The organism is Paraburkholderia sp. RCC_158 (genome assembly GCF_041355255.1).
In the GTDB taxonomy this organism is placed as follows: domain Bacteria; phylum Pseudomonadota; class Gammaproteobacteria; order Burkholderiales; family Burkholderiaceae; genus Paraburkholderia; species Paraburkholderia graminis.
The window spans coordinates 57413-172755 of the sequence record NZ_JBFUPM010000005.1; the positions used below are offsets into that span (position 1 = coordinate 57413).

The 115343-nt window shown below is 62.3% G+C and carries 105 protein-coding genes (2 of these 105 running past the window's edge); 48 read left to right on the forward strand and 57 right to left on the reverse strand.

Going from position 1 to position 115343, the window contains the following annotated elements:
• Positions 1-903 carry the 5' portion of an MFS transporter gene (locus tag AB6809_RS11815; protein ID WP_029965716.1) on the reverse strand. 540 nt of this gene lie to the left of the window's left edge, so only the first 903 of its 1443 coding nucleotides appear in the window; the start codon lies at positions 901-903; the stop codon falls past the left edge of the window.
• Between the two features lie 240 nt (positions 904-1143).
• The gene (locus AB6809_RS11820) at positions 1144-2067 is read right to left on the reverse strand and encodes a dihydrodipicolinate synthase family protein (RefSeq protein ID WP_029965717.1); all 924 of its coding nucleotides are present in this window, start codon (positions 2065-2067) and stop codon (positions 1144-1146) included.
• A 182-nt stretch (positions 2068-2249) separates the two neighbouring features.
• Here AB6809_RS11820 and AB6809_RS11825 point away from each other — a divergent pair, with 182 nt between their 5' ends.
• Positions 2250-3194, forward strand: coding sequence for a LysR family transcriptional regulator (locus AB6809_RS11825; protein ID WP_029965719.1), 945 nt, complete (start codon positions 2250-2252; stop codon positions 3192-3194).
• A gap of 44 nt (positions 3195-3238) precedes the next feature.
• Here AB6809_RS11825 and AB6809_RS11830 read toward each other — a convergent pair whose 3' ends face one another.
• The 6 genes from AB6809_RS11830 to AB6809_RS11855 form a co-directional block, all read right to left on the reverse strand.
• A complete protein-coding gene (locus AB6809_RS11830; protein WP_029965721.1) occupies positions 3239-4087 on the reverse strand; it encodes an oxaloacetate decarboxylase in 849 nt (282 codons plus the stop codon).
• Positions 4088-4225: 138 nt separating this feature from the next.
• Positions 4226-4651 carry an OsmC family protein gene (locus AB6809_RS11835; protein WP_029965723.1) on the reverse strand — a complete coding sequence of 142 codons (426 nt, stop codon included), beginning with the start codon at positions 4649-4651 and terminating at the stop codon, positions 4226-4228.
• A gap of 248 nt (positions 4652-4899) precedes the next feature.
• Positions 4900-5454 carry a carboxymuconolactone decarboxylase family protein gene (locus AB6809_RS11840; protein WP_006046909.1) on the reverse strand — a complete coding sequence of 185 codons (555 nt, stop codon included), beginning with the start codon at positions 5452-5454 and terminating at the stop codon, positions 4900-4902.
• 57 nt (positions 5455-5511) lie between these two features.
• Positions 5512-6840, reverse strand: coding sequence for an aspartate aminotransferase family protein (locus tag AB6809_RS11845; RefSeq protein ID WP_029965726.1), 1329 nt, complete (start codon positions 6838-6840; stop codon positions 5512-5514).
• Positions 6841-6845: 5 nt separating this feature from the next.
• Positions 6846-7919, reverse strand: coding sequence for a C45 family autoproteolytic acyltransferase/hydolase (locus AB6809_RS11850; protein WP_371026727.1), 1074 nt, complete (start codon positions 7917-7919; stop codon positions 6846-6848).
• 109 nt (positions 7920-8028) lie between these two features.
• Positions 8029-8883, reverse strand: a complete 855-nt coding sequence (locus AB6809_RS11855; RefSeq protein WP_006046906.1) for a MurR/RpiR family transcriptional regulator — start codon at positions 8881-8883, stop codon at positions 8029-8031.
• A 178-nt stretch (positions 8884-9061) separates the two neighbouring features.
• On the opposite strand from AB6809_RS11855, the gene AB6809_RS11860 reads away from it, so the two are divergent.
• Positions 9062-10630, forward strand: coding sequence for a sensor domain-containing diguanylate cyclase (locus AB6809_RS11860; protein ID WP_029965732.1), 1569 nt, complete (start codon positions 9062-9064; stop codon positions 10628-10630).
• A gap of 438 nt (positions 10631-11068) precedes the next feature.
• On the opposite strand, the gene AB6809_RS11865 is transcribed toward AB6809_RS11860, so the two are convergent.
• Positions 11069-11326 (reverse strand): hypothetical protein, encoded by a 258-nt coding sequence (locus AB6809_RS11865; RefSeq protein WP_029965734.1) that lies wholly within the window; start codon positions 11324-11326, stop codon positions 11069-11071.
• A 270-nt stretch (positions 11327-11596) separates the two neighbouring features.
• Between AB6809_RS11865 and AB6809_RS11870 the strand changes: the two genes are divergently transcribed.
• Positions 11597-11905, forward strand: coding sequence for a hypothetical protein (locus AB6809_RS11870; RefSeq protein WP_081652968.1), 309 nt, complete (start codon positions 11597-11599; stop codon positions 11903-11905).
• 101 nt (positions 11906-12006) lie between these two features.
• Here the strand turns inward: AB6809_RS11870 and AB6809_RS11875 are convergent, their stop codons facing one another.
• Complete coding sequence (locus tag AB6809_RS11875) at positions 12007-14289, reverse strand: amylo-alpha-1,6-glucosidase (RefSeq protein ID WP_029965737.1); 2283 nt, start codon at positions 14287-14289, stop codon at positions 12007-12009.
• A 387-nt stretch (positions 14290-14676) separates the two neighbouring features.
• Between AB6809_RS11875 and AB6809_RS11880 the strand changes: the two genes are divergently transcribed.
• On the forward strand, positions 14677-15078 hold the full coding sequence (locus tag AB6809_RS11880) for a hypothetical protein (protein WP_006046806.1): 402 nt from the start codon (positions 14677-14679) through the stop codon (positions 15076-15078).
• Positions 15079-15188: 110 nt separating this feature from the next.
• Here the strand turns inward: AB6809_RS11880 and AB6809_RS11885 are convergent, their stop codons facing one another.
• Together AB6809_RS11885 and AB6809_RS11890 are read right to left on the reverse strand one after the other, a co-directional pair.
• Complete coding sequence (locus tag AB6809_RS11885) at positions 15189-16241, reverse strand: rod shape-determining protein (protein WP_029965738.1); 1053 nt, start codon at positions 16239-16241, stop codon at positions 15189-15191.
• A gap of 203 nt (positions 16242-16444) precedes the next feature.
• Entirely contained in the window at positions 16445-17104 is a 660-nt protein-coding gene (locus AB6809_RS11890) for an alpha/beta hydrolase (RefSeq protein WP_029965739.1), read from the reverse strand.
• A gap of 302 nt (positions 17105-17406) precedes the next feature.
• Here AB6809_RS11890 and AB6809_RS11895 point away from each other — a divergent pair, with 302 nt between their 5' ends.
• Together AB6809_RS11895 and AB6809_RS11900 are read left to right on the forward strand one after the other, a co-directional pair.
• Complete coding sequence (locus tag AB6809_RS11895) at positions 17407-18993, forward strand: DHA2 family efflux MFS transporter permease subunit (protein ID WP_029965740.1); 1587 nt, start codon at positions 17407-17409, stop codon at positions 18991-18993.
• 101 nt (positions 18994-19094) lie between these two features.
• The gene (locus tag AB6809_RS11900; protein WP_006046802.1) at positions 19095-20009 is read left to right on the forward strand and encodes a glutaminase; all 915 of its coding nucleotides are present in this window, start codon (positions 19095-19097) and stop codon (positions 20007-20009) included.
• Between the two features lie 143 nt (positions 20010-20152).
• On the opposite strand, the gene AB6809_RS11905 is transcribed toward AB6809_RS11900, so the two are convergent.
• Complete coding sequence (locus tag AB6809_RS11905; RefSeq protein WP_371026728.1) at positions 20153-21034, reverse strand: NmrA family NAD(P)-binding protein; 882 nt, start codon at positions 21032-21034, stop codon at positions 20153-20155.
• Between the two features lie 296 nt (positions 21035-21330).
• Between AB6809_RS11905 and glmS the strand changes: the two genes are divergently transcribed.
• From glmS to AB6809_RS11940, 7 genes are all read left to right on the forward strand, one after another.
• Positions 21331-23169: a glutamine--fructose-6-phosphate transaminase (isomerizing) gene (gene glmS / locus AB6809_RS11910; RefSeq protein ID WP_029965743.1), complete on the forward strand. Its 1839-nt coding sequence runs from the start codon at positions 21331-21333 to the stop codon at positions 23167-23169.
• Between the two features lie 133 nt (positions 23170-23302).
• Complete coding sequence (locus tag AB6809_RS11915) at positions 23303-24835, forward strand: N,N-dimethylformamidase beta subunit family domain-containing protein (protein WP_029965744.1); 1533 nt, start codon at positions 23303-23305, stop codon at positions 24833-24835.
• A 477-nt stretch (positions 24836-25312) separates the two neighbouring features.
• Positions 25313-26050, forward strand: coding sequence for a helix-turn-helix domain-containing protein (locus tag AB6809_RS11920; protein WP_006046798.1), 738 nt, complete (start codon positions 25313-25315; stop codon positions 26048-26050).
• A gap of 12 nt (positions 26051-26062) precedes the next feature.
• Complete coding sequence (locus AB6809_RS11925) at positions 26063-26275, forward strand: hypothetical protein (protein WP_029965746.1); 213 nt, start codon at positions 26063-26065, stop codon at positions 26273-26275.
• A 158-nt stretch (positions 26276-26433) separates the two neighbouring features.
• Positions 26434-27387 (forward strand): GlxA family transcriptional regulator, encoded by a 954-nt coding sequence (locus AB6809_RS11930; RefSeq protein WP_006046796.1) that lies wholly within the window; start codon positions 26434-26436, stop codon positions 27385-27387.
• 48 nt (positions 27388-27435) lie between these two features.
• Positions 27436-28740, forward strand: coding sequence for a flippase (locus AB6809_RS11935; protein ID WP_006046795.1), 1305 nt, complete (start codon positions 27436-27438; stop codon positions 28738-28740).
• 35 nt (positions 28741-28775) lie between these two features.
• Entirely contained in the window at positions 28776-29735 is a 960-nt protein-coding gene (locus AB6809_RS11940) for a glycosyltransferase family 2 protein (protein ID WP_029965750.1), read from the forward strand.
• Between the two features lie 91 nt (positions 29736-29826).
• Here AB6809_RS11940 and AB6809_RS11945 read toward each other — a convergent pair whose 3' ends face one another.
• The 4 genes from AB6809_RS11945 to AB6809_RS11960 form a co-directional block, all read right to left on the reverse strand.
• Positions 29827-30894, reverse strand: a complete 1068-nt coding sequence (locus tag AB6809_RS11945) for a hypothetical protein (protein ID WP_029965751.1) — start codon at positions 30892-30894, stop codon at positions 29827-29829.
• Positions 30895-30967: 73 nt separating this feature from the next.
• Positions 30968-32221, reverse strand: a complete 1254-nt coding sequence (locus AB6809_RS11950) for an LssY C-terminal domain-containing protein (RefSeq protein WP_029965753.1) — start codon at positions 32219-32221, stop codon at positions 30968-30970.
• Positions 32218-33507 (reverse strand): LssY C-terminal domain-containing protein, encoded by a 1290-nt coding sequence (locus AB6809_RS11955; protein ID WP_035569500.1) that lies wholly within the window; start codon positions 33505-33507, stop codon positions 32218-32220. Before AB6809_RS11955 ends, AB6809_RS11950 begins: the two co-directional genes overlap by 4 nt.
• Before the next feature lie 97 nt (positions 33508-33604).
• Positions 33605-33952, reverse strand: a complete 348-nt coding sequence (locus AB6809_RS11960; RefSeq protein ID WP_081652969.1) for a hypothetical protein — start codon at positions 33950-33952, stop codon at positions 33605-33607.
• 554 nt (positions 33953-34506) lie between these two features.
• On the opposite strand from AB6809_RS11960, the gene AB6809_RS11965 reads away from it, so the two are divergent.
• Positions 34507-34860, forward strand: a complete 354-nt coding sequence (locus AB6809_RS11965; RefSeq protein ID WP_029965757.1) for a BON domain-containing protein — start codon at positions 34507-34509, stop codon at positions 34858-34860.
• Between the two features lie 38 nt (positions 34861-34898).
• On the opposite strand, the gene AB6809_RS11970 is transcribed toward AB6809_RS11965, so the two are convergent.
• From AB6809_RS11970 to AB6809_RS11980, 3 genes are all read right to left on the reverse strand, one after another.
• On the reverse strand, positions 34899-35732 hold the full coding sequence (locus AB6809_RS11970) for a class II glutamine amidotransferase (RefSeq protein WP_006046788.1): 834 nt from the start codon (positions 35730-35732) through the stop codon (positions 34899-34901).
• 139 nt (positions 35733-35871) lie between these two features.
• The gene (locus AB6809_RS11975; protein WP_307259017.1) at positions 35872-36237 is read right to left on the reverse strand and encodes a DUF2964 family protein; all 366 of its coding nucleotides are present in this window, start codon (positions 36235-36237) and stop codon (positions 35872-35874) included.
• 21 nt (positions 36238-36258) lie between these two features.
• Positions 36259-37263: a hypothetical protein gene (locus AB6809_RS11980; protein WP_344676269.1), complete on the reverse strand. Its 1005-nt coding sequence runs from the start codon at positions 37261-37263 to the stop codon at positions 36259-36261.
• Positions 37264-37638: 375 nt separating this feature from the next.
• On the opposite strand from AB6809_RS11980, the gene AB6809_RS11985 reads away from it, so the two are divergent.
• Together AB6809_RS11985 and AB6809_RS11990 are read left to right on the forward strand one after the other, a co-directional pair.
• On the forward strand, positions 37639-39063 hold the full coding sequence (locus AB6809_RS11985; protein ID WP_029965762.1) for a DUF3300 domain-containing protein: 1425 nt from the start codon (positions 37639-37641) through the stop codon (positions 39061-39063).
• Between the two features lie 12 nt (positions 39064-39075).
• Positions 39076-39999 (forward strand): DUF2950 domain-containing protein, encoded by a 924-nt coding sequence (locus AB6809_RS11990; RefSeq protein WP_029965764.1) that lies wholly within the window; start codon positions 39076-39078, stop codon positions 39997-39999.
• Between the two features lie 173 nt (positions 40000-40172).
• Here the strand turns inward: AB6809_RS11990 and AB6809_RS11995 are convergent, their stop codons facing one another.
• The 9 genes from AB6809_RS11995 to AB6809_RS12035 all read right to left on the reverse strand — a co-directional run bounded on the left by AB6809_RS11995 (position 40173) and on the right by AB6809_RS12035 (position 52246).
• Positions 40173-40790 carry a membrane integrity-associated transporter subunit PqiC gene (locus tag AB6809_RS11995; RefSeq protein ID WP_029965765.1) on the reverse strand — a complete coding sequence of 206 codons (618 nt, stop codon included), beginning with the start codon at positions 40788-40790 and terminating at the stop codon, positions 40173-40175.
• On the reverse strand, positions 40787-42406 hold the full coding sequence (locus AB6809_RS12000; RefSeq protein ID WP_029965767.1) for an intermembrane transport protein PqiB: 1620 nt from the start codon (positions 42404-42406) through the stop codon (positions 40787-40789). Before AB6809_RS12000 ends, AB6809_RS11995 begins: the two co-directional genes overlap by 4 nt.
• Positions 42381-43670: a paraquat-inducible protein A gene (locus AB6809_RS12005; protein ID WP_006046781.1), complete on the reverse strand. Its 1290-nt coding sequence runs from the start codon at positions 43668-43670 to the stop codon at positions 42381-42383. The genes AB6809_RS12000 and AB6809_RS12005 overlap by 26 nt, the downstream gene beginning before the upstream one ends.
• Positions 43667-45142 (reverse strand): efflux transporter outer membrane subunit, encoded by a 1476-nt coding sequence (locus AB6809_RS12010; protein WP_029965769.1) that lies wholly within the window; start codon positions 45140-45142, stop codon positions 43667-43669. Before AB6809_RS12010 ends, AB6809_RS12005 begins: the two co-directional genes overlap by 4 nt.
• 1 nt (position 45143) lies before the next feature.
• On the reverse strand, positions 45144-48389 hold the full coding sequence (locus tag AB6809_RS12015) for an efflux RND transporter permease subunit (protein WP_006046779.1): 3246 nt from the start codon (positions 48387-48389) through the stop codon (positions 45144-45146).
• Positions 48390-48401: 12 nt separating this feature from the next.
• Positions 48402-49529 (reverse strand): efflux RND transporter periplasmic adaptor subunit, encoded by a 1128-nt coding sequence (locus tag AB6809_RS12020; RefSeq protein ID WP_371026833.1) that lies wholly within the window; start codon positions 49527-49529, stop codon positions 48402-48404.
• A gap of 316 nt (positions 49530-49845) precedes the next feature.
• Positions 49846-50232, reverse strand: a complete 387-nt coding sequence (locus tag AB6809_RS12025; protein ID WP_029965773.1) for a response regulator transcription factor — start codon at positions 50230-50232, stop codon at positions 49846-49848.
• Positions 50233-50408: 176 nt separating this feature from the next.
• Positions 50409-51038: a response regulator transcription factor gene (locus tag AB6809_RS12030; protein ID WP_006046776.1), complete on the reverse strand. Its 630-nt coding sequence runs from the start codon at positions 51036-51038 to the stop codon at positions 50409-50411.
• On the reverse strand, positions 51035-52246 hold the full coding sequence (locus AB6809_RS12035; protein ID WP_307259016.1) for an ATP-binding protein: 1212 nt from the start codon (positions 52244-52246) through the stop codon (positions 51035-51037). The genes AB6809_RS12030 and AB6809_RS12035 overlap by 4 nt, the downstream gene beginning before the upstream one ends.
• A gap of 283 nt (positions 52247-52529) precedes the next feature.
• On the opposite strand from AB6809_RS12035, the gene AB6809_RS12040 reads away from it, so the two are divergent.
• Positions 52530-52655 (forward strand): hypothetical protein, encoded by a 126-nt coding sequence (locus AB6809_RS12040; protein WP_307259015.1) that lies wholly within the window; start codon positions 52530-52532, stop codon positions 52653-52655.
• 352 nt (positions 52656-53007) lie between these two features.
• Here the strand turns inward: AB6809_RS12040 and ppk2 are convergent, their stop codons facing one another.
• On the reverse strand, positions 53008-53829 hold the full coding sequence (ppk2, locus tag AB6809_RS12045) for a polyphosphate kinase 2 (protein ID WP_029965777.1): 822 nt from the start codon (positions 53827-53829) through the stop codon (positions 53008-53010).
• Between the two features lie 227 nt (positions 53830-54056).
• Here ppk2 and AB6809_RS12050 point away from each other — a divergent pair, with 227 nt between their 5' ends.
• Positions 54057-54707: a hypothetical protein gene (locus AB6809_RS12050; protein WP_029965779.1), complete on the forward strand. Its 651-nt coding sequence runs from the start codon at positions 54057-54059 to the stop codon at positions 54705-54707.
• Between the two features lie 231 nt (positions 54708-54938).
• On the forward strand, positions 54939-55196 hold the full coding sequence (locus tag AB6809_RS12055; RefSeq protein WP_006046771.1) for an RNA-binding protein: 258 nt from the start codon (positions 54939-54941) through the stop codon (positions 55194-55196).
• Between the two features lie 28 nt (positions 55197-55224).
• Here the strand turns inward: AB6809_RS12055 and AB6809_RS12060 are convergent, their stop codons facing one another.
• Complete coding sequence (locus AB6809_RS12060; RefSeq protein ID WP_006046770.1) at positions 55225-55812, reverse strand: YSC84-related protein; 588 nt, start codon at positions 55810-55812, stop codon at positions 55225-55227.
• Positions 55813-55971: 159 nt separating this feature from the next.
• On the reverse strand, positions 55972-56412 hold the full coding sequence (locus AB6809_RS12065; protein WP_044020158.1) for a glycine zipper family protein: 441 nt from the start codon (positions 56410-56412) through the stop codon (positions 55972-55974).
• Between the two features lie 522 nt (positions 56413-56934).
• Here AB6809_RS12065 and AB6809_RS12070 point away from each other — a divergent pair.
• From AB6809_RS12070 to AB6809_RS12090, 5 genes are all read left to right on the forward strand, one after another.
• Positions 56935-58686, forward strand: a complete 1752-nt coding sequence (locus tag AB6809_RS12070) for a SulP family inorganic anion transporter (RefSeq protein ID WP_035569379.1) — start codon at positions 56935-56937, stop codon at positions 58684-58686.
• Between the two features lie 163 nt (positions 58687-58849).
• Positions 58850-59437, forward strand: coding sequence for a hypothetical protein (locus AB6809_RS12075; RefSeq protein WP_006046767.1), 588 nt, complete (start codon positions 58850-58852; stop codon positions 59435-59437).
• Between the two features lie 195 nt (positions 59438-59632).
• Entirely contained in the window at positions 59633-61324 is a 1692-nt protein-coding gene (gene aspT, locus AB6809_RS12080) for an aspartate-alanine antiporter (protein WP_006046766.1), read from the forward strand.
• A 56-nt stretch (positions 61325-61380) separates the two neighbouring features.
• The gene (locus AB6809_RS12085; protein WP_029965785.1) at positions 61381-63036 is read left to right on the forward strand and encodes a bifunctional aspartate transaminase/aspartate 4-decarboxylase; all 1656 of its coding nucleotides are present in this window, start codon (positions 61381-61383) and stop codon (positions 63034-63036) included.
• 85 nt (positions 63037-63121) lie between these two features.
• Positions 63122-64501, forward strand: coding sequence for a glutamate decarboxylase (locus AB6809_RS12090; RefSeq protein ID WP_006046764.1), 1380 nt, complete (start codon positions 63122-63124; stop codon positions 64499-64501).
• A gap of 45 nt (positions 64502-64546) precedes the next feature.
• On the opposite strand, the gene AB6809_RS12095 is transcribed toward AB6809_RS12090, so the two are convergent.
• From AB6809_RS12095 to AB6809_RS12115, 5 genes are all read right to left on the reverse strand, one after another.
• On the reverse strand, positions 64547-65692 hold the full coding sequence (locus AB6809_RS12095) for an AI-2E family transporter (RefSeq protein ID WP_029965788.1): 1146 nt from the start codon (positions 65690-65692) through the stop codon (positions 64547-64549).
• Positions 65693-65884: 192 nt separating this feature from the next.
• On the reverse strand, positions 65885-66157 hold the full coding sequence (locus AB6809_RS12100) for a hypothetical protein (protein ID WP_006046762.1): 273 nt from the start codon (positions 66155-66157) through the stop codon (positions 65885-65887).
• Positions 66158-66321: 164 nt separating this feature from the next.
• Positions 66322-67662, reverse strand: a complete 1341-nt coding sequence (locus AB6809_RS12105) for an SLC13 family permease (protein WP_006046761.1) — start codon at positions 67660-67662, stop codon at positions 66322-66324.
• Between the two features lie 17 nt (positions 67663-67679).
• Entirely contained in the window at positions 67680-68717 is a 1038-nt protein-coding gene (locus AB6809_RS12110; RefSeq protein WP_029965790.1) for an amino acid ABC transporter substrate-binding protein, read from the reverse strand.
• Between the two features lie 365 nt (positions 68718-69082).
• On the reverse strand, positions 69083-69967 hold the full coding sequence (locus AB6809_RS12115) for a LysR family transcriptional regulator (protein ID WP_029965792.1): 885 nt from the start codon (positions 69965-69967) through the stop codon (positions 69083-69085).
• 122 nt (positions 69968-70089) lie between these two features.
• Here AB6809_RS12115 and argC point away from each other — a divergent pair, with 122 nt between their 5' ends.
• Positions 70090-71016 carry an N-acetyl-gamma-glutamyl-phosphate reductase gene (gene argC / locus AB6809_RS12120; RefSeq protein WP_029965794.1) on the forward strand — a complete coding sequence of 309 codons (927 nt, stop codon included), beginning with the start codon at positions 70090-70092 and terminating at the stop codon, positions 71014-71016.
• A gap of 92 nt (positions 71017-71108) precedes the next feature.
• On the opposite strand, the gene AB6809_RS12125 is transcribed toward argC, so the two are convergent.
• Entirely contained in the window at positions 71109-72503 is a 1395-nt protein-coding gene (locus AB6809_RS12125; protein ID WP_371026729.1) for an MFS transporter, read from the reverse strand.
• 130 nt (positions 72504-72633) lie between these two features.
• Between AB6809_RS12125 and AB6809_RS12130 the strand changes: the two genes are divergently transcribed.
• Both AB6809_RS12130 and AB6809_RS12135 read left to right on the forward strand, forming a co-directional pair.
• Complete coding sequence (locus AB6809_RS12130; RefSeq protein ID WP_029965797.1) at positions 72634-73548, forward strand: LysR family transcriptional regulator; 915 nt, start codon at positions 72634-72636, stop codon at positions 73546-73548.
• Between the two features lie 57 nt (positions 73549-73605).
• Entirely contained in the window at positions 73606-73923 is a 318-nt protein-coding gene (locus AB6809_RS12135; protein WP_029965799.1) for a YnfA family protein, read from the forward strand.
• An 80-nt stretch (positions 73924-74003) separates the two neighbouring features.
• Here AB6809_RS12135 and AB6809_RS12140 read toward each other — a convergent pair whose 3' ends face one another.
• From AB6809_RS12140 to AB6809_RS12150, 3 genes are all read right to left on the reverse strand, one after another.
• The gene (locus AB6809_RS12140) at positions 74004-74459 is read right to left on the reverse strand and encodes a TIGR02594 family protein (RefSeq protein WP_029965800.1); all 456 of its coding nucleotides are present in this window, start codon (positions 74457-74459) and stop codon (positions 74004-74006) included.
• Positions 74460-74470: 11 nt separating this feature from the next.
• Positions 74471-75136, reverse strand: a complete 666-nt coding sequence (locus AB6809_RS12145; RefSeq protein ID WP_029965801.1) for a M15 family metallopeptidase — start codon at positions 75134-75136, stop codon at positions 74471-74473.
• 750 nt (positions 75137-75886) lie between these two features.
• A complete protein-coding gene (locus tag AB6809_RS12150; protein ID WP_051153863.1) occupies positions 75887-77194 on the reverse strand; it encodes a LysR substrate-binding domain-containing protein in 1308 nt (435 codons plus the stop codon).
• A gap of 140 nt (positions 77195-77334) precedes the next feature.
• Between AB6809_RS12150 and AB6809_RS12155 the strand changes: the two genes are divergently transcribed.
• From AB6809_RS12155 to dld, 5 genes are all read left to right on the forward strand, one after another.
• Positions 77335-78186 carry an amidohydrolase gene (locus tag AB6809_RS12155; RefSeq protein WP_029965805.1) on the forward strand — a complete coding sequence of 284 codons (852 nt, stop codon included), beginning with the start codon at positions 77335-77337 and terminating at the stop codon, positions 78184-78186.
• A gap of 11 nt (positions 78187-78197) precedes the next feature.
• Entirely contained in the window at positions 78198-79130 is a 933-nt protein-coding gene (locus AB6809_RS12160; RefSeq protein WP_307259013.1) for a hypothetical protein, read from the forward strand.
• 90 nt (positions 79131-79220) lie between these two features.
• Positions 79221-80573, forward strand: a complete 1353-nt coding sequence (gene dctA / locus AB6809_RS12165) for a C4-dicarboxylate transporter DctA (RefSeq protein ID WP_029965808.1) — start codon at positions 79221-79223, stop codon at positions 80571-80573.
• A gap of 136 nt (positions 80574-80709) precedes the next feature.
• Positions 80710-81747: a porin gene (locus AB6809_RS12170; protein ID WP_307259012.1), complete on the forward strand. Its 1038-nt coding sequence runs from the start codon at positions 80710-80712 to the stop codon at positions 81745-81747.
• Between the two features lie 361 nt (positions 81748-82108).
• Entirely contained in the window at positions 82109-83848 is a 1740-nt protein-coding gene (gene dld, locus AB6809_RS12175; protein ID WP_371026730.1) for a D-lactate dehydrogenase, read from the forward strand.
• Between the two features lie 86 nt (positions 83849-83934).
• Here the strand turns inward: dld and AB6809_RS12180 are convergent, their stop codons facing one another.
• Positions 83935-84204, reverse strand: coding sequence for a hypothetical protein (locus AB6809_RS12180; protein ID WP_006046744.1), 270 nt, complete (start codon positions 84202-84204; stop codon positions 83935-83937).
• A gap of 215 nt (positions 84205-84419) precedes the next feature.
• Here AB6809_RS12180 and AB6809_RS12185 point away from each other — a divergent pair, with 215 nt between their 5' ends.
• Positions 84420-85241 (forward strand): PadR family transcriptional regulator, encoded by an 822-nt coding sequence (locus tag AB6809_RS12185; protein ID WP_006046743.1) that lies wholly within the window; start codon positions 84420-84422, stop codon positions 85239-85241.
• A 41-nt stretch (positions 85242-85282) separates the two neighbouring features.
• Entirely contained in the window at positions 85283-86131 is an 849-nt protein-coding gene (locus AB6809_RS12190) for a siderophore-interacting protein (RefSeq protein WP_371026731.1), read from the forward strand.
• Positions 86132-86299: 168 nt separating this feature from the next.
• Here the strand turns inward: AB6809_RS12190 and AB6809_RS12195 are convergent, their stop codons facing one another.
• Entirely contained in the window at positions 86300-86851 is a 552-nt protein-coding gene (locus AB6809_RS12195) for a winged helix-turn-helix transcriptional regulator (protein WP_371026732.1), read from the reverse strand.
• On the opposite strand from AB6809_RS12195, the gene AB6809_RS12200 reads away from it, so the two are divergent.
• The 4 genes from AB6809_RS12200 to AB6809_RS12215 all read left to right on the forward strand — a co-directional run bounded on the left by AB6809_RS12200 (position 86834) and on the right by AB6809_RS12215 (position 90306).
• A complete protein-coding gene (locus AB6809_RS12200; RefSeq protein ID WP_371026733.1) occupies positions 86834-87718 on the forward strand; it encodes an alpha/beta fold hydrolase in 885 nt (294 codons plus the stop codon). The two genes, AB6809_RS12195 and AB6809_RS12200, sit on opposite strands and share 18 nt — an antisense overlap.
• A 36-nt stretch (positions 87719-87754) precedes the next feature.
• A complete protein-coding gene (locus tag AB6809_RS12205; protein WP_371026734.1) occupies positions 87755-88870 on the forward strand; it encodes an NADH:flavin oxidoreductase in 1116 nt (371 codons plus the stop codon).
• Between the two features lie 132 nt (positions 88871-89002).
• Positions 89003-89617: a hypothetical protein gene (locus AB6809_RS12210; RefSeq protein WP_371026735.1), complete on the forward strand. Its 615-nt coding sequence runs from the start codon at positions 89003-89005 to the stop codon at positions 89615-89617.
• A 113-nt stretch (positions 89618-89730) separates the two neighbouring features.
• A complete protein-coding gene (locus AB6809_RS12215; protein WP_371026736.1) occupies positions 89731-90306 on the forward strand; it encodes a DUF308 domain-containing protein in 576 nt (191 codons plus the stop codon).
• Positions 90307-90398: 92 nt separating this feature from the next.
• Here AB6809_RS12215 and AB6809_RS12220 read toward each other — a convergent pair whose 3' ends face one another.
• The 5 genes from AB6809_RS12220 to AB6809_RS12240 form a co-directional block, all read right to left on the reverse strand.
• Positions 90399-91820, reverse strand: coding sequence for an amidohydrolase family protein (locus AB6809_RS12220; protein ID WP_371026737.1), 1422 nt, complete (start codon positions 91818-91820; stop codon positions 90399-90401).
• 13 nt (positions 91821-91833) lie between these two features.
• Complete coding sequence (locus AB6809_RS12225; protein ID WP_370882134.1) at positions 91834-92682, reverse strand: ABC transporter permease; 849 nt, start codon at positions 92680-92682, stop codon at positions 91834-91836.
• Between the two features lie 2 nt (positions 92683-92684).
• Positions 92685-93482 (reverse strand): ABC transporter ATP-binding protein, encoded by a 798-nt coding sequence (locus tag AB6809_RS12230; RefSeq protein WP_029965821.1) that lies wholly within the window; start codon positions 93480-93482, stop codon positions 92685-92687.
• A 3-nt stretch (positions 93483-93485) separates the two neighbouring features.
• Positions 93486-94520, reverse strand: a complete 1035-nt coding sequence (locus AB6809_RS12235; RefSeq protein WP_029965822.1) for an aromatic ring-hydroxylating dioxygenase subunit alpha — start codon at positions 94518-94520, stop codon at positions 93486-93488.
• A gap of 70 nt (positions 94521-94590) precedes the next feature.
• Complete coding sequence (locus AB6809_RS12240) at positions 94591-95562, reverse strand: ABC transporter substrate-binding protein (RefSeq protein WP_029965823.1); 972 nt, start codon at positions 95560-95562, stop codon at positions 94591-94593.
• 551 nt (positions 95563-96113) lie between these two features.
• Here AB6809_RS12240 and AB6809_RS12245 point away from each other — a divergent pair.
• The 3 genes from AB6809_RS12245 to AB6809_RS12255 all read left to right on the forward strand — a co-directional run bounded on the left by AB6809_RS12245 (position 96114) and on the right by AB6809_RS12255 (position 98767).
• A complete protein-coding gene (locus AB6809_RS12245) occupies positions 96114-97082 on the forward strand; it encodes a helix-turn-helix domain-containing protein (protein WP_371026738.1) in 969 nt (322 codons plus the stop codon).
• 176 nt (positions 97083-97258) lie between these two features.
• Positions 97259-97855 carry a tetratricopeptide repeat protein gene (locus tag AB6809_RS12250; RefSeq protein WP_371026834.1) on the forward strand — a complete coding sequence of 199 codons (597 nt, stop codon included), beginning with the start codon at positions 97259-97261 and terminating at the stop codon, positions 97853-97855.
• Between the two features lie 84 nt (positions 97856-97939).
• Positions 97940-98767, forward strand: a complete 828-nt coding sequence (locus AB6809_RS12255) for a hypothetical protein (RefSeq protein WP_006046729.1) — start codon at positions 97940-97942, stop codon at positions 98765-98767.
• A gap of 80 nt (positions 98768-98847) precedes the next feature.
• Here AB6809_RS12255 and AB6809_RS12260 read toward each other — a convergent pair whose 3' ends face one another.
• The 6 genes from AB6809_RS12260 to AB6809_RS12285 form a co-directional block, all read right to left on the reverse strand.
• Positions 98848-100008, reverse strand: a complete 1161-nt coding sequence (locus AB6809_RS12260) for an enoyl-CoA hydratase/isomerase family protein (protein WP_371026739.1) — start codon at positions 100006-100008, stop codon at positions 98848-98850.
• Positions 100005-100823 carry an enoyl-CoA hydratase gene (locus AB6809_RS12265; RefSeq protein ID WP_371026740.1) on the reverse strand — a complete coding sequence of 273 codons (819 nt, stop codon included), beginning with the start codon at positions 100821-100823 and terminating at the stop codon, positions 100005-100007. The genes AB6809_RS12260 and AB6809_RS12265 overlap by 4 nt, the downstream gene beginning before the upstream one ends.
• On the reverse strand, positions 100823-101749 hold the full coding sequence (mmsB, locus tag AB6809_RS12270) for a 3-hydroxyisobutyrate dehydrogenase (RefSeq protein WP_029965827.1): 927 nt from the start codon (positions 101747-101749) through the stop codon (positions 100823-100825). Before mmsB ends, AB6809_RS12265 begins: the two co-directional genes overlap by 1 nt.
• Before the next feature lie 27 nt (positions 101750-101776).
• Entirely contained in the window at positions 101777-103285 is a 1509-nt protein-coding gene (locus AB6809_RS12275) for a CoA-acylating methylmalonate-semialdehyde dehydrogenase (RefSeq protein ID WP_192699099.1), read from the reverse strand.
• A 102-nt stretch (positions 103286-103387) separates the two neighbouring features.
• Positions 103388-105091, reverse strand: a complete 1704-nt coding sequence (locus AB6809_RS12280) for an AMP-binding protein (RefSeq protein WP_371026741.1) — start codon at positions 105089-105091, stop codon at positions 103388-103390.
• A 95-nt stretch (positions 105092-105186) separates the two neighbouring features.
• A complete protein-coding gene (locus tag AB6809_RS12285) occupies positions 105187-106320 on the reverse strand; it encodes an acyl-CoA dehydrogenase family protein (RefSeq protein ID WP_371026742.1) in 1134 nt (377 codons plus the stop codon).
• A 210-nt stretch (positions 106321-106530) separates the two neighbouring features.
• Between AB6809_RS12285 and AB6809_RS12290 the strand changes: the two genes are divergently transcribed.
• From AB6809_RS12290 to AB6809_RS12305, 4 genes are all read left to right on the forward strand, one after another.
• Entirely contained in the window at positions 106531-107568 is a 1038-nt protein-coding gene (locus tag AB6809_RS12290; RefSeq protein WP_029965834.1) for an AraC family transcriptional regulator, read from the forward strand.
• A gap of 88 nt (positions 107569-107656) precedes the next feature.
• The gene (locus tag AB6809_RS12295; RefSeq protein ID WP_371026743.1) at positions 107657-109393 is read left to right on the forward strand and encodes a nodulation protein NfeD; all 1737 of its coding nucleotides are present in this window, start codon (positions 107657-107659) and stop codon (positions 109391-109393) included.
• Positions 109390-110163 carry a slipin family protein gene (locus AB6809_RS12300; RefSeq protein WP_006046720.1) on the forward strand — a complete coding sequence of 258 codons (774 nt, stop codon included), beginning with the start codon at positions 109390-109392 and terminating at the stop codon, positions 110161-110163. Before AB6809_RS12295 ends, AB6809_RS12300 begins: the two co-directional genes overlap by 4 nt.
• 101 nt (positions 110164-110264) lie before the next feature.
• Complete coding sequence (locus AB6809_RS12305; RefSeq protein ID WP_006046719.1) at positions 110265-111566, forward strand: NCS2 family permease; 1302 nt, start codon at positions 110265-110267, stop codon at positions 111564-111566.
• Between the two features lie 30 nt (positions 111567-111596).
• Here the strand turns inward: AB6809_RS12305 and AB6809_RS12310 are convergent, their stop codons facing one another.
• On the reverse strand, positions 111597-111887 hold the full coding sequence (locus tag AB6809_RS12310; protein WP_006046718.1) for a DUF1488 domain-containing protein: 291 nt from the start codon (positions 111885-111887) through the stop codon (positions 111597-111599).
• Positions 111888-112162: 275 nt separating this feature from the next.
• Between AB6809_RS12310 and AB6809_RS12315 the strand changes: the two genes are divergently transcribed.
• From AB6809_RS12315 to AB6809_RS12325, 3 genes are all read left to right on the forward strand, one after another.
• Entirely contained in the window at positions 112163-112327 is a 165-nt protein-coding gene (locus AB6809_RS12315; protein ID WP_307259009.1) for a hypothetical protein, read from the forward strand.
• Positions 112324-114312: a sigma-54-dependent Fis family transcriptional regulator gene (locus tag AB6809_RS12320; RefSeq protein WP_371026744.1), complete on the forward strand. Its 1989-nt coding sequence runs from the start codon at positions 112324-112326 to the stop codon at positions 114310-114312. The genes AB6809_RS12315 and AB6809_RS12320 overlap by 4 nt, the downstream gene beginning before the upstream one ends.
• Before the next feature lie 79 nt (positions 114313-114391).
• Entirely contained in the window at positions 114392-114718 is a 327-nt protein-coding gene (locus AB6809_RS12325; RefSeq protein WP_107707442.1) for a 2Fe-2S iron-sulfur cluster-binding protein, read from the forward strand.
• An 18-nt stretch (positions 114719-114736) separates the two neighbouring features.
• Here the strand turns inward: AB6809_RS12325 and AB6809_RS12330 are convergent, their stop codons facing one another.
• Both AB6809_RS12330 and AB6809_RS12335 read right to left on the reverse strand, forming a co-directional pair.
• A complete protein-coding gene (locus tag AB6809_RS12330; RefSeq protein WP_107707443.1) occupies positions 114737-114940 on the reverse strand; it encodes a DUF1653 domain-containing protein in 204 nt (67 codons plus the stop codon).
• A 32-nt stretch (positions 114941-114972) separates the two neighbouring features.
• Positions 114973-115343, reverse strand: the 3' portion of a protein-coding gene (locus AB6809_RS12335) for a transcriptional regulator (protein ID WP_006046714.1). The gene runs 274 nt beyond the window's last position; the window shows 371 of its 645 coding nt (coding positions 275-645); the start codon falls outside the window, past its right edge — the gene reads right to left on this strand; its stop codon occupies positions 114973-114975.

Consider the following 115343-nt stretch of genomic DNA (forward strand, 5'->3'; position numbering starts at 1 on the left):
ACTCGCCCAGAGCAACCATACGACGACAGTGCGTCCCCGGTAGAACGGCGAGAAGAGTTCTTTCCACGTTCCCTTCTGCTTCGACTCGAGTCCGTTCAAAAGACCCACCACGCGCTCGTCGACCTCCGCCTTTTGCGTCCGCGTATCGAGGTTGCGCTTTCTCGTGCTGGCCTCCAGACGCTCGACGATACGTTCAGCCTTATCGAAACGTCCCCTTGAAATGAGCCAGCGCGGCGATTCTGGAAGGCGTGCAATCAGGATCGCTACGACGATGCCGGGAATTCCGCCGATCAGGAACATGTACTCCCAGCCGAAGCGCGGGACGATGAACGCACCGAGCTGCGCGGCCGCAAGGAGACCCAACGGAAAAATGAGTTCGTAAAGGATGAAGAACCGTCCTCGGCCATGCGCCTGGGACAGTTCGTTAATGTACGTTGCGGCCACGGGCACTTCTCCGCCCACTCCGATACCTTGCAGAAAGCGCATCAAAAAGAGCATATGAAGGCTGCCGGTGAAGGCGCACACGACGCTCATTACCGACATGACACCCACCGTTACTGTGGCGCTCGGCACCCGTCCAATACGTTCGGCAAGCCAACCGAAAACCAACGCTCCTACGACTTGCCCGAGATAACCGGCGGCGATCAGCACACCGATCTGGCGGGCAGAAAGATGCCAAAGACCGACCAGGACGGGAAGCACGAAGGCAAGCGAAAGCGCGTCGAATGCGTCAAAGAGCGTCGCGCTGCCCATGACGATACGTGCCCTCGTGTGCCACTTGCAGAACGGCACGTTCTCGATGCGGAACAGCAGATTCGCCGCACGCAATTGCTCGCTCATGGGACGCGTTTCGCTCTGCGTGTGGCTAACGGCGTCGCTATAAGCGGTCGAAGGGGTGTTCATGCTGTCTCCTGGAAAGGTGCATTTTATGGGCCCTCGATTTTCTTCTTGTCTTGAAGCACCGATTCGCGTTTCTTCGTTATCGTGTCGCGACGTCGGAGCTTTCTGGTCGTTTGCCGATCCTGTTATGGGCGACGCGCGAAACGAGGTTTCGCGTGCCGCCGTTACTGCTCAACGCTGACAGCGAAGCAAGAAGGCGCTTCGCTATCGTCATAACGGCTGCTGGTTCGCCGCTTCCTCCTGTCAGTCCACGAGGCCCGCCGACCGAAGCGCGTCTGCGATCTCAACGTCCGCGCCTTCCGCGAGCGGCAGCAACGGCGAGCGCACCGTGGCGTGCTCGAGGATGCCGCGGGCCACGAGGCCGTGCTTGAGTGCAACGGTGCCTTCCATATGCGAGCCACGGTGGTACACATTGCGCGTCACGGGCAGCAGCCGATCATGGATCGCGCGAGCCGCCCTGTAGTCTTTCGCCTTGCCTGCCTTGATCAGTTCGATGAGCGGCTCGGGGGCCAGGCTGCCGTAGCCGACGAGCGCACCGTCGACGTCAAACATCGTGTGGAGCAGATACTCGTCGTGGCAGGTCAGGATTTGCAGTTCCGGCCGCTCGCGACGGATGATCGGAATTTCAACGTCCCAGCGACGCATATTGCGCACGCCGTTTTTCATCGCAAAGACGCCAGGTTGCGCGGCGATCTCCAACTGCGTTTCGAGGTTGTAGGTCGCCTTGGTGGCGTCCGGGTACTGGAACAGGATGAGCGGCAGGCCGCTGCCTTCGTGGATGGCGCGGTAGCGGTCTTGCGGGGCGCCCTTCTGGTAACCAAAGCGCAGCCAGCCGTGCGACGGATACACGAGACCGGCCGACGCGCCCGCCTCGACCGCGCGCTTCGCCTCTTCGACGGCCACTTCGGTGCCTTCCAGCGTGATGCCGGCGATGACCGGGATCTTGCCGTCAACGGATTTCACGAAGCTCCGGATAACCTCGGCCTGTTCTTTCTGCGTGAGGAACGTGCCTTCGCCTGCGTGACCGAGAACCGTCAAACCTTTTACGCCTTCGATGCTGCCAAGCCAGGCGCCCAGCCGTTGAATTGCTGCGTGGTCCACCGCTCCATCGCGGGTGAAGGGCGTAACGGGTGCCGGGACCAAACCGCGCAGATCGATCGCTTTCATGACGTCTCCAAATGTGAGCTTTTCCGCTCCTCTTTCGCAGAGGAGAGCCCGCTGCTCGTGTCGCCTCAAGCTGGAACAACGGTGCATGCGTTGCAGTGTAGGGACGGCCGACTCATGCGAGAACTGCCTAGGGATACATTTCAGCTATACTGATTTGACATATCCGATTGGGAACCTGAGCGGTGGACTACGCGGCCTGGAAGCTATTTATCGACGCGGCAGAACTCGGGAGCCTGAGCAAGGTTGCCGTGGCTTACGGGACCAGTCAGCCGCATATCAGCCGTCAGATTGTCGAGCTCGAGCAGTACTGCGGCGGCCGTTTGTTTCAGCGCACCGGGCGAGGCGTGGTAATGACCGAGCTGGGCGCGCGTATTGCCCCGCGCGTGAGGACGTGGCTTGCCAGTACGGAACAGTTGTCCAACGACATCCGCAGTACGGCGGGAGAGCCAATCGGGGTGGTCAGACTCGGGATTTTGCCGTCCACCGCTCATCCCCTTGTCAGCACGCTTTACCATCGCCTTCGAGAGCGTTATCCGCTAGTGCAATTACAGGTGCGCGAAGGTCAAGGTGCGTTGCTGGAAACCTGGCTGGAACAAGGCAGTGTCGATCTCGCCATCCTTTTTCGAAACAGCCCGACGCCGAGAAACGGTGACGAGTATCTCGTTGAGGCGGCGACCTACCTGGTCGGCGCGGAAGGCGATCCGTTGACCAAAGACTCCACGGTCGAGTTTTCCAGGCTCGACGGGATTCCTCTGGTGTTTTTCTGCCGCCCCAATAGCTGGCGCGACCGGCTCGAGCAACTTGCTGGTGAACGCCGGGTGTCCCTTAACTTCGCGGCAGAAGCTGACTCTTTGAGCCTGCAGGGACACATGGTGGCCGATGGCGGCATCTACGCGTTGCTCGGACCTTACGCCATCGCCAACCTGCAAAAGGAATGCCGGCTGCAGGCGTCGATGGTGGTTGAGCCGGCCGTGCCGCGCTTTATCGCGCTAGCTATGTCGCCCCATGGCGAACTGACGCTGGCTTGCCGCACGGTCATGCAGCTCACCAGGGAAATCGCACGCTCGCGCAACCTCTCCTCGGAGTTCCAGCAGGGTGTATCCGCGGCCTTCGTGCGACCCATCTGAGGGCGACCAGGGCACTGGATGAGTTGGTGATGCTACGCGTGCCTTCACCCCGGCGTCGGCCACTTTCGCTCGGCCGTTGCGAAGGACTCGTTGAGTTCATTGCCGCTCGCCGCGTCCTTCGTGTAATTGAACGTGCCCTCGTCGCGAATCTCATGCGCGGCGCGCAAGAAGGCGCCGAGCGCCGCGCGCGCCAGCGAGCCGCCGACGCTCACGCGGCGCACGCCCATCGAGTGCAATTCATCGACGCTGAGCAGCACGCCTTGCAAGCCCATCAACACGTTGACGGGACGTTCCAGTGCGTTCACCACGGCAGCGATTTCCTCGCGCGTCTTGAGCCCCGGCGCATACAGCACGTCGGCGCCCGCTTCCTGATAGGCGAGCAGGCGGCGGATCGTGTCGTCGAGGTCCGGGCGCCCGCACAGGTAGTTCTCGGCGCGCGCCGTCAGCGTGAAGGGAAACGGCTGCGCGCGGGCGGCTTCCACCGCGGCGCGCACGCGCTCGACGGCGGCCTCGAATGGATAGATGGGTTCGTCGGCGCGGCCGGTGGCGTCTTCGATCGAGCCGCCGACCACGCCCGCCTGCGCCGCAAGGTGGATGGTCTTCGCGCACTCCTCGGGCGCGTCGCCGAAGCCGTTCTCCAGATCGGCGCTGACGGGCAGATCGGTGGCGTGCGCGATTTCGGCGAGGTGCACCATCATCTGCGCGCGGCCTACTGCGTTATCCGGCAAGCCGCGCGAAAACGCGTAGCCGGCGCTGCTGGTGGCGAGCGCCTTGAAGCCGGCCAGCGCGAGCAGCCGCGCCGAGCCGATGTCCCACGGGTTAGGAATGACGAACGCTTCTTGCGCTGCGTGCAGCGCCTGGAATTGCGCCGCTTTTTCGGCCTGGTTTTTCATCGCGGATGCCATTGAGAAGCGCCGCGCCGGCGCAAGATGCCGGCACTGCGGCGCGGGTTGCCGGGAAGTTTTGAAGCGCGGCGAGGCGATGCAATGCGCGCCGGCATCGCTCGCCGCTAACCGCGTGCCGAGGTCCGCTCAGGTTTCGAGCTTCGCGTCCATCGTGATGGTCGCGTTTAGCACCTTCGACACGGGACAGCCCGCCTTTGCGTCCGCGGTGGCTTTGTCGAACGCAGCCTTGTCGCCGCCGGGAATTTTCACCGCGACGTCCAGATGCACGGCGGTGATCGTGAAGCCGCCGCCGTCCTTGTCGAGCGAGACGGTTGCGGTCGTGCCGATACGTTCCGGCGTGATGCCCGCCTTGCCCAGTTCCGCCGACAACGCCATCGAGAAGCAGCCCGCATGCGCGGCCGCGATCAGCTCTTCCGGATTCGTGCCGATGCCGTCCGCGAAGCGCGTGGAAAACGAATATTGAGTCTCCTTGAGGACGCCGCTGTCGGTGGAAATGGAGCCCTTGCCGTCTTGCAGACCGCCTTGCCAGACTGCTGATGCCTTGCGCTTCATCGTTCTCTCCTGTTTGTGCCCTGCTTCGCACGCTGCACGACTGATCGCGAGTACCGCCGCGGCGGTCCAGCCCGAGGTTTCCGCGGCTTGAGGCGTCGGTCGCGAGTGCGGCGCTGCGTGACGGGCGCGGACGTGGACCGACCTTCATCATAGGCGGTTCCGTGTGCCAATGCCGTGAAGGTGTCCATGCGCGCGCGACGGCCTGGCGCGATACGGCCGCCAAGCCGTCCCGCTGCCGACGAAAAAAACTATTCGGCGAACGGCAGACTCTGTTGCCCGTTGGCGCGCATGTCGAACACGTTGAGCGTCATCGCGACGAGCGCATAGTAGCCGAGAAGCCCGACGAGATTGATCACGACCTCATGCCCGAAGCGCGCGAGCGCCCTCGCATACGTCGCGTCGGACACGCGCTTCGTGTCGTACAGTTCGCTTGCGAAGTCGTAGATAAGCGCGTCGTCCGCGTCTTCGAAGTCGGGCTGCAGTCCGTTGCGGATCGCTTCCGCGTCGGCTTCGCGCACGCCCGCTTCGAGCGCAATCGGATAGTGGATGTACCACTCGGCCTGCGCCTGCCAGCGCGCCGCCGTCACGAGAATCGCGAGTTCGGACAGACGCAGCGGCAAGCCCGTGCGATAGCGGCAGAACGCGCCCAGGCGCTGCGCCTGCTGCGCGAGTTCCGGGCTATGAATCCAGCCGAGAAACGGTCCGTTCAGGTTGCCGCGCGGCCCGGACAAAATCTCGTCGAGAACGGCCTTTTGTTCGGGCGTCGCATCGGATAGCTGGAAGGCGGGCAGGCGCTCGGTCATGGTGGTCTTTCTCTCTCTGGTGAAAATGAAGGCAATCGCAGCGGGCGTGGCCTGCGCTCAGATCGCGGCCAGCGCGCCGTCGATCGCATCGGCGAGGCGGCTCACGATTTCGTCGATGTCGCGCGCGGTGCAGATAAACGGCGGCGCGAGCAGCACATGATCGCCGATCTTGCCGTCGACCGTGCCGCCCATCGGATACACCATCAAGCCGCGCGCGAATGCTTCGCGGCGAATCGCGGCATGCAGCTTCAGGCTTGCGTCGAAAGGCGCCTTGGTTTCGCGGTCGCTGACCAGTTCGACGCCGACGAAAAGTCCGCGCCCACGCACGTCGCCGATATGCGGATGCTTCGCATAGTGCTCGCGCAACAGCCCGCGCAATTGCTCGCCGCGCGCGAGAACGTTGGGCAAGAGCTTGTCGTCGGCGATCACGCGCTGGACTTCGAGCGCGGCGGCGCAAGCGGTCGCGTGACCGATGTACGTGTGGCCATGCTGAAAAAAGCCCGTTCCGCCGACAATAGCCCGATAGATCCGCTCGCTCACGAGCACAGCGCCGATCGGCTGATAACCGGCGCCGAGTCCCTTGGCGATGGTCAGGATGTCCGGCGCGACGCCGTCTTCCTCGCATGCGTACAGGTAGCCGGTGCGGCCCATGCCCGACATGATTTCGTCGAGAATCAGCAGCACGCCATAGCGGTCGCACACCGCGCGAATCTTGCGGAAGTACTCGCGCACCGGCGGCACCGCGCCCGCCGTCGCGCCGACCACTGTCTCCGCGACGAAAGCCGCCACCGAATCGGCGCCGAGTTCGAGAATCTTCTGCTCGAGTTCATCGGCGAGGCGCTGGGCGAATTCGATGTCGGTTTCGTCCGCGCGCTGCTCGCGATATGCGTAACACGGGCTCACGTGATGCGCTTCGATCAGCATCGGCAGGAACGGCTCGCGCCGCCACGCGTTGCCGCCAATCGCGAGCGCTCCGAGCGTGTTGCCGTGATAACTCTGCCGCCGCGCGATGAAATGACGCCGGCCCGGCTCGCCCATTTCGACGAAGTATTGCCGCGCGAGCTTCAGCGCGGCCTCGATTGCCTCCGAGCCGCCCGACACGAAATACACGTGCTCGAGACCTTGCGGCGCAGCGGCGACGAGCCGGTCCGCGAGTTCCTCGGCGGGCTGCGTCGTGAAGAACGACGTGTGCGCGTAGGGCAACTGTTGCGCCTGCCGTTTGATCGCGTCGATCACGCGCTGGTTGCTGTGGCCGAGGCACGACACGGCGGCGCCGCCCGATGCGTCGATATAGCGCTTGCCGGTGGAGTCGATGATCTCGATGCCGTCGCCGGCAACGGCAATCGGCAACGACTGCTTCGGCGAACGATGAAATACGGTGGACATGGCTTTCACTTATGAAGAATGGCGGCGCTCGATGAGGAAGCGGACTGAGGCGCCGTGCGGGGAATGAACGTGTCGAAGACGCGCTGGCCGTCGCGCACGACCTGCATCGACACGCCTGCATTGCCGATTTCGAAGAGCGCGGTGGCCAACGTGTTTTCGTCGTCGGGATCGGAGGGATCGTCGCGATAGACCGGCAAGCCCGCAGCCGCGCGATCGTGCAGCATGGCCAGCAACGCGTCTCCATTCAGCGGACCGGCCGCGGCGCGCAACAGCGCATCCACGCGAAGCTGCCTGTCGCGCGACGACTCGGTGACGATCTGCGCCTGCGTTTCGCAGCCCGCGTGAATCATATGGTTCGCGTGACCGGCGCGCGTGCCGACGCTTTGCACCGAGCAGCGCTGCGCGGTGGCCTCAACGCTGAACACGCGCGGGTCTCCGGCGCAACCGAGCGTGTGATGCAAGCCGCTCGCAGCCGGCGCAGTGCGCAGCGTGTGCAGCGCTTCGTCGAGCGAGCCGGCGTCGAGAACGGCGCGCGCCAGAATCATGCGCGGCACGCCGACCGTGGGCGTGCGAATACGCAAGTTGTTGATTGTCTGCACGAGGCCGGCGCGGTTCGCCGCGAACGTATGTCCGGGCAGCGAGCCTGGATAATAGAAGCTCACGAAGCCCGGCTTGCCGATGGGCTGCACGTCGACCAATACACAGCGTTCGCGCAGGAAAGGATCGCCGTCTTCGTTATGGGCGATGACACGTGCATCGGCTTCAATGGCGGCGAGCGTCGTGCAGCCGTCCGGCGCGTGATGAATCAGTTCGCCGCGGCAGTTCCATAGCAGGACGTCTTCGACAGGCCAGCGCAGGCCCGCCGCCATGCCTTCGAGTTCGACCAGCAACGCGGGAAAGTGGACACGGGCCGCGTCGCGCAGCGCCGCTACGAAGGACGCGCCGCGCCATCGGCTGACCGCGCGCCACGCACTGCTTTGTGCCATGTAATCGGCGAACACGGGCCTTGCCAGTTCGCCGAGGGCGTAGCCGATTTCATACGGCTCGCCTTTTATCTCCACCACCTCCAGATTTCGCATGAATCGCACCGCTCCCGCTCACTCAACAATCGGTACGCATTTATACGTTGAAACAACATTTGTTGTCAAACAGGATAAAACGGCACCACCGGTCGTCGAGGAACGGAAATCAAGGCACGTAAGCGCCCTTCGCGTGCAGCGATTGTTCGGCGATGCCGAGTTGCTCGACGGCGTCGGCGCCTTCGAGTGCGAGCAGATGCGCGACCAGCGATTCGGCGATGGCCGTGGCCGCCACGAGCGACGGAAAGAACGAGGGGCTTTCGTGCGAGAAGATCAACACCTTGTCCGCATTGAGCGCGATGGGCGACACGGCGCTGTCGGTGATCGCAATGAGCTTGCTGCCCTTTTCGAGCGCGGCTTCGGCGACGCGCGCGGCTTCGACGGAATACGGCGCGAAACTGATCACGATGGTGGCGCTGTCGCGCTCCACGGTGCGCAGTTGCATTTCCAGCGTGCCGGCCTCGCCGTTGAGCAGCGACACCGACGAGCGAAAGAACCGATAGCCGTACACGAGCCCGAAGGCGACGGAGTAGCACGAGCGGAAACCGGCGACATGAACATGCGGCGCGCGCCGCAAGAGCCGCGCCGCCTCGACGATTGCGCGGCCGTTGTGCGCCGCGGTGACTTCGAGATTGTGCTGCTGCGCGACGAGCAGATCGTTGGCGAGCGCGTCTTTCGATTTGACGAGCGAGCGCGCGCGGCTTGTCAGCGGCTCGGGCCGCGTGCGCACGCGTGCGACGAACAGGTTGCGCAATTCGTTCCAGCCAGGAAAGCCGAGCTGCTGCGAAAGACGCACGAGCGACGCCGGCTGCACCTGCGCGCGCTCGGCGACTTTGCGCATCGACGAGACCGCGACTTCGTCCGGATGATCGAGCAGGAAGCCCGCGCCCATCTGGAATTGCGGACTCAGTTCGGAGAAGCGCGCCCGGATCAGGGCGGCGAGCTGGTCGAAACTGTCTGGCATGCGATGGTCCGGCGAAGGGTTGTAGAGGCGACAACAAATGTTACCACCGGGGGGTGGGCACAGAAGCGCGGTGCCCTTCTAAACCATCCCCCTCCGGGCAATTCCCCATAAAGAACCGCCGTCGTCCGCCGATAAGACAAGGAACCTAGCTCCGCCCCGCACTGATTCGAGCGGCCTCATGGCAGTCAATCTTTCCGTTTCTGAGTCGATCCTCGCGACGCCGCCCGAACTCGGCGCAGCCGTGTGTCCGTCTATCCGCGCCCGTCTGTTGTCGACGCTTTTCGACAACCGGCGGCCGCTTGTCATGTCGATCGTCGCCAGCGCGTTCGTCGCCGCGGCGGCTTATGTGCGCCTGCATCAGCCCTGGACGATCGTCTGGCTGTTCGCCGACGTCTGGCTATTGCTAGGACGCCTGAGCATCATCCACGCTTACGTCGCGCATAGCCGCAAAGGACCGGCGAATCCGGGCCCGTGGGCCGCCGCCTACGCGCCGTTGTGCGTCGCGACGAGCCTCATGCTCGGGCTCGGGACGATGGGCTGCGTGCGCACCACCGACACCACGCTCGCAGCACTCGCCATCATGGTCGCCTCGGGCATCCTGGGCGGCGTCGCGTCGAGGAACGCCGCGGTACCGCGCCTCGCGATCGCGCAGATATGCGTGGTGTCGATACCGATCGGCGTCGGCGCGCTGCTCTCGCCGACCGATGGTTCCTGGATACTCGTGCCGCCGCTGCTTCTGTACGTCGGGGCGATGACGTCCATCGTGCGGCGCCACTACCGCGGGCTCGTCGCGCTGATGACCGCCGAGCAGAATCACGCCGAACTCGCGGCGCGTTTCGACGCCGCGCTCACGCACATGCCGCACGGTCTGTGCACGCTCGATCCCGCGGGCAAGGTGGTGATTGCGAATAGCCGCACGGCGCAGTTGTTCGGCACGAGCGTCGATATGCTCAAGCTGAGTTTGCCGCTGCCGGAGTTCATCAGCCATGCCGGTTTTGCGCAGTTCGACGACGCGCTGCGTCAGCAGTTCGTCGAACGATGCACCGCCTGGCTCCAGGAAAAACGGCGGCCGCTAGCGCTCGAATTGCGCAACGGGCGTCAACTGGAGTTGCGGCGAAATCCGGTGCCCGACGGCAGCGCGGTCGTCATCATCGAGGATGTGACGGAACGCCGCCAAAGCGAAGCCAAGGTGCTCTATCTCGCCCGCCATGATTCGCTGACGGGACTCGCGAACCGGCGCGAACTGCGCGAGTGTCTCGACCGAATCCTGTTGCGGAGTCACACGCGGCGCGAAACGCGCACGGCGGTGCTGTACCTGGATCTCGACGGCTTCAAGCAGGTCAACGATCGGCATGGCCATACCGCCGGCGACGAGGTGCTGGAGACGGTCGCGGCGCGCCTGCGCCAGACGCTGCGCCACGGCGAATTCGCGGCGCGCCTCGGCGGGGACGAGTTCGCTGTGATCGTCGAAGAGGCGACGCTGAGCGCGATTGTCGCCATCGCGCAGCGCGTGATCCGCGAAATCGCGAAACCGTATACGCTCACGACGGGCGGCACGATCAGCCTCGGCACGAGCATCGGCATTGCGCTGGCCGAGCCGCACGAACCTGTCGACAGTCTCATCCGGCGTGCCGACGAGGCGATGTACAGCGCGAAGAACGCGGGTAAAGGCACCTTTCGGATTGCTCAGAACGACGGCGAGTTGGAGACGGACGCGGATTACGACGCGAGCGTCGGCGCGGCGTAGAGCGGTGCAGCGTAGCGACGGGACGCGCGGTTTGGCGCGAGGGCTGTAGCTGCGGCGCGGCGAGATTTACGTCGTTCTGGCTCGGGCCGCTTGGTTCGGCTCGCCAGGCTCGATGCGCTTTAGTCCGCTCGAGTGCGCTCGGGTCCGCTTGGTCCGCTCGGTCCGCTCCGGTCTCGGTCCGCTTGGTCCGCTTGGTCCGCTCGGTCCGCTTCGTCCGCTTCGTCCGCTTCGTCCGCTGGTCCGCTCGGTCCGCTTGGTCCGCTTGGTCCGCTTGGTCCGCTCGGTCCGCTCCGGTCCGCTCCGGTCCGCTCCGGTCCGCTCGGTCCGCTCGGTCCGCTGATCCGCTGATCCGCTGACCCGCTTCGGTCGACTCCGTCCGCTCGGTCAACGTTCGTCCGCATGATCCGCATCAGTCCGGCTACGTCCGCCCCACCCCACCTACTTACTAGCCGCCCCCTCGGACGCCGCTGCGCCCATCGCCCCCTTCTTCTGCTTTTTCATGGGTTTGTGCGACGAGCCCATGCCGTCGGACGGCGAGGCCATCGTCCCGCTTGCATTCGGCGTCGGCATGCCGTTGCCGCCCTGTCCCGCGCCGGCGCCACCGCCGGCGTTCGTTGCCGCTCCTTCCGCGTAGACCGCGCCCGACAAACCGAGCATCAACGCCGACATCACGACGCCTTTCGTAGTCACTCGCATGATGGCCTCCTCCATTGCAATGCGCTGGTTGCAGCCCGTGTGCAACACCTGGCGCATGCAGCGACGCAATCCGCGTGCCGCCGCCCGACGCGCAAGTGGCCAAAGCCCGCCGGTCGGCGGCTCCGGGCGAGCAGGAAAAACGGCGTATTTCCCCCGGATTGACCCGCCTCGCCGCGTGCACTAACAATCCGATATGCATATCGGCGACGCTTATCCGGCGATGCCCGCCAGCGACGCCGCGCGCGAACGCCGAAGTCAGTGGAGGACGCCATGATGCTCACGAGACTTGCCGCCGTCGCAGCGTGGACCCTCGTGATTGCGGGAACGGCCTACGCGCAGGGGACGGACGCAGGCGCAGGCCGCTCGCGTTCCAACGCCGGCTCGACGGGCGGCGCGCGGCCGCAAGCGCCGCAGTCCGCAGCGCCTCCCACGCCGGCGTCCCTACCGACGACCGGCAGCACGTCGCTCTTGCCCGGCGCGGGCCTCATCATCGCTCCCGAGGACGGCGCGAGGCCGCCACGTCCCGAGGCGTCGCCGGGCACGCCTGCGAACCCGAGCGGCCTCAAAAAGCCCGACTGAGAATAGGCCAATTGGAGGCCAATCGAAGGCTTAACGAATGGCTCCATCGAGCGGACTGGCCGCCAAGCCGGATCACCGCACCGCCGCCCTCACCCGCCCCCTCACAACAACGCAACCACCCGCACGTCGCCCTGTTCCGCGGACGCCACCACCTTCTCGCCGATGCGGCGGAACGTGATCGACACTGACGCGTCGCCGACCCGCAGATCGCCCAGCTCAAGCCAGTCGATGCCCTCGGGCAGCATCGGCTGCTCGATCAACACCTCGCGGCGTTCGGCGTCGATGGTGATGCCAAGACATGCCTCGAGCATCATGAACGGCGAGCCGGCCGCCCACGCCTGCGGCAGACACGCGACCGGGTAAGCAGTCGGCGGCTCGCCGCGCCGGCGCGGGAATCCGCAGAACAGCTCCGGCAGACGCATGTCGAAATTGACCGCTGCCTGAAACAGCGCCTGCAGCAGCCGCACCGCCGCCGCCTTGCCGCCGTAGCGCGACAGGCCGCGCGCGCAGATCGCGTTGTCATGCGGCCAGACCGAGCCATTGTGATACGCCATCGGATTGAACCGCGACTGGCTCGCGGCGAGCGTGCGCACGCCCCAGCCGGTGTGAAAGAGCGTCGAGTCCAATGCGCGCACCACCGATTCGCCGCGTTCGCGCGAAGGCAAACCGAAAGCCAGCAGATGCCCCGCATTCGACGCCATCACGCGGCACAATTCGCCGTGGCCGTCGAGCGCGATGCCGTAGAAGCCCGACTCTTCCATCCAGTATTTTTCTTCGACGCACTCGCGCAGCTTTTTCGCCCGCGCCTTGTATTGCGCGGCTGCGTCGTGCATGCCGCGCAGCTTCGCGTAGTGGGCCATCGTGTCGAACGCGGCGCTCGCATACGCCTGCACTTCGACGAGCGCGATCGGGCCATCTGGGAAGCGGCCATCGGCATGGAACACCGAATCGTGGCTGTCTTTCCAGCCCTGGTTCGCGAGGCCGCCGTCCGACTCGCGCTGATAGTCGAGCAGCCCATAGCGGTTTTTGTCGCACACGCCCGCGACCCAACCCGCCGCGCGCTCGAGCGCGGGCCACAATTCGTCGATCAGACCGACGTCGCCCGTGCGCGCCGCATAGGCGCCGGCCAGCACGATGAAGAGCGGCGTGGTGTCCACGCCGCCGTAATACAGCGCGAACGGCACTTCGCCGGTGGCGGCCATTTCGCCCTTTCGCATCTCGTGCATGATCTTGCCGGGCGCGGCATCGCGAAACGGCGAGTTCTCCTGCGCCTGATGCTCGGCGAGAAAACGCAGCACGCCCGCGGCCAGTTGCGGCTGCAACCACAGCGTCTGCAACGACGTGATCACCGCATCGCGGCCGAACGGCGTGGAGAACCACGGAATGCCCGCGTACGGATACGGGCCGGTCGCAAGGTCGGTGGTCAACAGGCCAAGGTCCGCGAGCGAGCGGTCGATCCACGCATTGAAGAGCGGATTGCTCGAGCGCACGCGCGCGGTCACGCGCCGCCGCTCACGCATCACGAGGTGCGCGTCGACCAGCGCCGCGCGCACTGCCGCCCGGCCGACCCGCGGGCGCTCGGTGTCGATCTGCGACATATGCGCTTCGCTCAGCGGATGAGTCGGCGACGACACGCCCGCGCTCGGCGCATCGGGCGTCTTCGAGACCACCTGAACCGAGACCGACAGATAGATCGACACGCACGCCTGCGCCGGCAGCGTGACCGTGTAGTCGGCGCGATCCGCAAACAGCTTGTCGGGCCGCGGCGCGAAGGCGATCTGCACATTGCGCGCCACGTCGTCGAGGCCGAGATAGCCGAGCAGTACTTCGTCGTTCTCGACGCGCGCCGGCTCGATACGCCCCTGCTTCGCGCGGCTCAGGCCGCGCACCTCGAACATGTCGCGGAAGTCGCTGGCAAAGGAAATGGACAGCGGCACGACGGCGTCGCTCGTGCCGTAGTTGGTGAGTTCGATGGCTTCGTTCAGCACCGTGCCCGACAGCACGCGCACGCGCTCGACGTGGATCACGCCTTCCGGCGTGCTGGCGCCGCCGAGCGGCGGCAACGGGCGGTTCGTCAGATGCGCGGTGAACGACGTGTTGTCGCTGCTGACGCTGCCCGAGAGCAGCGACGGCGCGCGGCCGCCGAACGTCAGGCGCAGTTGCGAGAGGACGCGGGTGTCGTTGACGAAGAGGCCGTCGTCGAGGCCCGTAATATCGCCGAGAGGATCGTTGACGATGAACGTGTCGCCCGACTTCAGCACATGCTGCGTGGCGCTTGCAACGTTGAGATTTTCCGTCGGGATGAATACGCCGTCCGGCTCGGATTCGCGGTGATCGATTCCGCCCGAGTGGGACAGGCCGCCGAGGGCTTCAGGCTGCTGCATCAGGGTCGCTCCTATGGTTCGCTGCTGCGTATGCTTCGCTTGCGGTTGCCGCCGGTCGGTGCCCGTTCGTGCTCATTGGTGCCCGTTAGTGCCCGGCCGCTTCCGATTGTAGAAGCTCTCGTCTCGTCAGACGAACTTATCGCAGGCGAGTTTCGGTTTTTTTTCAGTGGCATGCGACGTGCAGGCAGGCGCGACGTAAGGGACGAGATGGGCCGCTAACCGAAACAATGTTTTGCTGGCGCGGCACTGAGTGCTTGAGGGGTGCGTCTGCGATACTCGCTTCGTGTTTCGCTTGCCCGGCGAACACATCGCTGTCTTTGGCCCGCTGTAGAGGCGGGCCTCTTTTAATCAGCCAGAGCAGTCAGCCGAAAGAACAGGAAGAACCGAATGAACGCCTCTCTTGAAACGCTTTTTCCGGACCACGTCCATCGCGACGACAGCGCGGTTAGCGCGCTGAACCATCAGGACATCGTCGTCGCGTTGTCGGCGGCTTTGAAGACGCAGGATGTCGCGGTGCTGCACATGCTTTACCCGCGCACCGACGCGCGCACGCATCGCAGCCTCGATGCGCTCGTCGATGTGTTGCATGGACACGGTCTGCATGAAGTCGCCGATCTGATCGCGCACGAAGCGCACTATCTGCTGTTCAAGGACCCGGCGAAGGCGTGGAAAGCCTTCCACGAAATTCGCAACGACTCGCTCGCGATCGGCGTGCATCTCTACTATCACGGTCTCGTCGGCGAGGCAGCGGAACTCGCGCTCGACAAGGATGCGCATCGCAAGGGCTGACGAAGCCGCGCGGAACGCTCAGCGGTGATTCGCCGCGCGAGCGAGTGAGCGTGCGTGCGTGCCTATTTATGCAGGCACTGTCGCTTGCTGCCGCCTGATCGACCTTCGACTCATTCGCAAGCGAATTCGTCGAGCATGCCGGTCGCGGCCGCGGCGCCCGCGCCGCGCACGGCGCAGGTCAGCGGCTCGTCGGCGACGCGCACCTCGAGACCGAGTTCGTTCGTGAGACGCCGCTCGAGATTGCCGAGCAGCGCGCCGCCGCCGGTCAGCACGATGCCGTTGTGCGCGATATCCGTGATGAGTTCGGCCGGCGCCATTTCAAGCCCGCGCTTCACCGCGCCGATCACCTGGCGCAGCGGGCCTTCGATTGCATCGGCGATATCGTGGTTGCTCAACTGCACCGTGCGCGGCAAGCCGTCGTCGACGCTGCGCCCGGTCGCGTTCATGTGCTCGGCGGGCACGTCGCGCACGGCCGTGCCGATGTTCTTCTTCACGTGTTCGGCGGTCTGCTCGCCGAGCAGCACGCCGTACAGATTGCGCACGTAACTGACGATGGCCATATCGAAGCTGTCGCCGCCCACGCGGATCGAGCCGCTGTACGCGGTGCCGCCGAGCGAGAGCACGCCGACTTCCGTCGTGCCGCCGCCGATATCGACGACCATCGAACCGGTCGCCTCCGTCACCGGCAAGCCCGCGCCGACCGCCGACGCCAGCGATTCGCCGATCAGGCTCACCTTCCACGCGCCGGCCGCGACGGCCGCTTCCTTGATCGCGCGGCGCTCGACCTGGGTCGCGCCGGCCGGCACGCACAGCGTGAACGCGGCGCGGCGGCTGAAGAATTGCCGCGGACGCGCCATGTCGACGAATTGCCGGATCATGTGCTCGGCAGCGGAAAAGTTGGCGATCACGCCGTGACGCATGGGCCTCACGGCTTCCAGATTGCGCGGTGCGCGGCCAAGAAGCTGGCGCGCCTCGGCGCCCACCGCCGTCACGCGTTTCGCACCGCCCGCATGATCCTTCTCGAAGCAGACGACCGACGGCTGATTCAGCACGATGCCGCCGTCGTCGGTATAGATCAGCGTGTTGGCGGTGCCGAGGTCAACGGTCACAGCCTGGCGGAACAGTCGATCGAAAAGCGGGTGATGCGGCGTCGGTGTGGCCATAAGAAGGCTCTGTTATGTCGCTCGGTAGCGTCGCGCTCGCGTCGCCGATTCGCGTCGTTATTCCATGCGCGGCAGTGTGAAAATGCGCCCCGTCGCCCAGCCCGCGAGCATTGCGCAGTCCCGCGACGGGCGTGATTTTCGTGCTATGAGCAGTTAACGGCAAGCCGATCAATAACTTTAGCCCCGCTTTTCGAGCGGACGTATCAATCGCGCGACAATGCGCCGAGCGTGCGCTCCAGCGCGGCCTCGCCGAGCGCGACGCCGTCCGCGCTGATCGTATGGCCGACGCCCGGCAATGCGTACGCATCCACCGTGTAGCCCGCCGCGCTGAAGGCGTCGGCTGCATGTTCGAGCGCCTGCACCGGGATCACCTCGTCTTCCTCGCCGTGAATCAGCGTGAGCGGCGTGCCGTTGCGCGCGAGCACGGGCGACGCGAGCCGCCCCGAGTACGCGACGACGCACGCGGCGCCTTCCGCGCTCGTCGCCACATGATGCAGCGCCATGATCGAACCTTGCGAAAAGCCGACTAGCGCAAGGCGTCCGAAAGCAAGCTGCCAATGCGCGAGCTCGGCTTCGAGCATGCGCCGCATGGCCGCGTACGCGGTCGTCGCGCGCGCCTCGCGGTTGGCCTCGTTGATGTCGCGCAGACTGAACCACTGACGGCCGCCGAAGCCGCCGTCGAAGGGATCGGTGCCGTCGAGCGACGTGAAGGCGATGTCCGGCAGACGCTCGCTCCAGATGTCGGCGAGCGGCATGAGGTCGCGCGCGTTGCTGCCCACGCCGTGCATCAGGACCACGAGCCCTTTGGCGGGCGCCTGCAGCGGCGCACGCCGCCAGCCATGTTCGAATTGTTCCCAGGCCATATTGCTTTCCTTTGCTTTTTGCTTCAATTGATTCGCGGTTGATTCGCCGTTGGTTCGCGGTTTGATCGCGTTTAAAGGCGATTGATCGCGCGGCGCTCGACGTCGCGCTATGCGGTTTGGTTCTGTCCAGCCGCGAGCATACGCTGTCGGCTTCGTTCACGGCGCGTTGCAATGCCCGCAGCGGCGACGTCGAAAGATGATTACAGGTATGCTTTTGCGAGCATCCAGCGGACCCGCCGCGTAATACGGCCACACGCAAAGCCGCGCGCGAGGTCCGCGGCATATCGATCCGGGAGAATGTCTTGAGCCAATCCACGTCTGCGGAGTCGCCCGCGCCCACTTCCGCGCCGCCCGCGCCTCCGCCGCCGCTGAAAGGCGGCCAACTGGTGCTCGCGACCATCGCGGTCGCGCTTGCCACCTTCATGAACGTGCTCGACACGTCGATTGCGAACGTCGCGATTCCGACCATTTCGGGCAACCTGGGCGTTTCCGTCGACGAAGGCACGTGGGTCATCACCGTGTTCGCCGCGGCCAATGCCGTGTCGATTCCGCTCACCGGCTGGCTCACGCAGCGCATCGGCCAGGTGAAACTGTTTGTCGGCGCGATCCTGATGTTCGTGATCGCGTCCTGGCTGTGCGGCATTGCGCCGACGCTGCCGATCCTGCTGCTCGCGCGGGTCTTTCAGGGCGCGGTGGCGGGCCCGCTGATTCCGCTGTCGCAAGCCATTCTGCTCGGCTCGTATCCGAAGGAAAAAGCGTCGACCGCACTCTCGTTATGGGCGATGACCGCCACCGTCGGTCCGATCGCGGGTCCTGCGCTCGGCGGCTGGATCACGGACAGCTATAGCTGGTCATGGATCTTCTATATCAACATTCCCGTTGGACTATTCGCAGCCGGCGTCACGTGGATGATCTATCGCACTCGCGAATCGCCCACGCGCAAACCGCCTATCGACGTGGTCGGCCTCGGGCTGCTGATTACCTGGGTCGCGTCGCTGCAGATCATGCTCGACAAAGGCAAGGATCTCGACTGGTTCGCGTCGCCCGTCATCGTGATTCTCGGGCTGACCGCGCTCGTCAGCTTCGCGTTCTTTCTCGTGTGGGAATTGACGGAAGAAAATCCGATCATCGACTTACGGCTCTTTCGCGAGCGCAACTTTCTTGGCGGCACGATTGCCATTTCCGTCGCCTATGGCGTGTTCTTCGGCAACCTCGTGCTATTGCCGCAATGGATGCAGGAGTACCTCAACTACCGTTCCGTCGACGCCGGCCTCGTCACCGCGCCGCTCGGCATATTCGCCGTGATTCTCGCGCCGGTGATGGGCCGCGTGCTGCCGCGCTCGGACGCCCGCATCATTTCGACGATGGCGTTTGTCGGCTTCGCAATCGTCTTCTATATGCGCTCGAAATACGTGATCGAAATCGACACCTGGCATCTCGTGATACCCACGCTATTGCAGGGTATTCCGATGGCATTGTTCTTCGTGCCGCTGACGTCGATCATTCTGTCCGGACAGCCGCCCAACAAGATTCCTGCGGCGGCCGGCCTGTCGAATTTCGTCCGCGTGTTTTGCGGCGCGGTGGGCACCTCCGTCGCGGGCAATGCCTGGAACAATCGCACGGTGCTGCATCATGAACGGCTCACCGAACGCGCTTCCGTCGACAACCCGTTGTTCAATCAACAGATCGATTCGACGCAATCGCTGCTGCATCTGAATACGCAATCGGCGCACGCGCTATTCGATTTCACCGTGAATACGCAGGCCGCGATGATGGGCCTGAACGACATCTTCTTTGTATCGGCGGTCATCTTTATTCTGATCATTCCGCTGATATGGATTACGCGGCCCGCCAAAGGCGGCGGCGGGGATGCAGCCGGCGCGCATTGACCGTATCACGCGTATCGCACGTATCGCACGTATCGCGGAGCGCAATCGAACCGTTCGCGGATGCTTGCCAGTAGAATCGCGGCTCCACCGGATTGAGCCTCATGAACTACGCATCCATTCTCGAGCAGATTCATCGCGACTTGCGGCCTTATCTTGGCACGGGCAAAGTTGCGGATTACATCCCGCAACTGGCTAAAGTCCCGGCCGAGAGCTTCGGCATGGCAATCGTCACGGCGTCGGGCGAAGTATTCCGCACCGGCGAAGCGGACACGCGCTTTTCCATTCAAAGCATTTCGAAGCTATTCGCCTGCACAATGGCGTTCCGTCTGCTCGGCGACGCGCTATGGCAACGCGTGGGCCGCGAGCCGTCGGGCAATGCTTTCAATTCATTGGTCCAACTCGAGGCGGAGCACGGCAAGCCGCGCAATCCGTTTATCAATGCGGGAGCGCTGATCGTCACCGATGTACTGTGCCGGCGTTTCGTGCAAGCCGAAACCGCACTCGTCGAATTCATGCGGCGCGTGACCGGCGAGACGAGCATCGACTACGATTCGCGCGTCGCTCAATCGGAATTGCAGCACGCTCACCGCAATCGCGCGATGGCGCATTTCATGGCGAGCTTCGGCAACATGGAGATGCCGCCGGAAGTCGTGGTGGACGCGTATTGCCGCCAATGCGCAATCTCCATGAGTTGCGTCGAATTGGCAAAAGCCGCGCTCTTTCTCACCAATCACGGCGTTGTGCCTTCCACCGGCGAGCGGATTCTCGACACGAGTTCCGCGAAACGTCTTTCGGCACTCATGCTGACTTGCGGCACTTACGACGCCGCGGGCGACTTCGTGTACCGCGTCGGCTTGCCCGCTAAAAGCGGCGTGGGCGGTGGGATCGTCGCGGTGCTGCCCGGAGAAATGGCGGTATGCGTATGGTCGCCGGGACTCGACGCAAACGGCAATTCATTAGCCGGTGTACTCGCGCTCGAATGGTTGACGACGCATACAGGCAAGTCGATCTTTTAAGCGCGAATGAGCGGCGGCGTACAGACATCAACGATGAATAACGAGTAAGCGAATAGCGCGGTGCCCGGTTTGTTTTTAAACGCAAGCGTTGCGTCGCGCTATTCGTTATTTGCTTTTCGTCTGTAGTTCGCAGCTTAGGGTAATTATCGAGCGCCGCGCCTCACGAGTTCGGCCAGTACTGTCCGATAAGCGGTCTCGCCGATCACATGCTCGTTCGCGCCGCCCTCGAAGTCGATCCATCCGGAGTTAAAGCCGTCGAGCATTTCAATGCGCGGCGTCGGCCACGCCGTGCCTTGCGACTGGAACCGCGCTTCCCATTCGGCGCGCGGCACCGCCTGAGCCTTCACGTCGCGCTCCAGTACACTGCCCAGCAACGCCGCGATCTCATGCTGCGTGTAACGCTGCGGCCCTTCTATTTCGATGACGCGCCGCCCCTGCCACGTCTGCGTGAGCGTATCGGCAATCACGCGGCCGATGTCCGCCGTCGCGACCATCGGATAAGCGCGCTCGAGTGGCCGCAAAAAGCCCGGCATGACGCCCGTATCGCGCGCCGGTGCAATGTCCCATAGCGAGTTCTCCATGAACCACGCGGGCCGCATGATCGCAGTGGGTATGTGCAAAGCGGGCAGTTCCGCCAGTGCCTGCTCCAGAATGTGCACTTGAGCAATGAGCCCGAGGCCGGATTCACGGTGCCCGCCAACCGACGACAATGCCGCCACCCGCTCCGGCCGCGCATCGACTAGCGCTTTTTTCAGCACTGCAACTGCCCGATGTGCGTTCGGATAGCCGGGCTGCGGCGCGAAATTCGGCGCGAGCATTACGAACACGCCTGCGATTCCGCGAAATGCTGCGGCGAGCGCGTCGGCGTCTTCGAATGATGCAATGGCTATTTCGGCACCGCGCTCACGCCACTGCGCGGCCTTCGTCTCGTCGCGCAATACCGCACGCACCGCATGTCCCGCAGCCAGTAAAGCGCGCGCCGCCGCGCCGCCCACCTGCCCTGTCACACCGGTAATGGCATACATATCGATCGCTCCTTGAATGGTTAATGCGGTAGTGCGACGCATTCTCGCTGTTTAACCGTCATTTCACGAGAGCATGAATGTCATTTGTCTAATGACGGACCGGCATGCATATGTTTCAGGAATGTTGCGCGCGAAACCAACGTGCTCGTTACTTGCTCGTTAAGCGGACAACCGTTCAACGTTTCGCGCCGCGCTCGACTCGCGCCGCCTCGCGATGTCTATGCTTGGTTGCAATGCAACAGATCGAACAGCGCCAGTACTTTCGTATGAATCGCTGCGGAATCAGGAGACCTTCCATGTGCGGAATCGTAGGAGCAGTGGACCGCCGCGATGTCACTTCCACGTTGACCGAGGGCTTGCGGCGACTCGAGTATCGCGGCTACGACTCGTGCGGAATCGCGGTTCTTCAGCAAGGCGCACTGCGTCGAGTGCGCAGCGTCGCGCGCGTCGCGAGTCTCGCGGCAGAAGTTGCCGAAGCTAACCTGTCGGGAATGATCGGTATCGCACATACACGTTGGGCGACTCATGGAGCGCCTGTCACGAGGAATGCCCATCCGATCTTTTCCAGCGGCGAAATCGCCATCGTGCATAACGGCATCATTGAAAACCACGAGGCGTTACGAGAAGAACTGGGAGTACTCGGCTACGTGTTTGAGTCGGACACCGATACGGAAGTTGTCGCGCATCTGATTCATCATGCGTGGAAAAAGCAAGGCGGAGAACATGAAGGCGATCTGCTTTCTGCCGTGCGCCATGCGCTCGAACGGCTTCACGGCGCTTACGCAATTGCCGTATTCGCGAGTAGCGATCCGGGCCGGGTGATCGGTGCACGGGCCGGTTCTCCGCTCGTCATCGGCCTGGGAGAGCAAGGCAACTATCTCGCGTCCGACGTCATGGCGCTTGCCGGGACGGTGGAGAACTTCATTTATCTGGAAGAAGGCGATATAGCGGAATTGACACTGGACGGTGTACGGGTCGTCGATCGCGCCGGCCATGCGGTGCAGCGCGAAACCAAATTGCAGCGATCGAGCACGAGCGCAGTGGAACTCGGTCCGTATCGGCATTACATGCACAAAGAGATCTTCGAGCAGCCAAGTGTCATTGCAGACGCAATTGAAAACGTTCACACCATTACCGCCGACCTATTCGGCGCGGGGGCGCGGCACGCGTTTCGCGAAATCGACTCGCTTCTGATAGTGGCGTGCGGCACGAGTTATTACGCGGGCATGACAGCGAAGTACTGGTTCGAATCGCTCGCCAAAGTACCGGCGCAAGTGGAAGTCGCGAGCGAATACCGGTATCGCAGCAGTGTGGCAAGTCCCAATACGCTGGTCGTGGTCGTATCGCAATCGGGCGAAACCGCCGATACGCTCGCCGCGCTCAAGCACGCTCAATCTCAGGGTCATCGGCACACGCTGGCTATTTGCAATGTCGCAAGCAGCACGATGATGCGGCAGGCGCAGTTCCAGCATCTGACTAGTGCGGGACCGGAAATCGGCGTTGCGTCGACGAAAGCCTTCACGACGCAGCTAGTTGCGCTGTTCCTGCTCGCATTGACGCTCAGCAAACAGCGCGGGCGCCTTCCGGCCGCGCAAGAAGCGGCGTTTCTCGATCAACTGCATCGCTTGCCGGCGAAGCTGAACAGCGTGCTTGCGCTGGAAACGCAAATCGTCGCGTGGGCAGAAGCGTTCGCGCGTACAGAACATGCACTCTTTCTCGGCCGCGGCCTGCATTATCCGATCGCGCTGGAAGGCGCATTAAAGCTGAAAGAGATCTCGTACGTGCACGCGGAAGCCTATCCCGCAGGCGAATTGAAACATGGGCCACTTGCACTGGTGACGAGCCAGATGCCGGTCGTCACGGTGGCGCCCAACGACGCGCTGCTCGACAAGCTCAAATCGAATATGCAGGAAGTCAGGGCACGCAGCGGCCAATTGTATGTATTCGCCGATGCGGATTCACGAATTGCGAGTGGCGATGGACTTCGCGTGATCCGCATGCCCGAGCACTACGGCAGCCTGTCGCCGATCCTGCATGTCGTGCCGCTGCAACTGCTTGCGTATCACACCGCATGCGCACGCGGCACCGACGTCGACAAGCCGCGAAATCTCGCGAAGTCCGTCACTGTCGAATGAGGCATAGCGCACAGACGCACTGCGCGCATGGGTGTACAAGCAAACGGTTGCGCGGACATAAACCGCGCGCCGCAATGTAATCGGAACTCATTGGCGGGCCACTGCCTCGCTTATTCGCGCAAGGAAAGCGAACATGCAGATCTATCCGATTCATCCGAGCTTTACTGCGGGAGCCAGCTTTGAACTCGCGGTGCAGCCCGGCAGGCGCTTTAGCATCGCCATTTATCAGCAGCAGGACGACGACTCGCTCACGAGCCTGTGCGGCGTGGTGGTTACAGGTAAGAACAATGTGACCGCCAATCTGCTGGACGGCAAATACGTATTCCAATCTACAGGCAATAGCGCGGCAAAGCGCTTCGACGAGGATTGGAATTGGCCGACAATCGACATTCGCCCGAACGTCGCGAACTTGCACAGCGGCGCCTATGTGGCGATCGCCTATGAAGTCGACGCCGCAGGAAAGCCGACCCAGGAACTCGGGCGCGCGTGCGCCGCGCATCGGCCGATCTTCGCGGCACGGCCCGACAGCGACAGCATGGCGCTTGTGATCGCGCGCCCACGCACGCCCACCGCCACGCTCGCGTACATCATTCCGACGGCGACTTACCACGCCTATAACTCGACGGGTGGCGGAAGCTTCTATGACGACCGCATCCACCGTTATCGCGCCGCAAACAAAGTGAGCTTGCTCCGCCCCGGCGGCGGCCTCGGCGCACGGCTCGGCGAACCGGACGACCCCTACGACACACGCTCGACCCGTCAGCAATTCGCTCACTGGGACGCGAAGTTTATCCGGTGGCTGCGCAACGAAGGCATTGTCTGCGACTTTTATACGGATCTCGACTTGCACAGCGCGACCGCGCTCGACCTGACTCGCTACCGCTGCATGCTGAGCGTCGGTCATCACGAGTACTGGAGCGAGGAAATGCGCGCACATGTCGCGTATTTCGTCACGCAGGGCGGAAACGTCGCTGTTTTCAGCGGCAATACGTGTTATCGGCCTGTGAGGTTTATCGGCGCTGAACCGGGTCAACTCAGCGAGATGCGCAAGCTTGCAGACAACTGGGATGTACTCAAGGAACAGATCGATCTGGATCCGCGCGTAAGCGGCAATGAAAGCCATTTGATTGGACTGACCTATAAGCACGGCGGCGGCCACTGGGGCACGTGGTCGCGGTGGCGTCGCCGCTGGGTGAAGTGCGAGCGTCAGGCAATTGGCTTTACCGTCAAACGGCCGGACCATTGGGTATTTGCAGGAACTCAACTGCAACAAGGTGAAAGCTTTGGCGCAGAAGATCGGCTCGTCGGCTATGAAGCGGACGGCATCCCGCCGGACTGGCCCGACGATGCAATCGAAAGGCTTGCGGTTACCGAACGGCTCACAGGATGGGAAATGGGCGGTGCTGGCGCGATCGGCTTATTTCGTCCACTGCTGCGAGACGGCCGCCGCAGTGCGGGAGAAGTCTTTAATGTGGGTACGACAGACTGGGCTCGTGTGCTGACGGACAGCACGGCGCAGAGCCATGACGTCGTGCAGCAGATCACCCGCAACGTGATTCGCCAATACACCGGCGCGCAGGAGATAAACGCAACACAGCAGAAGCGTCCGCTGCACGAAGCGGCCGATGCAGGCGGCGAAGCCGCGTTGCAAACCGACGCGGGTTGAGCGCAATGATGGTCATGAACGCAGTGACCGTTGCGCACACGATGTTGTCCGCTCGTGACGCGCTTGAGTCGATGCTTCAAGCGTGTGAACAAACGCTTTCTACGGTATTTAGCAGCGCTTCTCAGAACTTTCGAAACGGGCTTCATTACGCGTTTTTCTTGCCACATTTCTTATCGGTTTAACGCCTTTGACACAGTACTCGAACCGGCGGTTGAACCGTCCGGCGCCCGCGCTCGTTCGTCGCGCGGCACGCCATCGAGCACCTCTACGTTGTCAGCCAAGGTTGGCCGGTGGAGGCTGAATTTAGGTGAGCACGCAACCAGCCTTACAGCGTATCCTTCCATTCAAATCCCAAACGAAGAAAGATTGCGTAAGCATCGTCTTCTCCAACGCTTCTTCGCTCGCGCCCAACACAAGCACTGTCATACCTGAGCGGCATTACCAATAACTCGTTAGACCTGAACACCAGGAGACAGCATGAATAAACTCGGCCCCGCTAGTTGCCTCCTGCCGACTGATAAAGCGGCACAAGTACTTCGTCTAATTAATACGAATGCACATATCGACATCGTTTCAAGCCGCGATCTTCAATCCGGCGAAAACGAAATGCATCTCGATCAATCGGCTACTGCAAACGCGATGTCTATTCCTCGCGCGCCCGAGCACGCCGATAAGATGCAAATGCTGATTGCGCCGGATACGGATGCAACTCTCGCCTCTATCGTAAGGTCCAATTTGAATTGTCAAGATTTAATTGCGCCGGTATGGATCCTGGACCACACAGTTCAGGGCGCCGTGATTGCACGCGCCGCCGAAATACGCATCAGCTTCTTTCCGCAGGCAGATGATGCTAGCGGCGCAACGTCCGTTAAGCCGAAGCGCGAAGACGAGAAGATTCACGCGCTCGCGCAGTGGCTCACTGAAAACTGCGAGCACGACATTTCGATTGCCGAAGTCGCTCAGCGCGCCGCGATCAGCGAACGAACCTTCTTGCGCCGGTTCCGGCAACAGATCGGCACGCCGCCTTCCGAATACCTGTTGAGGGCTCGGCTCGACCGGTCGCGCAGGCTGCTAGCCGACTCCGATCTTCCGGTCGACAAGATCGCTCGGCGCAGCGGCATGGGCAACGGGTCGCAACTCGCGAAGCTCTTTCGCAAGCGCTTCGGAGTCTCGCCAACGGAGTTTCGGCGCCGCGCCCGCACGGGTTCCGCCTAAGCGAGTGCGACCATGGAAGAAGGCCGGCCGCGGGGTCACTGGCGAGACCAGCCCTTGGCTTCGCGTGCCGAAAGGTTTGCGTTCACCGTGATATTGACTGGCTTTGCAACGGTTTATGTCGTGGCGGTGATTGTCGTTTTTCTGGTGGTGGCGATTGTATTGATTCCGGTGCGGATTTTCTGCTCCATTGCCGACGCTATCCGGGCCGCAAAGCGGCGCGGATAACCGCGGTTTCAGAAGATCCGCGCATTGGCGAGGCGCGACAAGCAATTGGCGGCTGCGCCGCCGATTAGCGGACTTTTACCGAATCCGCGCTCACTACAATTCAGGCTGTTGCCAGACTTTTAGTGCATTTGATAAATATATTGGGAGCCCTAATCGTGATGGATCTCGTTGAACTCTCCAGGCCGCACGTCGATGAGAAGCCCGACTGCCTGGAACCGCCGAGGCACATTGGCCTTCTCGTGTCGCAGAACTTCTTCACGGCAAGTACTGGCGCGATTGGCGATGCTTTTCGCCTTGCGAACATGGCGCAACTGCATCGTGGCGAAGACCCGCCGTACCGGCTTACGGTATTGTCAGAAGAAGGCGGCGTCGTCACGAGTTCGTGCGGCATTTCGATCTTCACGGAACAACTGAGCCGTTACAGCGTGGGCGATTTTCACGCGTTCTTCGTGGCGTGCCGCGACACGGCGGCGCCAACGGAACCGAATGACCGGCTGCATTCGTGGATCACGCGTCACGGCGCAATGGCATCGCTTCGCATCACGCAAGGGTCGAAGCTCGCAGTGGTTTACAAAAACGCTTCACGGCTGGCAGTACCCGTCTTTCTATTCGACGATGACTTCGTGGCGTCCCGCATCAACGGGGCAACGCCCGCCGAGCTGGCCCTTTCGCAGATCGAGCGCGACCTCGGTCCGCAGATCGCCAGAAAGGTCGCGCTTGAACTGCAGACGAATGCGATCAAGCACACAAGGCCACGCGAAGGCGACGCCAAATCGCTCACCACCGCAAGCAAGGTTCGCGAGTCGGCCCGCTGGATCCAGGAGAACTACAGCAAGCCGATTTCCGTTGCGCAGGCAGCCGAATCCGCGGCAATGAGCAAGCGCAATTTCCGGCGCCGTTTCAAGCAGGAATTCGGCATGACGCCGCTGGAGTACCTGCTGCGCACGCGCTTCGACGTGGTCCGGACAATGCTGAGTTCCACCAATATCCCAGTTGGGAAAATTGCGCGGCGGTGCGGAATGGGCGACGGTAATCGTCTGGGCCGTCTCTTCAAGGAAAGGTACGGCATGTCGCCCACCGAATTCCGTGCACAGCGGCATTTGAGCCTGTAGAGCGGCTTGACGCATGAGGAAAGCCACTATTGCACCAGGCGTATTTTTATGACGACTCCGATTCGCAACACGCTGTTCTATCTGATTCTGATTCAGGGCGGCAATTACATCGTACCGTTGCTGATGTTGCCGTACCTGGGTCATGTACTCGGTGCAAGAGAGTTCGGGGTGTTGGCCTATTGTCAGGCTGTCGCGCAATACATGGTGCTGCTGACCGACTATGGCTTCAACTTCACCGCAACGCGACTCGTATCGGTCAAACGCGGCGACGCTCACGGGCTCGCCGAGGTCTATACGAGTACATCGGCCGCGCGGCTCGTACTGGTTGCAGCGGCGCTTCTTCTGATCGTAGCGGGCATTGCATTCGTGCCGGATCTGCGAGATCACGCCGATGTACTGGGCGCGCTATTTCTCGGCATCGTCGCCAACGCGGTTACGCCGGTATGGCTGTTTCAGGGCCTGGAACGCATGCGCGCGTTGGTGTTGCCGACGTTTGTTTCGCGGCTTCTCGGTCTCGCCTTCGTCTATCTTGCAGTGAAAGGACCGGGCGATGCCGCGCTTGCCGCATTGGGCGTCAGTCTCGGCAATGTACTGCTCGCCATTTGCGCGCTGTGGATTCTTCATCGCAACAGGCTGGTGAAACTCGTCGGCATATCCACGAGAAAGATTGTCGACGCGCTGAAAGACGGCTTTCCGTTGTTCCTCTCTTTTGTATTGATCAGCTTCTATGTGAACTTCAACTCGATTCTGCTGAACTACTTCCACGGACCGGAAGTGGTCGGTCAGTTCGCGATGGCGGACAAGATTCGCGTGGCCGCGCAGGCCATGTTCATGGTGATCAGTCAGGCTTTCTATCCGCGCATCAGTCAATACCACGCGACCGATCCGCAAGCCGCGCAGCGCCTGATGCGAATGGCGATGCTCGCCGTGTTCTCGACATCGATCAGCCTTTTTGTCGGCATCGAATTGCTCGCGGCGTGGGGTATCGAAACATGGGTTGGGCCGCAGTTTCATGCATCGATTCCTCTCTTGAGACTCGAAGCCGTCTTGCCGCCCATCATCAGCGTCGCTGTCGTATTCGGCGATCTCGGGTTGCTCGCTCAAGGCCGCGCGCGTTCGCTCACGAATGTGTTTCTCGGCGCGACTGTTCTGCATCTTCTCTATGTGGTTCCGCTCACCCGCTACGGCGGCGCGAAAGGAACGATCGTCGCCGTGATCCTGACCGAGGTGGTCGGCGCGGTGGCCTTCATGTGGCTGTATTTCCGCGGCGTTGCACCTGCCTCGCGAGGCGCGGCGCTCATGCCGGTTGCATCCGGGGCGCGTCAGGAAGCACGCGGCGCGGATGCTGGTTGAGTTGCGGTTCTGCTATCAAACAATCGAGGTGCCTTATGCCCGCTTTTTCCATCATCGTGCCGGCCTACAACGTTGAGCACTATCTCGACGAAGCGCTCGCGAGCGTTGCGGCCCAGTCCTTCACGGACTTCGAGCTGATCCTTGTCGACGACGGCTCCACGGACGGCACCGCCGCGATTGCACAGCGCTATTGCGACAGCGACTCGCGCTTTCGCTACGTCTATCAGCCGAATCGCGGGCAATCCGCGGCACGCAATCTCGGCACTTCGCTGACCACGGGCACGTATGTGTACTACATGGACAGCGACGACCTGATCGACACCGACACGTTGAGCGTCTGCCACCGCGAATTCAGCAATCCCGAGATCGACGCGGTGATGTTCGAAGCCGCGGTATTCCCGAACGATGCGCCGATGTACAAGCAGGAAGTCAACGGCTACCGCCGGCCGCTCGGAAGCGCGACGTTGTGGTCGGAAGAGTTCGTCGTCGAATCGTTGCGGCAAGGGCGCTATTTTGTTTCGCCCTGCTGCTTTATCACGCGGCGTTCGGCCATCGGCAATCTGCGTTTCATAGAAGGCATCGTGTATGAGGACAATCACTTCTTCGCTGCGTTGTTGCTACAGCAACGACTTAAGCTGGCAGTGCTGAACCAGGCGCTCTTTAAAAGAAGATTGCGCATGGATTCGACGATGTTCACGACGAAGACGCTGCACCACTACAACAGCATGTACCGGTTGCTTCACGAGGTGTCGGCGCTGTCTTTCATTGCGCTCGATCCGCCGGAGCGCGCGCGCATCAAGCAGGAGATCATCGGCAAGACGCTCGGCGATCTGCATTTCGCAAGCGCGCTGGTCGGCCCCGATCTGAAGCTGCGCAGCATGAACGTGGCGGCGACGTGGTATGTGGCCACGCATATCTCGCCGCGGCTTTTTTCGGCGAAGCGTCTGTTGCTCGCGCTCGTGCCGGAACTGTATCGGCTGAAGCCGGAAGTTTGAGTTGCTTTAAAGCTGGGTCGCTTTCTTAGCACGGCGTCGCGATCATCGCGGCGTCGCGCGCTAATAGCGATACTCCATAAAGGCACTGCCTTCACATTCCGGAAGTTGCCATATCCTCTTCCACGAAACGCAGAATCGCCTCTGTCAGTGCCTCGCGAGGGTAGGCATTTTGCGTGACGAACAACGATGCGATCGTCGTGTGGGTTCGAGAGACAGGCACGGCCAGTGCCCAGTGATCCGCATTGACGTAACCCATCAAGACGCTGCCGGGCACAACCTGATCGTAGAAGATCACCTGGCTGTCGTTGCGGGCGTCGACTCGTGAGAGTTTTTCGTAGCTCGATTCGAGTATCGACGAAATGCGCTCCGGCTGTGGAAAGGTCACGAGCGAGTAGTAGCGCAGATCGCGCGGAAGCGGATGGCTGGCCATCCACGCCCTGCGCGTGACGGGCCGCAGGCTTTGCACAGCGCCGCCGTCTCCCGAGTGGCAAGCCGCGCCCGGAAAGTGCCGCAGCATGTCCGCCTGGTATTGCTCGGCGTCGTTGGCAAGCGGCGATCCGCCAACCGCCCCCGCCGCGCTGACGACAGCCGCCACGCGGCTGCGAATCTCCGGATACGCGACGACGGCCTCGAGAATATCGGCCGCGCCCTTCGAGTAGCCGATCAGCACCAGTTGCGCTGCGCCTTCGGACATCGGCATGGCCATCACGGCGTCGCGGATCTGGCGTGCATTGTTCGCCGAGCCCGACAGCCCGTCCACGTTCAGCATGATCCCGTCGTAACCGGATTGCCGCAGGTTTTGAACGACGGTGTTCGGAGGATTCAGCCACGGCCTGAAGCAGTCGTACCCGATGCCGGGCACCACTGCCGCGATGAGGTGGCGTCCCGATCGCCCGAGATCGACGGGCGCACCTGTACCGGCAGGCTCGGCGCCCACGCGTGTGAGTGCGTCTTCGCAGGGACGGTAGTCAGGCAGCGCTGAGCCGTGCGCTTCGAGCACCGCACAGTAAATCTCGCGAAAGCGGGCCCGCTTGTCTTGCACGCCGGCCTGCGATGCCTCCACGAGAGCGAGGGGCGGCGTCTCCGTCGAGTAGGGAATGAGCGGCTTCGTTGCGCATGCAGCGAGCGCGAGAATGGCCGCTAGCGCCGCGCCGTGCATGCAGTGCCTGCTCCATGCCCGCCGATGCACAACGCGCCGGTGCACGGCGCCGCTTCGCTGCTGACGGACCGCCTTACTTACCTGCATCGCCACCCTCCCGGTTCGTGGAGGACTCGCGCTGCTCGAGGTATGGCACCCACTGGAGCAATTCCACGTTCGCAAAACTGAGCGGTCGAGTGGCAAAGAACATCACGGCGCGTAGTCCGTCGGTGTGATACGGCGCGCCGTTCAGCGTTGTCCGCGGGTGTGCCTGTGGCGATGGACCGACGCCGTACACAAAACCGAGCTTGTCGAGACCGCCCGAATACATCATGTCCTGAATGAGGAAGTTCCTGGCCTCGTCGACGTCATCATGAAGCGTGTCATCCGCCGTATCGTGATGCGCGAAGCGGCCCCCGACAGGACGTCCGGCTTGCGCGACATACACCGGGTCGCCGTTAAAGCGAATGGGCGTGAGCCACGCACGCAATGAAGTCGACAACGCACCCGCCTGGGCCTGCTTGCGCAGCACGACGTCGGGCGTGCGTCCGAATAGCCACTGCGAATAGTCGCTTTTCCGCATCTCCCGGCGATAGCTACGGCGCACCATCGCGGCGCCGATGTCTCCCAGTTTGCCGATCACGATCACATTCAAAGGATCGCCTTCGGTCTCGCCGTGCTCGCTCGTCGCGCAGCGCGGCATCCGTTCGAGCGCGGCCCGCAGCGACGCGAGGTCGTGGTAGTCGGTCAAAGCCGCCTGCTGGTACTGGAATGGAGTGAGCGCGAAACGCGGGTCGGCGGCGTCGTCCGGTACGGGTAGAAACAGTGAGAAAGGAATCAGTGTTCTGCTTGCGAAAAGATCGATGTTGACGAGCTTGATCTGCCGGTCAGGATTGGCGAAAAGAAAGCCGCTGCGCGTTTCTCCAGCCGGGACGGGATTTTTGAATCCAAGCTTGTTCAAGTGGCTGTCGATGTCCGCGTTCGTCGCGCCGCCGAGAAGCGTGTGCATGGACCATGCGACTTCGAGTGGCGAAAAGTAGTCCGGGTCGGTTCCGGAGTGCAGCAACCATAACGCTTGCGGTGTATGGTTCTCGACTTCGATCCAGAGCGGCTGAATGTTGCTGCTGCCGATGTCGGCGCCGATCATGCGCCTGCTGTCGTCGACGCCTAGAACGGCTACGCTGACGCGCGCGCCTTGCCTCGTGTCGCTGACCGCGCGCTGACGCAGCGGCGCATCGTCGGGGCTGACGGGCGCGGTCCAGGTCGCACAGCCGCCACAAACAAACAGAAGCACAACGCTGCCGGCAACGCGCGTCAACGCACGCCAAAGCGTTGGCCATTCGTTCATTGATCTGCTCCCGCGGGCACGGCGTTGAACTTTGCAACCGACTCCCATGGAAAAAATTCGATACCCGAGAGCGAGGTGGGCTGCCGGTCGAATACAAGGACCTGGCGAAGGCCGTCGGTGTAGTACGGGTCCGTAGTCAGATTCTGGCCCGGTGCGCTTTGCGAAGCTGCGCCGACTCCTTTCACGAAGCCGATCTTCTGCAGGTTCTGTGAATAGGCCATGTCCTCGGTCAGCGCGGTACGTGCTTCGTCCACGTCGGGATCGATCTTGTGCGTCGTCAGCGTGGGTGAGTGAAATGTCAGACGCACGCCGATATCCCGGCTGATCTGACCGACCCACACGGGCTTGCCACGGTAGCGCATCGGGCTGAGCCAGAGCCGCAAGTGATTGCGCTGGTGGATGGTGTCGCGCGCCTTCTGCAATGCGAGGTCCTGCGCCCGCCCGAACAGATAGAGATCGCTCACGGGTGCATTGACATAGCGCTCGCCGGAAAATGCGGACGTGACGGTCTTCATGATCGAGCCGGACCATTTCTGTTCGGTCGGACTCCAGCCTCGTCTAACGAGTGCGGGAAATGCGTCGTCGAGACCGCCCACGATGACGAGATTGAGCGGGTCGCCATTCTTCGCGCCGTCTTCGCTGGTTGCGCAGCAGGGAAGCGATTCGAGCGCGGCGCGCAACGCGCTGTCGTCGGTGTAGTCCACCATCCTCCCCGGCGGATAGACCTCACGGCGAAACACCGCGCTAACGTGGTAATCCGCGTAAAAGCCGGGCACCACCATGAGGAAGGAAAATGTTTGTGCCCGACCGCTTGCGACAAGATCAAGCTGAATGAGCTTGGCGCCCTCGGAGAGATTGGTCAGGATATAACCGGACACAGTGTGGCCCGGCAGCACGGGGTTACGGAAGGCGAGTGCGCGAAAGCGTCGCTCGATGTCATCGCCTGCCACCGACGATTTGCTGCTGGCGAATGCTTCGGCCGCTTCGGAGGCGGGAAAGAAGTTGGGGTCGAGGCCCGGCGACATCAGAAAGTAGCTGGACGTGTCGTCGTTTTGCACCTCGACCCATAAGGGCTGAATGCCCTTTTTCGCGAGCGCTACGCCATAAACGCTCTCGCTCTCTTCGGCCGAAAGCACCGAACCGGAAACACGGAGTCCTCGTTCGCTACGCGTGACGGCGCGGCTTTGATAGTCGAGTCCGCCGGCGCCCGGCAACGTGATGGCGCAACCGCATAGCATGAAAGCAACGACAACTGCAGGCAGCAGTCGATTCACGATGTGATCCATCGCGTCACCCATTTGCCGCGACCCGGGGCGGCGTTCCCGTCAGTGAACCGGGGTGAATGCTTCTGGAGGCAGAGTCATTTGAGTACCTGTTCGCCGCCTAAAGGCAGCCTCCTACATCTCCCATCGCATTGCTGCCTCCTCCGCTACCTGCACGGAAGCCGACCGACGTTTTGCTATTACCCGTCCACGATGGCCGCACCACGGCGGCTGCGCCACCCGGAGGCTGCTGACCTGGCACATAGACATCCATGGCCTGGTCGTTCGCCACGATCACCTGCGATATGACCTGTTGTTGCGACCGGTCGGCCCAGTCCTTCGCGATGCATTGCGCAACGACAGGCGTAGACCGTTGGCTTTCTCCGACCGCTTGCGCGCCCGGCGGCATGGGTTGGTTTGCACACGCTGACACAGCAGCGGTCACGAGAAGAAGCGATAACGGTTTCATTTTTCACGTCCGGTTGAATGTTGCTTTTGAAAAGGCGCGTGGATCAACGCCGCGGTGGTCCTCGAGTTACTGCTGACGGGCCGGCTCCAGAGCATGGGCACTGGATACAGTTACCGTCGCGGCGGATTCAGAGGGCGGTGGCAAGGCGACCTCGCTACCCTCGGTAGAGCCAACGGCAGACGGCGTCACCGCAGCGACGGCGGCAGGCGGTTCCGGTGTACGCGGAGCCGCTATAAGAAAGCCACTCGATGTCAAAAAGATTGCGAGTAACAGGACAAATTCCACGGCCACTCCAGTTCGATATCATTGCAGGCTCGCATGGCACCTGTGAGTACTTGGCAGCTCACCGGTCCATCCGCTCGCTCTTTACAAGCTTAACCAGCCGATATACCAGGCCAATAGGACCTTGGTCCTACACTTCGCGGGCCGGCTTTGAAAACCGGGCCGCGTGGCGCCTTTCAAGCTGCGTAGTTATTTGCAGAATGACATTTGATCGGCGCGCAACGTTGGCTATCTTTGATTCACGAACGTCGGAATCAACAGGAGAGGCAATCATGAAAACACCGCACGCCGTGACTTGTTTTGTCTTCGCGGGATGTGTCGCGTTAATGCCAAACGTCCATGCGCAAACCGCCAACGCCATGCCGGTGGCGTCGAATCCCGGCGCAGGTTCAGGCAGTGCCACGCAGGCGGACAAGAAGCTGGCCCGCGACGTTCGCAAGGCGTTGTCCAGAGCGCCCAACTTCAACGTATCGAACGTATTCGTTAAGGCGCGTGGCGGTGTCGTGACATTATCCGGAAGCGTGCCGGACGGTCCTCAGATCGAGCAGGCAGCAGAGGTGGCGATGAGCGTGCCGGGTGTAACGTCGGTGAGCAACCATCTCTCGCTTTACACGAAAGGGTATTAACGCTTCGCCGCGGACAAGCGCGGCGCTTGCGACGATCGTCAAGCCGCTCGCGGCTCGAATGCAAACCGCTCGACCTCGCCGCCGCGCGCAACCACCGCCGTGCTCTCCGGAATCTCCTGCCACCAGCCCGGCAAATCGGCGAGCGGCTCCGACACGACCAGAAACGCGTCCTGCCCGGCCATCGCAATGCGCGGATCGTCGGGATACAACTCGTGCATTTGACGGAACGACGTATTGTGAAACAGCGTGCGGGACTGCCGTTCGCTCGAATAACGCACAGCGATAATCTGCTCGCCGTCGGTTGCACAGACGGTCATGTTCAGCGGCTCTTCAACGCCGTGGCGGCGGCCCGTTTCTTCGACGAACGCGACCATCCTCTCGAGCGCAGTGACGGGCGCGAGTTCCAGACCAAAGGTTAGCGCGAGGAAGAACAGCACTTCCGAGTCGGTCGAGCCCTCGATAGAAGCGAACAGTTCGGGCGCAATCGCGACCATCAGATCACGGCGCACGGCCGGATACTTGCGCACGACACCGTTGTGCGCGAACAGCCAGCGGCCATGACGAAACGGATGACAGTTGGTTTCCTGTGACGGCGTGTCGGTCGCGGCCCGGATGTGCGCCATGAACATCGGCGCGTGGATTGCCCGCGCCGCTTCGCGCAGGTTGCGGTCGCTCCATGCCGGCTGAATGCAGCGGTAGCGAAACGGAATGTCGGTCGGATGGCCGTACCAGCCGATCCCGAAACCGTCGCCATTGGTGGTCGTGTGGCCGAGACGCGAATGAAGGCTTTGATCGATCAGCGAATGCTTCGCGTTGAAAAGCACGGTTTCAAGCTGAAGGGGATTGCCGGAATAAGCGAGCCAGCGGCACATGAGATGTCTCCGTGTATCGGATACGCGTTGATTCCGCCAGCCAGTTGCAGCGGAGCGCTATCCAGAACGTCATCAAGAAGGGAAAGAACACACCGCCCGCGCCACTCGGGTGAGAAGCTGGTCCGCAGCACGCACAGTGCTATCGTGAGACCGGCTTCTTTTTGCTGGAGAGGCCTGGAACGGATATCAGGTTGAGCGCAATCACCGCGATCGCGATACCCAGAAAAACCGCGAGTACGCCATAGCGGAATTCGGGTTGGCGGTCGTACAGCAAGCCAGTGATGGTCGCATAGAGACCAGCCAGCCAGATAGCGACGCCGACCAATGCGATCGCAACCCGTCTTTCCGATTTTTTCATCACGACCTCGGCAATCAGCGCTGGTTCTCTAAACATATTAGTGCGGCGGAGCCATGTTTTCCAGAACTGGTCGTATACGTGCCGAAGAAAACCAGCGCCGTTCAACGCGAGGGCCGTGCAGCGGTGGCAGGAAGACACGAGTCGCATTCTTCTCGCCGCCCCGCTGCGTTAAAAACTCACAGCGAAGCCGATCGAAACGCCGTGCACGTTGTGCCCGAAAACATATCTTGCGATCAACCGTGTGCGGGTAATGACAACGGGATACCTGCTGCTATCGAGTTCAAGCCCCACACCCAATGACGTCAGGTCGTTGAATCCGAGCACGCCCGCGCTGTCCCCGAAATAGTGCGAATAGGCAGTTTCGAGCACGTAGCGCACGGGCCGGTCCAGTGCGTGCCAGCCGGTCGGCGCGCGCCAGCGGGCCCACAGGCTGAACTGCTGCGCGGTCGCCGAACCCTGCACCGCCTCGGACGAGCCACCGAAACTGCGAAGGTAGATATCGGTCGCACGCAGTTCGACGTCGATTTCATAGTTCTCCCGATAGTGCTCGTAATCGAGCATGAGCGAGCCGCCATAGCCGTATGCGTCGAGTGAGCCGTTGTCGAGAAACTGCAGATTGCTGTCCGTGACGCGATTGATAACCGTCTGCCCTACCCTCAGATCGCTCGAAACGCGCCCGATGGTGCCGTTCAGTATCGGCCGAAATACCAGTTCATCGGTGATGTGGAAGTCCCACCCGATGCCCGCCGTCGTGCTGAACGTGTTCCAGCGCGTCGGCAACGGCCGCTGTTGCGCGCCATCCGTGGCGACAAATGTCGGATCGTAGCGGCTATACGCCAGCGTGCCTTCCAGATACAACGGAAATGACTTGCTGAGCGTGAAGCCACCGCCCAGTTGTGTCTGGCCGAATCCGGGATTGCCAGTGGTGCCGCTATTGATCGAAAGCGAACTGGTGGTCACATCGGGTACTGTCGTGTAGCTCATGACGGCGAGTACCGCATCTGCGTGCCGTTTCACGTTACCGCCTACAACGGCGCGGCTCGACAGCGCATCCGGCGCGACCTGCGCGCGGGACTGCAAGGAGATCACAATCAGGACGATACCCGCGCACGTTATCGCCCTACTGTTCGCACTGCTGCGCCGCGCGCGCAACTGGTTTGAAGCCGACTTCATGGCTGTGCTGCGCATACGCACTCCAGTTCGTATCGGCACCTCTCGGGCCGGCGGTACATTTCAGACATCGTCATGAAAAATCCGCCAATCGCCCGTGAAGCCATTCAATGAATGAACGGCGACCGTGTCACGCTCTCGCAATTGCCCCGAGCGCCGCATCGATTAACGAAGCATAGCGGCTCGCGGTGAATAAAACTTCGCGATCTGCCGCATGAAATCGGCAAATGATATCGGCATTAAGGTTCCAACATCCCGGGGATGTTCTAAGATTGTATTAAGCACTATTTCGTGTTCAGCATAGTATCTGCAATTCACCGTCGTTCACAACCGGCCCGATTATTTCGGACACCTTCTTACCATCCCGAAGGAGCGGCCATGTTCCTGTGGAATCAACGATGGAGCACGGCGCTATGCCGGTGGTCACTGGTCGCCCTGACCGTCGCCATGACGACAGGTATCGCGCATGCGCAAAACGACGCTGCACCGCCAACGCCGCCCTTCAAGCCCGAAGAAATAGAGGCGCTGGTCGCGCCGATCGCTCTCTATCCGGACTCGGTGCTGTCGCAGGTGCTCATGGCCTCCACGTATCCGCTCGAGATCGTGCACGCGGCGCGCTGGGTCAAATCCAATCCGAAAGTCAAGGGCGACGCCGCCGTGAAAGCCGTCGAGAATCAGCCGTGGGATGTCAGCGTTAAATCGATGGTTGCCTTCCCGCAAATTCTCGAGCCGATGAACGACAAGCTCGACTGGACGCAGAAACTCGGCGACGCATTCCTGGCGCAGCAGAAAGACGTACTCGATGCCGTTCAGAGACTCCGCGCCCGCGCCAAGGAATCGGGCAACCTGAAGTCGAACGAACAGCAGAACGTCGTGGTGGAGCAGGCGCCCGCCGGTGGGCAAACCATCGTCAAAATCGAGCCTTCGAACCCGCAGGTCATTTACGTACCCGCGTATAACCCGACTGTGGTCTACGGCTCGTGGAGCTACCCGACTTATCCGCCGACCTACTGGCCGCCCTACCCAGCCTACTACCCGGGCGGCGCGCTGATGACGGGCTTCGCATGGGGCGTCGGGCTGGCGGCCGCGGGTGCGATCTTCGGAAATTGCAACTGGGGAGGCGGCGACGTCAACATCAACGTCAACAAGGCCGCCAACATCGACCGCAACTTCGATCGCACCAAGGTCCAGGGCGGCGGACGCTGGCAGCACGACGGCAGCCATCGTCAGGGCGTCGCGTATCGCGACAATGCCACTCGCGACAAGTATTCGCGCAACGTCGGTGGGGCCGAGGGGCGTAACGACTTTCGCGGCCGCGACTCCGGCAACGGCGCACGTGCCAATACTGCCGACCGTGCGAACGCCGGCGATCGAGGCAGAACCGGCGACCGCACGAACGCGGGTAATCGCGATTCGGCGGCGGACAGATCGAATGCGGGTAATCGTGATTCGGTGGCGGACAGGTCGAACGCGGGCAATCGCGGAGGAACAGCTGACAGGTCGAACGCAGGCGATCGCGGCGGCGTCTCGAACCGCCCGAGCACCGGTGAAGTATCCCGCGCCAGCGACCGCGCAGGCGGCGCAGGCGGCGCAGGCGGCGGCGTAGGCGCAGGCAGCGCAGGCGGTGCTGCCGGCGGAGGGCGCGACAATGCCTTCCAGGGCGTAGGCGCGGGCGGCGCAACTCAGCGCAGCGCCGATCGCGGGCGTTCCAGCATGCAAAGCTCGAACTTCAGCCGCCCGAGCGGCGGAGGCGGAGGCGGAGGTGGCATGCGCGCGGGCGGTGGACGCGGTGGAAGACGTTAGGGAGACCACAACATGTCATCGATGTCACGAATCCGGCGGCGCACCGCAAACAGCGCGTTGCGCATCTTCACGTTTGCATGTGCAATGGCTCTGGGCGGATTGCCCTCGGCGCATGCGGAGCAAGACTTTCGTTCTCCCGATGCCGCGATGAACGCATTGGGCGAAGCGGTCAGCCGCAACGAAGAGACGGCCCTGCAATCCATTCTCGGTCAGAACTTCCGCACGCTCATTCCACCCGTCGGCGCCGAGATCCGCAGCCGCTTTCTCGATGAATGGGCTCAGTCGCATACAGTGCAGCAGATCGACGATCGTCATGCGCGCATTGCGGTCGGCACCGACAACTGGACTTTTCCCATCCCACTCGTGAAGCGGACAACAGGATGGCAGTTCGACATGAAGGCGGGCGCCGAAGAAATGCGGGAACGCCGGATCGGCCGCAACGAGCTTGCCGTCATCCAGACGATGCTTGCTATCTATGACGCTCAGCATGACTACGCGCTCACGGACCACGATGGCGACGGCCTGCTTTCCTATGCGTCGAAGCTCGCGAGTTCGCCCGGAAGACAGGACGGCCTCTACTGGCCGACGCAGGCAAACACGCCGGCCAGCCCGTTGGGACCCGCGTTCATTCAGGCGCGCGCGCGGCAGTCAGCGGATGCCGGTTATCACGGCTACCAATACAGGCTGCTGACCTCGCAAGGACCGCACGCACCAGGCGGCGCTTACGACTATCTCGCGCATGGCAAGCTCTATGGCGGCTTTGCTGTCGTCGCGTGGCCCGTGCGATACGGCGACACGGGTATCAAAAGCTTCATGGTCAGTCACGCGGGCCAGGTCTACGAGCGTGACCTGGGTCCGGACAGCGCGGCCAAGGCGAAGGCGATGACGTCGTTCGATCCCGGACCCGGCTGGGCAGAAGTGCAGCCACAGCGTTGATAATCAGCCGGACCTGGCGTTCGGCCGCCACAATCGTCAGGCCCCGCTCTGTCGAGCAAATTGCGCGATACGTCGCGTGACTGGCGCCGCCGCCCTGCAGAGTGGCGACGCATTGCCGGCTTCTGTTCGCTGCAACGCTCGCGAATGCACAGCCCACGAGGCCGACGCATTTCCTATTGAGGCGCGCTCGTCTGAATGGCCGCAGCAATCTCGCGGCTCACGCCGCCGAGCGCCCGGTCGCTGGCCGACACCAGAGCCTCGTAACCCGGCGTGCTCATCTCCTCACGCACAAGCGACTTTCCGGCAAGGGGCACGGCTTTGCCCGGGGGCAGCACAGTCCACAGCGCCTCGATCGTGACCGATTCGCCCAGCATCGCATCGAAACGCATCACGTCCACCCGCACGCGCCATGTACGCGTTGCATCCAGACCGGTATCGAATATCGACGCCCGTTGAGATCCAAGCAGCGTCGCCAGGTTGCCGGCGACCGCACGCGCGATGCCGCCCTTGAGCGGCTGCCCCCAGCGGGCAAACTCGTCGAGCGTCACCTGGTTACTACCGAGGCGCGTCACGATCTGCGGCCTGTCCAGTATGTCCGGCACGGTGACCGGACTCACCACCACGTTCACCGGCGTGGCCGGCGTAAGCGGCCCGAGCGTGCGGTCAGGGCCGAGCGTGTAGAAGCTCGCCGTAGCCGACCTGCCGCACGCGCCGAGCAGCGAACCTGCGAGCACCGGCAGCACCGCTAGTGCGGCTAACATCGCGACGATAAACAAAGGCCCGCGTCTCATGGCTGATCCTCCCGCTTGCCGCGCACCAGCGCCTCGGGGTGGCGCTCGAGGTAATCCGCGAGGGTGCGCACGGCGGCGGCCGTTTGCGCGAGCTGATTCATCGCGTCGCCGACATTCTGCTGCAACGCCGAGTCCGGCTGCAGCGCGCCGTTCGCGGAAGTCATGGTTCCCTGCGCTGCGGTCAACGCGTCTCTCGCTGACGGAACCACGTCCTTGTCGACGTGCGTAAGCAGCGAATTCGCGCTTTGCAGGGTTGCTTGCGCGTTCTTGCCGATCGCTTCGAATGGAATGGTGTTCAGTTTCGCCACGAGCCGCGACATGGAATCCTGTAGCGACTGCAGCGTGTTGGGAACGGTCGGGTATTGAGGTGGATTTTTGTTCCAGTCTATTTTGCTCTTCGGGGCATCGGGGAAGAAGTCCACTGCGAGGTAGCGCTGCCCCGTCAACAGATTGCCGGTTCTCAATTGCAGGCGCAGGCCCTTGGAAACGAGGTAATCGGCGAAATCGCGCGTGTTCTTCACCACTGGTCCGCCCGTCGGTCCACTCTCATAACGGTTCGTGAAGCGTTCGGGATAGAAGGCGACCTCCACCACGATACTGAGCTTTCTCGCCTCGCGGTCGAACCGGGTATAGATGCCGCTCACCTCGCCGATCGTGATGCCGCGAAAATCGAGCGGCGCGCCGACCGTCAATCCACGCACCGAGTCGTCGAACTCGGCGACGAACCGGGTGACAATGCGGTCTTGCCGCTTCATGGCTTCGCCGAGGTTCTCGAACAGCGTGAACGATGCGCCGGCCGCGGCCGGCGGCTCGTTAAGCGAATGCTCGAGCGTGTCGAAAGCGACGCCGCCCACCAGGATCGACACGAGCGATTGCGTGTTGATCTTCACGCCATTGGTGTCCAATGCAATGTCCACGCCGCTCGCATGCCAGAAGCGCGTATCGGGTCTCACGAACTTGTCGTACGGTGCATTGACGAACACGTGCAAGGTCACGCTTCTGCCATCCGGATCGAGAGCGAAGGAGGTGATCTGTCCCACCTGCAACCTCCGGTAAAAGATTGGCGTGCCGGCATCCACCGAGCCCATGTCCTTGCTTTTGAGCACGAAAGCGCGCCCTGGAATATCGCTTGCGATGACGGGCGGCGTCTCGAGCCCGGTGAATTGCTGGCGCGCCTTGGGCGAACCTCCCGCATCCATTCCGACGAACGAACCGGAGAGCAGCGTGCCAAGGCCCGATACCGTGCCGCCGGAAATGCGCGGGCGCACGACCCAGAAGCGCGTGTCGTCCACGAGCAGATCGGACGCATCCTTCACCACCTCGGCGGTCGCGATCACATGCTTGTGGTCTCTCGACAAACTGACTTCCTTGACGACGCCGATATCGACATCGCGGTATTTGATCCTGGTCTTGCCCGCCTCCAGCCCTTCGCCAGTGATAAATGTGATGGCAATCTTCGGCCCCTCGTCGAGAACCGCCTTCACGGCCAGCCATCCGCCGATCAGCACGGCGACGATCGGCACGAGCCATACGACTTGCAGCCGCCAGCGTGCGCGCGGCGCAGCCACGGCCTCCGGAAGATCCGGCAGCTCAGGTGTGTTTCCGGATTCCGGCATGATCTTGCGTGGCCTCGTCCCAGATCAGACGCGGGTCTAACGACATGGCGGCGAACATGGTCAGTACGACGACCGCGCCGAACGCGACGGCGGCCGGTCCTGCCTGGATCGTGGCCAGCGCCTTGAACTGGACAAGAGCGACCAGCATGGTGATCACGTAGATATCGAGCATCGACCACCGTCCGACCAGTTCGACGACCCGATAGATGCGCGCGCGCTGTTCGGGATTCCAGCGCGAATGAAACTGTATCGAGAGTGAGAGAAACGCGATCGCCAGTATCTTCAGCATCGGCACCGCGATGCTCGCGATGAACACCACGAGCGCGAGCAACCACGAGCCCGACGTCCAGAGATAAACGACGCCGCTCATGATGGTGTCTTTCGCGGCCCCGAAAAGCGAACTCGTGTACATGACCGGCAGCACGTTGGCGGGAACGTACAGCACCATTGCGGCGAACAGAAACGCCCAGGTGCGCGCGAGGCTGTCCTGCTTGCGACGATGCACCGAGGCTCCGCAGCGCGGACACGACAGCTCGTGCGCATGGGCGGGCGCCCTCGCAAGCAGGCCGCAGTCGTGACATTGCACCAGCCCGCACTCGGCCGCGCTCAGCCAGCCGCGCAGCACGGAACGCTCGCCGGACGCGTTGCTGCCGCCCTGCTCCAGCGCACCGATGTGCAGCCACAGGCTGCGTGGATCGAAGGCCGCGCCCACCGCGGCGAGCGTCAGCGTGAGCGCGCCGAACGACCACAGGCCGATGCCCGGAACGACGCTGGCAATGTGGGAAAGCTTGACGAGCGCGACCAGCAGTCCAAGGATCAGCACCTCGATCATGCCCCACGGCTGAACCAGACGGGACAGCCGGAACACGACGCCGGCGGCCCACGGCACGCGATTCAAACGCAACGGCACGAGCAACCACAGCACCGTAGCAATGTGCAGGATGGGCGTGAGAATGGTGGTGGCGAAAACGAGCCCGGCGATCGGCCACATTCCGTCCCTGTACAGCACGCGGACCGAGCCGATCAGCGTGGTGTTGACCAGCGTGCCGTTCACGGAAAGCCCCACGATCGGAAACGAGTTGGCGATCACGAGCAAAACGGTCGCGCCTAACGAGAGCGCGAACGCGCGGCCCAGCCAGTCAGCCCGATTGCGGTAAAGCTCGCCATGACACCGCCGGCACCGGAGCACGCCGCCTTCGGGAACACCTGCATCCCGTTGCAGCAGGTCGCATTCGTGACAGGCGAGAAGAGTGGCGCGCGTCATCGTTGGGCCTCGGCTGCCGGCACGCCCGCTATCGGCTGCTGGACGGCGGGCGGCTGCGTCAGTTCCTGTGCCTTGATAACCCAGCCGCCGCCCATTGCCTTGTACAGATTCACGAACGACGTCAACTGGACGCCCTGCGTCTGCGTGTAGCTCAACTGCGCGTTGAAGAGACTTCGCTCGGCGTCGAGCACCTCGATGTAACTCGTATATCCGCCTTCGTAGCGCAGCCGCGCGAGGTGTGCGTACATGGCGAGCGCGTTCACCTGGTCGCCCTGCACGCTCAGTTGTTCGCCCGACTTTTGCAGGTTGATGAGCGCATCGGAGACTTCCTGGAACGCGACCTGAATCGCCTTTCGGTAGGCGAAAAGCGCTTCCTGTTGCCGTGCCTCCGCCTGATGCACTTGCCCTTCGATATTGCCGGCCGTGAAGATCGGCAACGACACCGCACCGGCGAACGACCATATGCGCGCGGGTCCGGAAAACAGGCTGGCGAAGTCGGTGCTGAGCGAGCCGAACAGCCCGGTCAGCGAAATCGACGGGAAATACAGCGCACGCGCTGCGCCGATCAGCGCATTTTGTGCGACCAGATTCTGCTCGGCCTGCAGCAGATCGGGGCGGCGTTCGAGCAGATCGGACGGCAGACCGGACGGGATTGTCGGCGCGGCCAGCGCATCGAGATCGTGGCCGCGCACGATCGGTTCGGGATTGCGCCCGAGCAGCACGGCGAGCGCATCCTCCTGCACTGCAATCTGCGCCTCGAGTTGCGGAAGCGTCGCGCGGGCCGCCTGATATTCGGACTGGCTCTGCGCCAGTTCCAGTTGCGATACCTCGCCGCCCTTGAAGCGCAACGTGAATACGTTGACCGAGTCGGCGCGGCTCTGCACTGTCGCTTTGGCAATGTCCAACTGTTTGTCGAGGCTGCGCAGATTGATGTAGGACGAAGCGACGGAAGCCACGAGAGAAAGAATCGTCCCGCGGCGGCCCTCTTCGCTCGCGAGCAGATTCGCGCGCGCGGCTTCGCTTTGACGCCTGATTTTGCCGAACAGATCGATTTCCCACGACGCTGACACGCTCGCATCGACCTGGTTATAGACGGCGCCGACACCGGCCGGCAGCGGCACCGCGCCGCTCTGCGACGCGCGCTGGCGCGACGCATCGAAGTTGGCTCCCGCTTGCGGAAAGAGTCCGGAGCGAGTCGTCACGAACTGACCGCGAAATTCTTCGACGCGTGCAGCGGCGATCTTGACGTCGAGGTTATCGGCGAGCGCCGCGGCGATCAGTTCGTTCAGAACGGGGTCCTGAAACTGCTCCCACCAGACGGTGTTCGCGGTCTGGGCGGTTTGTTCCATGCTGAAGCGGAACGTGGCCGGCACCTCGGTTTTTGGCCGCTCGTAGTTCGGCCCGAGCAGACAGCCGTAGAGGCTGGTCAGCACAAGAACCGCGAGCAGGCGCTCGAATGCCGGTCCACGCATGTCAGTCGTCCTCGTGCCTGGCTGAAGGCGTGGCGTTGGGCGCACCGGGACCGCCCGCAGCGGGCACCACGGGCACCACAGGCGTCACCGGCACCGGGGTGCCGGCGTCCGCCCCCGGCTTGGTCTTCGGTCCGCTCTTGCGTGACGACCACGATTCGAGCACGTAATAGAACATTGGGATGAAGAACACCGCGATGACGGTTGCGCCGAGCATTCCGCCGATCACGCCGGTGCCGATCGAATGCCGGCTGTTTGCCGACGCGCCCACCGCGATGGCGAGCGGAACGCAGCCGAGAATGAACGCGAGCGAGGTCATGACGATCGGGCGCAGCCGCTCTTCGGACGCGCGCACGGTCGCATCCAGGACCGACGCGCCCGCCTCCCGGTTGATCACCGCGAACTCGAAGATGAGAATCGCATTCTTCGCCGCGAGCGCGACCAGCATCGTGAGACCGATCTGGAAATAGATGTCGTTTTCGAGGCCGCGCATCATGATCGCGAGGAATGCCCCGAATAGCGCAAATGGAACCGCCATCAGCACGCCGACCGGCAACGACCACTTTTCGTACTGGGCGGCGAGGATCAGGAACACCATGATCAGGCCGAAGATGAACACCGCGCCGGAGGTCCCGCCGGACTTGCGTGCTTCATAAGCCTCACCGCTCCACGCTACGCCGTAGCCGGCGGGCATCTGCGCGGCGAGTTCTTCCAGCGTGCTGATCACCTGGCCCGAGCTGTAGCCGGGTGCCGCATTCGCCGTGACCAGAACCGCTGGGAAATTGTTGAAACGCGTCAGCAGATCCGGACCCGTGACGTATCGGTAAGTCGCGACCGCCCTCAAAGGAATCATCGATCCGCTCTTGCCGCGCACGAAGATCTGATCCAGGTCCTGAGGCCTGAGGCGGTATACCGGATCGGCCTGCAAGATGACCTGCCACAGCCGGCTGGAGCGGTTGAATTGCGAGACATAGAGGGAGCCGAACATCGTCTGCATGGAGCTGTAAATGTCTTCAATCGGCACGCCGAGCGTCTGCGCCCTCTCACGGTCCACCTCGACCAGCAACTGCTGCGACGAAGCGTTGAACGTCGTCGTGACGCGCGAAAGTTCGGGGCGCTTGCGCGCCTGCTCGATGAATTGCTGAACGACGCCGGCGAGCTGATCAATCGTCGCGTCGCCCTTGCTCTGTATCCAGACTTCGGTTCCGCCCGTTGTGCCGAGGCCTGGAATGGATGGCGGATTGACCGGAATGACGAGCCCGGCCGTCACTTTCGACAAGGTCCGGTAAGCGTCCGTCAGCACCGCTTTTGCGTTTTGCGTGCTGCGGTTCGCGCGCGTGTAGCGCTCGTCGAAACCCTTCAGGCCAACGAAAAAGGTGCTGGCGTTATTCTTGTTCTGCACATCCAGCAAGCTGTAACCGTCGACCGTGGTGATGCTGCCGACCGCCTCCTGCTTCATGAAGTACTCGGTAACCTGGTCGGATACGGAGGCCGTGCGATCCAGGCTCGCGGCATCGGGCAACTGGACCGCGCCGAGCAGATAGCCCTGGTCCTCGGGCGGCAGGAACGCACCCGGAATCGCTTTAACGATCACCACGGTCAGCGCGATCATCCCCACAAAGATCAGCAAGCCTAGTACGAAACGCTTGATGATGAACTGGATCGCGCGCGAGTAGCCGCTTGTCATTCGCGCGAACGCATTCTCGAACCAGCGGAAAAAGCCCTTCTTTTCCTTGTGGGTGCTCTTGAGCAGCACCGCGGCCAGCGCCGGCGACAAGGTCAGTGCCACGAGACCGGAGATGACCACCGAGATCGCAATCGTGATAGCGAACTGCTTGTATAACTGACCGGTGATTCCGCTCACGAACGCCACTGGCACGAACACCGCGCACAGCACGAGCACGATCGCGATGACCGGTCCCGCGACCTCGTCCATCGCCGCCTTGGCAGCTTCTTTCGGAGGAAGCTTGTGGACCGTCATGTTGCGCTCGACGTTCTCGATCACCACGATCGCGTCGTCAACCACGATGCCGATCGCGAGCACCATCCCGAAGAGCGTGAGCATGTTGATCGAGAAACCCAGCAGCGCCATGCCCATGCACGTCCCGACAATCGAAATCGGCACTGCCAGCACCGGGATGAGCGTCGCGCGAAGGCTTTGCAGGAAGATGTACACGACGATCACGACCAGCACCAGCGCTTCGAAGAACGTGTGGATCACGTCGGAGATGGACGCTCGCGTGAACTCCGTTGTGTCCATCGCGATGTCGTATTTGATGCCCTCCGGGAACGACTTGCTGAGTTCCGCAAGACTCGCGCGCACCTGCTTCGACACATCGAGCGCGTTTGCGCCGGGTTGCTGATAAACCGCGATGATCGTGGCGGGCTTGCCCTGGAAACGGCTGCGGATCGAATAGTCTTTTTGCCCGAGTTCGGCCCTGCCTACGTCCTTCAGCCGCACGATCGCCGAACCTTCGCTGGCCGCGCGCAGGATGATGTTTTCGAACTGCGCCGGCTCGGCGAGACGGCCGCTTGTCGTCACCGCGAAAGACTGTTCGACGGGCGATCCCGTAGGCGACTGCCCGATGCGGCCGACCGCGAACTGCTGGTTCTGGTTCTGCACCGCGGTTTGCACATCGGTCGCCGTGATCGCGAGCTGCGCCATGCGGTCGGGCTTTAGCCACACTCGCATCGCGTAGTCAGGCGTACCGAAGATGCTCGACTGGTTGGCGCCGGGAATGCGCTTGAGTGCATCGAGCACATAGATGTTCGCGTAGTTCGCGATATACGTGCTGTTAAAGCGCTGGTCCGGCGAATAGATGGCGATGACCATCATGAATGCCGACGACTTCTTCTGCACCTGGACGCCCTGCGCCTGAACCGACTGCGGCAGTTGCGGCAGTGCCAGGTTCACGCGGTTCTGTACGTCGACCTGCGCGAGTTGCGGATTGGTGCCGATTTCGAAGAACGCGTTAATGGTCAGATTGCCGGTCGACGAACTCGACGAGTTCATGTAAATCATGTTGTCCGCGCCGTTCACCTGCTGCTCGATCGGTGCGGCCACATTGTTCGCGACAACATCGGCGCTCGCTCCCGGATAGGTGGCGGAGATCGTGATCTGCGGCGGCGTGATATCCGGATACTGGGCGACGGGCAATGAGAACATCGTCAACGCGCCTCCCAGCGTGATGACGATGGAGATCACGGACGCGAAGATCGGCCGGTCGATGCAGTAGTGGGAAATACTCATCGTTGCCGTCCTTTATTGCGTGCCGCCGGCGCTTGTCGGCCGCTGGACGATTTTTAGCGGCACGCCGGCCGTCACGCGGATCGCGCCGTCGACGACGACACGCTCGCCGGCCTTCAGTCCGTCTGTGATGAACCAGTCGTCGCCTTGCCATTCACCCACTTCGACGACCCGCTGATGGCCCTTCGATTCGTTGTCCACGACCCACAGAAAGTGGCTCTTCGAGCCTTGCAGCACCGCGCGCTGAGGCACGAGAATCGCGTTGGGCCGGATCGCGCCGGCCACGCGCGCGCGCACGAATTGTCCGGGACGCAGGACGGACTTCGCATTGTCGAACACGGCCCGCACGAGGAAGGTTCCCGTTTCTGTGCTGAAAGCAGGATTGGCAAAGTCGATCGAGCCTTGCTCCGGATACACCCCGCCGTCGGCCAGGACCAGCGACACCGTGAAGCCGTTATTCGGAGGGAAGCGCAGACGTCCGGTGGCAATCTGATCGCGGTATCTCAGCATTTCATTCTCGGAAATGCTGAAGTTGACCCACATCGGATCCAACTGATAGACGGTCGTCAGCAATCCCGATTGCGTCGCCGTAACGTAGCTGCCATCCTGTTGCCGCGCGAAGCTCGACAGGCCGGTCAGCGGCGATTTGATCGTCGTATAGCTGAGGTTCAGATTCGCGGTGTCCACTTCGCCTTTGGCGGCGATGACCGCTGCCGCGGCTTGCGCTTCGCCGCCGACCGCGTCGTCGAGATCTTTTTTGCTCAACGCGTTCTGCGCCACCAGCGGTTGCACGCGCGCCAGATTGGCCTTTGCCACCTGGTGCCGCGCCTGCTGCTGCGCCAGTTGACCTTTTGCGGTACGCAGCGCGGCCTCGAACGGCTTCGGGTCCATCAGAAACATGGTCTGCCCGGTCTTCACCAGCGAGCCCTCGACGTACGCGCGCCGATCGAGAAAGCCGTCGACCCGCGCGCGTATCTGAACTTCGCGCGAGCTCTCTGTCTGCGCGGTGAATTCAAACTGCACAGGCGTGTCGCGCGGCGTCACCGTCATCACAGTGACTTCGGGCGCACTCGGTTGCGGCAATGCCTCGCTCTTGCCGCAGCCCGCGACGAGCGCGAGCAGCGCAAGAGCCAGCATCGACATCAGCAACGGGATCAGCAACTGCCGCAGTGTCGACTGCGAATGCCGGATAGGCCCAGCATCGTCGGGCGTGCCCGTCAGCGCTCGAGAAAGGCGCACCGGCAGCCCTGGCAGCAAGCAGGTAACGGAGGCAGTATTCATCGCATGCTCCGGCTAAATGCGTCCGGGGTCTTTATCACCGTATTCTCCGGATGGCGTCAGCGCGGCTGACGGCTGCGGGAATTCCAGTTTGGTCATCGCGCAAAGGCAGGGCAATGGGACTTTGGTCTCATATCGCGGCGCGTGCGCCTCTGCGTAGACAGACGCGGCAACAGCGGCGTCAGGGTGTGAGCGGAATGCCCAGCGCCATCTGAACCGTGCGGATCAGGACCGAACCGTTGAATGGTTTGCGCAAATAGCCGACTGCGCCTGCGGCCAGAACCTGCTCCCGCACGGCGGCATCGTCGTGAGCCGTTATGATGACGACGCGAATCAGACTTCCCGCCAGCCGGCGCTGCACATCGAGCCCGCTGATGCCGGGCATCTGAACGTCGAGAACCGCGCAGCCAGGACGGAATGACGGAACCGACGACAGCCTGTCGAGGAACTGTTCCCCTGTGGTGAAGACCTCGGCCTCCATGCCAACCGACCTCAGCAGGCGCTTGATCGCCCTTCCGACCGACTCTTCATCGTCGACCACGGCCGTTGTTGGTGTGGCATTACCCATATGGTGTGTCGGACCTTTCAGACGGTGCGGCAAAAAGGCGATTGAGTAGAGAAGCGTAGCCGTCCGGCGCGTAGACGGAAATAGGACTTTGGTCTCGTGCCTGACGGATTGCGAAGGATTGCAACGATTTGCGGATAGGCAGAACGCCCGTACCCGGGCGACACGCATGCGTTCTGCTAGCGCCCGGGGTCTGCGCTCTGTGCCAAACGAGCCTTCTCGGCAAGACGGACGAGTTCAGCAAGCGAACCGGCTTTCATCTTTTCCATCACACGTGCGCGATGGATCTTGATGGTCTTTTCCGCCGCCCCGAGTTCGCTCGCCACCTGCTTGTTCAGATAGCCTTCCACCACGAGCATCATCACCTCGCGCTCGCGCGGCGTAAGCTGATTCAGGCGGCTATGGATGTCGGCGAGTTCCGCGCGCGCGGCGAAAATGCGCCGTGCCCGTTCCAGCGCGCGTTCCAGCACGTCGAGCAACACGGCGTCATGGACAGGCTTCGGCAGGAAGTCAGCCGCACCGGCCTTCATTGCATCGATAGCGGAATCCAGGTCGCCATGACCGGAGATGACGATGACCGGCACGCACTCGTGCAACCGGCGTTGGAGCGCGAGTCCGCTCAGATCGGGAAGTTGCAGGTCCAGCAACAGACATGCCGGAGACGCCTCAAGATCGGCGTCTTCGATAAACGCTTCCGCACTGGCGAACGTTTCCACGCGATGCCCCGCGGAGCGGATCAGTCGTGCCAGAGCAGTGCGGACGTGTTCGTCGTCATCGACGATGAACACCACGGGAGCGGAAGCGTTCACGACGTATAGCGAGAACCGGATGCCAGGCCTTCAGCGCCGCCCGCCGATGGAAGCAGGATGTGAAATGTTGCACCCCCATCATCGTTGTTGTCGGCCCACAGACGGCCGCCATGCATCGAGATTATCGAACTGCTGATCGACAGGCCAAGGCCGAGCCCATGCATCTTCGACGTGAAAAAAGGTTTGAACACGTCGCCGACCTGGTCCGCATTGAGCCCCTGCCCCCGATCGTTCACGGTGATGCTGACGCCTGCCTGCTGAGGCGCTGCTCTGATTCTCACCGAGACCACGCGATGTTCCGCACTGCACTGTTCGACGGCGTCGAATGCGTTTTGCAACAGATTGATCATCACCTGCTGCAACTGCGTGTTGTCGCCGCGTACTTGCGGCAAATGCTTCTCGACGTCGAGCGTGACGCTTACGCCAAGTGCGAGCGCACTGCGGCGCATCAGGTGGGTCGCGCCGCGCACGAGGGTGTCGATCGCGAGCGGCCGCGTTTCGGGCGTCGCGCCTCTGACCAGTTGGCGCAGTTTTCGAACAATTTCAGTGGCTCTGAAGCTATCGTCGACGATGTCCGCGAGCGCTTCCCGCAAATTGTCAGGGTCGCTTACGGGCGACTGGAGAAATCGCTGCGCCGCCTGCGCGTTGCCGAGAATCGCGGTGAGCGGCTGATTGATTTCATGCGCGAGAGCCGCCGCCATTTCGCTCAGATCCGACACCCGCGCGGGTTGCACACTCTTCAGGTCGTCTGCGGAGGCGTGCGCGTGTTCGCACGGATCGACGATAGTCACGATCCACGGCGATGCGCCCGCTTCATATCGCGTGCATTGCACGCTGACCGGACGCTCGCCACCGTCCCTGCACCGGGCGACCGCCATGCGTCGCACGCCTGCGGTCCCAGCGCGCGAACCCGGCACGAAGGCGCCCGAGGGTATGGCCTGCTTATCTGTGTCGTCGGCTGTGTCGTGCGCGGTGTCGTCCGCCATGCGCGGACACAACTGCATGAAGGACAGGCTGCACAGTTCGTTTGTCGTATACCCGAACAGCGCCGCCGCCGGTTCATTGACCTGCATGACCCGATAGTCGTCATCGACGACCATCACCGCAACCGGCATCGCATCCAGCAGCGGCCTCAGATCGGCGCCTGCGTAGGCAGACGGCGCGTCGTTCGCGCGGCGGTGCCACCAGGGTATATATCCGGCTAGCACAGCCCTCAATCGGCTCGCCCGTCCGGCTTGAGCTACCGCGGAATGCCTGTGCGCGCGTGTGCTGCGCGGGTCCCGACGCACCGTATTCTGGCCCGCTGCCGACCGGTCGCGAGGGAGATGGAATCCTGCGTCGTGCAGATACATGGGTGTCCTAATTGTGCCCGCCATAAGCTCGAGCGCTGAACCGGAAGCGGCGGCGCGAACCCGCCCTGGAGAAATGAGCCGCTCAACTGCTGCCACGACTTCGGACACTACGTTGCGATGATGATGCCTGAGACCATTCATGATCGAACTCTCCGTAGGATGCCTTACGGTGTCGAGCAGCAACGTCGATTTGCAGCAGTTTGCAGCCGATGCTGCCGCGTGGCCGCGAACCTTCTCGCTGACGAGCCAGCGCACCGACCTGTGAATTCAGCAGTGATCCACTAATAGCGAAGTATTCGACCGCGGGCCCGGCTAAGACGATGTTCCGTCTGCGCGTCTTTTGAGAAAGATATACCTAAGCGTAATGAAATGACAGGCTTGTTGTCAGATTTTCCCTAATATTTGACTGACCTCGATCTCGACCAAGTAAAAAAGACTGAATGATTCACCGGGTCTATTGAGGCTGTCCGTACATAGCCTGAACGCCGTTGGAATGACGTGCCGCATTGCGTTTCAGGGCTGGAATACGGGCATGAAGCGCCGTCACACCGCCGAAGGTTCGAAGCGCTGATATATTGTGCGCAAGTCGTCTGGATACGCAAACCGTATAACCCGTGTCAAAATTTTTCGGGTACATATTTATACGGATAAGCGGGCTCCTGATAGCTCTTCGCCTTCTGCCGCGACGGCAATTGAATTGCTTCGCGTCGCACGGGCTCATACGGAATCTGGCTCAATAGATGGCTAATGAGATTCAGGCGTGCCCGCTTCTTATCGTTCGAGATCACGACATGCCACGGTGCGAATTCCGTATCGGTCATCGCGAACATATCGTCGCGGGCGCGTGAATAATCGTACCAGCGCCGGTACGATTCGATGTCCATCGGAGAAAGCTTCCAGATCTTGCGCTCGTCCTTGATGCGCGCTTCGAGCCGCCGCGTCTGCTCTTCGGGACTCACCTCCAGCCAGTACTTGAGGAGAATCACGCCCGAATGAATAATCGCGCGTTCGACGAGCGGCACGACGCGCAGAAACTCCTGCACCTGTTCATCGGTGCAAAAACGCATGACGCGCTCGACGCCTGCCCGGTTGTACCAGCTTCGGTCGAACAGCATGATTTCTCCCGCTGCTGGCAGGTAGGGCAGATAGCGCTGAATGTACATCTGACTCTTTTCGCGCTCGGTGGGTGCAGGCAGTGCGACGACCCGGAAGACGCGCGGACTGACGCGTTCTGTAATCGCTTTAATGGTGCCGCCCTTGCCCGCGCCATCGCGGCCCTCGAAGATCACGCATATTTTCGCGCCGCTTGCTTTCGTCCATTCCTGAAGCTGGACCAGTTCGACATGAAGCCTCGCAAGCTCCTTCATGTACGCCTTGTTGTCGAGCTTGCGCGCACGTCCGGCGTCTTCGACGTTGCTGGCATCGGCCATTCTGGACATAGTCTCGCCTCCATATTCTGTGCCCGCGCGGCACCGCTTGCCTTCTCGACTATCGACGCCGGATAAGACGCGGGCAATAGGACCTTAGGCCGATGTTGGGGAGCGGCCACCATGATCCAATGCATTGCCTAGCCGGTTCAACGCAGCGCGCATCCGTCGATAGCGCAAATAGCCGCGCCGAAGAAGCCGTCAGGTAATGAACAATGAACAATCGGTAAGAGGTGTTCATGGAGCAGGATAAGCGTGTGCCGTTGCTCAATCTCATCGATCGCGTCTCCGAAATCCTGTTCGGCCTCCTCATGGCCGTGACAATTATGGGCTCCGTATCGATAGCTTCCACCTCGCGCGACCCGGCCCGTGCGGCGACCATTGCCGCCCTCGGCTGCAATATCGCGTGGGGACTTGTTGACGCAGTCATGTATCTGATGCGGACCGCGACCGAACGCACGCGGATACGCCGGATCGCACACAAGGCGCTCGGCGCGGACGCGAACGGCGCACGCCGACTGATTGCCGATGAATTGCCGGAGCACGTGCGGGCCATTACGGGTGACGACGAACTCGAGGGTATGCGCAGGCGTTTGCAGACGATCGAGCCGCTTCGTCGTCACGCACTGGGGCCGCGGGACTTTGTCGAAGCCGCCGGCATCTTCGCGCTCGTGGTCATTGCCACTTTTCCGGTCGTCGTCCCTTTTCTGCTGTTGAGCGACGTGAAGGCCGCCATGAACACGTCACGGGGAATCACCGTCGCCATGCTGTTCGTGCTTGGCGTCGCGCTGGGTCGCTACGCGGAATATCTGAAGCCGCTGCGCACGGGCCTTGCTATGGCCTTGCTCGGCGTCGTGCTCATCGCGGCGGTGAAAGCGCTGGGAGGTTAGCGTGGCTGCATCGGGACAGAGGCCATGCGGAGAACCGGCGCATTAGAGCGACCGCCGTGCGCGTGTAGGACTTTGGTCTAATTGCCAGGGTCAACTGCCGCCTTCAGGATCAAAGCGATGGCGAGCCGCCCCCCGCTGATCCCGCGCTTGGCCCGAGAGCCGCCGTATAGCGGCGGCGGCGTCAACCTCATGGCCCGACCGATGAATTGACGGACACTCAAGGAGCGCATCATGGCCGATCTCTGGATAGGAAACGTCGAAGAGAGCACTTCGGACGACGAAATCAGGGACTTTCTTATCAAGTACGGATTTCCGCCGTTTGATCAGGTCATGCGCTATCACGGAACCGGAGCACGGCCCGCGCTCGTGCTCACCTTCCACGACACTCCGCCGGACGCATTGCGCCGCCTGCAGTCCCGAATCCACAACATGTTCTGGAAGAGCCGGACCATCGTCGCGCAGGTCATGCCGGAGCACGACGACAGCTAGGAGAAGCCGCGCACGTGGCGCGGCGCGTTCATATCGTCAGCCGGGTCACTTTCGCGCCGTTGACGGACGCATCGGCCATCAGACCGACATTGGTCAGCACGAGCGCCACGACTTGCGACGACGCGGAAGTCGTATCGATAGCCCCGTTGGCACCGACCTTGGCGATCGACACCCCCACATCGCCACCCGCCGACCAGCCCGCCGAGCTTTGGAACGCAGCGAGCGAATCCTGGGTCATGAAGAGGAAAATGACCGCGGTCGATTGTGCCCCTGCCTGGAACCCAAACGACGCTCCCGCCACGCTGAAGTAGCCGGCCGTCTTGCCGCCGGAACGCAATGCGCCCTCGCCATACTCGGCGCCGACGATAAACGCCGCCTTCTTCACGTCCGGGAACACGAGGATGCCTTGAGCCTTCGACATGAGCTCGCGCGAACCTTGCACCGTCGATGACAGCCGGCTCAACGTGCCATCGACGCTCGCATCTATCGCCTGGCGCTTCGAAGCATCGGTCTCGCCACTCTTGCCGCTGCTGGACGTCATCGTGCAACCGGCAAGAACCAGAGTCCCGGCGGCCGCGGCAGCAGTAGTCGTCAGCACAAAATGCCGTCTGTTCATTGTTCACCTCCATAGTGTTGCCGTGGCGAAACTTTCCGTGCCCGATTACATGATGTCATGGCGGCCGAATCGGCGAATCGGACTTTGGTCTTACACCGCGCTCGTATCCGCGTCGCGGGAGGCGCGCAACTCGTTGCGTCGCTTAGGATGCCTCTCGGCTCATTTCACCGAATATCCGCGCCCCTGCATGCATGCGGCCCATGCGCGATCATAAGTATCGATAGCCCCTTGCGATTGAGCCTGAGTGGAGGCCGCTGCAGCCCGTTGATTGTTGCGAGCCCGCGCGCCGCCGGCCATCGTGCCACCCGCTGCACCGATTGCGGCGCCCTTGCCCGCGTCACCGGCAATCGCGCCTATCGCTGCGCCTCCAGCGGCGCCGCGCGCGGCGCCTCTAACACGCTCGCCGCCGCCGACCGCAGGTCCCGAAGGTGGTGGCGGGCTCGTGTTCACCGTCGCTGGATCGATGCCCGTGTTGCTCTTGGCCCACGAATAGCATGCGCCGTCGTCCTTCTGCTGCTGTTGCTGGCTTTGCCCTTTGGCGGGATAGGCAACCGGCTTGGCCTGCACGGCGGAGCCAAACAACACTCCGCTCGCAAGCACCGCGCAAAAGCAGCGTTCCCTGTAAGTGTTCACAGCGACTCCTCGATTGGGCGCGCGATGACGGCATCGGATTGCATCTGCCCGTGCGTGCCGCGCCGTCGGATACAGCGGCCCGCATGCGGCGCCGTCGACGCATATCGTCATGGACGCTGACGAACCTCACCGCTGCGCCGAAGCCCATCGACCGTCGGCCGCCGTCAGCGTGTCTGTGCGACTCGCCCCTATCCGTCACGCACTCGCGCAGGTCGCGCAGGCGCGCCGCGAACCTGGGAACGCACAGTCCTGCTTCGAAGATTGTGTCGCCTGCCGGGCGAACACAATCGGACCATGGTCGTATCCGTTCGACGATGCCATCGGGCAGCCGCAATCTGCACCAGGACCAAAGTCCGATGTGCACCGGTTCTCCTCCGCACTATGCTGAACAATCGGTACATGATCGTCGCCGTGAATGGGTGACGCCCGGACGGCTCTGTTCGCGCCCCGCTACGAGCTCGAACCGGCTCCGCGAAAGGAGACCTCGCGATGAGCGACCCGCCTCGCCCACAGCCATCCATGTTGAACCCGGAGCGTGTCGCCGGCTGGCGTGCGGTATTTCCCGTCGCGCAGTGGCTTCCTGCCTATCGGGCCGAGTGGCTGAGGCACGACGCGATTGCGGGCGTGACGCTTGCGGCCTACGGCATTCCAGTGTCGCTCGCGTATGCAACGCTTGCCGGGTTGCCGCCCCAATACGGCATCTACTGTTATCTGCTCGGCGGCCTCTGCTACGCCATCTTCGGATCCTCGCGGCAGCTTGCGGTTGGACCGACATCGGCCATTTCAATGCTCGTCGGCGTGACGGTCGCGGGCCTCGCAGGTGGAGACCCTGAGCGCTTCGCGTCCATCGCGGCGCTGACGGCAATACTGCTGGGAGCGATGTGCGTCGTGGCATGGATACTTCGGCTCAGCTCCCTCGTCAACTTCATCAGCGAAACGATTCTGCTTGGCTTCAAGGCCGGCGCGGCGCTCACGATCGCGCTCACGCAGTTGCCCAAGCTGTTCGGTGTCCAGGGTGGAGGCGAACAGTTCTTCGAGCGCATCGTCGTGCTCGCCCGGCAACTGCCCGATACGAATTTCACGGTGCTCGCGTTCGGGCTAGCCGCCATCGTCCTGCTGCTGCTCGGAGAACGGTATCTGCCGGGGCGCCCTGTCGCGCTGCTGCTGGTCGTGGCCTCCATCATCCTGATGTCGGTCACACCGCTCGCATCGATGGGCGTCAAGGTCGTCGGTGCGATCCCACAGGGCTTGCCCGCGTTTCATGCGCCGGGCCTACGCTTGCGCGACGTGGACGGAGTGATTCCGCTCGCCTTCGCCTGTCTGCTGCTCGCTTATGTAGAAAGCGTCTCCGCCGCGCGCGCCATCGCACACACGCGAGGCTATGAGATCGATCCGCGTCAGGAATTGCTGGGCCTCGGCGCTGCGAATCTGGCGGCTGGCTTTTTTCAGGGTTTCCCTGTGGCCGGCGGACTCTCCCAATCGTCGGTGAACGACAAAGCCGGCGCAAAGACGCCCCTCTCGCTCATGTTCGCTTCCGTGACGATCGGGCTTTGCCTGATGTTCCTGACAGGACTCCTCGCCAATCTGCCTAACGTGGTTCTCGCGGCGATCGTGCTCATCGCGGTTAAAGGTCTCATCGACGTCGACGAACTGCGCCACGTATGGCGGGTCAGCCGCTATGAATTTCTCGTTGCGATGGTGGCTTTTGCCGCGGTGCTGCTGCTTGGCATTCTGAAAGGCGTCATTTTCGCCGTGCTCGTTTCCATGTTGCTGCTCATCAGACGCGCTGCCTGTCCGCACGTCGCGATTCTGGGCCGCATTCCCGGCACGCGCCGCTATTCGGACATCGAGCGCAATCCCGACAATCAGCCAGTACCTGGCGCGTTGATGTTCCGGGTCGAAGCATCGTTGCTCTACTTCAACGCCGACTATGTTCGCGCCACGGTGTGGGCACATATTCGCGCTTCCGCGCAGACACACTCGCTCGTGATATGCGATCTCTCCGCTTCGCCGTTCGTCGATCTTGCGGGCGCGCGCATGCTGGCGGCGTTGCACGCCGAACTGGCAGCGGCCGGCATACGCCTGCGGCTCGTCAGTGCTCATGCAAGCGCGCGCGATATCCTGCGCGCCGAGGGAGTGGAACAACAGGTGGGTTATATCGGACGGCGCGTGTCGGTGGCCGATGTCATCGACGAGTGGCGTGGCATTGCCAGCGCCGGCGTTATCGCGCCACCCAACTGACAGCCACAGGGAGGAACTGCAAACAGACAGAAGAAGGCGTCCAACGATCCGGCATGCCAATGCCTTGCTTGCCCTGCTTTGCACCTGGTGGTCCAAGGCATGGCGGATTCCCGGCATGTTCGGACTGTCAACGAAAGAGTGTCCTCACCCAATGGAGAATTCAATGAAGCACAGAACAGCGCTACTCATCGCCACGATGATCGCCATCGCCCCGACAGCGTGGGCACAGACGGAAAATGTGGAGACGATGAAAGCTCCCGGCCACGCCAGCATTAAAGGCACCAGCCGGATGACGGCGACCGTGGACTCCATCGATGCTGCGACCCGAACTGTCACGTTAAAAACGCAGCAAGGAAAAATGGTCGAAGTCGAAGTCGGCCCCGAGGCGCGCAACTTCGACCAGTTGAAGGTAGGCGACGTGGTGACAACGGTCTACCGCGAATCGCTAAGCCTCAGTCTCAAGAAAAACGGCACTGAGCCCGCGTCGATTTCGGAACAGCCTTCAATGGAGCGCGCGGCCAAAGGCCAAAAACCCGGCGGCACATTAGGGCGACAAGTCACAATCGTCGCCGACGTGATCGCAGTTCACCCCAAAACCAAAACCGTCACGCTGAAGGGTCCGAAGGGCAACATAGTGGACCTGGTTGTTGAAGATCCGGAACAGATCGCGAACATAAAAAAGGGCGATCAGGTGGAAGCCGTGTATACCGAAGCGCTTGCCATCTCGGTCGAACCGGCCGTCAAGAAATAATGCTTTTGCGCTGACTTGGGGTCTCGCAAAAAAACGGCAAAGCCGACGAAACTGCACCAAATAGGACCAAGGTCCGATACATCGCGAAATGTCGGAAATGTAATCTTGATAGGGTCGCGAAAACAAGGCGTCGCAGAGAAACTGTATCGGACCAACTGCTTCCTTTGGACGGAGTACTTTCCATCAGGAGTGCGTATGTCATGGCTCTCGGAAACACTACGCAGTTACCCGGAAATTGCAATTTTCCTGTCTCTTGGAATTGGCTATTGGGTCGGCGGAAAAAGCTTCAAGGGATTTAGTCTCGGCGCGGTGACGGCAACACTTCTCGCCGCCATAGCGATAGGCCAGCTAGGCATTACTGTTTCGCCGAATGTGAAGTCAGTTTTCTTCCTGATGTTCCTCTTCGCAGTGGGATACGGCGTGGGTCCGCAATTCGTACGGGGCATCGCGAAGGACGGCATTCCGCAAGCGCTTTTCTCCGTGGTTCAGTGCCTGCTATGTCTGGCGGCGCCTGTGGTCGCGGCAAAAGTCGCGGGTTACAGCATCGGCTCGGCTGCCGGGCTGTTGGCCGGCTCGCAAACAATCTCGGCGTCGATGGGCCTTGCCACCGACGCCATCAATCGCCTCGGCTTGCCGGCGGACGAGAGCAAGGCGCTTCTCAATGCCATGCCGACCGCCTATGCCGTCACCTATATATTCGGCACGATCGGCTCCGCACTGATACTCGCCACGCTCGGCCCCCGGCTATTGCGCATCGACCTCGTGGCCGCCTGCAAGGAGTATGAAGCAAGCCTTGGCGCCACGCGCGAACTGGGCGGCGCTGGACAGGCATGGCATAAATTCGAATTCCGTGCGTATCGCGTTCAAAGCAACGGGCCCGCCGCAGGGTTGACAGTTGCACAGGCCGAAACAATGGCTGCGGTAAACAGCAGGCTTTTTATTGAACGCATCAGACGCGACGGCCAGATACGGGACGCCACACTCGACCTGGTTTTACAACCCGACGACATCGTCGCGGTGGCGGGACGCCGTGAACAACTTGTCAACGCCATCGGGCCCGCGGCACTGGAGATCGACGATCCCGATCTTCTCGCGGTTCCTGTCGAAGGCGTCGACATCTACGTGACCAGCAAGGCAATCGACAACAAGACGCTGCAGGAACTGAGCACACTCCCCGCTGCAAGAGGAGTGTTCTTACGGAAGATCAAGCGCGGACCGACTGAGACGCCCATTCCGATACTGCCCAACACCAGGTTGCACCGGGGCGATGTGATCACCGTCGTCGGACGAACGCAGGATACAACCGCCGCAGCCGAGGCCATCGGCGTGCTTGACCGGTCGACAAGCGTAGCCGATATGGCTTTCGTCTCGCTCGCCATTGCGGTGGGCGCCCTGATCGGTGCAGTGGTGATCCGTGTCGGCGCGATTCCAATTACGTTGTCGACGGCGGGCGGCGCGCTCATCGCCGGCATCGCATTCGGCTGGTTCCGTGCGATACATCCGACGTTCGGCCGCATTCCCGAGCCGACAATCTGGTTCATGAACTCGGTGGGGCTGAACGTGTTCATCGCGGTGGTGGGCATCACCGCCGGTCCCGGTTTCGTCGCCGGATTGCAGCAACTCGGCGTCAGTCTGTTTCTTTGGGGCATCGTCGCAACATCGGTTCCGCTGATCCTCGGCATGTTCATCGCCAAATACATATTCAAATTCCATCCCGCGCTGCTGTTCGGCATCTGTGCGGGTGCCCGAACCACGACGGCAGCGCTCGGCATGGTCTGCGATGCTGCGAAAAGCCAGGTGCCCGGTCTGGGATACACCGTCACCTACGCGGTCGGCAACACACTCCTCACGATCTGGGGGATGGTGATCGTGATAGTCCTTTCATGACAGCGCAATGCGTGCGTGGCTACCTGAATACGCAATACTCGATCTGGAGGTAAGTGATGGAGAAGTCCCGCAAATCGGCGGCAGGCGATACTTCGAAACTGGCCGCACTCAGCCCCTTCGAGCTGAAAGATGAACTCATCAAAGCCGCTGGCGGCAGCGCGGTGGAACGCCCAGCGAATCTGGCCATGCTCAACGCGGGCCGCGGCAACCCGAACTTTCTCGCGACGATTCCGCGCCACGGTTTCTGGCAACTCGGTCTCTTTGCGATGCGCGAGTCGGAACGTTCATTCGCGTACATGCCCGAGGGCGTCGGCGGATTTCCGAAGCGAGATGGGCTCTCCGAACGCTTCGAGCTGTTCGTGCGTGAGAACAAGGGCACGCCGGGCATCGACTTCCTGGCGGGTGCCGTTTCCTATGTGCGCGACCAGCTCGGGCTTTCCGCCAACGATTTTCTGTATGAGATGTGCGAGGGCATTCTCGCGTCGAACTATCCGGTGCCCGACAGGATGCTGAAGCTGTCGGAAATCATCGTCGGACAGTATCTGCGACGCGAGATGATCGGCAAGCATCCGTTCGTCGGCGAATTCGACCTCTTCGCGGTTGAAGGCGGGACGGCGGCAATGACCTATATCTTCAACACGATGCGCGAGAACCGGCTCATCAAACCGGGCGACAGGATTGCACTCGGCATGCCGATTTTTACGCCTTACATCGAAATTCCACGGCTAAACGACTATGAGCTCGACGTAGTCAATCTGAACGCCACGGTAGAGAACAACTGGCAGTACTCGAATGAGGAACTCGACAAACTACGCGACCCAACGGTGAAGGCATTCTTTCTCGTCAATCCGAGCAACCCGTCGTCTGTCAAGGTCAGCGACGACAGTCTCCGGTATATCGCCGACATCGTGAAAGAACGCCCCGACCTGATTCTGCTGACTGACGACGTGTACGGCACATTCGCCGATGACTTCGTGTCGCTCTTTGCCCTCGCGCCTCACAACACGATTCTCGTCTATTCGTACTCGAAGTACTTCGGCGCGACGGGCTGGCGGCTTGGCGCGATCGCGACGCATCGTGACAATGTGCTGGACCGTCTGCTCGCCGAATTGCCGCAAGACGTCAAAAAAGTGATGCATCACCGATACGAGTCGATCACGACCGAGCCCGATCAACTGAAGTTTATTGACCGCCTGGTGGCCGACAGTCGTACTGTGGCACTCAACCATACGGCCGGGTTGTCGACGCCGCAGCAGGTTCAGATGGTGCTGTTCTCGCTGTTTTCGTTAATGGATACGCCCGACGCGTACAAGAACGCATTGAAGCGGCTCATCCGCAACCGCAAGAAAGCACTCTACGACGAGATCGGCATTTCATTCGAGGATAGCGATCCCAATCAGGTCGATTACTACGCGGTTCTCGACCTCGAGTATCTCGCCGAGCGGGCGTACGGTCGCGAGTTCGTCGAATGGCTGCTCAAGAATACCGCGCCCACTGAACTGCTGTTCCGTCTCGCGCGTGAAGCTCGTGTCGTACTTCTGCCGGGGCGCGGCTTTGGGACGATGCATCCATCGGGTCGCGTTTCACTCGCCAATCTCAACGAGTCGGACTACAGGCAGATCGGCAAGGCCGTACGGCACATGCTTTCCGAGCATGTCGACCGATACAACAGTGAAACAGGCAACACGCTCGACCGGAACAAAACCTTATAGATCCGTCTCGAGCCGCACCGCAATGTCTGCGCGCGGGTCCGCAAGCAGCCGACCCGCGTCCGCTATTCCTGTTGAGGAGACGCATATGACCACGCCGCCCGAGAAGATGACCCCGTATGACGAATTCAACCTGGAGGTGCCTGAAAACGCATTCCCGCAACAGGGTATGTCGGCGAAAGCGGCAGCAGCGCTCGTGATCAGCGACGAATGGACCGACGCGAATCCGATGCTGAACATGTCGTCGTTCGTGACGACATGGGCCGAGCCCGAAGCGGCAGAAGTCGCGAAACGCAACATCTTCAAGAACTACATCGACCACGACATGTACCCGCAGGTTTTCGCAACCGAAACGCGCATGGTGAAGTGGCTGCATCAACTATGGAATGGCCCGGCAGGAGTCGAGCCGTACGGCACGGCTACCATTGGATCGTCGGAAGCCTGCATGCTCGCCGGGCTCGCACACAAGTGGAACTGGCGCCAGAAGCGCGAGCGTGAAGGCAAGGATGCGACCCGGCCTAATATGGTGACGGGCGGCAATGTGCAGATTGTGTGGAAAAAATTCCTGCGCTATTTCGACGTCGAGCCCCGCATCGTTCCGCTCAGGCCGGGCAACTATCGGCTAACCGCGGAGCAACTGGACAAGTATGTCGACGAAAACACGATCGCCGTAGTCGCCATTGCCGGCCAGACTTTCACTGGCGAAGACGACGACATCAAGGGCATTCATGACTGGCTCGACGCCTATGAGCAGAAGACCGGCATTTCGGTTCCGATGCATATTGACGGCGCGTCGGGGGGATTCGTTAATCCGTTCCTTTATCCCGACTACGAATGGGACTTCAGGTTGCCACGCGTGCAATCGATCAACGCGTCCGGTCACAAATACGGACTGGCGCCGCCCGGACTCGGCTGGGTGGTTTTTCGGGAACGGAAAATATTCAACGAAGACCTGGTCTTCTACGTCAACTACCTGGGCGGCGAAATGCCGACCGCCACGTTGAACTTCAGCCGCAACGCTTTCCAGGTCGCGGTTCAGTACTACATGTTCTTGCGTTTGGGGTTCGACGGCTATAGACGAATCATGAAGCACACCTTGAACAACGCCATCGCGCTGCGAGAAATGATCGTGAAGAGCGGCTATTTCACGATCATGAACGAGACGCAACGCATCCCCGTTGTCGCCGTGACGTTGGACAAACGAATCACGAACTTCAACGAATTCGACGTTTCGAACAAGGTTCGCGAAAAAGGCTGGGTGCTGTCCGCCTATTCAATGCCGCCCGATGCTGAAGAGGTGAAGAGCCTTCGGATCGTGGTGCGGCCTCACATCAACCGCAACTCCGCTTTACTGCTCGGCGGCGATATCATTCGCGCCTGCAGATTCCTCGCGGAACACGGCGGAAACGCGACCCCGCCCAGGCTGCACACGCACAGCGTGGAAACGTCCTCTACAGTGAAATGCTGAAGTGCTTATCGCGACGTGGACGCGAGCCGGCGCCGTGTGGCAGCGTCACGAATGCTTCGGTACTTCGGCTGTCTCTGTCTGCACGAGGCGCGCGGGCTCGTTCTCGTCGATCCGCTCGGCCTGCGGCTGGTCTTTCACCCATCGCCAGAACAACTCGTAACCGACAGCAAGCATGACGGGGCCGATGAACAGCCCAATGACGCCGCCTGTCACCATGCCGCCCAGCGCGCCGATCAGCACCACGGGCATCGGCACCGCGACGCCTCGGCCCAGCAGCAACGGCTTGAGCACGTTATCGGCCAGGCCCGCGACGAACACATACGCAGAGAAAGCGATCGTCGCCGTGCTGACGCCTTCCGTGAGCATCACGAACGCGATCACCGGAAGCGTAATCAGCGTGGCAGGCAATTGCATGATGCCGATAAGCAGTACGCCGAGCGCCAGCAAGCCCGCGGCCGGAATACCCATCACCACGAACCCGCCGCCGATCAGCAACATCTGGATGAACGCGATGCCCACCACGCCTTGAGCGACCGCGCGAATCGTCGCCGTACAGAGATCGGTGATCTGCGCGCCCCGTTCAGGGCCGGAGATGCGTGACGCAATCTGCTGCGCGCTGCGGTGGCCCCTTTCGCCATACGCCATGAGAATTCCCGCGACGATCAGCGCGATGAAGAAAATGAGCAGTCCCGCGCCTAAGCCAGTGACGGTGCCGAGCAACGCACGGCCGGCTTCTTTGAGTTGCGGCGCAAACCGCTGCGCGAGGCCCGTCAGGTCTGTCGAGGCCTGCTGCCAGAAGTCGTGCACGTGCTGGCCGACCAGCGGCCAGCCTGCAACCGATTCTGCCGGCGGCGGAATGCGGAAGCTGCCGCTTTTCACCACCGCCATCACATGCTCGATCGAATCGGCGACCGCGACGCCCAGCAGATAGCTCGGCACCAGAATGACGCCGAACGCGACGAGGACGATCAGCGTGGCAATGAGACCGTCCCTGTTGCGCAAGCTCCTGCGCAACCGGATGTGCAACGGATAAAGCGTGATCGCAAGGATCAGTCCCCAGACCATCAGGTCGAGGAACGGAACGACGATCCGGAAGCAAAATACGGCAAGAACAGTGATCAGCCCGGCGCGAATCAATACGTCGAGCATTTCCCGGGATAGCGTTCTGTGAACGGTCGGTGTGGGCAGCATCGGTTATCTCCGCGCAGGAATAGCGCAATGCACGCGTGCGCGAGAAGAAGCGTCAGGTTCAGGATCGCAGCACGGGATTGGCCGAAAGCGGCATCGTCCAGCGGAACAGGCGCAAGCGTCGCTCGCTGCCACAGCGAAGGCAATACGCGACGCTGTAACGCAGCGTCGGGCCGTCGCTCTGCACTGCCGCTACTACTGGTCCACGCCCTGACGCGCAGCGGCTACAGCCACGTCGCGTTTCTTTTTGGCGTCGCTTTTCTTATGGTCAAAGACCTTTTTGGCAGCCGCGACTTCCCTGTCGTACTCGCGATTCGCCGCAGCGACCTGCTGGTGCATTTTCACGATTTCATCGGGATGGTCAGCCGCTGACGGTGCAGTTGTTCCAGAAGCGCCTTGCGCCCAGACACCAGGAACGGATGCCAGTGCAAGAGAAGCGGCCGCCGCGACCGCGATCAGGTGTTTCATGACGGACTCCAGACGTTATGCTCGCATCGTTGAATCTGCCGATTAAAGCCGGCGAGCTTCCAGCCTATACACGTCCAGACGAAAGTTGTATTGGACTTTGGTCCCATGATCGGGCTGCCTGGCTGCGCATTCGTCTTCCTGGCACGCGGCGGTGCGTGTGCGCGTCACCGCATGAAATGCGCGAGTGCGAACACATAGACCGCCGACGCCGCCAGTTGCGCAACGGTGACAGGCAGCCCGTAGCGCAGAAAGCGGACAAACGTAATGGGCTTGCCTTCGCGTGCGCAGATTCCCGCTGCCACTATGTTGGCCGCGGCTCCGACAAGTGTCGCATTGCCGCCGAGCGTCGCACCGAACATCATGCCGACGAACACTGCAATCGTAGGCGCAGGCCACTGCGTGAACTGATCCGAGAGCGCGACTTCGGGCACGAATTCCGCCGCCACCAGGTAGCCCTTCACCATCACGATAGACGCCGCCGCTACGGGCACGTTGGCAAGCAGTGACGAAAGCAGCCCGATGCCCGCGATCATCGCGAGCGCGACGAGCGTAAGGCGCGTGCCGAACAACTCGTATAGCTTGACCGACATGACCTGAAGAAGCCCCGTCTTCGCCATCGCCTGAACCAGACAGAAAATGCAGGCGAGGAACAGCAGCGTTTTCCAGTCGACATCGCGCAGCACGTTGTCGGTCGGTTCGACTTTCGCCGCATAACCGACGAGTAGCGCCAGCGCACTGGCAATCAGCGCGACCATCGGCGGGAGGAGGCGCGTCGGCAGCGCTTCGCCGAACACGAACAGCACCATCATTGCGGCCAGCACCGCGAGCGACAGACCGGCGTATGCGGGCCTCGCGATGCGCGCGCGCTGTTCCGCAGGCGGCAAGGTCCGCCGCACTCGCCAGATGTCGGGCATCAGGAACGGCAACAACGGCACCACGACGGCGAGCGCCAGCAGGCCGCCAAGACTCACGTGCTTCAAATAGTTGCCGAACGTCATGCCGATCGAGCTGCCGACCAGAAACGTCGCGGGATCGCCCACCAGCGTCAGCAGTCCGGCGGCATTGCTGACGATCGCCGTGAGGATCATCGGCAGCACGATATCCACTTCGAGTGCCACCGCCACGCGAATGATGATGGGTGCGAGCAGGATCACCGTCGTGGCATTCGGCAGCAACGCGCACAAGGGCGCGACGACAACGATGAGAAGCAGGAGAAAACGCCTGCCGCTGCCGCCGGTCGCCCGCAGATACACATCGCCGATCAGATCGAACACTCCGGTGGTCGAGAGAATGCGCGCGACGACCATGCCGCCGAACAGAAGACTGATCGGCCCGGCGGCGATTCGCACCGCAGCGAGAAGATCCTGCTCGTCGAGAATGTTCAGCACGATCAGCACGCACATGCCGACGAGCGCCGCCACGGCCATGTCGATCACATTGAACGCGATTGCGAGTATCACTGCCGCGAACACGCCCACCACGATATAGACCTGCATTGCGCTCATGCCAGCCCTCGCGCGATTCAACGAATGGGCGGCGCGTACATCAGGCCGCCACGGGTCCATAAGTCGTTCGTTCCGCGCGCGAGACCGAGAGGACTGTGCGCGCCGACGTTGCGATCGAACATCTGCCCGTAATTGCCCACGCTTTCGAGAGCTCGCACGGTCCAGCCAGGCTCAACGCCGATTGTGCGGGTCACCGTGTCGTCCGGCACGAGAGCCCTGGATACCGATGGATTGCGCAGGCGAAACTCAAGGTTCTCCCGCGTCACGTCCATCTCTTCGGCGGCTATCAACGTCAGCAGCACCCAACGCACGAGCGTGAGCCATGCCTGATCGCCCCCGCGCACGACAGGCCCAAGCGGCTCTTTCGAGATCCGCTCGGGAAGGATCGCGAAGGCCTGCGAGCCGCCCGGTGCGTGCAGAAGCAGCGCGGCAAGGTACGATGCGTCCGCTGTGTAGGCGGCGCAGCGGCCTGCGAAGAATGCCCGCCTCGCCTCGTCCGCGGAACCCGCCACGAGAGGCTTGATGTCCGCCCCGCTTGTATCCGAATACGCGATGAGATGGCTAAGCGTAGACGTGTCCTTCTGTACGCACACGGTTGCCCCTTTTAGCGCGTCAGCCGATTGCGATGCGCTTGCGGCCGGAACCATGAAAGCCTGGTTGTCGTAGAACAGCACGCCTGCGAACTGCGCCTTGAGTGCGCCTTCGCGCAGCAAAGTCCAGGTGGTGTTGCGGGAGAGCACGTCGATTCGCCGCGTCTCGAGCGCGGGAAATCGCTCCGACGCCTTCAACGGCACGAACGCGACCTTGCGGCTATCGCCAAGCGCTGCTGCTGCCAACGCCCGGCAGAAGTCGACATCGATACCCGACCATTGTCCGGCGGCGTCCTGAGAGGAGAAACCCGCGACGCCTTCGCTAACACCGCAACGCAGGACGCCGCGAGTCTTCACGCTCGCCAGGGCTTCGCCATCGGCGGCATTCGAAATTGAAGGCACGCTCGCCAGCGAGAGCCACAGACCCAGCAGTACTGCACCGGCAATCGGACTCGCGGCCGCCATGATTGTGTCCTCTTGCTGCCTGTAAGAGACCATCAATGCAGATGCGGTCCGACGGCAACCGCTGACTATCTGTAATCGGCGGCGTATTGCAGCCGGACACCGCGAGTGACAAAGCAATCGACAAAGCAACTGAGGGCGCAGCGAGATGGACGCGCATGCGGATTCCTTCCGGAGCGTGCATGACTGGCGCGAGCCGGCGGTCTGGTCCTGTACGTTGAGCGAACTGCGTGCGACGACAGTGCGAAAGCAGATGTGCTTCCAGCCTATATGGGTCTATACGAATGTTGTATCGGACTTTGGTCCGATGACGGGATAGTCGCGTGCTGTCCCGTCGAGACCGAACCGAGACGGCAACCGACAACCGCCTACGCTAATCGCAGATCCCACAAGACATCGAGTACGTGTTGAGTGGCACGCTCAACGTGCCCGGCACGGTGTGCAATGCCGAGTCGGCGCCACAACGCCGGGCGCAGCGGACGCATGACGACGCGCCTGTCGGGTAATGGCGTGGTCGCCTCGTGGGGCAAAAGCGCTGCGCCGTAACCTGCCGCTACCAGACTCTTGATTGCGTCGTTGAAGTTGAGCTGAATGCGCGGCGCAGGATGATGCCCTGCGGTCGCAAACCACTCCGCCGTTAAGCGCGAGAGCCGCGTAGTCGCGTCATTGAGAATGAGAGGCTGTGCGGCAAGCCATGCAGGCGTTACACGGGCGGGGCAGCGCCAATGCGCCGGCACAAAGGCCATCACGGGGTCGCGCCGCCAGGCCTTTATCGCGAGTCCGGCCACGGGAGGCTGAGGCAGTGCGACCAGCCCGACGTCCAGCGTTCCATCCGCCAATCGGGACAGCGTCTCACGCGATGTGAGCACCGCAAGCTGAATATCGATCGCGGGATTGCGCTGGCGCAGCGCCTCCAGCGCTTGCGGCAACAGGTACGCGATCACACCGGTCGACGCACCGAGCCGCACGCGCCCTTCGAGCCCCTGCACCTGGCGTTGAATATCGTCCAACGCCTGCTCCGCATCGGCCAGCAATCGACGCGCGCGCTCCACCAGCACCTCGCCTATCGCCGACGGCCTTACCTGCCCGCGCTTGCGAGACAGGAGCGGCGCCCCGATGCGGTCCTCCAGCTCGGCGATATGGAGGCTGACCGTCGGAGGGGCGAGATTCAATGCACGCGCTGCGTCGGCAAATGAGCCGCGCTCGGTTATCGCAATCAAAGTGCGCAAGCGGTCCAGGCTGATCTCTCGCATGTCGGCGTCCCGATTCAGGAAAATTGAACTTTATGGTCATCAAATTCAACTTTCCCTATTCTAGCCGCTCAGGGAACATAGGGCTCATTCTTCCCTTAGCCACCACTCGGAGTATTCCGCGTATGAGCACTCCCCTTGTTTTCATCGACGGCGACCAAGGCACTACCGGACTGCAGATCCACGAACGGCTGCGCGATCGGACCGACATCTCGCTGTTCACGCTCCCCGCCGCCGACCGCAAGGATGCGCGCCGTCGCGCGGAAGCCATCAACGCCTGCGACATCGCCATTCTCTGTTTGCCCGATGCCGCCGCACGCGAGGCGGTGGACGCCATCGTTAATCCTGCCGTCAGAGTCATCGACGCAAGCTCGGCGCACCGGACACAGCCGGGCTGGACATACGGCTTCCCGGAAATGACGCCGGGACAAGCCGAGCGCATCGCGAGCGCCCGTCGCGTCACCAATCCCGGCTGCTATCCGACGGGGGCAATCGGATTGCTGCGTCCGCTGTTGCAGGCTGGGCTGATACCAGATAGCTACCCCATCAGCATTCATGCAGTGTCCGGCTACTCCGGACGCGGTCGTGCCGGCGTGGAGCAACACGAGGGACAAGATGCCGTCGACGCGCCTCCGTTCCAGATATACGGTCTGGAACTCGCGCACAAGCACACCCCGGAAATCCAGACGCACGCAGGACTCGCGCAGCGGCCCATCTTCGTCCCTGCGTATGGTGCTTTTCGCCAGGGCATTGTGCTGACGGTGCCGCTCCAGTTGCGGCTGCTCGGACCCGATGTGGACGGCGCGAAGTTGCACGCATGCCTCGCACGCCACTATGCGGACGCAGCGCACGTCGATGTCTTGCCGCTGCTTGAATCGGGGGCCTTGACGCACCTGGATCCGCAAGCGCTAAACGGTACGAACGACATGCGCTTAAGCGTATTTCCTAACATCGAACACGGACATGTTCTGCTGTCCGCGGTTTTCGACAATCTTGGCAAAGGCGCGTCGGGCGCTGCGGTTCAGAATCTGAATCTGATGCTGGGCCAGTAATAGTCGCCGATGGCTCGAGCTAACGGTCGGTCGGCCGCAAGTGCGTTCAACGAGTGTCGGGAATCTCGCGCTCGCATTGTCATGACGCAGCTTCAACCAGCACATTTCGCGATGGCAGATTGGCGTTGTTCAAGCCGCGTCCTGGCCACCACGAGGCTTAAGAGCGTCGTCGCAAACGCGAGGGCCACCGCGATATGCAGCCCTGCAACCATATCGTTGGACTCGGGCCTGACCAGCGAGCCGAACACTCCGACTCCGACCACGCCGCCGATCTGACGCGCGCTATTCAGCACCCCCGACGCGATCCCGACGCGAGACGGCCCCACATGCATCAGCACCGCCGTGTTGATCGATGGAACCGCGAGCGCAACTCCACTGCCCACCGCCAGTAACGGCAACGCTATCGCCAGCGCGCTGCTGTCCGCGTGCACGAACACGAGCGCAAGGTAGCCGAGCGCCGCCAATGCTTGACCATAGAGCATCGGCAGGCGATAGCCGAAGCGCGCGGTGAGCCTGCCGGATACAAGGTTCGCGACTGTCACTACGGCAGTCATCGGCAGGAACGCGAGGCCGGTTTCAAGCGGCGTGTCGTGGCGCACGCTCTGGAAAAACAAACTCATCGCAAACATCAGGCCGTAGTACCCGAAGTTCAGCGACCACCCCGTCAGCGCGCTCACACTCACCGCGGCGCTGCGAAACAGCGCGAGCGGCAACAGCGGTTGCGCAGATCGCGCCTCGACGGTGATGAACAGCGCAGCCATGACGACCGATATCGTGAGCCCCGACAGCACGATCGTGCTCGTCCATCCAAGCCGGCCACTCTCGACGACCGCATACGTCAGCGCGGCCAGTGTGACAACGGCGAGCGTCTGCCCGGCCAGATCGATTCGACGCGCTGCATGACGCAGCGTTTCGGGCGCATGAGCGAGCGTCAGCCAGATGCCCGCCACGCCAATCGGCACGTTGATCAGAAAGATGGAAGGCCAGCCGAACCGGTCGACCAGCAACCCGCCCACCAGCGGCCCGGCACCGAGCGCTAACGCCGCCGTGCCCGCCCAGATGCTGACGGCCTTGGCGCGCGCATCCGCGTCCGGAAACGCCGCGCCCAGCAGCGCCATCGACGACGGCACGCACAGCGCCGCGCCCACGCCCTGCACTGCACGCGACGCCACGAGCATGCCCGCGCCATCCGACAGCGCGCAGCCGATCGACGCACACGTGAAAACCGCGAAGCCGCCAACGAAGACGCGCCGCGCTCCCAGACGATCCGCCAGCGCACCGGCCGTGAGCAGCAAGCTCGCGAACGCGAGCGTATATGCGTTGACGACCCATTCGAGCGCGGTCGAGTCGATCTGCAGGCCGTCGCGCATCCTCGCTAGCGCAACGTTCACGACCGTGACGTCGAGACAGATGATGACGAAGCCGAGGCTGGTCGCGAGCAGCGCGAGTCTTGGAGACCGGTTGGATGAGTGGATGGGTGCGCGCATGATGTCCGTGCATGGAATGGCGCGAAGCGAGCCGGACTGGCCCGCGCGTCGAGCGTGGACACACTCTATTACCTTCGCAAAAATTGATAAACGCACGGCGAATGGCAACAGAACCAATTATTATGGGGGAATGGATCTTCTCAAAGCGATGACCGTATTCGTGCGGGTGGTGGAAACCGGCAGTCTGACGGCAGCCGCGGTAGCGTGCGAGCTCTCGCCGACCATGGTCGGCAACCACCTGCAGGCACTGGAGACGCGGCTCGGCACGCGCCTCATCCATCGCACGACTCGCAAGCAGCAGGTCAGCGCGTTCGGGCAGGCGTATTACCAACGTTGCGTCGAGATTCTCGGGTTGATCGACGATTCCGAGCAGCTCGCGCTCGACCATCTCGCGACGCCGCGCGGCCGCCTGCGCGTCACCGCACCCATCGTGTTCAGCAACGAATGCCTGATTCCATCGATCGCGGATTATTGCGCGCGTTATCCCGAGGTGAAGCTCGACATTGTCGCCACGGACGCACTCTCCGATCTTATGGACGATGGCTTTGAAGCGGCGATCCGTATCGGTGCGCTGGCCAACCCGGACCTGGTCGCACGGCCTCTCACGCCGTACAGGCTGGTGCTGTGCGCGTCGCCGGCTTATCTGAAGGCGCATGGCAGTCCCGCGACGCCCGATGAACTCTCGGCGCATCAGTGCCTGACGTATGCGTATCCGCCGCGCTCGGAATGGCACGCGGCACAGGCCGAATGGATCTTGCATGGACGGGACGGCCGCGCGAGCGTGCCAGTAGATGGCCGCCTGAAAATCGACAACGCCGAGGCGTTGCGCAAGGCCGTTTTGCGTGGCCTCGGTATCGCGATGCTGCCGGCAATTCTCATCGACGACGATCTGCGCGCGAAGCGGTTGCGCAAAGTACTGCCTGAGTATTCGGCGCCCGAGCGGCAGCTAAGTCTGCTTTATCTGCGCGAGCGGCAGATGTCGCTTAAGCTGCGAAGCTTCATCGATTTTGTGGTCGAACGGTTTGGCGCGGATGAGGACCGCTGAGTCTACGTTGCGGAGTGTCGCAGTCGTTCGTCACCCGCCTTCCTCTCCAATCGACCCATGAAAACACTGCTTCTCTATATCGCTACGGCAATGGCCGAAATCGTTGGCTGCTATCTGCCGTATCTGTGGCTCAAAGAGGGAAAGAGCGCGACTCTGCTAATTCCGGCCGCCTTTTCTCTCGCAATGTTCGCCTGGCTGCTGACGTTGCATCCATCTGCTGCGGGTCGCGTTTACGCCGCCTATGGTGGCGTTTATATCGGTGTCGCGCTCATCTGGCTTTGGGCTGTAGAAGGGATGAGACCGACGGCCTGGGATTGGACAGGTGTATCGTTTTCACTGATCGGCATGGCGATTATTGCTTTCCAGCCGCGTTGATCGTGCGCTTCGCGCAGACCGCTTCCGCATAGTGGCGTTGCCGATCACCATTCAGGTGACGCCCGGAACGCGGCCTTCACTTACGGCCAGCGATATGCCAACACGCGGTCGAGCGGATAAGCTAACTCACGCACCTCTTCAAGCTGATTGCCTCCGAACAGGTAAACGTTCTGGGCGTCTGATCTGAGAAAGAACCCTACATGCCCCTTCCATTCAACGGCATCGTCGGTAGTCAACACTGCCACGCAGCCGTAGATCGGTGCGGCGAGCTCGTTTCCCCAAGTTAGCCAGGAACGGGCCAGGGCCGACCGAGTTCCTTCAATGCCCGATTGCTTCATGCACCAGTTGAGAAATGACGAACACCATGCGATCTTGTCGTCGTAGCCTGCCAATTGGGTGGTTTCGTTATACTCGGCAATCCTCGGGTTGCATTGACCCGCGCCGTAGCGCTTGACACCTCGTTCCTTGAACGCGATATCCATCCAGACGGGCGCAAATCCGTTCGTTGCTTGCTCGTCGCGATACCCTTGAATCATCCGCGTGCTCCTCACAGACGCTCTTCTTCGACTGGGCCATAGATGGCACATGGCTCGTCAGAAATTACCGCCCAATATCGGTCGCCGTAGGACCAGTGCCACCATTCCGGCGGATAGTTGACGAAACCCGCGGCAATCATAGCCGTCGCCAATAACTGACGGTTAGCCTGCGCCTGCCGGCTAATGAACTGACAGGCTGTGTAACATGCGCCCGATGACTCTTCGTCAGTGGCGTTCAACACGCTTCCCATATTCAACTCGACGCCCTCTTGGGTCGCAAGTGTCAAGTCGACGGCGGCGCCCGTCGGATGCGCGGCCACCTCCGGCGGAGCGGCATAGCGACTTGTCAGTTCGATCAAAAGAGCATCCGACGCCGACGGGTATTGCATTCGGAGCGCGGACAGGCGACGGTCGAAGTAGGATCGCTGAAGCGATAGCGGCCGGTATCCTTCCTTGACTAACAATCGCAGGCCTTGAATGGAAAGCCTCTGCGCTGCGAACATTAGCCGTTCAGCGACGCCAACGCGAACCTTCAGGAAATGTCTGCTCGGGTTAGAGACGACGCTACGCGTGCGATCCACTAGCACCAGATCGCCGGTGTCACCAGGATCGACAAACCGTTCGCCCGTGTCGATCAATTCGACGGACGCAACGACAGGATCGGAAAGTGAGATCACGAGAGGAACCGGATTCGAGTGTGGAACGGCCCAATGACATGACTCGAAATTGTCAGCTATCTTTCTGCTAATGTCGAGCGGCCAGTATTGGGCCGCTGACTGTCTTATGCGAGAGACATTTGTCGACCAGGAGTCGAACGAAGCAAAGGAGCTAGAATGCGGTCCGCCTGCTACTTTAGAGTGCCTGCCAGAACGATTGGAGCAATATACTGGTTCTGGTGTGACAGGCAAAATATCAGGGTGATCCATTGACAAAACCGGCTAACTCCCCAACTCAAAAAGTCGAAAATTCTCGCCAGTGCGTCTCAAGGAACACCGCATTTTTGATCGTTATGGCGCAAGCTGTAATGGTGCTAGCGATTGGCGACATTGCGTATTGGCTGGTTAGCTGCACCGAGCCACGCCTGTACGACAGACTTTTTTGGGCCGCTTTCTTCACGGCAGTACTCGTCCCAGTGAGCTTTGTCCAATTCCAGCCGGAAGCCGCGATATATCTTGCGGGTTTCCTTCTCCTGCTCGCGCTGCTTACGCGTTTGCGATGGTGGATACCGGTTAGAGGGCTGCCGGTTGGCATCTTCGTCGCCGGAGCGTGCGGGGTTTTTCTCGCGCTCTGTTTCAGATGGGATGCTGCTTGCCGCTTGTGGTAGTCACAAGCGTGCGCCCGACGCGCAGTACTTGCGGGAAATTTCTCGCGGTGTCGCAGTGCGTACGACGATTGATTGCGGACATGCATACGTCTGCTTTGCCTGGTTAGCTGCGCATCCGCGAGCCCGCCCGGTCTGTGGACTCAAAGTTGTAACGCATTAGTGCTTCCCGCAGTCCTTCCGCCTTATCGACGGAGCACTCCTGCCGCAGATACTCGATGAAGCCCGACTGCACCGCTGTGCCGAGCCAGTCCGCCCGCACCGTGTAGCCGACCGCACGATCGGCTTCCGGCGTTTTCAACTCGAGTGCAACGATCTCGCTGCCCGGATAGGCCTCGCGAATCTGCGAACGCGATAGCAGTGTGATGCAATCGCTTTCCACCAGCATCGCCATCATCATCGCAAGAGAACTCGTCTCGACGACGACCGGCGGCCTGATCGGCAACCGCGCGAAGATCGAATCGATCACCGAGCGGCGCGGTACATTGTGCTGCGGGACGACCCACTCGTAATTGGCGATGTCTCGAGGCGCGATAGACTTTTTACGCGCGAGGCGATGCCCCTTACGCACCGCGACCACATACGGATCGGCAAACAGCTCGGTCTCCCGCACGGCTCCGGTGAGACGTGGCTCACGCAACCCGCCGACGATGATGTCGATCGTGCCCATCCGCAGATCGCGAAGCAGCGCCGCGTGCGAGCCCTCATCGACAGTGACGTGCGCGGACGGATAGCGCTCGCGCAACCGCTGGATCACACGTGCGACGAGACGCGGCGGCATCAGCGGCAACACGCCGATCGCCACCTTGCCGCTCAATTGTCCCCGGGCGTATGCGATCTCCTCGCGCGCCTGCGCAATTTCATAGAGCGCGAGGCTCAGGCAGCGAGCGAATTCGAGTCCAGCGGCATTGGCCGACACGCTATGCACGCGTCGCCGATATAACGACACACCGACCGTCTGCTCAATCTGCCGCGCCGCGCGATGCACGGCGGGCTGCGAAATGCCAAGCTGCTGTGCCGCTTCCGACGCCGATCCGGCACGTGCGATCGCGATGTGACAACGGACTTGCGTATCGGTCAGATGGCGGCAGACGTTGCGCGCATTCACGGCCGACGAATTTTGCCCCGTCAGGCCCATGACCGCGCGCTCCATCTGATCGAGCATGCGCCGTACGCGCCGTTGCAGTATCGCGCCTTGCGCAGTCAATTCGGAGCCGCCAAAACCCCGCTCGAAAAGCACGCCGCCGAAACTCGCCTCCAGCTTGCTGATTGCCAGGCTGACGGCCGGCTGCGTGCGGCCCGCGCGCGTCGCAGCCTGGCCGATGCCGCCTGCCTCGCACACTGCATCGAACAGAAATAAGCGCCTCAGCCGCGTCAGATCGTCGTCGGGCGATTCGTCCGGGTGCTTCGCCATCGCCTTCCCCATGCCCCGTGAAAGCCGTCAGCTTAACTGGAATTTATGCCTTATGCCGAAGTTCGTATTAAGGGGTTTTGCTTCAGCAGGCTTACAGTTGAGGCCATTCGATCGAGACGTTTTCAGCAAGGAGCCCGTTTATGTCCGTCGTTATCGACACTCACACGCACGCCATTTCCCCGGATAAGCAGCGCTATCCGCTCGCGCCCGTCGGCGGTCACCAGTCGGAATGGTCGGCCAAACGCCCTGTCAGCTTCGAAGGCTTGCTTGCGTCGCTCGACGAGGCCGGCATTGACCGGGCGGTCGTCGTGCAGGCATCGACGGTTTATGGCAACGACAATAGTTATGTGGTCGACGCGGTGAGAAACCACCCGGACCGCTTCGCGGGCGTGTTTTCGATCGACGTGCTGGCAAGCGACGCCGTGATGCAGATGCAGCGCTGGCTCGACGCGGGCCTCTCCGGCCTGCGCCTGTTCACGACCGGCAGCACGATGCCGGGGCAAGCAGGCTGGCTCGACGACGAGCGCTCCTTCCCGGTGTGGGACTATGCGCAGCGCCATAACGTGTCGATCTGTTTGCAGATGACGGCACAAGGCATTCCGGCGCTGCTGAATATGCTGGCGCGCTTTCCGGATATCCGCGTGCTGCTCGATCACCTTGCGCGGCCCGACTTGGCGGGCGGCCCGCCGTATGAAGCCGCCGCGCCGCTCTTTAGCCTCGCTTCGCACGAGGGCGTTTATCTGAAGCTCACAAACCGCACGATCGCCGAAGCATCTCGCGGCGCGTCGACGCCGGACGCATTCTTCCCGCGTGTGCTCGACGCGTTCGGTGCGCATCGCATCGCATGGGGGTCGAATTTCCCGGCCGCCGAAGGCACGCTGCCGCAACTGCTTGCCGATGCGCGCAATAGCCTTGCGATGCTGCCCGCCGACGCGCGCGACGCAATCTTCGGCGGCACCGCGCGCGCGGTCTATCCGGTTCTCGCCGCGTGAGGATCGACTCAATGACACAAGAATATACGGACGCGAGCACTGAGATGCCACCGCTTGAATTGAAAATTGCATTGAAGACTTATCCGCACACGCGGCCGCTGAAAGATGGCGAACTCGCCGATCCCAACGTGCAACTGATGTTCGAGGATATCGAACCGATTCACCGCGCCTTCGCACCGATGGCGCGCCGCCAGGCGTATGACGTCAGCGAAATGGCAATCGTCACGTATTTGCAGGCGAAAGCTTATAACAAGCCCGTCGTGCTGCTCCCCGCTGTAGTCGCCGCGCGCTTTCAGCAAGGCTGCATTATTTATAATGCTCAACGCGGCAAGCTCGGCGTGAGCAACCTGGTGGGCAAGACAGTCGGCGTGCGCTCGTATTCGCAGACCACCGCAATGTGGGTGCGCGCGATTCTCGCGAACACATATGGCGTGCCGCTCGAGGAAATCGACTGGGTCACGACCGAGGGCGCGCATCTGGAAGAGTATCGCGATCCGTCCTTCGTGCGTCGCGCGGAGCCGGGCAAGCAGCTATTGCCGATGCTGCGCGCGGGCGAGATCGACGCCGCCATCCTCGGCAACGATCTGCCCGACGAAGCCGGCCTTGAACCCGTGATCGACGATGCGGCCAGCGCCGATCTCGCGTGGTACGCGATTCATCGCTACGTGCCTCTGAACCACGTCGTGGTAGTGACGCAATCGCTTGCGGATACACATCCGCGAGCGGTGCGCGCAATGTACGACCTGCTGTGCCGCGGCAAAGCGTCAGTGGCCTCGCACAACGCGGGCAAGCCCGACAAGCTGCTGTTCGGCTACGACGCGTTGCGCGGCCCGCTTGAGGAAACAATCGCGTTCTGCGAGCAACAGCAACTGCTGCCGCGTAAGCTGAGCGTCGACGAAATTTTCGCTGACAGCATCGACATTCTCGGCGGCATCGCGAGCTGAATAACGGCTCTTTCAACGTTTTCGAGCGGACTCCAGTTCGCCAAAGCTTCACCGCAGCCCATCGTGGATGGGCCTAAGCAAGGAGACACCATGAGCTTGCCTCGCACGGGCGCCATGAAACCAAAGCCACGTCAGCCGTTCTATCGCGACCTGTCATTCCAGGTGCTGGCCGGCATGGCGCTTGGAATCGCCACGGGCTACTTCTTTCCGAAGTTCGGCATCAATCTGCAGCCCGTCGGCGACGCCTTTATCCGCATCATCCAGATGCTGATCGGGCCGATCATCTTCTGCACCGTATGCAGCGGCATTGCGGGCGTCAAAGACTTTGGGAAGGTCGGCCGCGTCGCGATCAAGGCCCTCTTCTATTTCGAGGTGGTGACTTCTCTCGCGCTGGTGCTGGGGCTTGTAACGATCAACGTGCTGAAGCCGGGCGTCGGCATGAACGTCGACATGCATAGCGTGCACTCGGCCGCCGTCGATGCCTATGTCGCGAAAGCTCATCACGCGGTCACGACGAGCGACTTTCTGCTCAATGTCATTCCGCACACGGCGATCAGCGCATTTGCTGGCGGTGACGTCCTGCAAGTGCTGTTCTTTTCGGTGCTATTCGCCTTTGGGCTGGCCGCAATCGGGGAACGCGCGCAGCCCGCGCTCGACTTCATCGATTCGGTATCCGGTGCGCTGTTCTGGGTAATCAGCCTGACCATGAAGATCGCACCACTCGCAGCTTTCGGCGCCATCGCCTTCACGGTGAGCAAATTCGGTTTCGGCACGCTGCTCTCGCTCGGCAAGCTAGTGCTGGAGTTCTATCTGACGTGCGCGCTCTTTTTCCTGCTGATCCTGTGGCCCATCGCAAAGGTAAACGGCTTCAGCCTTTTGCGCCTGATGCGCTATATCGGCGCAGAACTGCTTCTCGTAATCGGTACGAGTTCTTCAGAAACCGTGTTCCCACAACTGATCGACAAGCTCGAACGCCTTGGCTGCGAGAAGTCGGTGGTTGGCCTGGTGCTGCCAACTGCCTATACGTTCAATCATGACGGCACGTGCCTTTACTTCGCCGCAGCCGCCGTGTTTCTCGCTCAGGCAACCAATACACCGATGAACTGGCACGATCAGTTGGTGTTGCTTGCGGTGCTGCTGCTCACGTCGAAGGGAGCCGCCGGCGTGTCGGGCGCTGCAATCGCAGTGCTCGCTGCAACGCTGGCTGCGTCGAACACGATTCCGGTTGAATCCATCGCGCTGATTCTCGGCGTTCACAAGGCCATGTCCAGCGCGTTCGTCTTCACCAACATCGTAGGGAACAGCGTAGCCACTATCGTAGTGGCGAATTGGGAAAAAGCACTGGACCGCGTCGCCTTGCGCCATGAACTGAAGACGGGCTTCAACCCCGCCGAAACCGCGCACTCGCTCGAACAGCCGGGCAGCACTTCAGCCGGCCACTAACGCAGGACCGGCGGTACGTCCGCGTTGTGCCGGGCGGTCCCGGCGAGTAGATCAAAAGTAATCCCAATAGGCAATTTAATTAGGGTTACGTATCAATCAGTACATTAAAAACACAACGAAAATCAGGAGACAAGCGGTGGACAAGGTTTGGAAAATCATCGGATTGGGCATCTCGGCCACTGCGGGCGCATTGGCAACGAATCCCGCACACGCGCAAACGAGCGTGCAGTTATACGGAACGGTGGATGGCGGCATACGTCATCAGACCAACGCCGCAAAAGGCGGCGGCTCGGTGACGACAATGAACTCGAACGGCTACTACAGTTCGAACAAGCTCGACTTTCGCGCAAAGGAAGACCTTGGCGACGGCTGGAATGCGCATTTTCTGCTGGAAAGCGGCTTTAACGTCGGCAATGGCCAGTTCGATAACACGACAGGCACCGAATTCAATCGGCAGGCGTTTGTCGGCATCGGCCATACGAAATTCGGCTCGCTCGATCTCGGCCGGCAGTACACCATTGCTCATGACATCATCAGCATTTACGATCCGTTCGGCTTTCATTTCACGCCGATCATTCCGCTGACCACGGCCTCTGATGGCACGCGAAACAGTAATGCCGTGAAGTACAAGAACACGTTCGGGCCGCTGCTGTTCGAAGTGGACAACTCCTTCGGCGGCGTGGCAGGCAATTTCAGCAGCGGCGCAGCGCGCGCCGTGGGCGTGAGCTATGCGACAGGTCCTGTTGCGATCGGCGGCGTCTATGGGCATCGCAGTGTACTGACTGGCTCGACCTATCTGGGCGACAGCTACTACATGGTCGGCGCCAGCTACAAGATCGGGCCGGTGCGTTTGTCGGGCGGTTTCATGTCCGAGGACTTGCAGAATCCAGCCACGCCCCACCAGGTAACGAACAATGGGTTCGGCGGCCTCTCGTGGACCATCACGTCGACTCTGGTTTTCCGCGGCAGCTACTACCAGACCACGGTAACGAACGACAAGTCCAGCCGGCGCGGACTCTCGGTGCTCTCGCTTGGCTACCTGCTGTCCAAGCGCACCAGTCTCTACAGCGAACTCGACTACACCTCGTACAAGCATGGGGTGGTGAGCACGCTCAACCCGGCCGGCGTGAAGAGTCAGACCGCGTTCACCATCGGCATCGACCATTTGTTTTAAATGATCTGCTTCACCGAGTGCTTTCTTCGGAGGCGCCCAAGACGCTGCTGACTCAGACCTACTCGCTTCCATTCGATCGGATTGTTCAATGCCTCGAGATATCGACTATTGATATCGTGGATATCAATGCAGGCTCTGTGGCTGCCGCCTGTTAATATCTATCTCAACCATAGGCGCAGGCATGCAGCGCGCCGTTCCGGTCATACGAGCAATCGTCGATTCAGGCGTGCCACGACACGCACTACGAGATCATGCAACTCATTCGCGACGGCAATGCGCGCAAAGCCTGCACCGAACTGCGCAACCACATTCGAAGCACGGAGGACTCGTATATCCGTGCAAGCATCAGCGGAGAAGCGCCATGAAGCACGATCTTGTCCGTCTGCTCGGCGACATCGTCGGTAGCCAGTTCGTCTTTACGGGCTCGGCTGAAACGCGGCGCTTCCGCCAGGGATATCGCTATGGCAGCGGTCCACTATTGGCTGCTGTGCAGCCTGGCACATTGGTCCAGATGTGGCAGGCGCTAAAGGCGTGCCATGATGCGAATGTCATCGTCATTTGTCAGGCCGCCAACACCGGCTTGACCGGCGGATCGACGCCGGTTGCGGACGGCTACGATCGTCCGGTAGTCGTGATCAATACGATGCGGTTGCGCCGGCTCGACGTGATTCGCAATGGCGAACAGGTCGTTTGTCAGCCGGGCGTTACCCTGGACCAACTGGAAAGGCGTCTCGCGCCGCTCAAGCGCGAGCCCCATTCTGTGATCGGATCGAGTTGCATCGGCGCGTCCGTGACGGGAGGCGTTTGCAACAACTCGGGCGGGTCTCTCATTCGCCGCGGTCCCGCGTTTACCCAGCTTTCGATACATGCCCGCGTCACAGCCGACGGCGAACTGAAGCTGGTGAACCACCTGGGAATCGATTTGGGCGATTCCGCCGAAGCCATACTTGGCCGCCTCGACGCAGGCGAACTGCCGCACGATGTTCCGCCAGCGATGGGACTCCTCGCGTCCGACCACGAATACAGCACCCACGTGCGGGATATCTCGGCATCGACTCCCGCGCGCTTTAACGCAGACCCGCGCCGCCTTTACGAAGCGTCGGGCTCGGCGGGGCACCTCGCGGTTTTTGCCCTTCGGCTGGACACATTCGCGGCGGACGAGCGCACCCAGGTGTTCTACATCGGCAGCAATGATCCGGCCGAGCTCGAATCAATCCGCCGCGATATTCTGGGCGGTTTCCAGAGTTTGCCGATTGCAGGCGAGTACATGCACCGTGGCGCGTTCGATATCAGTCGCCGCTACGGGAAAGACATGTACCTTTACATTCGGGCTTTCGGCACCGACAAAGTGCCGCTAGCCTTTGCGGCGAAGAGCCGCTTCGACGCCATGACCGAGAAGACGGGCCTTGGTACGGCCATCAGTGACAGACTGCTGCAGGCAGCGAGCCGGCTTTTGCCCGAGCATCTGCCGCGGCGACTCATCGAGTACCGCGATCGCTTCGAGCATCACCTGTTATTGAAGATGGGCAATGAAGGTGTAGACGAAGCGCGTACTTATCTAAAGTCGCGCTTTCCGACGGCTCAGGGCAACTACTTCGAATGCACGCGAGAAGAAGGCGACGCGGCGTTTCTCAACCGCTTTACGATTGGTGGCGCAGTGGTCCGCTATCGGGCCGTTCATTCTCGAACCGTCGAGGACATCGTGGCGCTCGACATCGCGCTGCCGCGTAATGCAACCGACTGGTTCGAACAGTTGCCGCAGCATATTTCGAAGCACATCGAGTTCACCATGTATTGCGGCCACTTCTTCTGCCATGTGCTGCATCAGGAATATCTGGTGAAGAAGGGTGTGGACTGCGACCGCATCAAGGACGACATTCTCGCCCTACTCGCCGCGCGCGGTGCGGAGTATCCGGCCGAGCACAACGTCGGCCATCTGTATGAGGCGAAGGAGTCGCTCAAGCAGTTCTACGAGGAACTCGACCCGACTAACTCCTTCAATCCGGGTATCGGGAAAACCTCGCGGCTCTTCAACTGGGGAAGATCGCCGTATCGCTGCGGTTGCGAGGATCGGCCCGCGGTAAGTCAGCAGACGCTCTAGCGTAGCGTTACGCGAAGACCACCAGATTTTTTGCGCGCAAAGACGGTGCTGCCGACCTTGCGCCCGCCCTTGCGTGCGCAAGTCGCTCACACACCCAGAATCCTGCCGACCGTTTCGTTAAATTCGGCCGTCGCATCAGCGATCGCCTGGTCGGCCTCGTCGTCGAGGTTGTCGACGTTCTCGTCGATCACCTCCTGCAGGCTCAGGTAAGCCGCGATGATGCTGTCCAACTGGTCGCTCGCGGCCCGGGCGTAGACGGCCTCGCCAAGCGCCTCCATGAAATCGCCACGGCTTCCTCCGATCAGGCCATCCGCGTTGTTTTCCAGGTCGTCCTTGAACTGTTCGACGTCTGCCATGCTTTTCTCCAGAAGGTCAGGTGCAGCGTTGCCGGAATGAGCGTTCGCACGCAAGGCGCGCGCCTGGTCGTACAGTCTCGCGACCGTCACGCCGGCGACGCGCGCGGACCTTGTTGCGTCCTTGCATGCCGATAAGCGCCCAAAAGAAAGTTTGACAAACCATCTTTAGATATATATCTTACGACACATCTTAAGACATAAATGGAGGACGCAAGATGCGTCATCACCATCGTTTTGACCGCCGTCACGGCGCGGATCACGCTTCTTTCGACGCCGGCTTCGAGCGCCCCTCGCTCCATGCGCTGTGGCACGCGTTCGCTCATCACCACGCAGTTCGCAGCGAAGACGCCGAGCGCGTCGGCAGCGCGCATCGCTTTTCGCCGTGGGCGTTCTGGCATGCAATCGGACGTCATCACGAGCATCGCGGCGGACGCGGCGGGCGCGGTCCGTTCGGCGGCAGCCCTGGCGGCTTCGGCGGCGAAGGCGATGGCTTCCCGCGCGGCCGCAAGTTCAGCTCCGACGATCTGCAACTGCTGCTGCTCTCGCTGATCGACGCGCAACCGAGCCACGGCTACGAGCTCATCAAGGCGCTGGAAACGCGTTCTAACGGCTTCTATAGCCCGAGCCCCGGCATGGTGTACCCGGCGCTCACGTACCTCGAAGAACTCGGCTACGTCACCGTGCAGCTCGAAGGCAACCGCAAGCGCTACGAACTCGCGCAAGCCGGACGCGAGTACCTCGCGGCCAACCGCGAGCGCGTCGAGTTGATGCTCGCGAAGCTGAGCCACATCGCGCGCAAGATGGACTCGGTGCGCCGCGCGTTTGCCGGTGAAGAACCGGCCGACGTGAGCGAAGGCGGCTGGCTGCCCGAGCTGAACGCCGCGCGCCGCGCGCTGAAAAATGCGCTGCTGCGCCGGGACAACGCATCGGCGGAAGAACAGCGCCGCATCGCCGCGATCCTGATGCGAGCCGCGAAGGAAATCGAAGGCGAACAGGATTCAGGCAACGGCAAGCGCGACGATGCGGCCACTGCGTGACATCGACATCGACACTTCGACCAGACAGGAGTAACAACTCAATGCCGACTCAAGAAAAACGACCCGACCTCGCCGTAGAGCGCGTGCGCCATCCGCTCAGGTTCCGTCTGCTGGAAGTGAAGAAAGTGCAGGCGCTCACGCCGCATCTGATCCGCGTGACCTTCACGGGCGAAGACCTGCACGACTTCGTGTCCGCTTCGTTCGACGATCACATCAAGGTCTTCTTCCCCGAACCGGGCGCCGACAAACCAGTGCTGCCGCAAGCCGGCCCGGACGGCCCCGTGTTCCCCGAAGGACGTCGCCCGACGGCGCGCGATTTCACGCCGCGCCGCTTCGATCGCGACGCGCGCGAACTCGATATCGAATTTGCGATGCACGAAGCCGGTCCCGCGGCAACGTGGGCGGCGCAGGCGAAAGCCGGCCAGTACCTGGGCATCGGCGGGCCGCGCGGCTCGCTCGTGGTTCCCACGGCTTTCGACTGGCACCTGCTGATCGGCGACGACACCGCCCTGCCCGCCATCGCGCGCCGCCTCGAGGAATTGCCGGCCGGCAAGCGCGTCGCCGCGGTGATCGAAGTGGCCGATCCGTCGGCTCGCATCGAATTCAGGACCGACGCCGAGCTGCATCTCGTGTGGTGTTATCGAAGCGAACGCGAAAACGGAAGCGGAAGCGAACACTGCACGCGCGGCGAGGCGTTGCTGCAAGCGGTGCGCGCAACCTATCTGCCGGATGACGGCGAAGGCTATGTGTGGGCCGCGGGCGAATCCGCGACGATTCGCGCGATTCGCTATCACCTGTGCACCGAACGCGGCGTCGACAAGTCGCGGATTCGCGCGGCGAGCTACTGGAAACAGGGCGCCGTAGCGGTGCATGAAACCATCGACGACTAGGCCATCGGCGACTAAAAGACGACCAGGAGACGATCCCGGCACCACGTGCCGGCAAAGACCCGTGCTTTTCTCGACTTCGCGATCGAACGAAAACTGCACTAGAAACAGGTCGCCACTCAACTCACAACGGCGCCTCAATCATCGAATAAGCGCGCCGATCTTCTCGCCCTATTGCTCTGCCGGCATCTGTTGATCGTAGGCTTTTTGCGCCTGATCGATCTCATGCAAATGCTTGATCGACCATTCATAGACTGCTCCGAACGGAACCTGCAGGGTACGCCCGAGTTCTGTGATCGAGTATTCCACCGCGACCGGCGAAGTATTGAGCACATTCCGCGCGACGAGGCCATTGCGTTCGAGACGCCTCAACGCCTGCGTAAGCGCCTTATGCGTGATTCCTTCCAGCCTGCGCTTGATCTCGTTGAAGCGAGTTGGCTTCCTGGTCAGCAGCGTGAGAATCATCACTGACCACTTGTTCGCCACCTGATCGAAAAACGAGCGTGCGGCGCAATCCGCAAAGAAAACCTCGTCAACCTCGCAAGTCATGTCGGTATCTTCCTGTATATCTGCGCACCTGAAGGTGCGTAATTGACCGTAGATATCCAATGTATAACATGGAGTCCGGTCAACTGCTTCGAGCTCGGCGTCACACAGCCCAGCGAGCCAGGCGTTTGATGTACTCGTGATAAATAAGGATAGCGAATGAAAATGATGGAACACGAACTGTCTCGACGCGACATGCTGAAGGTCGCCGGTGCGGCAGCGATTGCGACCACTCTCGGGAACCATGAAGCCTTTGCTGCAACGAAATCGCCGGCCACACTGTTCTCGACCGAGGTAGGTACGGGAAAGAACGTCATGTTTCTCCACGGCTGGACTTGCGATTCGCATGACTGGAGCTGGCAACTGCCGCTCTTCGAAAGCAGGTATCGCGTCGTCGCTGTGGATCTGCGCGGGCATGGCAGATCGCAGTTGATGCCGCCCGGCGCTTATACGCCCGCCGACTACGTCGCGGACATCGAGGCATTTATCGCAACGAGGTATCCCGGACAGAAGTTCGTTCTCGTCGGGCATTCGATGGGTGGCCAGATCGCAGCCCGGCTTGCCGCGAAGCGCCCGGATCTGGTCAGCGCGGTGGTGTCCGTCGATGGCGCGCTCGGTTTTTCCGGCGCCGCCGCCGAACTTTTTGCAAAAACCACGCATGATTTGAATGCGGGCGATCCCGGCATCGTGGTGCCGGCCTTGTTCCAGCTTGTCTATGACCGCATCACTGAGCCGGCATTCAAGCGTTGGCACGCGAGGCGCGTCCAGGGCATGCCAGTGCATGTCGTGCGCGAGTCGTTCGGTCCGCTGTTCTTCGGCAACGATCAGGTCGGCACTGGAGAAGCGAGCGCAACGTTGTGCAAGAGCCTTACCGTTCCCTTCTATCAGACGTGCCGCGACCCCGAGCAGGCGAACCGCATGCGCTCCTGGTTCTCGCATTCGAAATCGAAGGTGGATGTATGGACCAACACAGGCCATTGGATCATGCAGGATCGCGCGGACGACGTGAACACCGCGATTACCGCATGGATCGACGCCCTATAGCCAACGGTGTTTGCCAACTCGAATCCGGAGAACCCGATGCCCGATCTCGACATTCTGCTCACCTCTTATCGACTCAATGCCCTCACCGTGCCTAACCGGGTAGTCATGGCTCCGATGACACGGTCTTTCTCCCCAGGCGGCATACTGGGCGCCGACGTCGCCGCGTACTATCGGCGACGTGCGGCGCACGGCGTCGGTCTCATCATCACCGAAGGAACCGGTGTTGGTCGCGCGGCCGCGCTCGACGATCCGGACGTCCCGCGCTTTCATGGCGAGGCGGCGCTGGCCGGCTGGAAGAAAGTAGTCGACGAGGTCCACGCGGCTGGTGGACGCATTGCGCCGCAACTGTGGCACGTGGGACATAAGCCTTCGAATGGAGCGGGCGAGCGGGCGTTGTCCGCTCATCGCTATGAGAGCCCGTCGGGTCTCTCCATAACCGGCGAACGCGTGGCTCAGCCGATGAGCGAGTCAGACGTCGCGGACACAATCGACGCATACGCGCGAGCCGCAGCGGATGCAGAGCGGCTCGGCTTCGACGGCGTCGAACTGCACGGCGGGCATGGCTACCTGATCAATCAGTTTTTCTCGGAGGATCTCAACCAGCGCGGCGACCGATATGGCGGAGCGACGCTCGTCGAACGCTCACGCTTCGCTGTGGAAGTGCTGAAGGCGATCAGGGCGGCGGTGACACCGGGGTTTCCAGTGATTCTTCGCCTCTCGCAATGGAAGCCGAAGGACTTCCGCGCACGGCTCGCGGGGACGCCAGCAGTGCTCGAAGAGTGGCTTGGCCTGCTTGTGGATGCCGGTGCGGATGCTTTCCACCTCTCCCAGCCGGCCTACTGGCAGCCCGCGTTTCCCGAAGCCGACGCAAACCTGAACCTGGCCGGCTGGGCGAAAAAAGTCACGGGCGTCACAACCATTACAGTGGGATCGGTGGGACTTGGAAGCGACGTCTACGACTCCTTTGCGGGCAAGGACGCGCAATCCGCTCCGCTGGACGACCTGCTAGCGCGACTGGAACGAGGAGAGTTCGATCTGGTAGCGGTCGGACGCGCGTTGCTGCAGGACGCGGCATGGCTCGAGAAGATCCGGCAAGGGCGCATCGACGAGATTGGGAACTTCACCCCGGACGCTTTCTCGACCTTGGCCTAGGAAACCGCTGATGGCACCGGCCTGCAACCCTACGCGATCGGGCGGAGTTGCAGAGGGTCGGTCATCTGACCGATGCCGCCGGAACGAGCAAGATGCGATGCTTACCACCGATCCTAACCAGACGGAGCATCCATGTCATTTCGTTTCGAAGTTGTCGTTTCACTAATCGCGCTGGCGTTCGCCAACGCATCGTTCGCACAGACTTCCGCTGACAAGCCTGAACGGATCAGGGGCACCATTCAGTCGTACTCCGGCGGCGTGCTCCAGGTGCACCGGCGTAGCGGCGACACGGTCGGCATTGCAGTAGTCGATGCAAGCGGACTGAATGCGGTGAAAGCCATACAGCTTTCCGATATCAAACCCGGTGCCTATGTCGGAGCCGCTGCGATGCCCGGCGCGGACGGCAAGCTGGAAGCGAAGGAGGTTCTTGTATTTCCCGAAGCCGCACGCGGGATGGCAGAGGGCCATTTTGCATGGGACCTCGGCGCTGGCAGCTCGATGACGAACGCCAACGTCGACACCATCGTGCAAGGTACAAGCGGCCGTGACCTGAAGCTCTCGTACAAGGGTGGCACCAACACGGTCACCGTGCCTGCGAACGCGCCGGTAGTGACGCTCATTCCCGCGACGCGCGGCGAACTGACTGCGGGCAAGCGGGTGTTCGTGGTGGCAACGCACGGCAAGAGCGGTGCGTACAACGCTGTGCAGATCATCGTCGAAAAAGATGGCGTGGCTCCGCCGATGTAAGGCGGTTCGAGCCGCGGTTCGAGCCGCGGTTCGCCCGCCGATTGCGGCGGTCAACCAGCGGCTCGCGCATCGCCAGTCGACGGGTGCGATCGTGACAATCAGGAGAAGTTGCTATGAATGAACGCCAGATGAGTGGCATAGCCGCTCGCGACGAATGGTGGCTCATGCGCTATTACTTCGTTCGGACTGCGTTTTCCGCGCTGTGGGTCGCGCTCGCTTTTTCGGTCGGGCAGCGTTCTCCGGAGGCGACGGCAGTGCTGCTGTTCGCCTATCCCGCGTGGGATGCGCTTGCCAACTACTTCGATATGTCGCGCAGCGGCGGAATGACCGCGGGCCGCACTCAGGCAATCAACGCCGTCATCAGCGTGGCCGCGGCGGTGGCGGTCATCGTGGCCTTGAATGCGCGCATGCACTGGGTGCTCGGCGTCTTCGGGGTGTGGGCGATACTCTCCGGGCTTCTGCAACTCGGCACCGCTGTGCGGCGCTGGAATCGCTTTGCCGCGCAATGGGCGATGGCTCTCAGCGGTGCGCAGTCGGCGCTGGCAGGCGCGTACTTCATCGTGCAGGCTCGCGCGCCGACACCGCCGGCAATCTCGCGGGTGGCGGCGTATGCCGCGGTGGGCGCGATCTATTTTCTGGTGTCGGCGTTATGGCTGTACGTGCGCCGACTGCGCCGCGAGACCGCGTGACTGTGTCATCGATCCCCGCATGCTGCCACCGGCTTCGCGTGATCGACGCGACGGGTCCCGCCGGTTCAGACGCCGCGCGACATGCGCCGGCGTCAGGCCACCTCCGCGATCATCGCCCTGACTTCCCGAGCCGCCTCGCGGCGCAGTGCGCCGAGATCGACATCCGGCGGCACGTCGTTTCGCACGATGCATTGACCCGCGCAGAAGAGCGCGGCGAGTTCGGGGCGCCCGCCCGAAACCACCGGCCCTATCGCCACGTCATGCAGGCCGAAGTAGCGCGGATCGTCGAGCCGGTAGACGGCGATATCCGCTTGCGCGCCCACTTCGATCCTGCCGACGCCTTCGAGCCCGAGCACGCGCGCGCCACCCGCCGTGCCCCAGTGCACGACCTCTTCGACCGACGCCGCATCCGCTCCGCCTTCGAAGCGCCCTCCCCGATATTCGGGCTGTGCCGCCATGCCGCGCCGGGCCCGTTGCGCAAGCCACGCCATGTGGACTTCGGAGATCATGTCGGCGGCTTCGTTGGAGGCCGCGCCATCCACGCCGATCGAAACCGGCACGCCCGCATCCGCCAGTTCACGCACCGGCGCAATCCCGCTGCCTAGCCGTCCGTTCGATTGCGGACAATGCGCAATGCCGGTTCCGGTCGCGGCGAGCAGATCGATCTCGCTGGCATCGAGCTTGACCAGATGCGCATACCACACGTCTTCGCCGAGCCAGCCGTGCTCGCGGCAAAACTCGACCGGCGTGTGCCGGTGCATCGCCTGCGCACTGTCCTGATAGTTGACGGTCTCCGAGAGATGGCTGTGCAGACGCAATCCGAGCCTGCGCGCCTCGCCCGCAATCGAGCGCATCTCGGCAGGAGAGACGGAAAACAACACTGTGGTCGGCGCGGCGACCACGCGGCGCATCGAATGCGGCGAGGCGTCGTGAAAACTGGAGGCGAGACGTTGGAGATCGCTCATGAAGGCATCGATCGATTCGGGACGCATCGCGGTGGGCAGCCCGGCTTCGAGCTGACGCGTGCGCGTCGCGCCGCCGCGCAGCAGCACGAAGCGCACGCCGAGCTTCTGCGCTTCCTCGAACAGAATGGCCGAGCTGTCGAACGGCATGTCCGGGTAGTACACGTAGTTGTGGTCCGCGATGGTCGTGCAGCCCGAGCGGACCAACTCGATCATGCCGATGCGCGCAGCGAGCCGGAAGCGCTTTTCGTCGAAGCGGGCGCGATACCGGTATGGCGTAGCCGCGAGCCACGGCGTGAGCGATGCGTTGATGCCCGCCGGGTCGCCCTTCAGCAGCGCCTGAAACAGATGATGATGAGTGTTGACCCACGCGGGATAGACGACGCAGTCAGTGGCGTCGACGATCGCTTCGCCGCGCATCGGGGCAAGCGCGCCGACGGCCTGAATGCGCGTGCCTTCGATACGGATATCCGGGCCGGCCGCGCGCGCCGGTTCGTTTGCGCCGCCGCCCGTCATGATGGCCGCCGCGTTTCGAATCAGAGTAGTCGTCATGCGGTGTCGTTCCTCATAGTTCGCTTTCATGCCAGCCGCGCAAGCCCAGGCGCGAGACCCAGACGGTGATGCCGAACAGCACTACGCCCGTGACGGTAATCAGCATCAGCGCGGCAAAGAGGCGCGGAATGTTCAACTGGAAGCCTGCCTGCAAGATCTGATACGCGAGCCCGGAGCCGGTGCCGCCCGTGCCCGCGACGAATTCCGCCACCACCGCGCCGATCAGCGACAAGCCGCTCGAAATGCGCAGTCCGCCGAAAAAATACGGCAGCGCGCTCGGAACGCGCAGGCGCGTGAGCGTCTGCCAGCGCGTCGCGCGATTGATACGGAACAGGTTGACGAGCCCCGGATTGACGCTGCGCAAACCCAGCGCCGTGTTCGAGATGATCGGAAACAGCGCGACCAGCGTCGCGCAGATCACCAGCGCGAAGGTCGTGTCCTTCACCCAGATAATGATGAGCGGTGCGATGGCGACAATCGGCGTCACCTGCAGCAGGATCGCATACGGAAAAAAGCTCGCCTCGATCAGCGGACTCTGCGCGAACACGAGTGCGATCGCCACGCCAAGCACAGTTGCGAGTGCAAAGGCCAGCAGCGTGATCCTGAGCGTGGCAAACAGCGCGGCGAACAGCATCGGTGCTTCGACAACAAGTTGCCGCGCAATGTCATGCGGCGCGGGCACCAGATAGACGGGCACGTCGAAGACGGCGCACGCCGCCTCCCACATCGACAGCATCAGCACGCCGACCACCCACGGCGCGAGTGCCTTCATCGCGCCGGGACGCTGCAACAAGGGCCTGCGCCGGTTGACGGCTTTCCGCTCGTTCGCGGCGGCCCGGTTGACAATGGTTTCGCTCGTCATCGTTACGCTCCTTGCAGTTGATGCGCGTCGGAGATCAGATCCGATAGCGTCTTGCAGTGCGCCAGAAACGGCGCGGACACGCGATACGCTTCGTCGCGTGCCTCCTTGCCGTCAATGGGCACGTCGGCGATCACGCGCCCCGGGCGCGCCTGCATCACCACCACGCGGCTCGACAGATACACCGCTTCGTAAATGCTGTGCGTGACGAACACCACCGTCATGCCGCGCGACTGCCAGAGCTTGCGCAGATCGGCATCGAGCTTGTTGCGCGTGAATTCGTCGAGTGCGCCAAACGGTTCGTCGAGGAGCAACAGGTCGGGCTCGGTGACGAGCGCACGCGCCAGCGACGCGCGCATCTGCATGCCGCCCGACAACTCGCGCGGACGCGCATCGCCGAAGCCCGCCAGGCCCACGTTGGCGAGCGCATCGGCCACGCGCGCGTCGGCTTCCTTGCGCGGCACGTGTGACAGATCGAGCGGCAACCGGACGTTCGCGGCAATGCTGGCCCACGGCATCAGCGTGGCTTCCTGGAACACCATCGACATGCGGCGCCCCTTCGTGCGCACCGTGCCGGTCATGGCGAGCGGCTGGCCCCACCAGCGCATGTGGCCGTGCGTGGGGCTTTCGATGCCCGCGAACATCTTGAGCAGCGTGCTCTTGCCGCAGCCCGACGGACCGAGCAGCGAGACGAACTCGCCCGCGCCGATATCGAGCCGCACGTCGGTAAGCGCGGTGGTGCCGTTCGCATAGATCTTGTCGACGCGCTGCACCGAGAGCGCCGGATTGTGCTGTTCGTTCATGGCTCACACCTCCGCATCGATACGAAACACTTCCTTCTCGCCGTGATCTTCCAGCAGCTTGAGCAGCATGCGGCGCATCAGCAGGCCGGGCTGGTCGGAGACCATGTGGCATTCCTGCTGACGGCTCACGTCGATACAGGCGTCGTAATCGGTGGCTTCGAGAATCTCGCGGTCTTCGTCGGTGATCGGGCGGTCCCAGTCGATCAGCGCCTGTGTCGAGCATTGCTGTTCAGTGTCGTTGCGATAGAGCCATTGCACGAGCATCATCGTTTTATCGTCGATGGGCGTCGCGCAGTTATAGATGATGTGGTGAATCCCACTCGCCGGATACATGCAGCCGAAGCGCCGCGCGAAGGGCATGAACCAGCGGTTCACGAGATGCCGCTCGGTGATGTCGTCGGTCGTGCCGGTAATGCGAAAACTCGCCTGCGGATTGCGGATAGGCACGCGGGTCTCGGCTTCGAAGCCCCATTCGCCTGGACGGAATTCGTACTTCGACGGCCTCGGCTGATCGAACAGGCCGAAGTTCGACTTATGCACGAAGCTAAAATGCGCGTTGTCGAACGAGTTCTCCATCATGCGCAAGGGGCTCGTGTTCCACTGCTCGTAGAACTGCAAAATGCGGCGGTAACCGGGCGCCGTCTCTTCGGGAAACTCGGGAATGGGCTGCAGCGGCTCGTCAAGCGCGACCCACGCATAACCGTAGCGTTCCTCGCAACGGTACGACTGCACGACGGCACGCGAGGGAATTTCGCCCGCGCCGTTCTGCGGAATCTTCACGCACTGGCCGGTGCAGTCATAGGTCCAGCCGTGATAGCCACAGGCGATGTTGCCGTCTGAATCCACGAAGCCCTTGGAGAGCTTCGCCGTGCGATGGCAGCAGCGGTCGCGCAAGGCGTGCGGCTTGCCGCCCGCTCCTTTCCACAGCACGATGTTTTCGCCGAGCAGCGTGAACGGCTTGGGGCCATCGTCGAGATGAGACATGGGAACCACTGCGTACCAGAAGCGGCGCAGCACTTTTTGACGGGTGACCAGCATAATGTTGTTCCTCGATTTGTGTGGGCGCTTTGCCGGATGTGCTTGAGACATCACCTTCAAGGCATCACCTTTAAGGCATCACCTTCGCGTTCTGCACATACTTCAGCGTGTAGGCGCTTTTATAGTCCGTGCCCGGCTTGAGCAGCTTCGCTGACACCATGTAGTCATAGGTCTTCTTCCAGCGGGCATCGGTCATCGCGCCGATGCCGAGCGTGGCCGCATCGCCGCCGGTCACGAGCTTGAGCGTCTTCAGTTGCGCGACGCCGAACGCGAGCTGCGCATCGGTCATCTCCGGGTTGTCCTTTCTGATGAGCTCGTTGCCCGGCGCAGGATTGGACAGATAGCTCTTCCACCCTTCCATCGAAGCCTTCACGAAACGCGCGACCACGTCCGGCTTCGCGTCGATGCTCTTCTTCATGCCGACGATGGTCGTGTTGTAGGGCGGATAGCCGTCGTCGGCGAACAGGAAAAAGTGCGTCTTGACGTTGGCGCGTTCCGCCTGAAACGGCTCGGAAGACGGATAAGCCTGCATCGCGACGTTCCGGTCGACAAAGAACGGTTGCAGGTTGAAGGTGTAAGGACGCGTCTGGCCGTCGGTGTAGCCGTACTTTTCCTTGAGCCACGGCCACCACGAGGTGCGGCCCGAGCCGGCGACCAGGATCGTCTTGCCTTTGAGGTCGCCGAGGCCTTTCACGTCATCGTGTGTGAGCATGCCTTGCGGGTCGAACTGGAACGAAGCGGCGACGGTCTCGACAGGAATGCCTGCCTCGATCGAGGACAGCACCTGAAAGTCATAGCCGAGGATGAAATCCGCCTGCCCGCCCACCAGCAGTTGCATGCCGTTGACCTGCGGGCCGCCCATCCTGATGGTGACGTCGAGTCCGGCTCTCTTGTAGAGGCCGGTGGCGACAGCCTGATAAAAGCCGCCGTGCTCGGCCTGCGCGTACCAGCTCGTGAGGACGGTGATGTGGTCGTCGGCGCGAGCGGCAAGCGTGGCGAGACCGAGAACAGCGGTGCAAAACAGGCGACGAATGAAACGCATGAATGGCTCCCGAATGAGGACATTGGAAGACCATGAGGACGTTCGAAAGTCAGGGGCGATACTGCGTGTCCTGTCGTTGAAATCGGGCGATTTCATTCGAACGCCGACACAGTCGACGTGAGTGCGCGATGCACCCCAGGAGCAATGCCCCACGCCGAAGCGAACCTTTCGCCCGGCGCTAGCCGCTTATACTCCGCACGACGGTTATGCGAGAAGCGTGCCAGACGATCGGGCCATGAAACGTGGGCTTACGCCTGGCCGAATGCATGGCCGCATGCGTCGTCACGGGGCATCCGCGCCCCGCGATCGCGCACGACAGCACCGTGAGCGTGGATTTAATCGGGACTCACGCAAAACATTAATAGGCGCTTAGACGAATCACACCTCTTCTCCATATAAGGCATGATTGTCGAAAACGCGTGCAACACTGAATCAAAAGATCCGGCAATATGACCCTTCACTCCCGGAGTTCGAGATTGAATCCATATTTCTATCGCTTTTGTACTGAACCGTACCCGAATGAGCAACGATTTGAAGTATGGCGTGACGAGGTGAACGCGATATTCGACGTCGATATCGAAAAGTCGGTTTCTTCCAGTTTCAATTACGATCTTTCCACTGGCTATATCGGCTCTCTATTGATGGGTTGCGGCACCTGGGCCGGACAGCAGGAACCGGTCGCCTATGGCGTAAAGCGGTCAGCGCAAATGATCCGCAGGGACGGCCTCGATCATTTTTATCTCTGCCTCGGCATTACTCATTCTCTATCCGGATATGCGGCTCGCACGCCGATCGAAGCAGAGCCGTCGAAAATCTATGTACTCGATCTGGCCCGCGAACTCGATTCGGAAATCGTAGCCGGTGACACGGTTATTCTGACGATCGCCCGCGATCTGCTCGAGCCGCGCATCCGCTCAGCGAATCTGCATGGCGCCGTGCTGCAAGGCCCGATGAGCGCCCTGCTCGGCGACCACATGATTTCGCTGCGGCGCCAGTTGCCGTACCTGTCGCCCGTCGACATGCCCTATATCGAGCAGGCGACACTGGCGATGGTCTCGGCGGCGCTGGCGCCATCGGCTCAAACGCTCGCCGATGCCGAAAACGAGATCAACCACGCGCTGCTGGTCCGCGTGCGCCGCTATATCGATGCGAATCTGACGGCCGCGCAGCTTTCTCCGCAGCAGATCTGCCGCGACGTGGGCATTTCGCGCGCTCATCTGTACCGGCTGTTCGCGCGCGAGTCGGGCGTCGCCGCATATATCCAGCAGCGCAGGCTGGCAAAAATCCGCGAGATACTGGAAAGCCCGAAGGGCCGGAAACAGCGGCTGTCCACGCTGGCGTTCCAGTACGGTTTCAAGAGCGAGTCGCACTTCAGCCGTAGCTTTCGCCAGGCGTTCGGCTGCTCGCCGAGCGACGCCCGCGAGCGGGGCGCAGCGGAACCTGCGCAGCCAGCGGCGTCGCGCCGCGGCGGCCACTCGCCAGGCTCGCTGCGCGACGTGCTGGACAAGCTCGACAAGTGAACATGCACTGAGACGCACAGACAAGTAATAGAGACGCTCAGGCAAAAGCGCGCAACGCGCAACTGCTACTATTTTCCCGCCTGTCTTAGTTATGAAGATACGCGTCAGGAAGACCCAACGCTAACCTCGGCTTGCGTTTCCTGGCGCGAGTTCACAATCAGAACCGGGGATCACAAATGGGGTATCGCCAATTGGCGCCATCGGCCGTCCTGATTCTGGCGGCCTGTGCGCATGATCAGTCGGCGAGTCAGTTCGTGCGCGTTTGCGACGACAGCGGATGTGCCGAGCGGCCAAAAAGTCAGATTGCCTTAGACGCTTCGCGCAACGGCCACGATTCGGCCGAAACAGATTCGGACCGGCGCATCGCCGCGCTGGTAAAAGCCGGGGAGACCAACCCGCGTGCAGCTTACGACCTGGGCCTGCGTTATTTTCGCGGCGACGGCGTGCGTCAGGACAGTTATCAGGCGCTCAAATGGATGCGCAAGGCGGCCGAAGGCGGCGACCTGCAAGCACAGAAAGCACTGGGCCGTTTTTATCTGTTCGGTCTCGAAGAGATGGGACCCGATCCTCGTGAGGCCGAGAAGTGGCTGATGATCGCATCGGAACGCGGCGATAAGGAGTCGGGAAAACTACTCGCGCAAGCGCGAGCGGCCAAGCAATCCGATCAGGATTACTACCGGTGGCAGACAGAAGCGCGTGCGCTTTACGGCAACTGGTATGCCGATTACCCCTACCAGGGCTATTGGCAAGGCCGGGGCTGGTACTGGTATTGAAGCATCTCAAACAGAACATATGCGCTCGGCCATCTCATTGATATTCCGTCAACTGCATCACGCATCCTCCAAGAACATCAAAACATGAAGCTCAATTCGACATATCGGAGCGCCAAGGGCGTCTTCTCGATCATTTTGATCGGATCTCTAAGCGCCTGCGGGGGCATGGTATCCACTGGCGGACAAAGCGCGGGTGTCTCCGGTGCAGCCGGTGGCTCGACAAGCGCGGGCGCCGACGAAACGCTCGAGCGCTGCAAGGCGCCGCTCGGCACGATTGCGGTCGACGACGGACGCAATGCAGACTGGTTCGGTCCATTCGGCAGCGCGACTCAGGTCACGACGATCGAGCCGCTGCTGCGTCTTGCAGTACAGCAATCGAACTGTTTTGTGATCACGTCGATCGGCAATCAGAAGACCGATGCACGGCTGTCGCGCATCACGGGTTTGCAGCGCAATTCCGGCGAGTACCGCGCCGGATCGAAACAGCAGAAAGGTCAACGGGTCGCGGCAGACTACTACATGGAACCGCAGATCATTATCAACGACTCGGCGATTGGCGGCGTCAGCGGCGTGCTGGGCGGGTTGATCGGCGGCAATGCGTTGGGCAAGATCGCGGGCGGCATGCAGTCGAAGGCGTCGGTGGTCACGCTGACGCTCTTCGATGTGCGTTCGGCGCTGCAAATATCGGCGGCCGAAGGCAACTCGACCGCGACCAACTATGGCGCGGCGTTGGCCGGCCTCGGCGGCGGCGCAGGAGGCGGACTGAGCGGATTCTCAAGGACGCCGGAAGGCAAGGCGACGGTCGCGGCGTTCATCGACGCATACAACAAGATGGTCGTCGCGCTCCGTAGCTACAAGGCGCAGGACGTCAAGGGCGGCCTGGGAAGAGGCGGACAGTTGCAGGTGAACTGATCGCGTTTTCCGTTCCGTGATGCCGCGTTGGCCGCTCCGGTCATCGCGGCTCATGGTCGGTCGTGAATCTGGCTGGTGCATCAGTTCGTATCGACACCCAGATCGCCCAGCGGATGCGCCTCCCGCTTCCACGGCGAAGTCAGAAAATGCCTGACCCGCTCGGGCCGCACTTCGGCGAGCGTGGCCGGCGCCCAGCGTCCCTTGCGGTCCTTGTCGATCAACTGCGCGCGCACGCCTTCGCAGAAATCGCCCTCCTCGATCGCGCGTTTGACGATGCCGAGCTCCATCCGGAAGCATTCGGCGAGTGTCATCTGCCGCCCGCGCAACAGCGCTTCGCGCGTCACGTAAAGCATGGTCGGCGAGTGCGCGACGAGCGCATCGTAGGTGGATTGCAGCCATTGCTTCACTTCACGCGGCGAGTCGCGTTCGAGATCGTGCCGCAACGTCGCGACGATTCTGTCGACGCCCGAACGCCGGTCGAAATGCCGTAGAACCTGCGGCGTCAACTGCGCCAACGCGGCGTGCGGCACGATGTTGCAGGGCGGCTCGAACACGCCGCGCAATGCGCTCATCAGATCGCCGTCATGCGGCATGCGCCGCAAGCGCTCTTCGAAAGAAGCGAGCCAGTCGGCCGGCACGCACAGATCGGCGAGTTGCAGCCGCAACGCATCGGCGCCGGACAGCGTCGCGCCCGTGAGGCCGACATACAGTTCCAGTTCCGCGGACATCGCGGCGAGAAAGCGCGTCGCGCCAACGTCGGGCAGAAAGCCGATGCGCGTCTCCGGCATCGCGATCTTGCTGCGCTCGGTGACGATGCGCAGCCGCGCCGCCTGGCCGAGCCCCATGCCGCCGCCCATCGCAATGCCGTCGAGCAGCGCGACGACCGGCTTCGAAAAAGTGTGCAGCGCGTAATCGAGCCGGTATTCGTCGATGAAAAATGCAAGCCAGCGGTTGTCCCCGTTCTTCGCGAGCCGATGCACCTCGCGCACATCGCCGCCCGCACAAAAGCCCTTGTTTCCCGCACCTTTCAGCACGAGCGCGACGATGCCGTCGTCGTTGCGGCAATGTTCGACCAGCATCGCAAGCTCGCGAATCATCGCGTGCGATAGCGCATTCAGCGCAGCGGGCCGGTTTAGCGTGATGATCGCGACGCGGTTGACGACGCGAAACAGGATCTCGCGTTCCGACTCCACGCCCGCTGCGGGCGCGACTTCATAAACGACGCTTTGCAAGGCGCTCATCGTTGCGTCTCCTCGTTTGCGCGGGCGGCATCTACGCTTTGCATGACCTCCCAGCGCGGCGCGCGTTTTTCGAGGAACGCATTGACGCCTTCGCGCTGATCGGCTCCGTCGAACAGATCGACGAAACGTTCGCGCTCCAGCGCGAGCGCAGCCGAACGCGGCACGCCGTTGCGCGCCTGATGAATCAGCGTCTTGCTAAAGCCGACCGCCTGCGGACTCAGCCCTGCGACGCGCGCCGCCATAATCAGAGCGGCCTCGCGCGCAGCGCCCTTTTCCACGACCTCTTCGACGAGACCGATGCGCAGCGCAGTCGACGCGTCCACGCGTTCGCCGGTGAGAATCATGCGCTTCGCCCAGCCTTCGCCGACGAGCCACGGCAGCGTCTGCGTGCCGCAACCGCAGGGCAGCAAGCCGACCGCGGTCTCGGGCAGCGCCATCACCGCGTGCTGTTCGGCGATACGGATATCGCAAGCGAGCGCGCATTCGAGCCCGCCGCCCATTGCATAACCGTTGATCGCGGCGATCACCACGGGCCGCGCATTCTGCAACGTTTCGAACACGGCGCCGAAGCGGGCCGCGGCGACACGCGCCACGTCGCGATTGCCGTCGGCGAAGGTGTTGAGATCGGCGCCCGCGCTGAAGAACTTCGGCCCCTCGCCCGTGATGACGATCGCACGAACGCGCGCGTCGCCGTTCAGACGCTCCACGGTCTGCTGCAATTGCAGCAAGCCTTCGGGCGTGAACGCATTCGCGGGCGGGCGCTTGAGCGTGAGTTGCGCGACGGTTCCGTTGTGCGCGTAGTCGAGTTCGATCATTACGCGTCTCCCTTCGCGCTGTCGCTGCCGTTGTCACTCAAGCTCTCGTGACGATAAAGCTTGATGACCGCCGAAAAGTCCAGACGTCCCGCGCCTTTTGCGCTCATCGTTTGATAAAGCTGCTGCGCGAGCGCGCCGAGATAGACGGGTTGACGCGCGAATTTGGCCGCATCCGTCGCGAGGCCGAGATCCTTGAGCATGAGATCCGTGCCGAAACCGCCGCTGTATCCACGCGAGGACGGCGCGCTGTCGATCACGCCCGGCATCGGGTTATACGTGTCCGAACTCCAGCAGCGCCCCGTCGACGTATTGACGATGCCGGCAAGCACCTTCACGTCGATGCCGAGCGCTTCGCCGAGCGACATGGCCTCGGCCACGCCCGCCATCGTGACGCCGAGCACGAGGTTGTTGCAGATCTTCGCGACCTGGCCCGTACCCGTGTCGCCGCAATGCACGATGTTTTTGCCCATCGCGGACAGGACCGGTTTCACCGCTTCATACGCGCTCGCGCTGCCGCCGACCATGAAGGTCAGCGTGCCCGCGGCCGCGCCGCCGGTCCCGCCGGACACGGGTGCATCGACAAACGTATTGCCGTGCTGCCGCGCGAGTTCCGCGAACGCTTTCACGCTGGCGGGATCGATCGTGCTCGAATCGACGATGGTCACGCCGTTGGGAACGCCGGCGAAGACGCCGTCTTCTGCCGTCAGCACACTACGCACATGCGCCGCCGCGGGCAGCATCGTGATCACGCATTCGACATCGGCGACCGCCGCTTTCGGCGAAGCGGCCGCCTTAGCACCCGCATCGACAAGCGCCTGCACGGCTTGTGCGTTCAGATCGAAAACGTTGACCGCATGGCCCGCCTTCAAGAGGTTGTGCGCCATCGGCGCGCCCATGTTGCCGAGTCCGATAAAGCCTATTTTCATGATGCCGTCTCCCTGTTTGCGGCTCGCTCAGCGCAGGCTGATCGTGGTGTTCACGCCGTCGTTGATCGTGTCGTCGTCAAACCAGCGCGCGGTGACGGTCTTCGTTTGCGTATAGAACTGCACGACCTGTTTGCCGTACGGACCCAGATCGCCGAGCTTGGAACCGCGCGAACCCGTGAAGCTGAAGAACGGCACTGGCACCGGAATCGGAATGTTGATGCCGACCTGGCCGACGTCGATTTCGCTCTGGAATTTGCGCGCCGCCGCGCCACTTTGCGTGAACAGTCCGACGCCGTTACCAAACGGATTGCGGTTGACGAGCGCGATCGCGTCATCGAGCGTCGCGGCGTTGAGCACCAGCAGCACCGGCCCGAAAATCTCCGTGCGATAGATTTCCATCTCCGTGCTGACGTCGCTGAAAATCGTGGGGCCGATGAAATTGCCCTGCTCGTAGCCGGGCACTTTCACGCCGCGGCCGTCGAGCGCGAGCGTCGCGCCTTCCTTCACGCCCGCTTCGATCAGCCCGAGAATGCGCTGCTTCGCGGCGCGCGACACCACGGGACCGACATCGGTATTCGGCTCGTGGCCCGCGTTGACCTTGAGCGTCTTCGCCCTGGCGACGATGTCCGGCAGCCATTGCTGCGCCGCGCCCACCAGCACGACCACCGAGGTCGCCATGCAACGCTGCCCCGCCGCGCCGAAGCCCGCACCCGCGAGCGCATTCAACGCTTGCTCGCGATTCGCGTCGGGCAGCACGACGGCGTGGTTCTTCGCGCCCATCATCGACTGCACGCGTTTGCCGTGCTCGCTGCCGAGGCGATACACGTGCGTGCCGACCGCCGTCGAGCCGACAAACGAAATCGCCTTCACGAGTTCATGTGTGCAGAGCGCGTCGACCACGTCCTTGCCGCCGTGCACGACGTTCAGCACGCCCTTGGGCACGCCTGCCTCCAACGCGAGTTCGACCAGTTGCATCGTCGACAACGGGTCCTGCTCCGAAGGCTTCAGCACGAACGTATTGCCGCAGACGATCGCCATCGGGAACATCCACAGCGGGATCATCGCGGGGAAGTTGAACGGCGTGATGCCCGCGCATACGCCGAGCGGCTGGCGCAGCGTGTAAGTGTCCACGCCGCCCGCGACGTTTTCCGCGAATTCGCCCTGCTGCAAGGTGCCGATCGAACACGCATGCTCGACCACTTCGAGTCCGCGAAAGACGTCGCCTTCCGCGTCGGCAATCGTCTTGCCCTGCTCGGCGCTCAGTGTCTTTGCAATGCGCGGCAGATGCTCGCGAATCAGCGCCTGGTACTTCAGCATGATGCGCATGCGCGCGCCGATCGGCGTGTTCTTCCATGTGCTGAACGCGGCATGCGCCGAGCGGATCGCTTCGTTGACTTCGTCGGCGGTCGCAAACGGCACGCGCGCCAGCACCTGTTGCGTCGCCGGATTGACGATGTCGCGCCATTCGGTGGTTGTCGATTCGACGAATTCGCCGTTGATCAGCAGCTTGACGGTATCCGGGGCAATTGCGCTCATGCTGGAAACTCCTATGCGGTGAATCGGTGGCTCGGTGGTGTGCATCGTGGCTCAGTGGCCGACGCACAGTAAGTACGATCGAATAAAAACGCTTGACGACGCCTAGCGCAGATCGGGGAAATCTTCTTCCCAGTACTCGTCGGGTAAGCGTGCCGGCTCGGCTTGCCGCTCCATTTCACGGCGCCGCAACTCGACGCGGCGGATCTTTCCGGAGATGGTTTTCGGCAGCTCGCTGAATTGCAGGCGGCGAATCCGCTTATACGGTGCGAGCTTTTCGCGCGAGAACGCGAACACGGCGCGCGCGAGTTCGGGTCCGGCTTCGTAGCCCTGGCGCACGGTGACGAACGCCTTCGGCACCGACAGGCGCAGCGCGTCGGCGCTCGGCACGACCGCCGCCTCGCCGATGGCCTCGTGCTCGATCAGCACGCTTTCGAGTTCGAACGGACTGAGCCGGTAATCGGATGATTTGAAAACGTCGTCGGCGCGGCCCACGTACACGTAGTAGCCGTCATCGCGTCGCAGCGCCACGTCGGATGTGCGGTAGAAACCGTTGCGCATGGCCTCGGCGGTCGCCTTCGCGTTGTTCGCGTAGCCGGTCATCAGACCGAGCGGACGGTCCTTGCCATCGGCGCCGATCGGCAATGCAATTTCGCCTTCGGTGACAGGGTGATCGTCGGCGTCGATCAGTTCGATTTTGTAGCCCGGCAACGGACGTCCCATCGAACCGGCCACAACCGGTTGGCCCGGCGAATTGCCGATCTGGCAAGTGGTCTCGGTCTGCCCAAAACCGTCGCGTATCGTGATGCCCCATGCGTGCTTCACGCGCTCGATAATCTCCGGATTGAGCGGCTCGCCCGCGCCGACAATCTCGCGCAGCTTCACCGGATAATCCGCGAGCGGCTCCTGCACGAGCATGCGCCAGACGGTCGGCGGCGCGCACACGGTGCTCACGTTGAAACGCACCAGCACGTTCAGCGTGTCTTTCGGCACGAAGCGCGCGAAGTTGTAAACGAACACACAGGCCTGCGCATTCCACGGCGCAAAGAAGCAGCTCCACGCGTGTTTCGCCCAGCCCGGCGAGCTTATATTCCAATGGATGTCGTTCGGTTGCAGGCCGATCCAGTACATCGTCGACAGATGGCCAACCGGATAGCTCTGATGCGTATGCTCGACGAGCTTGGGCTTCGACGTCGTGCCGGACGTGAAGTAAAGCAGCAGCGGATCGGTGGCGCGCGTGATGCCTTGCGGCGTGAATTGCGGCGATGCGTCATACGCGGCCGCAAGATCGATCCAGCCGTCGCGCGGCGTGCCGACGGATAGACGCGTCAACGGCACATCGAGCGAATCGAATTTGGACAGCTCCGCGCTGTCCACCACGACGAAGTTCGCGCCGCCTATCTGCACGCGGTCGCGCACGTCGTCGGCGGAAAGCTGCGTGGTGGCGGGCAGCACGATCGCGCCGAGCTTCATCGCGGCGAGCATCACGTCCCACAGTTCGACGCGGTTCGGCAGCATCAGCAGCACGCGGTCGCCGCGTTGCACGCCCACGCCGCGCAGAAAGTTGGCCATGCGCGCCGAGCGCTCCGACATTTGCGCGTACGACAAACGCAGGCCCTCGCCTGCCGGATCGTCGACGATCCACAACGCCGGGTTGTCGTTGCCACGCGCGATGACGTCGAAGTAATCCAGCGCCCAGTTGAACTCGTCCAGCACCGGCCACGCGAACTCGCGGTATGCGCGCTCATAGTCGGTTCGATGGCGCAATAACAGATCGCGTGCGTCGACAAATGCTTTCGCTGCAGTCATGGTCGTCTCCTGATGGGCGCGGTATTGGTCCGCGTTTGCTCGGGTTTAGTTTTATCCGCAAGCTATTTTGCGCTCAAACTCGGCTCGCGCAGCGTTCAAACGTGACGCGCGATCACCATGCGCTGCACTTCGCTGGTTCCTTCGTAAATCTGCGTGATGCGGGCGTCGCGGTAATGGCGCTCCACCGCGTAGTCCTCGAGATAACCGTAGCCGCCGTGAATCTGGATCGCGTTCGAGCAGATCTGCTCGGCCATTTCCGACGCGAACAGTTTCGCCTGCGATGCCTCCGACAAACACGGCTCGCCCGCCGAGCGCAGCCGCGCTGCGTGATGCACGAGCAGGCGCGCGGCGTTCAGGCGCGTGGCCATGTCCGCGAGCATGTTGGCGATGGTCTGATGATCCTTCAGCGCCTTGCCGAACTGCATGCGCTCGCTGGCATAGGCGCGCGCGGCATCGAACGCGGCGCGCGCGATGCCCACGGCTTGCGCCGCGATGCCGATGCGTCCGCCCTCCAGGTTCGACAGCGCGATACGCAGGCCTTCGCCCGGTTCGCCGAGCAGATTCGCTTCGGGCACCGCGCAGTCGTCGAGCGAAATCGGACAGGTGTCGGACGCGCGAATGCCGAGCTTGTGTTCGGGCTTGCCGACGTTGAAGCCCGGCGTATCGGTCGGCACGATAAACGCGGACAGGCCGCGCTTGCCGCGATCCGGGTCCGTGACCGCAAACACGATGGCGATGTCGGCGCGCGCACCGTTCGTCACGAACTGCTTGCTGCCGCTGAGTATCCACTTGCCGTCGCGCAGCACCGCACGCGTGCGCAGATTGTTCGCCTCGGAGCCCGCCTGCGGCTCGGTCAGACAGAATGCGCCGATGCGCCGTCCGGTCGCGAGGTCCTGCAAATAGCGGTCTTTCTGCGCGTCGCTGCCGAAGTTCAGAATCGGTCCGCAGCCGACGGAGTTATGCACGCTCATCAGCGTCGCACACGCGGCGCAGCCCGCGGCGATTTCTTCGAGCGCGAGCGCGTAGGCCACGTAGTCGGTGTACGAGCCGCCCCACTGCGGCGGCACGATCATGCCGAGAAAGCCGAGCTCGCCCATTTGTCTCACGACGTCCGCGGGCAGTTGCGCGTCGCGATCCCATTGAGCGGCGTTCGGCGCGAGGCGCTCGCTGGCGAAGTCGCGCGCCGCGTCGCGGATCATGCGTTGTTCTTCGGTGTAGAAACTGTCCATGAGCGTGAGTCCTGTGCTTGCGTTCGAAGCAAGTGTAGGCAAGCCGGCCGCCGGCTTCGATGCTCAGCGCGATCATTATGTGTGAGCGCATTTGCCATACTGATACCATGCAGTGCGGCAACGGCCGCGTTTTTGCCGCATTAGAGCTTCTCTGATAAGCAAAACGTTGAGCGCGATTGCCACTTCAACTACCCTGCCGAACCATCGCCGATGAAAACCGAAAAAGGCACCATCTCCGTTGCGCTGGTCAACGAAACACTCGCGCTCGCGGCGGCCCGCGGTGTGGATGCGCTGCAGCTCGCGGAAGCCGCCGGCATCGCCGCGCCGATGCTGGCGTCGCCGAAAAGCCGCGTGTCGTCGGCGCAATACGGCGCGTTGTGGGTCGGCATCGCACGCGCGCTCGACGATGAATTCTTCGGTCAGGACTCGCATCGCATGAAATTCGGCAGCTTCATCGCGATGACACAGACCGCGCTCACGGCGCGCAACGGTGCGCAGGCGCTGTCGCGCGCAATCGGTTTCATGCGGCTCGTGCTGGACGATCTCGGCGCGCGCGTCGAAACCGACGCAGCGCGCGTGCGTCTCACCTTCGTCGAACGCGAGGGAACCCGGCCGCCCGCGATGTTTGCGTACGCGACCTATTTCATCGTCGTTTATGGGCTGTTGTGCTGGCTGGTCGGGCGCCGCATTCCGCTGATCGAAGCACGTTTTCGCTGCGCCGAGCCGCCCGCCGCGCATGAATACCGGCTGATGTTTTGCGACGACATGGCGTTCGATCAACCGGAGTCTTACGTGGACCTCTCGCCGGCATTTCTCGAGCTGCCGGTGATTCAAACGGCGAACTCGGCCAGGCCGTTTCTGCGCGACGCGCCGGCGAGCTTCGTCGTCAAATACCGCAATCCGGGTTCGCTGGCCGCGCGCGTGCGCAAAACGCTGCGCGCATTGCCGATGGCGAGCTGGCCCGCCGCCGATCAGATGGCCGCGCGCCTGAACGTCGCCGAGGCGACCATGCGGCGCCGTCTGAAGCAGGAAGGCCATACGTATCAGTCGATCAAGGACGACCTGCGGCGCGACATTGCGATTGGCGAATTGCAGCAGTCGCGCCGCACGATTGCGGACATCGCGGCGTCGGTGGGCTTTGCGGAGCCGAGCGCGTTTCATCGCGCGTTCCGCAAATGGACCGGCATGCGGCCCACCGACTATCGCCCGGCGCGCGCGGACCTCACGCGGCGCGCGGAATCGGACTAAGCTGTAAGAAGCAGGCCAGTCTTCCTGGAGGGTCGGCCCGCGCCGGTCCGTCTTCGTATCCGTCGACGGCACGCGGCGCCCGTTAGCCATGAGCACGTCTTCACGTCGCCCGTTCCGGCAGTCTGGCGCGCGCCGGCCGTTTATCCGCGGCGGTGTCGCGCGCCGGTTCCTGCGCGGCATGACCGCGTTCGGGATGCTTTTGACGTTCGCGGCTGGGGGTCTGTTTGGGCCTGGGTTCGTACCTGGCTTCGCGTCGGGCGAAGATGCGGCTGTGGCCCAGGCTGCGCCCGTCAGTGGACAGAACGCCGCTGCGCAAGCGCTCAACAGCGTGGTCGTGATTCCCGTCAGCGGCGCGATCGGACCTGCGAGCGCCGACTTCATCGTGCGCAGTCTGCAGCGCGCCGCCGACAGTCACGCGCAACTCGCGGTGCTGCAACTGGACACGCCGGGCGGGCTCGATACGTCGATGCGGCAGATCATCAAGGCGATCCTCGGCTCGCCGGTGCCGGTCGCGACGTTCATCGCCCCGAGCGGCGCGCGGGCCGCGAGCGCGGGGACCTACATCGTCTACGCGAGCCATATTGCGGCGATGGCGCCGGGCACCAACCTCGGCGCGGCCACGCCGATCCAGATGGGCATCGGCGGCACGGAGCCTCCGGGAGGCGGCACGCCGCGCCTGCCGGGCACGGGCGATCGCACGCCGCAAGCGCCCGCGCCCGGCGGTTCGGCTAGTGGCGCTGGTGCCGCCAGCAGCGCAAGCGGCGCGAGCGCCACGACAAGCCCGGCATCAACCAGCTCCCCCACCACACTCCCGCTCGACACCCAATCGACGGAACTGCGCAAGCAGGTTCACGACGCCGCCGCCTATATCCGCGGCCTCGCGCAAATGCGCGGGCGCAACGCCGACTGGGCCGAGCGCGCGGTGCGCGAGGCGGTGAGCCTCACCGCCGCCGACGCGCTCGCGCAGCACGTCGTCGACCTCAACGCGCGCGACGTGCCCGATCTGCTGCGCCAGCTCGACGGCCGCACCGTCGCAACGAGCGCGGGCAACGTCAAGCTCGCGACGGCGCATGCGCCCGTCGTCACGCTCGAAGCCGACTGGCGCAGCCACTTCCTCGCGGTCATCACCGATCCGAACGTCGCGCTGATGCTGCTGATGCTCGGCATGTACGGCCTCTTTTTCGAATTCGCGAACCCCGGTTTCGTGCTGCCCGGCGTGGTCGGCGCGATCAGTCTGCTTATCGGGCTGTTCGCCATGCAGATGCTGCCGGTCAACTACGTCGGCCTCGGCCTGATCTTTCTCGGCATCGCGTTTCTGATCGGCGAGGCGTTTCTGCCGACCTTCGGTTCGCTCGGCTTCGGCGGCATTGTCGCGTTCGTGATCGGCGCGTTGATGCTGATCGACACGGACGTGCCCGGCTACGGCATCCCGCTGCCGATGATCGCCGCCGTCACCGTATTCAGCGTGCTGTTCGTGCTGGGCGTATCGCAGCTCGCGCTGCGGGCGCGGCGCAGGCCGGTCGTGACCGGTTCCGAAGGGCTGATCGGCAGCGTCGGCGTGGTGCTCGAAGGCGGTCTCGTCGCCGCCTCGGCCTCGGCCGCGGACCCAGACGCGGCAAACAGCAGCCTGGCCGGCTGGGCGCGGATCAACGGCGAGCGCTGGCAGGTGTCGAGCGCGGTTCCGCTCGCGGCCGGCGACGCGGTTCGCGTGACCGCGCGCCAGGGGCTGACGCTCACGGTCGAGCCCGTCGCCGCCGCGCAGGCGCTCCAACAACAGCAAGCACAGCAACAACAACACCCCTCTCTCGGAGGAAAAACCTCATGATCGGTTTCACATTCGGCTTCAGCAGCATTCTGATTCTGCTCATCGCCGCGCTGATTGCATCGTCGATAAAGATTTTTCGCGAGTACGAACGCGGCGTCGTGTTCATGCTCGGGCGCTTCTGGAAGGTCAAGGGGCCTGGGCTCGTGCTGATTATTCCGGTCGTGCAGCAGGTGGTGCGCATCGACCTGCGCACGGTCGTCTTCGACGTGCCGCCGCAGGACGTAATCACGCGCGACAACGTCTCGGTCAAGGTCAACGCGGTGGTGTACTTTCGCGTGGTCGATCCCGAGAAGGCCGTAATCCAGGTGGCGCGCTATTTCGAAGCGACGAGTCAGCTATCGCAGACCACGCTGCGCGCGGTGCTCGGCAAGCATGAACTCGATGAACTGCTCGCCGACCGCGAACAGCTCAACGCCGACATCCAGAAAGTGCTCGACGCGCAGACCGATGCGTGGGGCATCAAGGTCGCCATCGTCGAGATCAAGCATGTGGACATCAACGAAACGATGATCCGCGCGATTGCCCGTCAGGCCGAAGCCGAGCGCGAACGTCGCGCGAAGGTGATTCATGCCGAAGGCGAATTGCAGGCGTCGCAGCAATTGCTGCAGGCCGCGCAGACGCTCGCGCGCGAGCCGCAAGCCATGCAGTTGCGCTACCTGCAAACGCTGACGACGATTGCCGCGGACAAGAACTCGACCATCGTGTTTCCGCTGCCGGTCGATATGCTGAACGCCGTGGTGGACCGTCTGACGAAGCCACGCGAGCCGTAAGCCGCGCGCACCGTTGCCTGGCGACATCGTAAATTCGCTTGCGGCTGCGCCCCACGCGCTGGCAAGGTATCATCTCGCCCCTACGACGAGAGACCCGCCATATGGATTCCATAAAACGCTATTTCGGCCTCGACGCCGCCGGCACCAATCTGCGCACGGAAGTGCTGGCCGGCCTGACCACTTTTCTGACGATGGCCTACATCATCTTCGTGAACCCGGCGATTCTGGGCGACGCGGGGATGCCGAAAGACGCCGTGTTCGTCGCGACCTGCCTCGTCGCCGCGCTGGCCTCGCTGATCATGGGTCTGTATGCGAACTACCCGATCGCGCTTGCGCCGGGCATGGGCCTGAACGCGTACTTCGCGTACACGGTCGTCAAGGGCATGGGCTTTACGTGGCAAGCCGCGCTCGGCGCGGTGTTCATCTCCGGGTGCCTGTTTCTCGTCGTTACGCTGTTTCGCGTGCGCGAGGTCATTGTCACCGGCATTCCGCACTCGATACGCATTGCCATCACCGGCGGCATCGGCCTCTTTCTCGCGATCATTTCGCTGAAGACGGCGGGCGTCGTGGTCGGCAATCCGGCCACGCTCGTCACGCTCGGCGATCTGCATAACCCGCATGTGGTGCTCGCGATCATCGGCTTTTTCGCGATCGTCACGCTCGACTATCTGCGCGTGCGCGGCGCGATCCTGATCGGCATTGTCGGCGTGACCGTATTGAGCTTTTTCTTCGGCGGCAATCAGTTCCACGGCATCGTGTCCGCGCCGCCGTCGATTTCGCCGACGCTGTTCCAGCTCGACATTCGCGGCGCGCTGTCCACCGGCGTGCTGAACGTGATCCTGGTGTTCTTCCTCGTTGAACTGTTCGATGCAACGGGCACGCTGATGGGCGTGGCCAATCGCGCGGGTCTGCTGGTGGAAGGCAAGATGCATCGGCTGAACCGCGCGCTGCTCGCGGACAGCACCGCCATTCTGGCGGGCTCGATGCTCGGGACGTCGTCGACGACCGCGTATATCGAAAGCGCGTCGGGCGTGCAGGCAGGCGGGCGCACCGGCGTGACGGCGGTCACGGTGGCCGTGCTGTTCCTTGCCGCGCTGTTCTTCGCGCCGCTCGCGGGCGTGGTGCCGGGCTACGCGACGGCGCCGGCGCTGCTCTACGTGTCGTGCCTGATGCTGCGCGAAATGCTCGACCTGCCGTGGGACGACGCAACCGAAGTCGTGCCGGCCGCGCTCACGGCTCTGCTGATGCCGTTCACTTACTCGATCGCGAATGGCGTCGCGTTCGGCTTCATCTCGTATGCGGGACTGAAGTTGCTGACCGGCCGCGCGCGCCAGGTGAAGCTCGTCGTGTGGATCATCGCGGCGATCTTCCTGTTCCGCTATTTCTACCTCGGCAGCGAGTAAGTTCTTGCGAACCGCGGCGTGCCGATGCGCTCAGGCACGCCAGTTCGCTTCATAAAAGCGCACATAGCCGCTGCGCAGCACAACGCATTGCGCGCTCGTCTCAGAGAGCAGACGACGCGTGGCGGCTTCGATGCGCTCGCGGTGCGTATCGAACGCGCCGACCATGTCTTCCAGACGCGGCGACGCGGCGCCGAAATGATCTTCGAGCGCTTCCGCGGTGATCATGCACTCCACCCTCTGCCCATCGACCAGCGCCGGAAACGCCAGGGTGAGTTCGCGACCTGAATACTCAGGATTTTCATTCGGGAAAAGGATCTGCATGGGAGTCACCTGGAAGTTAGGCGCCGCGCATGATTCGCATGGGTGATGCGCACGCCGGTTACATCTGATCGCGCCCCGGGCTGCCTCCTCCTTGTCCAATGCCGGCGACGCGGGCTCGTCATCCGTCGCATGCGGAAACGCGCCATTCGCGCGTCGCGAGGATGATTTGATTCACTTTAGACGAGTTCCTGCGCGGCGCAAGTTTTCCTTTCCGCCGCTTGATCGAGGTGCGAAGTTGCCCGCGAATTGCGCACGCGATTGCGCACGAAGCGTGCATGGCACTTGCGTTCCTACCGACCCGCGCCGGGTGTTTTCGCTGCGACGCGCGCGGCTTCGGCTCCTGTAATATCGGTATTCGCCCGCAAGCGCGCATGCTGCGCTGCGGCATCGAACGGCAGGCAACGCACCCGCCGCATCCGAATACCGGAGACATGCCTTGAGCCATCGCCCCGCCACGCCGTCCCGCATCGGTCGGCCCGATGTCATCGCGCAAGCTCATGCGCGCTCGCTCGAACTCGGGCTGCGCGCGTCGGAAATGCCGGATTTTCAGCCGCTGCGCCGGCCTGCGCTGCGCGAACTGGTTGAGTGCAATCAGTCGCTGTATACGCATGCGCTGCCCGTCATGGAAACGCTGCATGCGCAGATCGTCGACACGCAAAGCATGGTGCTGCTCACCGACAGCCAGGGCGTGATCCTGCATAGTCTCGGCGACAGCGATTTCGTCGCGAAGGCGAATCGCGTCGCGCTGTGTCCGGGCGTGTCATGGGCCGAGGCCGACCGCGGCACGAATGCAATCGGCACGGCGCTCGTCGACGGACAGCCGACTGTCGTCCACGCCGACGAACACTTCCTGCACGCAAACCGCATTCTCACCTGCTCGTGCGCGCCGATCGCCGATCCGTTCGGGCGCACCATCGGCGCACTCGACGTGAGCGGCGACACGCGCGGCTTTCATAAGCACACACTGGCGCTCGTCAGAATGTCGGCGCAGATGATCGAAAATCATCTGTTCTCCAATCAATTCGCCGATGCGTTGCGCGTGCACTTTCACGCGCGCGCCGAATTCATCGGCACGCTGTTCGAAGGGCTCGCCGCGTTCGCCGCCGACGGCACATTCCTGTCGGCCAACCGCAGCGCGCTGTTTCAGTTCGGACAGGCGCTCGCCGCGTTGCAGGTGCAGCCGTTCGAGGCGCTGTTCGGCATCGCGTTCGCCGACGTATTGCAGCGGATCGCGCGCGCGCCGGGCGACAATATCGTGCTGACGTTGCCGAGCGGCGTGCGCGTCGTCGCGCGCGGCGAGTATTCGGCGCAGCGTTATGTCGCGCCGGCAGCGGATGTTGTCGGCACGGCGCGTGGCTTGACAACGCATGGCGCGCGTCACGCGGCGCGGATTGTGGAATCGCCGTGCAATGTCACGCCCGCCACGCTTGAAACACTCGACACCGGCGACGCGCAAATGTCCGCGATTCTGCGGCGCGTCGGCAAGGTGCGCGGTCGCGACATTCCGATCCTGATCCTCGGCAAGACAGGCACCGGCAAGGAATGGCTCGCGCGCGCGATCCATCACGATTCGCCGCGGCGCACGGCGCCGTTCGTCGCGTTGAACTGCGCGTCGCTGCCCGACAGTTTGATCGAGGCCGAGCTGTTCGGCTATGAAGACGGCGCGTTCACCGGCGCAAAAAAACGCGGCAGTGTCGGCAAGATCGTGCAGGCCGACGGCGGCACGCTGTTCCTCGATGAAATCGGCGATATGCCGCTCGCGCAGCAAGTGCGGCTCATGCGCGTGCTGCAGGAGCGCAGCGTGGTGCCGCTCGGCGGCACGCGCGCCATTCCAGTCGATCTGCGGATCGTGTGCGCGACGCACCGCAATCTGCGCGCGATGATCGAGGAAGGCACCTTCCGCGAGGACCTGTACTACCGCATCAACGGACTCGTTGTGACGTTGCCGGCGCTGCGCGAGCGCACGGATCTGGAAGCGCTCATCGCGCGTGTGCTGGAACTTCAGTGCGAAGGCGACGGCGTGCCGCGCCGCGTTTCGCCGCAAGTGCTCGAGCGCTTCATGCAATGCCGCTGGCCCGGCAATCTGCGGCAACTGGCGAACGTGCTGCGCACCGCGAGCATCATGGCCGAAGGCGCGGATCAAATCGAACTCGACGATCTGCCGGAAGACTTTCTGCATGATTGCGCCGATTCGGCGGCGAACGACGACTCGCGCTCACCTCGGCGAAACTGCGACGACGCGATGGACAACAACCTGGCTAGCGCTCAGACGCCCGCGCCGTCGCGCATGGAAGACTGGCAGGCCACGTTGATCGCGCAGACGCTTGCGCGGTTGGACGGCAATGTGTCGGCGGCGGCACGCGAACTGGGACTCGCGCGCAATACGGTGTACCGCTATTTGCGCCGCGCCGGCACGACTCATTGAAGCGTCGATACAGCGACGGCCGCCAGGAAAGACCGCGCGACCGTGTAAAGTGTGACGAGCACAGTCACACATTCACACGATGTCCGATTCACACCGCCCACCTGTCGTGCGCGTCGAGCCGCTTGGCCGCAGCTTCGAAGCGCCCGATTCGCTCACCATTCTGGAAGCCGCCGGCTTCGCCGATCTGCGCTTGCCGCGTTCATGCCGCAACGGCACGTGTCGTACGTGCATCTGCAAAATGACGGCGGGACGCGTGCGCTACACGATCGAATGGCCAGGTCTTAGCCGCGAGGAAAAGCAGGAAGGCTATATGCTGCCGTGCGTCGCGATTGCCGAAACCGATGTGGTGATCGAAGCGCCGGACGCTGTGGAGCTGCAGTCGTCGTCGTTGTCGTCGCCGCGTTGAGCAGCGAGGCTTATCCCCTCAATCGATCCTGGCGAAGCGCGGCATCGTCGCGCCTTCATGCTCGATCTGCTCGAAAAACACCGACGCCGGACGTGTCCAGATCGTGCCGTTGCTCGCCTTGTAGACGATCATCGTGACAGTCGGATCGGATTCGAGCGTCGCCTCGCATATCAGTTCGTAGAGGCCGCCTTTGTAATGGCGGTAGCGCGTGATTTCAGCCATCGAATTCTCCCTGGGTTGGACAGTGCCACGACTCAACCGCCTTCCTTCATCTGCTTGAGGATTTTGTAGACGGTGGCGCGGCCCATCGTCAGCACGGCGGCCACATAGTTCGCCGAACTGCGGCCGCGAAACGCGCCTTGCGCATGCAGCGCCTCGACGATCTCGCGCTTGTGTTCGCGCGTGAGCGCGTTGATGCCGATCTGCCGCTCGCGCAGCCACGTATGGAGATACGTGTTGATGCGGTCCTGCCAGTCGTCGCGGAACAGGTCTTCAGCGGGTGCGTCCGTCAGATTCCCGCCGCGGATGAACAGGTCGAGCGTGGAACGCACGTCTTCGAACACCGCGATATTGAAGTTGATGCACAGCATGCCGGCCGGCTTGCCGTTGTCGTCGAACAGAATGT

What these genes read in the sequence shown, in the direction of transcription:
- AB6809_RS11990 (WP_029965764.1), top strand. Translation starts at nt 39,076, where the DNA reads ATGTCATCGATGTCACGAATCCGGCGGCGCACCGCAAACAGCGCGTTG.
- AB6809_RS12190 (WP_371026731.1), top strand. Translation starts at nt 85,283, where the DNA reads ATGCCGACTCAAGAAAAACGACCCGACCTCGCCGTAGAGCGCGTGCGC.
- AB6809_RS12265 (WP_371026740.1), bottom strand. Translation starts at nt 100,823, where the DNA reads ATGATCGAACTCGACTACGCGCACAACGGAACCGTCGCGCAACTCACG.
- AB6809_RS12060 (WP_006046770.1), bottom strand. Translation starts at nt 55,812, where the DNA reads ATGAACAGACGGCATTTTGTGCTGACGACTACTGCTGCCGCGGCCGCC.
- AB6809_RS12010 (WP_029965769.1), bottom strand. Translation starts at nt 45,142, where the DNA reads ATGCGTGGACCGGCATTCGAGCGCCTGCTCGCGGTTCTTGTGCTGACC.
- AB6809_RS12200 (WP_371026733.1), top strand. Translation starts at nt 86,834, where the DNA reads ATGAAAATGATGGAACACGAACTGTCTCGACGCGACATGCTGAAGGTC.
- AB6809_RS12160 (WP_307259013.1), top strand. Translation starts at nt 78,198, where the DNA reads ATGACACAAGAATATACGGACGCGAGCACTGAGATGCCACCGCTTGAA.
- AB6809_RS12140 (WP_029965800.1), bottom strand. Translation starts at nt 74,459, where the DNA reads ATGATTCAAGGGTATCGCGACGAGCAAGCAACGAACGGATTTGCGCCC.
- AB6809_RS11865 (WP_029965734.1), bottom strand. Translation starts at nt 11,326, where the DNA reads ATGCGAGTGACTACGAAAGGCGTCGTGATGTCGGCGTTGATGCTCGGT.
- AB6809_RS12185 (WP_006046743.1), top strand. Translation starts at nt 84,420, where the DNA reads ATGCGTCATCACCATCGTTTTGACCGCCGTCACGGCGCGGATCACGCT.
- AB6809_RS11955 (WP_035569500.1), bottom strand. Translation starts at nt 33,507, where the DNA reads ATGGATCACATCGTGAATCGACTGCTGCCTGCAGTTGTCGTTGCTTTC.
- mmsB (WP_029965827.1), bottom strand. Translation starts at nt 101,749, where the DNA reads ATGAAAATAGGCTTTATCGGACTCGGCAACATGGGCGCGCCGATGGCG.
- AB6809_RS12085 (WP_029965785.1), top strand. Translation starts at nt 61,381, where the DNA reads ATGGAGAAGTCCCGCAAATCGGCGGCAGGCGATACTTCGAAACTGGCC.
- AB6809_RS11970 (WP_006046788.1), bottom strand. Translation starts at nt 35,732, where the DNA reads ATGTGCCGCTGGCTCGCTTATTCCGGCAATCCCCTTCAGCTTGAAACC.
- AB6809_RS12330 (WP_107707443.1), bottom strand. Translation starts at nt 114,940, where the DNA reads ATGGCTGAAATCACGCGCTACCGCCATTACAAAGGCGGCCTCTACGAA.
- AB6809_RS12275 (WP_192699099.1), bottom strand. Translation starts at nt 103,285, where the DNA reads ATGAGCGCAATTGCCCCGGATACCGTCAAGCTGCTGATCAACGGCGAA.
- AB6809_RS12220 (WP_371026737.1), bottom strand. Translation starts at nt 91,820, where the DNA reads ATGACGACTACTCTGATTCGAAACGCGGCGGCCATCATGACGGGCGGC.
- AB6809_RS11840 (WP_006046909.1), bottom strand. Translation starts at nt 5,454, where the DNA reads ATGACCGAGCGCCTGCCCGCCTTCCAGCTATCCGATGCGACGCCCGAA.
- AB6809_RS12310 (WP_006046718.1), bottom strand. Translation starts at nt 111,887, where the DNA reads ATGCAGATCCTTTTCCCGAATGAAAATCCTGAGTATTCAGGTCGCGAA.
- AB6809_RS12130 (WP_029965797.1), top strand. Translation starts at nt 72,634, where the DNA reads ATGGATCTTCTCAAAGCGATGACCGTATTCGTGCGGGTGGTGGAAACC.
- AB6809_RS11850 (WP_371026727.1), bottom strand. Translation starts at nt 7,919, where the DNA reads ATGCGAAATCTGGAGGTGGTGGAGATAAAAGGCGAGCCGTATGAAATC.
- AB6809_RS11835 (WP_029965723.1), bottom strand. Translation starts at nt 4,651, where the DNA reads ATGAAGCGCAAGGCATCAGCAGTCTGGCAAGGCGGTCTGCAAGACGGC.
- AB6809_RS12025 (WP_029965773.1), bottom strand. Translation starts at nt 50,232, where the DNA reads ATGGGTAATGCCACACCAACAACGGCCGTGGTCGACGATGAAGAGTCG.
- AB6809_RS11870 (WP_081652968.1), top strand. Translation starts at nt 11,597, where the DNA reads ATGATGCTCACGAGACTTGCCGCCGTCGCAGCGTGGACCCTCGTGATT.
- AB6809_RS12315 (WP_307259009.1), top strand. Translation starts at nt 112,163, where the DNA reads ATGGCACTTGCGTTCCTACCGACCCGCGCCGGGTGTTTTCGCTGCGAC.
- AB6809_RS11905 (WP_371026728.1), bottom strand. Translation starts at nt 21,034, where the DNA reads ATGTATGCCATTACCGGTGTGACAGGGCAGGTGGGCGGCGCGGCGGCG.
- AB6809_RS12285 (WP_371026742.1), bottom strand. Translation starts at nt 106,320, where the DNA reads ATGGACAGTTTCTACACCGAAGAACAACGCATGATCCGCGACGCGGCG.
- AB6809_RS11845 (WP_029965726.1), bottom strand. Translation starts at nt 6,840, where the DNA reads ATGTCCACCGTATTTCATCGTTCGCCGAAGCAGTCGTTGCCGATTGCC.
- AB6809_RS12240 (WP_029965823.1), bottom strand. Translation starts at nt 95,562, where the DNA reads ATGCGTTTCATTCGTCGCCTGTTTTGCACCGCTGTTCTCGGTCTCGCC.
- AB6809_RS11920 (WP_006046798.1), top strand. Translation starts at nt 25,313, where the DNA reads ATGAATAAACTCGGCCCCGCTAGTTGCCTCCTGCCGACTGATAAAGCG.
- AB6809_RS12230 (WP_029965821.1), bottom strand. Translation starts at nt 93,482, where the DNA reads ATGAACGAACAGCACAATCCGGCGCTCTCGGTGCAGCGCGTCGACAAG.
- AB6809_RS12090 (WP_006046764.1), top strand. Translation starts at nt 63,122, where the DNA reads ATGACCACGCCGCCCGAGAAGATGACCCCGTATGACGAATTCAACCTG.
- AB6809_RS12075 (WP_006046767.1), top strand. Translation starts at nt 58,850, where the DNA reads ATGAAGCACAGAACAGCGCTACTCATCGCCACGATGATCGCCATCGCC.
- AB6809_RS11925 (WP_029965746.1), top strand. Translation starts at nt 26,063, where the DNA reads ATGGAAGAAGGCCGGCCGCGGGGTCACTGGCGAGACCAGCCCTTGGCT.
- AB6809_RS12280 (WP_371026741.1), bottom strand. Translation starts at nt 105,091, where the DNA reads ATGACTGCAGCGAAAGCATTTGTCGACGCACGCGATCTGTTATTGCGC.
- AB6809_RS12015 (WP_006046779.1), bottom strand. Translation starts at nt 48,389, where the DNA reads ATGAGTATTTCCCACTACTGCATCGACCGGCCGATCTTCGCGTCCGTG.
- AB6809_RS11830 (WP_029965721.1), bottom strand. Translation starts at nt 4,087, where the DNA reads ATGAAAAACCAGGCCGAAAAAGCGGCGCAATTCCAGGCGCTGCACGCA.
- AB6809_RS11860 (WP_029965732.1), top strand. Translation starts at nt 9,062, where the DNA reads ATGGCAGTCAATCTTTCCGTTTCTGAGTCGATCCTCGCGACGCCGCCC.
- aspT (WP_006046766.1), top strand. Translation starts at nt 59,633, where the DNA reads ATGTCATGGCTCTCGGAAACACTACGCAGTTACCCGGAAATTGCAATT.
- AB6809_RS12095 (WP_029965788.1), bottom strand. Translation starts at nt 65,692, where the DNA reads ATGCTGCCCACACCGACCGTTCACAGAACGCTATCCCGGGAAATGCTC.
- AB6809_RS12205 (WP_371026734.1), top strand. Translation starts at nt 87,755, where the DNA reads ATGCCCGATCTCGACATTCTGCTCACCTCTTATCGACTCAATGCCCTC.
- AB6809_RS11880 (WP_006046806.1), top strand. Translation starts at nt 14,677, where the DNA reads ATGAACGCCTCTCTTGAAACGCTTTTTCCGGACCACGTCCATCGCGAC.
- AB6809_RS12110 (WP_029965790.1), bottom strand. Translation starts at nt 68,717, where the DNA reads ATGGCGGCCGCGAGTCCGATTGCCGGTGCAGTACTGCTGGGTCTGTGG.
- argC (WP_029965794.1), top strand. Translation starts at nt 70,090, where the DNA reads ATGAGCACTCCCCTTGTTTTCATCGACGGCGACCAAGGCACTACCGGA.
- AB6809_RS11900 (WP_006046802.1), top strand. Translation starts at nt 19,095, where the DNA reads ATGAACTACGCATCCATTCTCGAGCAGATTCATCGCGACTTGCGGCCT.
- glmS (WP_029965743.1), top strand. Translation starts at nt 21,331, where the DNA reads ATGTGCGGAATCGTAGGAGCAGTGGACCGCCGCGATGTCACTTCCACG.
- AB6809_RS12105 (WP_006046761.1), bottom strand. Translation starts at nt 67,662, where the DNA reads ATGAGCGCAATGCAGGTCTATATCGTGGTGGGCGTGTTCGCGGCAGTG.
- AB6809_RS12295 (WP_371026743.1), top strand. Translation starts at nt 107,657, where the DNA reads ATGAGCACGTCTTCACGTCGCCCGTTCCGGCAGTCTGGCGCGCGCCGG.
- AB6809_RS12325 (WP_107707442.1), top strand. Translation starts at nt 114,392, where the DNA reads ATGTCCGATTCACACCGCCCACCTGTCGTGCGCGTCGAGCCGCTTGGC.
- AB6809_RS11940 (WP_029965750.1), top strand. Translation starts at nt 28,776, where the DNA reads ATGCCCGCTTTTTCCATCATCGTGCCGGCCTACAACGTTGAGCACTAT.
- AB6809_RS11930 (WP_006046796.1), top strand. Translation starts at nt 26,434, where the DNA reads ATGGATCTCGTTGAACTCTCCAGGCCGCACGTCGATGAGAAGCCCGAC.
- AB6809_RS12180 (WP_006046744.1), bottom strand. Translation starts at nt 84,204, where the DNA reads ATGGCAGACGTCGAACAGTTCAAGGACGACCTGGAAAACAACGCGGAT.
- AB6809_RS12155 (WP_029965805.1), top strand. Translation starts at nt 77,335, where the DNA reads ATGTCCGTCGTTATCGACACTCACACGCACGCCATTTCCCCGGATAAG.
- dctA (WP_029965808.1), top strand. Translation starts at nt 79,221, where the DNA reads ATGAGCTTGCCTCGCACGGGCGCCATGAAACCAAAGCCACGTCAGCCG.
- AB6809_RS12100 (WP_006046762.1), bottom strand. Translation starts at nt 66,157, where the DNA reads ATGAAACACCTGATCGCGGTCGCGGCGGCCGCTTCTCTTGCACTGGCA.
- AB6809_RS11875 (WP_029965737.1), bottom strand. Translation starts at nt 14,289, where the DNA reads ATGCAGCAGCCTGAAGCCCTCGGCGGCCTGTCCCACTCGGGCGGAATC.
- AB6809_RS12135 (WP_029965799.1), top strand. Translation starts at nt 73,606, where the DNA reads ATGAAAACACTGCTTCTCTATATCGCTACGGCAATGGCCGAAATCGTT.
- AB6809_RS11945 (WP_029965751.1), bottom strand. Translation starts at nt 30,894, where the DNA reads ATGCACGGCGCGGCGCTAGCGGCCATTCTCGCGCTCGCTGCATGCGCA.
- AB6809_RS12125 (WP_371026729.1), bottom strand. Translation starts at nt 72,503, where the DNA reads ATGCGCGCACCCATCCACTCATCCAACCGGTCTCCAAGACTCGCGCTG.
- AB6809_RS12210 (WP_371026735.1), top strand. Translation starts at nt 89,003, where the DNA reads ATGTCATTTCGTTTCGAAGTTGTCGTTTCACTAATCGCGCTGGCGTTC.
- ppk2 (WP_029965777.1), bottom strand. Translation starts at nt 53,829, where the DNA reads ATGTCCAGAATGGCCGATGCCAGCAACGTCGAAGACGCCGGACGTGCG.
- AB6809_RS12225 (WP_370882134.1), bottom strand. Translation starts at nt 92,682, where the DNA reads ATGACGAGCGAAACCATTGTCAACCGGGCCGCCGCGAACGAGCGGAAA.
- AB6809_RS12040 (WP_307259015.1), top strand. Translation starts at nt 52,530, where the DNA reads ATGATCGAACTCTCCGTAGGATGCCTTACGGTGTCGAGCAGCAACGTC.
- AB6809_RS12260 (WP_371026739.1), bottom strand. Translation starts at nt 100,008, where the DNA reads ATGAGCGCCTTGCAAAGCGTCGTTTATGAAGTCGCGCCCGCAGCGGGC.
- AB6809_RS12150 (WP_051153863.1), bottom strand. Translation starts at nt 77,194, where the DNA reads ATGGCGAAGCACCCGGACGAATCGCCCGACGACGATCTGACGCGGCTG.
- AB6809_RS11985 (WP_029965762.1), top strand. Translation starts at nt 37,639, where the DNA reads ATGTTCCTGTGGAATCAACGATGGAGCACGGCGCTATGCCGGTGGTCA.
- AB6809_RS12255 (WP_006046729.1), top strand. Translation starts at nt 97,940, where the DNA reads ATGAAGCTCAATTCGACATATCGGAGCGCCAAGGGCGTCTTCTCGATC.
- AB6809_RS12070 (WP_035569379.1), top strand. Translation starts at nt 56,935, where the DNA reads ATGAGCGACCCGCCTCGCCCACAGCCATCCATGTTGAACCCGGAGCGT.
- AB6809_RS11915 (WP_029965744.1), top strand. Translation starts at nt 23,303, where the DNA reads ATGCAGATCTATCCGATTCATCCGAGCTTTACTGCGGGAGCCAGCTTT.
- AB6809_RS12115 (WP_029965792.1), bottom strand. Translation starts at nt 69,967, where the DNA reads ATGCGAGAGATCAGCCTGGACCGCTTGCGCACTTTGATTGCGATAACC.
- AB6809_RS11890 (WP_029965739.1), bottom strand. Translation starts at nt 17,104, where the DNA reads ATGGCCTGGGAACAATTCGAACATGGCTGGCGGCGTGCGCCGCTGCAG.
- AB6809_RS11980 (WP_344676269.1), bottom strand. Translation starts at nt 37,263, where the DNA reads ATGAAGTCGGCTTCAAACCAGTTGCGCGCGCGGCGCAGCAGTGCGAAC.
- AB6809_RS12250 (WP_371026834.1), top strand. Translation starts at nt 97,259, where the DNA reads ATGGGGTATCGCCAATTGGCGCCATCGGCCGTCCTGATTCTGGCGGCC.
- AB6809_RS11975 (WP_307259017.1), bottom strand. Translation starts at nt 36,237, where the DNA reads ATGCGACTCGTGTCTTCCTGCCACCGCTGCACGGCCCTCGCGTTGAAC.
- AB6809_RS12050 (WP_029965779.1), top strand. Translation starts at nt 54,057, where the DNA reads ATGGAGCAGGATAAGCGTGTGCCGTTGCTCAATCTCATCGATCGCGTC.
- AB6809_RS12305 (WP_006046719.1), top strand. Translation starts at nt 110,265, where the DNA reads ATGGATTCCATAAAACGCTATTTCGGCCTCGACGCCGCCGGCACCAAT.
- AB6809_RS12300 (WP_006046720.1), top strand. Translation starts at nt 109,390, where the DNA reads ATGATCGGTTTCACATTCGGCTTCAGCAGCATTCTGATTCTGCTCATC.
- AB6809_RS11960 (WP_081652969.1), bottom strand. Translation starts at nt 33,952, where the DNA reads ATGAAACCGTTATCGCTTCTTCTCGTGACCGCTGCTGTGTCAGCGTGT.
- AB6809_RS11885 (WP_029965738.1), bottom strand. Translation starts at nt 16,241, where the DNA reads ATGGCCACACCGACGCCGCATCACCCGCTTTTCGATCGACTGTTCCGC.
- AB6809_RS12005 (WP_006046781.1), bottom strand. Translation starts at nt 43,670, where the DNA reads ATGACGCGCGCCACTCTTCTCGCCTGTCACGAATGCGACCTGCTGCAA.
- AB6809_RS11950 (WP_029965753.1), bottom strand. Translation starts at nt 32,221, where the DNA reads ATGAACGAATGGCCAACGCTTTGGCGTGCGTTGACGCGCGTTGCCGGC.
- AB6809_RS12290 (WP_029965834.1), top strand. Translation starts at nt 106,531, where the DNA reads ATGAAAACCGAAAAAGGCACCATCTCCGTTGCGCTGGTCAACGAAACA.
- AB6809_RS12020 (WP_371026833.1), bottom strand. Translation starts at nt 49,529, where the DNA reads ATGTCGATGCTGGCTCTTGCGCTGCTCGCGCTCGTCGCGGGCTGCGGC.
- AB6809_RS11995 (WP_029965765.1), bottom strand. Translation starts at nt 40,790, where the DNA reads ATGAGACGCGGGCCTTTGTTTATCGTCGCGATGTTAGCCGCACTAGCG.
- AB6809_RS11855 (WP_006046906.1), bottom strand. Translation starts at nt 8,883, where the DNA reads ATGCCAGACAGTTTCGACCAGCTCGCCGCCCTGATCCGGGCGCGCTTC.
- AB6809_RS12235 (WP_029965822.1), bottom strand. Translation starts at nt 94,520, where the DNA reads ATGCTGGTCACCCGTCAAAAAGTGCTGCGCCGCTTCTGGTACGCAGTG.
- dld (WP_371026730.1), top strand. Translation starts at nt 82,109, where the DNA reads ATGAAGCACGATCTTGTCCGTCTGCTCGGCGACATCGTCGGTAGCCAG.
- AB6809_RS12055 (WP_006046771.1), top strand. Translation starts at nt 54,939, where the DNA reads ATGGCCGATCTCTGGATAGGAAACGTCGAAGAGAGCACTTCGGACGAC.
- AB6809_RS11820 (WP_029965717.1), bottom strand. Translation starts at nt 2,067, where the DNA reads ATGAAAGCGATCGATCTGCGCGGTTTGGTCCCGGCACCCGTTACGCCC.
- AB6809_RS11935 (WP_006046795.1), top strand. Translation starts at nt 27,436, where the DNA reads ATGACGACTCCGATTCGCAACACGCTGTTCTATCTGATTCTGATTCAG.
- AB6809_RS12215 (WP_371026736.1), top strand. Translation starts at nt 89,731, where the DNA reads ATGAATGAACGCCAGATGAGTGGCATAGCCGCTCGCGACGAATGGTGG.
- AB6809_RS11965 (WP_029965757.1), top strand. Translation starts at nt 34,507, where the DNA reads ATGAAAACACCGCACGCCGTGACTTGTTTTGTCTTCGCGGGATGTGTC.
- AB6809_RS12000 (WP_029965767.1), bottom strand. Translation starts at nt 42,406, where the DNA reads ATGCCGGAATCCGGAAACACACCTGAGCTGCCGGATCTTCCGGAGGCC.